108 protein-coding genes and 2 riboswitches (2 of these 110 cut by a window edge) are annotated in these 112290 nt (G+C 72.0%); of the genes, 68 read left to right on the top strand and 40 right to left on the bottom strand.

The window, feature by feature from the left end:
- A protein-coding gene (locus ACRYCC_RS29670; RefSeq protein WP_433817021.1) for a hypothetical protein crosses the window boundary here: on the bottom strand, positions 1 to 541 show its 5' portion. The gene continues 83 nt to the left of window position 1, outside the view; the window shows 541 of its 624 coding nt (coding positions 1-541); the start codon lies at positions 539 to 541; its stop codon lies beyond the left edge, outside the window.
- 90 nt (positions 542 to 631) lie between these two features.
- Here ACRYCC_RS29670 and npdG point away from each other — a divergent pair, with 90 nt between their 5' ends.
- The 3 genes from npdG to ACRYCC_RS29655 all read left to right on the top strand — a co-directional run bounded on the left by npdG (position 632) and on the right by ACRYCC_RS29655 (position 2503).
- Positions 632 to 1339, top strand: coding sequence for an NADPH-dependent F420 reductase (gene npdG / locus ACRYCC_RS29665; RefSeq protein ID WP_433817020.1), 708 nt, complete (start codon positions 632 to 634; stop codon positions 1337 to 1339).
- 135 nt (positions 1340 to 1474) lie between these two features.
- Positions 1475 to 1819, top strand: coding sequence for a hypothetical protein (locus tag ACRYCC_RS29660; protein WP_433817019.1), 345 nt, complete (start codon positions 1475 to 1477; stop codon positions 1817 to 1819).
- Positions 1820 to 1822: 3 nt separating this feature from the next.
- Positions 1823 to 2503 carry a hypothetical protein gene (locus ACRYCC_RS29655; protein WP_433817018.1) on the top strand — a complete coding sequence of 227 codons (681 nt, stop codon included), beginning with the start codon at positions 1823 to 1825 and terminating at the stop codon, positions 2501 to 2503.
- Between the two features lie 96 nt (positions 2504 to 2599).
- Here ACRYCC_RS29655 and panB read toward each other — a convergent pair whose 3' ends face one another.
- Complete coding sequence (gene panB / locus ACRYCC_RS29650) at positions 2600 to 3445, bottom strand: 3-methyl-2-oxobutanoate hydroxymethyltransferase (RefSeq protein ID WP_433817017.1); 846 nt, start codon at positions 3443 to 3445, stop codon at positions 2600 to 2602.
- A gap of 230 nt (positions 3446 to 3675) precedes the next feature.
- On the opposite strand from panB, the gene ACRYCC_RS29645 reads away from it, so the two are divergent.
- Positions 3676 to 5250: an MFS transporter gene (locus ACRYCC_RS29645; protein WP_433817016.1), complete on the top strand. Its 1575-nt coding sequence runs from the start codon at positions 3676 to 3678 to the stop codon at positions 5248 to 5250.
- A 14-nt stretch (positions 5251 to 5264) separates the two neighbouring features.
- The gene (locus tag ACRYCC_RS29640; RefSeq protein WP_433817015.1) at positions 5265 to 5870 is read left to right on the top strand and encodes a TetR/AcrR family transcriptional regulator; all 606 of its coding nucleotides are present in this window, start codon (positions 5265 to 5267) and stop codon (positions 5868 to 5870) included.
- Here the strand turns inward: ACRYCC_RS29640 and ACRYCC_RS29635 are convergent.
- Complete coding sequence (locus tag ACRYCC_RS29635; protein WP_433817014.1) at positions 5859 to 7307, bottom strand: efflux RND transporter periplasmic adaptor subunit; 1449 nt, start codon at positions 7305 to 7307, stop codon at positions 5859 to 5861. The genes ACRYCC_RS29640 and ACRYCC_RS29635 overlap by 12 nt on opposite strands.
- Before the next feature lie 134 nt (positions 7308 to 7441).
- Between ACRYCC_RS29635 and ACRYCC_RS29630 the strand changes: the two genes are divergently transcribed.
- The 8 genes from ACRYCC_RS29630 (at position 7442) to ACRYCC_RS29595 (ending at position 16479) form a co-directional block, all read left to right on the top strand.
- Positions 7442 to 8653, top strand: a complete 1212-nt coding sequence (locus tag ACRYCC_RS29630; protein WP_433817013.1) for an efflux RND transporter periplasmic adaptor subunit — start codon at positions 7442 to 7444, stop codon at positions 8651 to 8653.
- Positions 8650 to 9402 carry an ABC transporter ATP-binding protein gene (locus tag ACRYCC_RS29625; protein WP_433817012.1) on the top strand — a complete coding sequence of 251 codons (753 nt, stop codon included), beginning with the start codon at positions 8650 to 8652 and terminating at the stop codon, positions 9400 to 9402. Before ACRYCC_RS29630 ends, ACRYCC_RS29625 begins: the two co-directional genes overlap by 4 nt.
- A complete protein-coding gene (locus tag ACRYCC_RS29620) occupies positions 9399 to 10685 on the top strand; it encodes an ABC transporter permease (protein WP_433817011.1) in 1287 nt (428 codons plus the stop codon). The genes ACRYCC_RS29625 and ACRYCC_RS29620 overlap by 4 nt, the downstream gene beginning before the upstream one ends.
- 50 nt (positions 10686 to 10735) lie before the next feature.
- Positions 10736 to 11389 (top strand): hypothetical protein, encoded by a 654-nt coding sequence (locus ACRYCC_RS29615; RefSeq protein WP_433817010.1) that lies wholly within the window; start codon positions 10736 to 10738, stop codon positions 11387 to 11389.
- Between the two features lie 5 nt (positions 11390 to 11394).
- Positions 11395 to 12123, top strand: coding sequence for a response regulator transcription factor (locus tag ACRYCC_RS29610; RefSeq protein WP_433817009.1), 729 nt, complete (start codon positions 11395 to 11397; stop codon positions 12121 to 12123).
- 5 nt (positions 12124 to 12128) lie between these two features.
- Positions 12129 to 13634, top strand: a complete 1506-nt coding sequence (locus ACRYCC_RS29605) for a sensor histidine kinase (protein WP_433817008.1) — start codon at positions 12129 to 12131, stop codon at positions 13632 to 13634.
- Positions 13635 to 13736: 102 nt separating this feature from the next.
- A complete protein-coding gene (locus ACRYCC_RS29600) occupies positions 13737 to 14264 on the top strand; it encodes a hypothetical protein (RefSeq protein WP_433817007.1) in 528 nt (175 codons plus the stop codon).
- A 106-nt stretch (positions 14265 to 14370) separates the two neighbouring features.
- Positions 14371 to 16479 carry a SpoIIE family protein phosphatase gene (locus ACRYCC_RS29595; RefSeq protein ID WP_433817006.1) on the top strand — a complete coding sequence of 703 codons (2109 nt, stop codon included), beginning with the start codon at positions 14371 to 14373 and terminating at the stop codon, positions 16477 to 16479.
- Between the two features lie 126 nt (positions 16480 to 16605).
- Here the strand turns inward: ACRYCC_RS29595 and ACRYCC_RS29590 are convergent, their stop codons facing one another.
- Positions 16606 to 18411, bottom strand: a complete 1806-nt coding sequence (locus ACRYCC_RS29590; protein WP_433817005.1) for an NAD+ synthase — start codon at positions 18409 to 18411, stop codon at positions 16606 to 16608.
- Between the two features lie 127 nt (positions 18412 to 18538).
- Between ACRYCC_RS29590 and ACRYCC_RS29585 the strand changes: the two genes are divergently transcribed.
- Positions 18539 to 19192, top strand: coding sequence for a hypothetical protein (locus ACRYCC_RS29585; RefSeq protein ID WP_433817004.1), 654 nt, complete (start codon positions 18539 to 18541; stop codon positions 19190 to 19192).
- Here the strand turns inward: ACRYCC_RS29585 and ACRYCC_RS29580 are convergent.
- On the bottom strand, positions 19189 to 20316 hold the full coding sequence (locus ACRYCC_RS29580) for a terpene synthase family protein (RefSeq protein ID WP_433817003.1): 1128 nt from the start codon (positions 20314 to 20316) through the stop codon (positions 19189 to 19191). The two genes, ACRYCC_RS29585 and ACRYCC_RS29580, sit on opposite strands and share 4 nt — an antisense overlap.
- A 66-nt stretch (positions 20317 to 20382) precedes the next feature.
- Entirely contained in the window at positions 20383 to 21636 is a 1254-nt protein-coding gene (locus ACRYCC_RS29575) for an MFS transporter (RefSeq protein WP_433817002.1), read from the bottom strand.
- A 55-nt stretch (positions 21637 to 21691) separates the two neighbouring features.
- Here ACRYCC_RS29575 and ACRYCC_RS29570 point away from each other — a divergent pair, with 55 nt between their 5' ends.
- From ACRYCC_RS29570 to ACRYCC_RS29560, 3 genes are all read left to right on the top strand, one after another.
- The gene (locus ACRYCC_RS29570) at positions 21692 to 22708 is read left to right on the top strand and encodes an ArsR/SmtB family transcription factor (RefSeq protein WP_433817001.1); all 1017 of its coding nucleotides are present in this window, start codon (positions 21692 to 21694) and stop codon (positions 22706 to 22708) included.
- 230 nt (positions 22709 to 22938) lie between these two features.
- Positions 22939 to 24300 (top strand): glutamine synthetase family protein, encoded by a 1362-nt coding sequence (locus ACRYCC_RS29565; RefSeq protein WP_433817000.1) that lies wholly within the window; start codon positions 22939 to 22941, stop codon positions 24298 to 24300.
- Between the two features lie 250 nt (positions 24301 to 24550).
- Positions 24551 to 27592 (top strand): bifunctional [glutamine synthetase] adenylyltransferase/[glutamine synthetase]-adenylyl-L-tyrosine phosphorylase, encoded by a 3042-nt coding sequence (locus ACRYCC_RS29560; protein ID WP_433816999.1) that lies wholly within the window; start codon positions 24551 to 24553, stop codon positions 27590 to 27592.
- A 27-nt stretch (positions 27593 to 27619) separates the two neighbouring features.
- On the opposite strand, the gene ACRYCC_RS29555 is transcribed toward ACRYCC_RS29560, so the two are convergent.
- Positions 27620 to 28105: an RDD family protein gene (locus ACRYCC_RS29555; RefSeq protein ID WP_433816998.1), complete on the bottom strand. Its 486-nt coding sequence runs from the start codon at positions 28103 to 28105 to the stop codon at positions 27620 to 27622.
- Between the two features lie 242 nt (positions 28106 to 28347).
- Here ACRYCC_RS29555 and glnA point away from each other — a divergent pair, with 242 nt between their 5' ends.
- Positions 28348 to 29772, top strand: coding sequence for a type I glutamate--ammonia ligase (gene glnA, locus ACRYCC_RS29550; protein ID WP_433816997.1), 1425 nt, complete (start codon positions 28348 to 28350; stop codon positions 29770 to 29772).
- 66 nt (positions 29773 to 29838) lie between these two features.
- Here glnA and ACRYCC_RS29545 read toward each other — a convergent pair whose 3' ends face one another.
- A complete protein-coding gene (locus ACRYCC_RS29545; RefSeq protein ID WP_433816996.1) occupies positions 29839 to 30540 on the bottom strand; it encodes a hypothetical protein in 702 nt (233 codons plus the stop codon).
- Between the two features lie 223 nt (positions 30541 to 30763).
- Here ACRYCC_RS29545 and ACRYCC_RS29540 point away from each other — a divergent pair, with 223 nt between their 5' ends.
- From ACRYCC_RS29540 to ACRYCC_RS29530, 3 genes are all read left to right on the top strand, one after another.
- The gene (locus ACRYCC_RS29540) at positions 30764 to 31198 is read left to right on the top strand and encodes an OsmC family protein (RefSeq protein ID WP_433816995.1); all 435 of its coding nucleotides are present in this window, start codon (positions 30764 to 30766) and stop codon (positions 31196 to 31198) included.
- Positions 31199 to 31341: 143 nt separating this feature from the next.
- On the top strand, positions 31342 to 32160 hold the full coding sequence (locus ACRYCC_RS29535; RefSeq protein WP_433816994.1) for a phosphatase PAP2 family protein: 819 nt from the start codon (positions 31342 to 31344) through the stop codon (positions 32158 to 32160).
- Between the two features lie 53 nt (positions 32161 to 32213).
- Complete coding sequence (locus ACRYCC_RS29530) at positions 32214 to 33788, top strand: N,N-dimethylformamidase beta subunit family domain-containing protein (RefSeq protein WP_433816993.1); 1575 nt, start codon at positions 32214 to 32216, stop codon at positions 33786 to 33788.
- A gap of 91 nt (positions 33789 to 33879) precedes the next feature.
- On the opposite strand, the gene ACRYCC_RS29525 is transcribed toward ACRYCC_RS29530, so the two are convergent.
- Entirely contained in the window at positions 33880 to 34572 is a 693-nt protein-coding gene (locus ACRYCC_RS29525; protein ID WP_433816992.1) for a DUF4191 domain-containing protein, read from the bottom strand.
- Positions 34573 to 34699: 127 nt separating this feature from the next.
- A complete protein-coding gene (gene lipA, locus ACRYCC_RS29520; RefSeq protein ID WP_433816991.1) occupies positions 34700 to 35644 on the bottom strand; it encodes a lipoyl synthase in 945 nt (314 codons plus the stop codon).
- A 64-nt stretch (positions 35645 to 35708) separates the two neighbouring features.
- On the opposite strand from lipA, the gene ACRYCC_RS29515 reads away from it, so the two are divergent.
- Both ACRYCC_RS29515 and ACRYCC_RS29510 read left to right on the top strand, forming a co-directional pair.
- A complete protein-coding gene (locus ACRYCC_RS29515) occupies positions 35709 to 36032 on the top strand; it encodes a YbjQ family protein (RefSeq protein ID WP_433816990.1) in 324 nt (107 codons plus the stop codon).
- Between the two features lie 167 nt (positions 36033 to 36199).
- A complete protein-coding gene (locus ACRYCC_RS29510) occupies positions 36200 to 36715 on the top strand; it encodes a DUF1877 family protein (protein WP_433816989.1) in 516 nt (171 codons plus the stop codon).
- Here ACRYCC_RS29510 and lipB read toward each other — a convergent pair.
- The 10 genes from lipB to ACRYCC_RS29460 form a co-directional block, all read right to left on the bottom strand.
- Positions 36697 to 37455 (bottom strand): lipoyl(octanoyl) transferase LipB, encoded by a 759-nt coding sequence (lipB, locus tag ACRYCC_RS29505; RefSeq protein ID WP_433816988.1) that lies wholly within the window; start codon positions 37453 to 37455, stop codon positions 36697 to 36699. The genes ACRYCC_RS29510 and lipB overlap by 19 nt on opposite strands.
- A 51-nt stretch (positions 37456 to 37506) precedes the next feature.
- Entirely contained in the window at positions 37507 to 38244 is a 738-nt protein-coding gene (locus tag ACRYCC_RS29500; RefSeq protein ID WP_433816987.1) for a Type 1 glutamine amidotransferase-like domain-containing protein, read from the bottom strand.
- 88 nt (positions 38245 to 38332) lie between these two features.
- Positions 38333 to 39226, bottom strand: coding sequence for a TIGR01777 family oxidoreductase (locus ACRYCC_RS29495; RefSeq protein WP_433816986.1), 894 nt, complete (start codon positions 39224 to 39226; stop codon positions 38333 to 38335).
- A gap of 9 nt (positions 39227 to 39235) precedes the next feature.
- Complete coding sequence (locus tag ACRYCC_RS29490; protein ID WP_433816985.1) at positions 39236 to 40618, bottom strand: FAD-binding oxidoreductase; 1383 nt, start codon at positions 40616 to 40618, stop codon at positions 39236 to 39238.
- 96 nt (positions 40619 to 40714) lie between these two features.
- Positions 40715 to 41680, bottom strand: coding sequence for an antibiotic biosynthesis monooxygenase (locus ACRYCC_RS29485; protein WP_433816984.1), 966 nt, complete (start codon positions 41678 to 41680; stop codon positions 40715 to 40717).
- Positions 41681 to 41908: 228 nt separating this feature from the next.
- A complete protein-coding gene (gene sucB / locus ACRYCC_RS29480; RefSeq protein ID WP_433816983.1) occupies positions 41909 to 43396 on the bottom strand; it encodes a 2-oxoglutarate dehydrogenase, E2 component, dihydrolipoamide succinyltransferase in 1488 nt (495 codons plus the stop codon).
- 36 nt (positions 43397 to 43432) lie between these two features.
- A complete protein-coding gene (gene lpdA / locus ACRYCC_RS29475) occupies positions 43433 to 44812 on the bottom strand; it encodes a dihydrolipoyl dehydrogenase (RefSeq protein WP_433816982.1) in 1380 nt (459 codons plus the stop codon).
- A 103-nt stretch (positions 44813 to 44915) separates the two neighbouring features.
- Positions 44916 to 46463: a leucyl aminopeptidase gene (locus ACRYCC_RS29470; protein WP_433816981.1), complete on the bottom strand. Its 1548-nt coding sequence runs from the start codon at positions 46461 to 46463 to the stop codon at positions 44916 to 44918.
- Between the two features lie 68 nt (positions 46464 to 46531).
- On the bottom strand, positions 46532 to 47308 hold the full coding sequence (locus tag ACRYCC_RS29465) for an adenosylcobinamide-GDP ribazoletransferase (RefSeq protein WP_433816980.1): 777 nt from the start codon (positions 47306 to 47308) through the stop codon (positions 46532 to 46534).
- On the bottom strand, positions 47305 to 48249 hold the full coding sequence (locus ACRYCC_RS29460; RefSeq protein WP_433816979.1) for a bifunctional adenosylcobinamide kinase/adenosylcobinamide-phosphate guanylyltransferase: 945 nt from the start codon (positions 48247 to 48249) through the stop codon (positions 47305 to 47307). Before ACRYCC_RS29460 ends, ACRYCC_RS29465 begins: the two co-directional genes overlap by 4 nt.
- A 145-nt stretch (positions 48250 to 48394) precedes the next feature.
- Here ACRYCC_RS29460 and ACRYCC_RS29455 point away from each other — a divergent pair, with 145 nt between their 5' ends.
- Complete coding sequence (locus tag ACRYCC_RS29455; RefSeq protein ID WP_433816978.1) at positions 48395 to 48625, top strand: hypothetical protein; 231 nt, start codon at positions 48395 to 48397, stop codon at positions 48623 to 48625.
- A 67-nt stretch (positions 48626 to 48692) separates the two neighbouring features.
- Here ACRYCC_RS29455 and ACRYCC_RS29450 read toward each other — a convergent pair whose 3' ends face one another.
- Positions 48693 to 49694 carry an aldo/keto reductase family protein gene (locus ACRYCC_RS29450; protein WP_433816977.1) on the bottom strand — a complete coding sequence of 334 codons (1002 nt, stop codon included), beginning with the start codon at positions 49692 to 49694 and terminating at the stop codon, positions 48693 to 48695.
- A 52-nt stretch (positions 49695 to 49746) separates the two neighbouring features.
- Positions 49747 to 50322 (bottom strand): DUF3043 domain-containing protein, encoded by a 576-nt coding sequence (locus ACRYCC_RS29445; protein WP_433816976.1) that lies wholly within the window; start codon positions 50320 to 50322, stop codon positions 49747 to 49749.
- A gap of 127 nt (positions 50323 to 50449) precedes the next feature.
- Here ACRYCC_RS29445 and ACRYCC_RS29440 point away from each other — a divergent pair, with 127 nt between their 5' ends.
- The 6 genes from ACRYCC_RS29440 (at position 50450) to ACRYCC_RS29415 (ending at position 54692) form a co-directional block, all read left to right on the top strand.
- Positions 50450 to 51262 (top strand): PspA/IM30 family protein, encoded by an 813-nt coding sequence (locus ACRYCC_RS29440; RefSeq protein WP_433816975.1) that lies wholly within the window; start codon positions 50450 to 50452, stop codon positions 51260 to 51262.
- Positions 51259 to 51537 carry a PspA-associated protein PspAA gene (gene pspAA, locus ACRYCC_RS29435; protein WP_433816974.1) on the top strand — a complete coding sequence of 93 codons (279 nt, stop codon included), beginning with the start codon at positions 51259 to 51261 and terminating at the stop codon, positions 51535 to 51537. Before ACRYCC_RS29440 ends, pspAA begins: the two co-directional genes overlap by 4 nt.
- A 92-nt stretch (positions 51538 to 51629) precedes the next feature.
- The gene (htpX, locus tag ACRYCC_RS29430; RefSeq protein ID WP_433816973.1) at positions 51630 to 52553 is read left to right on the top strand and encodes a zinc metalloprotease HtpX; all 924 of its coding nucleotides are present in this window, start codon (positions 51630 to 51632) and stop codon (positions 52551 to 52553) included.
- 52 nt (positions 52554 to 52605) lie between these two features.
- Positions 52606 to 53199 (top strand): PspA-associated protein PspAB, encoded by a 594-nt coding sequence (pspAB, locus tag ACRYCC_RS29425; RefSeq protein WP_433816972.1) that lies wholly within the window; start codon positions 52606 to 52608, stop codon positions 53197 to 53199.
- Positions 53166 to 53858 carry an ABC transporter ATP-binding protein gene (locus tag ACRYCC_RS29420; RefSeq protein ID WP_433816971.1) on the top strand — a complete coding sequence of 231 codons (693 nt, stop codon included), beginning with the start codon at positions 53166 to 53168 and terminating at the stop codon, positions 53856 to 53858. The genes pspAB and ACRYCC_RS29420 overlap by 34 nt, the downstream gene beginning before the upstream one ends.
- A gap of 60 nt (positions 53859 to 53918) precedes the next feature.
- The gene (locus ACRYCC_RS29415; RefSeq protein WP_433816970.1) at positions 53919 to 54692 is read left to right on the top strand and encodes an ABC transporter permease; all 774 of its coding nucleotides are present in this window, start codon (positions 53919 to 53921) and stop codon (positions 54690 to 54692) included.
- Between the two features lie 118 nt (positions 54693 to 54810).
- Here the strand turns inward: ACRYCC_RS29415 and nadA are convergent, their stop codons facing one another.
- On the bottom strand, positions 54811 to 55977 hold the full coding sequence (gene nadA / locus ACRYCC_RS29410; RefSeq protein ID WP_433816969.1) for a quinolinate synthase NadA: 1167 nt from the start codon (positions 55975 to 55977) through the stop codon (positions 54811 to 54813).
- A 283-nt stretch (positions 55978 to 56260) separates the two neighbouring features.
- Here nadA and ACRYCC_RS29405 point away from each other — a divergent pair, with 283 nt between their 5' ends.
- On the top strand, positions 56261 to 56623 hold the full coding sequence (locus tag ACRYCC_RS29405; RefSeq protein ID WP_433816968.1) for a HesB/IscA family protein: 363 nt from the start codon (positions 56261 to 56263) through the stop codon (positions 56621 to 56623).
- A gap of 150 nt (positions 56624 to 56773) precedes the next feature.
- Entirely contained in the window at positions 56774 to 57736 is a 963-nt protein-coding gene (locus tag ACRYCC_RS29400; RefSeq protein ID WP_433817214.1) for a carbohydrate kinase family protein, read from the top strand.
- Positions 57737 to 57965: 229 nt separating this feature from the next.
- Here ACRYCC_RS29400 and ACRYCC_RS29395 read toward each other — a convergent pair whose 3' ends face one another.
- On the bottom strand, positions 57966 to 58271 hold the full coding sequence (locus ACRYCC_RS29395) for a sulfurtransferase TusA family protein (RefSeq protein WP_433816967.1): 306 nt from the start codon (positions 58269 to 58271) through the stop codon (positions 57966 to 57968).
- Positions 58271 to 59407, bottom strand: coding sequence for a cysteine desulfurase family protein (locus ACRYCC_RS29390; protein ID WP_433816966.1), 1137 nt, complete (start codon positions 59405 to 59407; stop codon positions 58271 to 58273). The genes ACRYCC_RS29395 and ACRYCC_RS29390 overlap by 1 nt, the downstream gene beginning before the upstream one ends.
- A gap of 153 nt (positions 59408 to 59560) precedes the next feature.
- On the opposite strand from ACRYCC_RS29390, the gene ctaC reads away from it, so the two are divergent.
- The 4 genes from ctaC to ACRYCC_RS29370 all read left to right on the top strand — a co-directional run bounded on the left by ctaC (position 59561) and on the right by ACRYCC_RS29370 (position 64046).
- On the top strand, positions 59561 to 60382 hold the full coding sequence (gene ctaC, locus ACRYCC_RS29385; RefSeq protein ID WP_433816965.1) for an aa3-type cytochrome oxidase subunit II: 822 nt from the start codon (positions 59561 to 59563) through the stop codon (positions 60380 to 60382).
- Positions 60379 to 62049 (top strand): aa3-type cytochrome oxidase subunit I, encoded by a 1671-nt coding sequence (gene ctaD / locus ACRYCC_RS29380; protein WP_433816964.1) that lies wholly within the window; start codon positions 60379 to 60381, stop codon positions 62047 to 62049. The genes ctaC and ctaD overlap by 4 nt, the downstream gene beginning before the upstream one ends.
- A 3-nt stretch (positions 62050 to 62052) precedes the next feature.
- Entirely contained in the window at positions 62053 to 62463 is a 411-nt protein-coding gene (locus ACRYCC_RS29375) for a cytochrome c oxidase subunit 4 (RefSeq protein ID WP_433816963.1), read from the top strand.
- A 275-nt stretch (positions 62464 to 62738) separates the two neighbouring features.
- Positions 62739 to 64046 carry a L,D-transpeptidase gene (locus tag ACRYCC_RS29370; protein WP_433816962.1) on the top strand — a complete coding sequence of 436 codons (1308 nt, stop codon included), beginning with the start codon at positions 62739 to 62741 and terminating at the stop codon, positions 64044 to 64046.
- Between the two features lie 21 nt (positions 64047 to 64067).
- On the opposite strand, the gene ACRYCC_RS29365 is transcribed toward ACRYCC_RS29370, so the two are convergent.
- From ACRYCC_RS29365 to ACRYCC_RS29340, 6 genes are all read right to left on the bottom strand, one after another.
- Positions 64068 to 65372, bottom strand: coding sequence for a M48 family metallopeptidase (locus tag ACRYCC_RS29365; protein ID WP_433816961.1), 1305 nt, complete (start codon positions 65370 to 65372; stop codon positions 64068 to 64070).
- A complete protein-coding gene (locus ACRYCC_RS29360) occupies positions 65369 to 66649 on the bottom strand; it encodes a hypothetical protein (protein WP_433816960.1) in 1281 nt (426 codons plus the stop codon). Before ACRYCC_RS29360 ends, ACRYCC_RS29365 begins: the two co-directional genes overlap by 4 nt.
- An 88-nt stretch (positions 66650 to 66737) precedes the next feature.
- Positions 66738 to 67673: a CHAP domain-containing protein gene (locus ACRYCC_RS29355; protein ID WP_433816959.1), complete on the bottom strand. Its 936-nt coding sequence runs from the start codon at positions 67671 to 67673 to the stop codon at positions 66738 to 66740.
- 9 nt (positions 67674 to 67682) lie between these two features.
- Positions 67683 to 67863, bottom strand: a riboswitch (cyclic di-AMP (ydaO/yuaA leader).
- A gap of 346 nt (positions 67864 to 68209) precedes the next feature.
- A riboswitch (cyclic di-AMP (ydaO/yuaA leader) is annotated at positions 68210 to 68395 on the bottom strand.
- Positions 68396 to 68692: 297 nt separating this feature from the next.
- Positions 68693 to 69667 (bottom strand): C40 family peptidase, encoded by a 975-nt coding sequence (locus ACRYCC_RS29350; protein ID WP_433816958.1) that lies wholly within the window; start codon positions 69665 to 69667, stop codon positions 68693 to 68695.
- A 129-nt stretch (positions 69668 to 69796) separates the two neighbouring features.
- Complete coding sequence (locus ACRYCC_RS29345) at positions 69797 to 70003, bottom strand: hypothetical protein (protein WP_433816957.1); 207 nt, start codon at positions 70001 to 70003, stop codon at positions 69797 to 69799.
- Between the two features lie 60 nt (positions 70004 to 70063).
- Positions 70064 to 71170, bottom strand: coding sequence for an NYN domain-containing protein (locus tag ACRYCC_RS29340; RefSeq protein WP_433816956.1), 1107 nt, complete (start codon positions 71168 to 71170; stop codon positions 70064 to 70066).
- Between the two features lie 330 nt (positions 71171 to 71500).
- On the opposite strand from ACRYCC_RS29340, the gene ACRYCC_RS29335 reads away from it, so the two are divergent.
- The 3 genes from ACRYCC_RS29335 (at position 71501) to ACRYCC_RS29325 (ending at position 74422) form a co-directional block, all read left to right on the top strand.
- Complete coding sequence (locus ACRYCC_RS29335) at positions 71501 to 73231, top strand: DEDD exonuclease domain-containing protein (protein ID WP_433816955.1); 1731 nt, start codon at positions 71501 to 71503, stop codon at positions 73229 to 73231.
- Positions 73232 to 73287: 56 nt separating this feature from the next.
- Positions 73288 to 74040, top strand: coding sequence for a rhomboid family intramembrane serine protease (locus ACRYCC_RS29330; protein WP_433816954.1), 753 nt, complete (start codon positions 73288 to 73290; stop codon positions 74038 to 74040).
- 94 nt (positions 74041 to 74134) lie between these two features.
- The gene (locus ACRYCC_RS29325) at positions 74135 to 74422 is read left to right on the top strand and encodes an Lrp/AsnC family transcriptional regulator (RefSeq protein ID WP_433816953.1); all 288 of its coding nucleotides are present in this window, start codon (positions 74135 to 74137) and stop codon (positions 74420 to 74422) included.
- A gap of 65 nt (positions 74423 to 74487) precedes the next feature.
- On the opposite strand, the gene trpD is transcribed toward ACRYCC_RS29325, so the two are convergent.
- Positions 74488 to 75537 carry an anthranilate phosphoribosyltransferase gene (gene trpD / locus ACRYCC_RS29320; RefSeq protein WP_433816952.1) on the bottom strand — a complete coding sequence of 350 codons (1050 nt, stop codon included), beginning with the start codon at positions 75535 to 75537 and terminating at the stop codon, positions 74488 to 74490.
- A 76-nt stretch (positions 75538 to 75613) separates the two neighbouring features.
- Positions 75614 to 76030, bottom strand: a complete 417-nt coding sequence (locus ACRYCC_RS29315) for a type 2 periplasmic-binding domain-containing protein (protein ID WP_433816951.1) — start codon at positions 76028 to 76030, stop codon at positions 75614 to 75616.
- Between the two features lie 222 nt (positions 76031 to 76252).
- Here ACRYCC_RS29315 and ctaE point away from each other — a divergent pair, with 222 nt between their 5' ends.
- From ctaE to ACRYCC_RS29255, 12 genes are all read left to right on the top strand, one after another.
- Positions 76253 to 76873: an aa3-type cytochrome oxidase subunit III gene (gene ctaE, locus ACRYCC_RS29310; RefSeq protein WP_433816950.1), complete on the top strand. Its 621-nt coding sequence runs from the start codon at positions 76253 to 76255 to the stop codon at positions 76871 to 76873.
- Positions 76874 to 76892: 19 nt separating this feature from the next.
- Complete coding sequence (gene qcrC, locus ACRYCC_RS29305) at positions 76893 to 77756, top strand: cytochrome bc1 complex diheme cytochrome c subunit (protein ID WP_433816949.1); 864 nt, start codon at positions 76893 to 76895, stop codon at positions 77754 to 77756.
- Positions 77749 to 78867 (top strand): cytochrome bc1 complex Rieske iron-sulfur subunit, encoded by a 1119-nt coding sequence (gene qcrA / locus ACRYCC_RS29300; protein ID WP_433816948.1) that lies wholly within the window; start codon positions 77749 to 77751, stop codon positions 78865 to 78867. The genes qcrC and qcrA overlap by 8 nt, the downstream gene beginning before the upstream one ends.
- Positions 78864 to 80510, top strand: coding sequence for a cytochrome bc1 complex cytochrome b subunit (qcrB, locus tag ACRYCC_RS29295; RefSeq protein WP_433816947.1), 1647 nt, complete (start codon positions 78864 to 78866; stop codon positions 80508 to 80510). The genes qcrA and qcrB overlap by 4 nt, the downstream gene beginning before the upstream one ends.
- 85 nt (positions 80511 to 80595) lie before the next feature.
- Positions 80596 to 81771 carry a glycosyltransferase family 4 protein gene (locus tag ACRYCC_RS29290; protein ID WP_433816946.1) on the top strand — a complete coding sequence of 392 codons (1176 nt, stop codon included), beginning with the start codon at positions 80596 to 80598 and terminating at the stop codon, positions 81769 to 81771.
- 280 nt (positions 81772 to 82051) lie between these two features.
- A complete protein-coding gene (locus ACRYCC_RS29285) occupies positions 82052 to 83203 on the top strand; it encodes a M23 family metallopeptidase (protein ID WP_433816945.1) in 1152 nt (383 codons plus the stop codon).
- Between the two features lie 20 nt (positions 83204 to 83223).
- On the top strand, positions 83224 to 83928 hold the full coding sequence (locus ACRYCC_RS29280; RefSeq protein ID WP_433816944.1) for a ferric reductase-like transmembrane domain-containing protein: 705 nt from the start codon (positions 83224 to 83226) through the stop codon (positions 83926 to 83928).
- Complete coding sequence (locus ACRYCC_RS29275; protein WP_433816943.1) at positions 83925 to 85433, top strand: NADH-ubiquinone oxidoreductase-F iron-sulfur binding region domain-containing protein; 1509 nt, start codon at positions 83925 to 83927, stop codon at positions 85431 to 85433. The genes ACRYCC_RS29280 and ACRYCC_RS29275 overlap by 4 nt, the downstream gene beginning before the upstream one ends.
- Before the next feature lie 185 nt (positions 85434 to 85618).
- The gene (locus ACRYCC_RS29270; RefSeq protein WP_433816942.1) at positions 85619 to 86227 is read left to right on the top strand and encodes a DUF4142 domain-containing protein; all 609 of its coding nucleotides are present in this window, start codon (positions 85619 to 85621) and stop codon (positions 86225 to 86227) included.
- Between the two features lie 42 nt (positions 86228 to 86269).
- Entirely contained in the window at positions 86270 to 87427 is a 1158-nt protein-coding gene (locus tag ACRYCC_RS29265; RefSeq protein WP_433816941.1) for a DUF1996 domain-containing protein, read from the top strand.
- Positions 87428 to 88060: 633 nt separating this feature from the next.
- The gene (locus tag ACRYCC_RS29260; RefSeq protein WP_433816940.1) at positions 88061 to 88639 is read left to right on the top strand and encodes a sigma-70 family RNA polymerase sigma factor; all 579 of its coding nucleotides are present in this window, start codon (positions 88061 to 88063) and stop codon (positions 88637 to 88639) included.
- Positions 88636 to 89322 (top strand): anti-sigma factor family protein, encoded by a 687-nt coding sequence (locus ACRYCC_RS29255; protein WP_433816939.1) that lies wholly within the window; start codon positions 88636 to 88638, stop codon positions 89320 to 89322. Before ACRYCC_RS29260 ends, ACRYCC_RS29255 begins: the two co-directional genes overlap by 4 nt.
- Positions 89323 to 89353: 31 nt before the next feature.
- On the opposite strand, the gene ACRYCC_RS29250 is transcribed toward ACRYCC_RS29255, so the two are convergent.
- Together ACRYCC_RS29250 and ACRYCC_RS29245 are read right to left on the bottom strand one after the other, a co-directional pair.
- Positions 89354 to 90028: an SDR family oxidoreductase gene (locus ACRYCC_RS29250; RefSeq protein WP_433816938.1), complete on the bottom strand. Its 675-nt coding sequence runs from the start codon at positions 90026 to 90028 to the stop codon at positions 89354 to 89356.
- Positions 90029 to 90175: 147 nt separating this feature from the next.
- The gene (locus ACRYCC_RS29245) at positions 90176 to 91963 is read right to left on the bottom strand and encodes an AMP-dependent synthetase/ligase (RefSeq protein WP_433816937.1); all 1788 of its coding nucleotides are present in this window, start codon (positions 91961 to 91963) and stop codon (positions 90176 to 90178) included.
- A gap of 206 nt (positions 91964 to 92169) precedes the next feature.
- Here ACRYCC_RS29245 and ACRYCC_RS29240 point away from each other — a divergent pair, with 206 nt between their 5' ends.
- From ACRYCC_RS29240 to ACRYCC_RS29215, 6 genes are all read left to right on the top strand, one after another.
- Positions 92170 to 92859: a copper homeostasis protein CutC gene (locus ACRYCC_RS29240; RefSeq protein WP_433816936.1), complete on the top strand. Its 690-nt coding sequence runs from the start codon at positions 92170 to 92172 to the stop codon at positions 92857 to 92859.
- 199 nt (positions 92860 to 93058) lie between these two features.
- The gene (locus ACRYCC_RS29235; RefSeq protein WP_433816935.1) at positions 93059 to 93829 is read left to right on the top strand and encodes a metallophosphoesterase family protein; all 771 of its coding nucleotides are present in this window, start codon (positions 93059 to 93061) and stop codon (positions 93827 to 93829) included.
- A gap of 87 nt (positions 93830 to 93916) precedes the next feature.
- Positions 93917 to 94354 carry an SRPBCC family protein gene (locus tag ACRYCC_RS29230; RefSeq protein ID WP_433816934.1) on the top strand — a complete coding sequence of 146 codons (438 nt, stop codon included), beginning with the start codon at positions 93917 to 93919 and terminating at the stop codon, positions 94352 to 94354.
- A 76-nt stretch (positions 94355 to 94430) separates the two neighbouring features.
- On the top strand, positions 94431 to 94838 hold the full coding sequence (locus ACRYCC_RS29225; protein ID WP_433816933.1) for a hypothetical protein: 408 nt from the start codon (positions 94431 to 94433) through the stop codon (positions 94836 to 94838).
- A gap of 101 nt (positions 94839 to 94939) precedes the next feature.
- Positions 94940 to 95884 (top strand): ROK family glucokinase, encoded by a 945-nt coding sequence (locus ACRYCC_RS29220; protein ID WP_433816932.1) that lies wholly within the window; start codon positions 94940 to 94942, stop codon positions 95882 to 95884.
- Between the two features lie 65 nt (positions 95885 to 95949).
- Positions 95950 to 96651, top strand: a complete 702-nt coding sequence (locus ACRYCC_RS29215; RefSeq protein ID WP_433816931.1) for an endonuclease/exonuclease/phosphatase family protein — start codon at positions 95950 to 95952, stop codon at positions 96649 to 96651.
- Positions 96652 to 96658: 7 nt separating this feature from the next.
- On the opposite strand, the gene ACRYCC_RS29210 is transcribed toward ACRYCC_RS29215, so the two are convergent.
- Positions 96659 to 97429, bottom strand: a complete 771-nt coding sequence (locus ACRYCC_RS29210; RefSeq protein ID WP_433816930.1) for a hypothetical protein — start codon at positions 97427 to 97429, stop codon at positions 96659 to 96661.
- 223 nt (positions 97430 to 97652) lie between these two features.
- Here ACRYCC_RS29210 and ACRYCC_RS29205 point away from each other — a divergent pair, with 223 nt between their 5' ends.
- Positions 97653 to 98378: a lysophospholipid acyltransferase family protein gene (locus ACRYCC_RS29205; protein ID WP_433816929.1), complete on the top strand. Its 726-nt coding sequence runs from the start codon at positions 97653 to 97655 to the stop codon at positions 98376 to 98378.
- 40 nt (positions 98379 to 98418) lie between these two features.
- On the top strand, positions 98419 to 99543 hold the full coding sequence (gene macS, locus ACRYCC_RS29200; protein WP_433816928.1) for a MacS family sensor histidine kinase: 1125 nt from the start codon (positions 98419 to 98421) through the stop codon (positions 99541 to 99543).
- Between the two features lie 178 nt (positions 99544 to 99721).
- Here the strand turns inward: macS and ACRYCC_RS29195 are convergent, their stop codons facing one another.
- Complete coding sequence (locus ACRYCC_RS29195; RefSeq protein WP_433816927.1) at positions 99722 to 100498, bottom strand: hypothetical protein; 777 nt, start codon at positions 100496 to 100498, stop codon at positions 99722 to 99724.
- Positions 100499 to 100810: 312 nt separating this feature from the next.
- Here ACRYCC_RS29195 and ACRYCC_RS29190 point away from each other — a divergent pair, with 312 nt between their 5' ends.
- Positions 100811 to 101296 carry a hypothetical protein gene (locus ACRYCC_RS29190; protein ID WP_433816926.1) on the top strand — a complete coding sequence of 162 codons (486 nt, stop codon included), beginning with the start codon at positions 100811 to 100813 and terminating at the stop codon, positions 101294 to 101296.
- Here the strand turns inward: ACRYCC_RS29190 and ACRYCC_RS29185 are convergent, their stop codons facing one another.
- Both ACRYCC_RS29185 and ACRYCC_RS29180 read right to left on the bottom strand, forming a co-directional pair.
- Positions 101297 to 103786 (bottom strand): AAA family ATPase, encoded by a 2490-nt coding sequence (locus ACRYCC_RS29185; RefSeq protein WP_433816925.1) that lies wholly within the window; start codon positions 103784 to 103786, stop codon positions 101297 to 101299.
- Positions 103783 to 104436 (bottom strand): hypothetical protein, encoded by a 654-nt coding sequence (locus ACRYCC_RS29180; protein ID WP_433816924.1) that lies wholly within the window; start codon positions 104434 to 104436, stop codon positions 103783 to 103785. The genes ACRYCC_RS29185 and ACRYCC_RS29180 overlap by 4 nt, the downstream gene beginning before the upstream one ends.
- Before the next feature lie 176 nt (positions 104437 to 104612).
- Here ACRYCC_RS29180 and ACRYCC_RS29175 point away from each other — a divergent pair, with 176 nt between their 5' ends.
- The 8 genes from ACRYCC_RS29175 (at position 104613) to ACRYCC_RS29140 (ending at position 111942) form a co-directional block, all read left to right on the top strand.
- Positions 104613 to 105248, top strand: coding sequence for a response regulator (locus ACRYCC_RS29175; RefSeq protein ID WP_433817213.1), 636 nt, complete (start codon positions 104613 to 104615; stop codon positions 105246 to 105248).
- 230 nt (positions 105249 to 105478) lie between these two features.
- Complete coding sequence (locus ACRYCC_RS29170) at positions 105479 to 106408, top strand: TIGR04222 domain-containing membrane protein (RefSeq protein WP_433816923.1); 930 nt, start codon at positions 105479 to 105481, stop codon at positions 106406 to 106408.
- Positions 106405 to 107217, top strand: coding sequence for an MbnB/TglH/ChrH family RiPP precursor modification enzyme (locus ACRYCC_RS29165; RefSeq protein WP_433816922.1), 813 nt, complete (start codon positions 106405 to 106407; stop codon positions 107215 to 107217). The genes ACRYCC_RS29170 and ACRYCC_RS29165 overlap by 4 nt, the downstream gene beginning before the upstream one ends.
- Complete coding sequence (locus tag ACRYCC_RS29160; protein WP_433816921.1) at positions 107214 to 107678, top strand: SCO6045 C-terminal-like domain-containing protein; 465 nt, start codon at positions 107214 to 107216, stop codon at positions 107676 to 107678. Before ACRYCC_RS29165 ends, ACRYCC_RS29160 begins: the two co-directional genes overlap by 4 nt.
- A gap of 114 nt (positions 107679 to 107792) precedes the next feature.
- Complete coding sequence (locus ACRYCC_RS29155; RefSeq protein ID WP_433816920.1) at positions 107793 to 108818, top strand: 6-phosphofructokinase; 1026 nt, start codon at positions 107793 to 107795, stop codon at positions 108816 to 108818.
- A gap of 125 nt (positions 108819 to 108943) precedes the next feature.
- On the top strand, positions 108944 to 109351 hold the full coding sequence (locus ACRYCC_RS29150; protein WP_433816919.1) for a TM2 domain-containing protein: 408 nt from the start codon (positions 108944 to 108946) through the stop codon (positions 109349 to 109351).
- A 141-nt stretch (positions 109352 to 109492) separates the two neighbouring features.
- Positions 109493 to 110746 (top strand): tRNA uracil 4-sulfurtransferase ThiI, encoded by a 1254-nt coding sequence (gene thiI, locus ACRYCC_RS29145; protein ID WP_433816918.1) that lies wholly within the window; start codon positions 109493 to 109495, stop codon positions 110744 to 110746.
- Between the two features lie 188 nt (positions 110747 to 110934).
- Positions 110935 to 111942: a DUF2278 family protein gene (locus ACRYCC_RS29140; RefSeq protein ID WP_433816917.1), complete on the top strand. Its 1008-nt coding sequence runs from the start codon at positions 110935 to 110937 to the stop codon at positions 111940 to 111942.
- Positions 111943 to 112057: 115 nt separating this feature from the next.
- Here ACRYCC_RS29140 and ACRYCC_RS29135 read toward each other — a convergent pair whose 3' ends face one another.
- Positions 112058 to 112290, bottom strand: the 3' portion of a protein-coding gene (locus tag ACRYCC_RS29135) for a hypothetical protein (protein WP_433816916.1). Its footprint extends 208 nt past the window's final position; only the last 233 of its 441 coding nucleotides appear in the window; the start codon falls outside the window, past its right edge — the gene reads right to left on this strand; its stop codon occupies positions 112058 to 112060.

Raw genomic sequence — 112290 nt, 5'->3', positions numbered from 1 at the left:
CTCCCCGGCGGTGTTCGTACGGTGTCCCGGCGGCGGCGCTGACCAGGTGCTGGGCGCCGTCGAAGGAGATCAGCGCGTCGCGTCGCGGGACGATCAGCGAGTCGTGGGCCAGGCCGGCCAGCTCACGGTCGCCGCCGTCGAGGGTGAGGATCACCGCGCCGGTGCGGCGGGCGTCGTCGACCCGCTCCAGCAGCGGGACCGGAGCGGTCTCGTCCTCGGCGACCACGAACAGGGTCTCGCCGCGCCGCGTCTCGGCCAGCCGGTCCAGCCCGATCCGCAGATGCGGGGGCGCGTCCGGCGGTGGCTCCCAGCGGACCAGCGTGGGCATCAGCTCGGGGATCTGGTTGAAACGGCTCTCGTCGTCGAGGTGGGCGGCCAGATGCCACGGCTCTCCCTCCGGCGTGCCGAGCAGCAGCAGCCCGCCCGGGTCCCGGGTGGAGGTGCGCAGCGCGCGGGCGAACTGCTGGGTCCGCTCCAGCCATCCGGTGGCGGAGAGCACCTCGCGCAACAGAGCGACCTGGTCGGCGTCCACGCACCTCATGGTGCCGTACGGAGCACCGCACGGCCGCTCATTCCGCGGGTTCGGCAGGTCAGTGGAGTTCGCCGCGGGCGGCCCTGGCAGGATCGGCGCATGACGCAACAGCACAAGAGCCAGTACGACCTGCCGGATGTGAGCGGTCTGTCGATCGGCATCCTGGGCGGCACCGGAGACCAGGGCAAGGGCCTGGCCAGGCGGTTCGCGCTGGCCGGCCACCAAGTGATCATCGGCTCGCGCAACGCCGAACGGGCCCGGCAGGCCGCCGGCGACATCGGGGACTCGCTGGGCTCCGGGGGCGGCGCGGCCCCCCGCGGCGCGGAGAACGCCGCCGTCGCGGCCGAGGCCGACGTAGTGATCGTCGCGGTGCCCTGGGACGGTCACAAGGCGACCCTCGAGTCGCTGCGCGCCGAGCTCGCCGGGAAGGTCGTCGTCGACTGCGTCAACCCGATCGGCTTCGACAAGCAGGGGTCCTTCGCGCTTCCCGTCGAGGAGGGGAGCGCCGCCCAGCAGGCCGCCGCGGTGCTCGCCGAGAGCCGGGTCGTGGCCGCGTTCCACCACGTGTCGGCGGTCCTGCTGCTCGATCCCTCGATCGAGGAGGTCGACCTGGACGTGCTCGTCCTCGGCGACGACCGGGAGGCCACCGACCTGGTCCGGGCGCTGGCGGGGCGGATCGCCGGCATGCGCGGCGTCTACGCGGGCCGGCTCCGCAACGCCCACCAGGTCGAGGCGCTGACCGCCAACCTCATCTCCATCAACCGCCGCTACAAGGCGCACGCCGGCTTCCGCGTCACCGACGTCTGACCCGCTCGCGGGGACGGCCCGGCGCGGATCCGGGCCACGACGAGAACGGCGGGTCCCTGCGGAACCGGGTGCGGCGTTCTACCATCTGAGAGACATGCCCCATACGGGGTGAGTCCTCTCCGACAGGGGCCCAGAGTGCGCCAGCCCAGTTCCGCCGACCCGTGGAGCAACTTCCTCGACCCCGCCGACGACCGCTCCGGCGGCCGGCAGGCGCCGGCCTACCTCACGGAGGGCCACGGCCGGGGCCCGGAGGACGCCGACGTCGACACCGGGCTCTCCGAGCCCGGCCGCCGGATGCTCAGCCTGCTCGGCTCCGACCGCGGCGCGCTGCCCATCGAGCAGGTCGCGGAGCGTCTCGACATGGGGCTGCTGGACGTCGCCGAGACCGTGCGCGCCCTGACCTCCAGGGGGCTGGTCCGGGTCCGGCAGACCGGTGCCAAGGAGACCGTGGAGCTGACCGAACGTGAGTCCGGCGACTGACGCATGAGCCCTCTTGGTCCCTATCTCATCGTCGCCGCACTGGGAGGGCTGGTCGGCGCGACCGAGCTCATCTCGCGCTACCGCGACCGTCCCGCCTCGCTGATCCGGGTGGTCAGCACCTGGGGCTACGTCCTGATCAACGCCGCCGCCGGGGCGGCGGCGTTGCTGCTCATGCACATCTTCGGCTGGGACTTCGGCGCCGCGCAGGGCACCGAGGGCGCGCTCCAGGTGCTCGTCGCCGCGTTCGGGTCGATGGCGCTGTTCCGCAGCGCGCTGTTCACCGTGCGCATCCACGACCAGGACGTGGCGGTGGGCCCGAGCACCCTGCTGACCTCCCTGCTGGCCGCGGCGGACCGGGGCGTCGACCGCATGGTGGCGCAGAACCGGTCCGCCAAGGCCCGGGAGATCATGACGCACGTCTCCTTCGCCAAGTCGCGGCTGGCGCTGCCCACCCTCTGCCTGGCGCTGCTGCAGAACGTCTCGGCCGAGGACCAGCGTGATCTGCGCACCGCGGTGGACGCGCTGGCCGCCAGCAAGATGAGCGACACGCAGAAGGCCCTCAACCTCGGCCTGCTGCTGATGAACGTCGCGGGCGCCGAGGTGGTGAGCGCCGCGGTCCGGACGCTGCGTGACGAGATCCAGGCCGACCCCGCTCCGCCGCAGGTCACCGGCCCCGCCGTGTGACCAGGCGCCCTGCCGTGTGACCAGGCCCTGCCGCCGTGATCATGCAATCAATCGTCCAACGATTGCATGATCACGGCAGGGAGGGGCGGTGGTGGATCAGTGGTAGGTGTGCTCGGGGGTGGGGAAGGCGCCGCCGACGACCTCGTCGGCGAACGACCTGGCTGCACAGGAGAGGACGCCCGCCATGTCGGCGTAGGTCTTGACGAACTTGGCGGTGCGCGGGCTCAGCCCGGCCATGTCCTGCCAGACCAGCACCTGGGCGTCGCACGCCGCGCCGGCGCCGATGCCGATGGTCGGGATGGACAGCGCCGCGGTGACCCGTGCGGCGAGGTCCTCGGGGACGCACTCGAGCACCACGGCGAACGCGCCGGCCGCCTCGAGCGCCTTGGCGTCGGACATCAGCTGTTCACCGGACTCGCCGCGGCCCTGCACCCGGTAGCCGCCGAACACGTTGACCGACTGCGGGGTGAGGCCGAGGTGGCCCATCACCGGGATGCCGGCCGCGACCAGGGCCTCGGCCTGAGGGAGCACCCGGTGGCCGCCCTCCAGCTTGACCGCGTGCGCGCCGGTCTCCTTGAGGAAGCGGGCGGCGGTGGTCAGGGCGTCGGCGACGCCCGCCTGGTACGAGCCGAACGGCAGATCGGCGACGACCATGGCGCGCTGGGAACCGCGGACGACCGCGGCGGTCAGCGGGATCAGATCGTCGACGGTGACCGGAATGGTCGAGTCGTAGCCGTACACGACCATCGCGGCGGAGTCACCGACGAGCAGGACAGGGATGCCGGCCTCGTCGAAGACCCGTGCGGTCAGGGCGTCGTACGCGGTGAGCATCGGCCACTTCTCGCGCCGCTCCTTCGCGGCGGCGATGTCGCGTACGGTGACCCGGCGCCCGCTCTTGCCGCCGTAGAGAGTGGTCGGCTGGGCAGGGTTGGAGAAAGACACGTCGACCTCCACAGTCTCGAGGCGCCACGGTGGCGTACCCGGACGGAATCGATGATCCCACGGACAAAACGGATGTGGTAGCCCCCGAAATTCCGGATCCGGGGGAGCTCCGCCGCGTGGTCTCCGAGTTACGAAACGCTACTGTTGCGTATCGAAGGAATGGCTCGTACGCTCTGCTCGTTACGAAACGCAGACGTATCGGTAGAGCACTGCCGCTCAGAAGGAGAGACATGTCCTTGCAGCCGTCATCCCAGGGGCCGGGATCCGGTGTGCACAGCCGGCGCTGGTACATCCTCGGTGTCCTGGTCGTCAGCCTGCTCGTGGTCGTTCTGGACAACACGGTCCTCAACGTCGCACTCAAGACCATCGCCGACCCGAGTGAAGGTCTGGGCGCGACCCAGAGCGAACTCGAGTGGGCCATCAACTCCTACACGCTGGTCTTCGCCGGCCTGCTGTTCACCTTCGGGGTCATCGGCGACCGGATCGGCCGTAAGCGCATGCTGATCATCGGCATGCTGCTGTTCGGTGTCTCCTCGCTGATCTCGTCCTACGCGACCAGCCCCGAGCAGCTCATCTGGGCCCGCGCGGCCATGGGCCTGGGCGGTGCGGCGATCATGCCGCAGACGCTGTCCATCATCTCCAACGTCTTCGAGCCGCAGGAGCGCGGCAAGGCCATCGGGCTCTGGGCGGGCGCCGTCGGCATCGGCATCGCCATCGGCCCGGTCACCGGCGGGCTCCTGCTCGACCACTTCTGGTGGGGCTCGGTCTTCCTGATCAACGTGCCGATCATCATCGTGGGCGTCATCGGGATCGTGCTGATGGTCCCCGAGTCGCGCAACCCCAGCCCGTCCAAGATCGACTCGCTCGGCGTGCTGCTGTCCATCGCCGGCCTGATCCTGCTGACCTACGGCATCATCGAGGGCGGCGAGAAGGCCACCTGGACGACGCCGAGCGTGCTCGGCCCGATCGTCGCCGGTGTCCTGGTGCTGGCGCTGTTCGTCTGGTACGAGTCCCGCATCGAGCACCCGGCACTGAACGTCAAGCTGTTCCGGGACCCGCGCCTGTCGGCCTCGGTCGGTGCGATCACGCTGGTCTTCTTCGGCATGGCCGGGGTGTTCTTCTTCGTCTCGATCTACCTGCAGAGCGTCCGCGACTACACCCCGCTGCAGGCGGGCCTGCTCACCCTGCCGTTCGCGGCGGCGCAGCTGATCTTCTCCCCTCGCAGCTCCGCCATGGTCCAGCGGTTCGGTGCCAAGGCGACCACGACCACGGGCCTGATCGTGGTGTTCATCGCGGTCGTCAGCTACCAGTTCCTCACCGTGGACTCCCCGATCTGGGTGCTCGAGGTGGGCTTCTTCCTGCAGGGCGCCGGGATGGCCAACGTCATGCCGCCCGCCACCAACGCCGTCATGTCCGTGCTCCCGCGCGAGGAGGCGGGGTCGGGCTCGGCGCTGACCAACGTCTCCCGTCAGGTGGCGGTCGCGCTCGGTGTCGCGGTGCTCGGCTCGGTGGTCTCCTCCATCTACCGTGACGAGATGACCCCGCACCTGAACGGGCTGCCCAAGGCCGCGGGCGACTCCATCGGCGCCACCACCGGCATCGCGGACAAGCTGCACCTGCCCGCGGACCGGCTGGTGGACTTCGGCCACACCGCCTTCGTCGACGGCATGCACGTGGCCTCGGCGATCTCCGCCGTCATCACGCTGGCCGGCGTGCTGGTCGTGCTCAAGTGGATGCCGGGACGTGGCACGACCGGCGCGGCGGACGCCGCGGCGGCACGAAAGCGGGAGACCGCGGAAGTGTGAGAAGTTGACTCCCGATGACCGAGACGACTGAACGCCTCGCAGCCCGGCCGCCCGGCCGGCCGCGCAGCGAGCGCGCCGAAAAGGCGATCATCGACGCGACGCTCGACCTCCTCATCGAGGAGGCGGGCGTCGCCGGCGTGACGATCGAGGCGGTGGCCGCCCGGGCGGGGGTCGGCAAGACCACGATCTACCGGCGGTGGGCCAACAAGGAGGCGCTCATCGTCGACGCCCTGGCCACTCTCAAGGAGCCGGTTCCGCCGCTGGCCGGGGTGACGGCGCGGGACGACCTGATCACGCTGACCCAGGCCATCAGGCCGCCCGGCGACCGGCGTTTCGACTGCGTCTGGAACATCCTCGGCGGGGCGGCCAAGCATCCCGAGCTCGTCCGGAAGTTCCAGCAGGACGTCCTCGAACCACGTCGCGAGGTCTTCCGCGGCGTGCTCCGCCGGGGCGTCGCCAGCGGGGAGTTCCGCGATGACCTGGACATCGAGGTCGCGGAGGCGATCATCCTGGGCGCCATGACCCTGCGGGCGCGCAGTCTCGACCGGGACCGGGCGCTGCCCGAGGACTTCGCCCCGCGACTGGTCGACACCGTTCTGCGCGGCTTCTCAGCCCGGTAGCGGGCGGGGCAGCAGCACCCGGTCTCCGGCGACGAGGCCCGAGCGGATCTCGATGTACTGATCGCCGCGTACGCCGATCCGCACGGCGCGGGTGCTGGTGTCCGACCCGTGCCGGACCTGGACGGTGTACGTGCCGCCGGCGCCGGGGACGACCGCGGCGGCGGGCACGTAGAGCGTGCCGTCCGATTCGCGGACGGTGACCTGGACGGTCGCGGTCTGGCCCAGCAGCAGCCCCGCGGGCACCCGGTCGAAGGCGACCATCACGCCGTACTGCACCAGCGTGCCGGTGGTCGTGGCGGCCGGGTCGATGTGGGTGACCGTGCCGTCGTACGACTCGCCGGGCCGGGTGGCGAGCGTGATCCTGGCCGTCTGACCGATCTTCAGCTGGGCCACCTCGGTCTGCGAGAACTTCGCCTGGACCTGCAGCTCGTCGAGGTTCCCGATGGTGACGAAGCCGCTGGAGCCGGGCCCGCTGACCTGGCTGCCCACCGTGCCCGCCACCGTCAGCACGGTGCCGTCGATGGGAGCGGTGATGACCGTCCCGGCCAGGGCGCGCCTGGCCTGGGCGAGGGTCACCTGCGCCTTGACGACCTGGGCGCCGGCCTGCGCCTTCGTGGTCGCGGTGCCCGGCCGGCCGCCGCGCCCCGCACCGGCGCCCTGGCCACTGGACTGGCCACCGGCCTGCTGGGCCTGCGCCGCGCCGCCGCCGGTCCCGCACGCCTGCGCGCCGCCCGCCTGGCCGCCGCCCGCGTGCACGCCGCCCGCCTGCCCGCCGCCCCCGCCGGATCCGGACGGGGCGCCGGACGCGGACGGCCGCGGGCCGCCCGTCGGCCGGGGTGTCGGGGTGGGCGTCCTGGTCGGCCAAGAAGTCGGCCGCGGAGTCTGCCGGGGGGACCTGGTGGGCCTGCCCGCCCGGGGCGTCGGAGTGGGAGTGGGGGAGACGGCGGGCCCTGCGGACGGCCGTCCGCGCACCGGCCGGGTGGCCGTCGCGGCCGTGACGGAGCCCTGGCCGGAGCCGCCCTTGCCGGCCGTGCAGGCGGCCGGCGCCGCGCTCTGCGTGCCGGCCTTGTCGTAGGCCTCGTCGGCCGCCGCCAGCGCCGCGACGGCGGCGTCCACCTGCTCCTGGGCCTGGGTGGGGTCGAGCCGGGCGAGGACCTGCCCGGCCTTGACCGGCCGCCCCGCCGTGACGCCGAGCCTGACGACCGTCCCGGACGTGCCGAAGCCCACCTCGCGGATCTGCGCGCTCTGCAGGTTGCCGGCCGCGCCGACCGTGGCGGTGACGTCGCCCTGGCGGACGCTCACGTACGAGATGCGGTCCGGCACGTCGCCCCCGACGGCCATCAGCGACCCGCCCACGACGACCACGGCACCGAGAACGACGAGCGCGTTCCGGGGCCCTCCCGGCGGCCGGCGGATCGTGAAGGCTCGCGAACTCATGGGGCATCACCCTGCCCACGGCACGTCACAGACGGCTGAAGCCGACCTGAGAGTTTGCTGTGGAACACGGACTCACAGACAACTTTCAGGGACAGCCCAAGTTCACCCAAGCCGGGCCGTGAATGCTGCGGTCCGTGAAATTCTCCTTCCATCGCCGGACCGCCCTGGTGAACGGCACGCTGGTGGTGCTGCTGGTCGGCGGCGCGGCGTACGGCTACATCTCGCTCGCGTCCGACGGCAACGCCGGTACGGCTGCGGCCCCGACCGGTGCGGTGGCCCGCGGGACCGTGATGTCGTCGGTGTCGGCCTCGGGCTCGGTCGTCAGCGCCAAGAGCCGGGATCTGAGCTTCGGCACCTCCGGCACGGTCAAGCGGATCGAGGTCCAGACGGGCGACAAGGTCGTCAAGGGGGAGGTGCTGGCCCGGCTCGACGCCACCGCGGCACAGGAGAACGTGACCGTGACCAAGGCCGCCCTGGACGCGGCCGACGACGACACCTCCACCGCCCAGGCCTACTCCAGCTACGTCTCGGCCCGGAACTCCTACAACGCGGCGCTGCGGCAGCTCGACGCGACGGTGCTCAAGGCGCCCTTCGCCGGCACCGTCACCGCGGTCAACGGCACCGTCGGCGGCTCGTCCGGCGGCTCCGCCGGGACCGGCACCTCGGGCACGTCCGGCTCCGGCGGCTCTGGAGGCGGTTCGAGCGGGGCGAGCGGCGGCAGCGGCGGCGCGGCGGGTTCGGGCTCCTCCAGCGGCTCGTCCACCGGGTCCTCGTCGGGCGGCTTCATCACGGTGGCCGACACGGGCCGGCTCGCGGTCACGGCCAACTTCACCGAGGCCGACACCACCAAGCTCAAGCTCGGGCAGACGGCCACGGTCTCCTTCGACGCGCTGACCGGCGTGACCGCAGCGGGCAAGGTCACCGCGATCGACATGTCCTCGACCACCACCGGCAACGTCGTGCAGTACGGCGTCACCGTCTCGCTGACCGGCAGGCCGGCCGGCATCCGGCTCGGGCAGACCACCAGTGTCCAGGTGATCGTGTCCAAGGCCGCCGGGGTCCTGTACGTACCGACGGCGGCCGTGCGCACGGTGGGCGGCCAGAGCAGCGTCACCGTCCTGCGCGACGGCAAGCAGGTGGTCACGCCGGTCCAGATCGGCGTGAAGGGGGACCAGGGCACCGAGATCAAGTCGGGGCTGACCGCGGGCGAGCGCGTGGTCCTGTCCGCCGGCACCGGGACCGGGGGCGTCCAGCTTCCGGGCGGCGGCAGGTTCCCGGGCGGCGGCCTGGGCGGCGGCGGTCTCGGCGGCGGCGGGGCCCGTGCGGGCGGCGGTGGCCGCGGATGAGCCCCCCGCAGGACTCCCCGGTCCTGGACGTACGGCACGTCACGAAGGTCTACGGGGCGGGCGAGACGGCCGTGCACGCGCTGCGCGGAGTCTCCGTCACCGTGCAGCGGAGCGACTACGTGGCGATCATGGGTGCGTCGGGGTCGGGGAAGTCGACGTTGATGAACATTCTGGGTTGTTTGGATGTGCCGAGTGGGGGGCGTTATCTGCTGGATGGTGTGGATGTGGGGGTGTTGGAGGAGCGGCGGTTGTCGGTCTTGCGTAATCGGAAGATCGGGTTTGTTTTTCAGTCGTTCAATTTGATTCCGCGGATGACGGCGTTGGCGAATGTGGAGTTGCCGTTGGCGTACGGGGGTGTGAGGGGGGCGGTGCGGCGGCGTCGGGCGTTGGCGGCGTTGGATCGGGTGGGTCTGGCGGATCGGGTGGGTCATGAGCCGAGTGAGTTGTCGGGTGGTCAGCAGCAGCGGGTGGCGGTGGCGCGGGCGTTGGTGACGGCGCCGGCGTTGTTGCTGGCCGACGAGCCGACCGGCAACCTCGACACGACGTCGACTCAGGAGGTGCTGGGGATCCTCGACCGGCTGAACGTCAGTGGCCGGACGATCGTGCTGATCACGCACGAGGATGAGGTCGCGGCCCATTCCAAGCGGGTGATCCGGCTGGTCGACGGCGAGGTCGTCGAGGACCGGCGGCAGGCCCCCGTCGACGGGCCGCCGCCCCGGCTGTCCATGCTGGGGGAGGGCGTCCGATGAGCTACCTGGAGATCCTGAGGTTCGCGCTGCGCGGCCTGAGCGCCAACAAGCTCCGCAGCGGGCTGACCACCCTGGGCATCCTGATCGGCGTCGGCGCGGTGATCCTGCTGGTCGCGGTGGGCAACGGCTCGTCGCTGGCGATCCAGAAGAACATCCAGCGGCTGGGGTCCAACTCGCTGACCGTCATGAAGTCCACGACCGGTGGCGGCGCCCGGGGCGGTGGCGGTGGCGGTGCCTTCGGCGGATTCGGCGGGCCGGCCGGAGGCGCCCAGCAGCAGAACACCGGGCCGCGCACGCAGGCGCACGACCTGACGGTGGCGGACGCGAAGGCGCTCACCGATCCCTCCGGGGCGCCCTCGGTCAAGAGCGCGTCCCCGGTGGTGAACGCCTCGTCGTCGACCGCGACCTACGAGGGGTCGAGTCACGCGATCGGGCAGTTCGTGGGCACCTACCCGGGCTACTTCGAGGCGGCCAACAAGGTCGTCGCCAAGGGCGCGGCGTTCACCGCGGACGACGTGACCAACGCCCGCAAGGTCGCGGTCATCGGCTCCACGGTCGCCACGGAGCTGTTCGGCACCGTGGACCCGGTCGGTAGGCAGATCAGCGTCGGCGGAGTGCCGTTCACGGTGACGGGCGTGCTGAAGACCCAGGGCGGCGCCGGCTTCCAGGACCCCGACGACGTGGCCATCGCGCCGCTGTCGGCGGTGCAGCAGAGCCTCACCGGCTTCGCCGGGCTCAACCAGATCGTGGTGCAGGCCAAGAGCGCCAAGACCGTCGACGCGGCGCAGTCGGAGGTGACCGCCATCCTCGACCAGCGGCACGGCATCGGCGGCTCGGTACCGGCGGACTTCCAGATCCTCAACCAGGCGAGCCTGCAGTCGACGGTGGCCGACTCCAGCCGGACGTTCACGGTGCTGCTGGGCGCGGTGGCGGCGATCAGCCTGCTGGTGGGCGGGATCGGGATCACCAACATCATGCTGGTGACCGTCACCGAGCGGACCCGGGAGATCGGCATCCGCAAGGCCATCGGCGCTCCCAAGGGCGCGATCCTCGGCCAGTTCATCGCCGAGGCCACCGTGCTCAGCCTCGTCGGCGGCGTCCTCGGCGTCGCCGGCGGGGTGATCGGCAGCCAGTTCACCATCGTCGGGGTCGAACCCGTGATCGTCCCGTCCTCGATCGCGCTGGCCCTGGCGGTCTCGATCGCGATCGGCCTGTTCTTCGGCAGCTATCCCGCCAACCGCGCGGCCAAGCTCCGCCCGATCGAGGCGCTCCGCCATGAATGAGGCCACCAGTGGATGACCGTACGAGCCGTACCGGACAAGGGGAGACCAGCGTGGGGACCAGGCGGCGTTCGCCGGAGCGGCCCGAACAGGGGCCCGAGCCGATGACGGCGGAGGAGCTGTTGCAGACCTCGCCCTTCGAGGGCGACCTGGACGAGGAGCTGGCGGCGCGGCCGCCGCGGCGCGCGCTGCCCGGTGCCACGGCCTATCTCGGGGCGGGCGTGCTGCTGGTGGCCGGGTTCGCCGGCGGCGTGCAGGCGGACAAGCACTGGGGCAGCGACGGCAACGGCTCCGGCAATGCCCGCGGGCTCCCCGCGGCGGCCGGCGGGTTCGCCGGGGGCCAGCGGGCCGGCGGGTTCGGCCGGCAGCAGGGCGCCCAGGGCGGCGCGCTCCCCGGCGGAGTGGTCCCCGGCGGCCCGGCGGCACCGGGCGGGACCGCGGGGGGCGCGACCTTCGGTACCGTGAAACTGGTCGACGGCAAGACGATTTACGTGCAGACCGCATCGGGTGGCGTGGTCCAGGTGACGACCAACGGCGCTACCAAGATCCGGGTCTCCAAGGACGGCACGGTGAAGGATCTCGCCCCCGGCTCGACGGTGGTCGTTCAGGGCACGCCCGGCAAGGACGGCGCCATGACGGCGACCACCATCAACCAGGCGAGCGGCCTCACCGGGGGGCCCGCCGGCGGCGGACGGGGAGGAAACTGAACACCGTGGACGGGCAGGACGCCGCGGCACCGGCGGATGCCGCGGCGGAGGCACGGCTGCTGATCGTCGACGACGAGCCGAACATCCGGGAGCTGCTGTCGGCGAGCCTGCGCTACGCCGGGTTCGAGGTGCTCACCGCCGCCGACGGCCGGGAGGCGGTGCAGGTCGCCGAGCGCTGCCGGCCGGACCTCGTCGTGCTCGACGTGATGCTGCCGGACATGGACGGCTTCGACGTCATCAGGAGGCTGCGCTCGGGCGCACGCCCCCTGCCGGTGGTCTTCCTCACCGCGCGGGACGGCACCGGGGACAAGGTGACCGGGCTGACGCTCGGCGGCGACGACTACGTCACCAAGCCGTTCAGCCTGGAGGAGGTGCTGGCCCGGATCCGTGCCGTGCTGCGGCGGACCCGCGGTGAGGGCGGGCAGGTGGGCCGGCTCCAGGTCGCCGACCTCGAGCTGGACGAGGACAGCCACGAGGTACGGCGGGCCGGCGAGCCCGTGCACCTGTCCCCGACGGAGTTCCGGCTGCTGCACTTCCTGATGTCCAACGTCGGCCGGGTGCTGTCCAAGCCGCAGATCCTCGACCACGTGTGGGAGTACGACTTCGGCGGCGACAGCAACGTCGTCGAGTCCTACGTCTCGTACCTGCGCCGCAAGGTCGACCAGAGCGAGCCGCGCCTGATCCACACGCTGCGCGGGGTCGGCTACATGCTGCGCGCGCCCCGGGACGGCTGATCACCGTGCGCGGCCGGCGGGACGGCGTGCGGCGGGTCCCGCTGCGCATCAGGCTGGTCCGGGCCCCGCTGTGGGCCAGGCTGGTGGCCGGGACGCTGCTCCTGGTGGCGGTGGCGCTGGTGGTCACCGGGCTGGTGGGCATCCGCATGCTGCGTGGCTACCTCACCGACCAGGTGGACCAGCAGCTGCGGTTCGCCAGCCACACCCGCGCGCTGCAGCCGGGCGGCCCGCCGCTCGCCGCCCGGCCCCCGGACCAGCTGCGCATACGCCGGTTCACCGGGCTCTACAGCGTCATCCTCGACCGCGACGGCACGGTCGCCGAGCACCTGGCGGAGCCTTTCACCGACGACCGGCCGTCCCTCCCCCTGCTCACCGCCGGCGAGGTGGCCCGGCGGCACGGGCGTCCCTTCACGGTGGACTCCGCCGGCGGCCGGGACGGCCGGTGGCGGGTGGTCGCCCGGTCCGAGCCCGGCGGCCGCAGCCGGGTGGTCGCGCTGAGCCTGGCCGAGGCCGACAGCACCGTGGCCCGGCTGGCGCTCATCGACGCGGGCGTGGGCGCGGTCGTGCTCGCCTGCCTGGCCGGGGCGGGGTACGTCCTGGTCCGGGTGAGCCTGCGCCCGCTGGTGGAGATCGAGGACACCGCGGAGGCGATCGCGGCCGGCGATCTGGCCCGCCGTGTCCCGGACCGGGCCGCCCCGGCCGAGGTCGTCCGGCTCGGCGGCGCCCTCAACGGCATGCTCGCGCAGATCGAGTCCGCGTTCCGGGACCGCGAGTCCTCGGCGGCCTCCGCACGGCGATCCGAGGACCGGATGCGCAGCTTCGTCGCCGACGCCAGCCACGAGCTGCGTACCCCGCTGACCTCCATCCGCGGATTCGCCGAGCTGTACCGGCAGGAGGCGCACGGGCGCGGCGAGGCCGCCGACCCCGAGGCGGCCAAGGTGCTGCGCCGGATCGAGGAGGAGGCCTCCCGGATGGGCCTGCTGGTGGAGGACCTGCTGCTGCTCGCGCGGATGGACCAGCAGCGCCCGCTGGAGGAACGGCCGGTCGACCTGCTCAGCCTGGCGGCCGGCGCGGTCCTGGACGCCCAGGCGCTCGCGCCGGACCGGGAGATCGACCTGATCCGGCTGGACGGCTCGGACGCTCCGGTGACCGTGATCGGTGACGAGGTACGGCTCCGCCAGGTGATCACCAATCTCATCGGGAACGCACTGATCCACACCCCGGCCGGGACCCCCGTCCGGGTCGGCGTCGGCCGCCAGGAGACGGCGGGCGGTGACCGGCGGGTGGTGCTCGAGGTGGCCGACGAGGGACCGGGACTCCCGGCCGGCCAGGCCGAGCGGGTCTTCGAGCGCTTCTACCGGGCCGAGCGGTCGCGGAGCCGCGCGCACGGCGGCAGCGGGCTGGGCCTGTCCATCGTCGCCGCCCTGGTGCACGCGCACGCCGGCACGGTGGAGCTGGAGACCGCGCCGGGGGAGGGGGCGCTGTTCCGTGTCGTACTGCGCGGCATGTGAGACCGCAGGATCCGGCCCGCGGCCCTGTCCGCGGCGGCCGTTGTCGGATAGGCTCCGGCCCTCTTGCTGGTACGGGGGAGACCCGGGTGAAGGGGCATGTCGGTGAAGGAAGCGGTGAGGCTGGTGGGCGTTCTCGTCCTGGCCGCCGGGCCGTTGCTGGCCGCCGGGTGCGGCGGTGGTGGTGGCGGTCCCGGCCCGACCAGGGCCGCCGGTGCGGCGAGCCCGGGCACGCCGTCCGCGGCGCCGTCCGGCACGGCACCGGGGCAGGCCCCCGTGCCGCTGCCCAAGGGCGAGACCGGAGCGGGCGGCGGGTCCGCCCCGGTGCTGAGCGCCCATTCGAGGTTCGCCGCCTGCCTGGAACGCGAGGGCATCCCGCTGTCGGCCGTCAAGCAGCCGGCGCTCTCCCCGCGACAGCAGATCGCGGTCCGAAAGTGCGGCGCCTATCTGCCCGGCGGATTGAACAGCGGTGTTCTGTCGGCCGTGCAGAAGTTCCGTACCTGCATGAATAAGCACGGCGCGCCTCTCCCCGCGGCGAACCGGCCTTTCGTCCTCCGCACCGAGGACCCCAAGGTCGCGGCCGCGGTGAAGGCGTGCACATCGTTGTTGCCGTCCACGGGCGGTACGACCTGATCGGAACCAACGGAACCCATAGATCTGATCTTCCGTCTAGGAACGCTCCCATGCCCCATACTTGGGCTGGGAGTGGTACGAGGGCCGGCTGTCAGGAGCGCGACAGGTGAAATCCGTGATGGCGCGAAAGGGCGAGGCGCCCACCACCGATTCGGCGTCGAGAACACTCGTGCTCGGCATCAACAATTCGGGACAAATTGTCCAGTGTGGGCAAAATGTAGAGAGCGTTCTCGGCAGGGAACCAGGTGACCTTCTCGGGCTCCATCTCGCCGAGATCATCGACGATGCGAAGGAACAGCTCGAGACGCTGCTGGAGGCCGTGCGCGCCGGGCAGGAGCGCAGGGCGGTGCTGCCGCTCAAACGGGCCGACGCCTCGGTGACCGACGCGGTCGTCACCGCGCAGCCGATGGTCACCGCGGGGCCCCATCTGTCCGCGCTCATCTTCATCGGGGTGGCGCTGCAGTCGAGCGAGCGCTTCCAGGACCCCGCGCTGATGCGCCGGTCCCTGATGGACGACCCGCTGACCAGGTTCGGCACCACCCTCGACCTGGACCAGACCGCCAAGGCGCTCATCGACGTCATCGTGCCGCACTTCTGCACCACCGCGACGCTGGTCGTGCTGGAGAGCCTGGTCGCTGCCGACGAGGTGCACGGCGAGGCGACCGACGGTGCGGCGGTGCTGCGCCGGCTGGCGCTGGCCAGCGACGACGGCAACCCGATGTGGTCGTCGACCTTCCCGGTCGGGGAGGTGCTGGTCTACCCCAAGGACACCCCCTACCGGCAGTGCCTCGACACCGCCAAGCCGGTGCACCTGCCGGTCATGGACGCGGAGGCGGCCCGCAAGGTCGCCCGCAAGTGGCGCCGCAAGCCGGTGGCCGAGCTGCTGACCGGCGCGTCGATGGTGCTGCTGCCGGTGATCTCCAAGGACACCCTCCTGGGCATCCTGGTCTGCACGCGGATCCCGGGTTTCCGCCGCTTCGACGCGTACGACGTCGAGATCGGCATGGAGTTCGCCGCCCGGGCCGCGATCGTGCTGGACAACGCCCGGCGGTTCAGCCTGGAGCGCGCCACCGCGCTGACGCTGCAGCGCAGCCTGCTGCCGATCAGCCTGTCCGCGCCGTCCACCGTGGAGGTCCGGCACCGCTACCTCCCGGGCAGCAAGCTCGTCGAGGTGGGCGGCGACTGGTACGAGTCGATCGCGCTGCCCGGCGCGCGGGTCGCGCTCATCGTCGGGGACGTGGCCGGTCACGGGGTCAAGGCCGCGGTGACCATGGGCCGGCTGCGCACGGCACTGCACACGCTCGCCAACCTCGAGCTGCCGCCGGCGCAGGCCCTGCACGTCATGCACGAGCTGATGGTCGAGCTCGGCGAGCAGGAGCCGCACTTCGCCACCTGCGTGTACGCCGTCTACGACGCGACCACCGGCATCATCGAGATCGCCTCCGCGGGGCACCTGCCGCCGCTGCTGGCCACGCCCGACGGCAGCAACGAGCTCCTGGAGATCCCGCCCGCCCCGCCGCTCGGCGTCGAGGGCGGCGCGACCATCGAGAGCCGGGAGTTCACCGTCGAGGACGGCAGCCTGTTCGTCATCTACACCGACGGGCTGGTGGAGAGCCGCGGCCGTGACATCGACGACGGCCTTGCCCGGCTGCGTGGCGTCTTCGACGCCGAGGCGCACACCCGGCCGATGGAGGACCTCTGCAAGGCGACCCTCGCCGGGGTGTACGACGACGAGCACCGCGACGACATCGCGGTCCTCATCGCGCGGCTGCGGCGGCTGCCCGAGGACCAGCGGGTGTCGTGGTCGTTGCCGGCCGACCCGGCGGCGGTCCGGCGGGCCCGCGGGCACGTGCGCACCCAGCTGGCCAAGTGGGACCTGGAGGAGCTGTCCTACTCCACCGAGCTGCTCGCCTCAGAGCTGATCACCAACGCGCTGCGCTACGCTCCCGGCCCCATCGAGCTGCGGCTGCTCAAGGAGCGCACGCTGGTCTGTGAGGTGATGGACCGGTCCGCCGCGCTGCCCCGGCGGCGCCATGCGGCCGACGACGAGGAGACCGGCCGCGGCCTGCTGGTCATCAGCCAGCTCGCGCAGCGCTGGGGCACCCGGCGCACCGCGGCCGGCAAGGTCGTCTGGTGCGAGCAGCACATCCCCGGCGTCGATCCCAGCCCGGCCCAGCCCGCCGGCCTGTGGCCCGGCGAGCTCCACCACCGCTAACCGAGCCCAGCCCGGCCCGCCCGGACACGCCCCCACCCCACACCAGCCCACGCCGCGCCGCCGTGCCGTGCCGCCGTGCCGTGCCGCGGGGTGGAGTGAGTGGGCGGGGGATGTCACCCGGGGGACTTACTCGGGGAGGTCGCCGGTGGTGGCGGGCTCGCGCCAGCGGCTGGTGATGGGCAGCCGGCGGTCGCGCCCGAAGTTCTTCTGGGTGATCTTCGGGCCGGGCGGGTACTGGCGGCGCTTGAACTCCGCGCGGTCGACCAGGCGGATCACCCGCTCGACCAGCGCCGGCTCGTGGCCGGCGGCGATCAGCGCGTCGTGCCCCAGGTCGCGCTCCACGTAGTCGTGCAGGAGCGCGTCGAGCACGGCGTAGTCCGGCAGCGAGTCGGTGTCGAGCTGGCCCGGGCGCAGCTCCGCGGAGGGCGGCTTGTCGATGATGTTCTGCGGGATCGGCGGGCCGGCGAAGGTGTGCAGGAAGCGGACGTCCCCGGACTGGTCGTTGCGCCACTGGCACAGCGCCCACACCAGCGTCTTGGTGAGATCCTTGATCGGCGCGAAGCCGCCCGCGGAGTCGCCGTACAGCGTGGAGTAGCCGGTCGCGATCTCGCTCTTGTTGCCGGTCGTCAGCACGAGATGACCGTGCTCGTTCGACAGCCCCATGAGGATGTTGCCGCGCACCCGCGCCTGGAGGTTCTCGGCCGCGAGCCCGGACAGCTCCAGCTGGGCCTCGTAGGCCTCGACCATCGCGCCGATGGGCACCGTACGGCCGTGCAGCCCCTGGCGCTTGACCAGGTCCTCCGCGTCGGTGATCGAATGATCGCTGGAGTAACGGCTCGGCATCAGCACCACGTGCACGTTGCCCGGCCCGATGGCGTCGGCGGCGATGGTGGCGACGAGCGCGGAGTCGACCCCGCCGGACAGCCCGAGGATCACCGACCGGAAGCCGTTCTTGCGGACGTAGTCGCGCACGCCCAGGACCAGTGCGGTGTAGACCTCGCCGTGGTCGTCCGGGGCGGGCGCGACCTCGGGCGGCGACGGTTCGTACGCCGGGACCGGGTCGTCGGTGAGCACGTGCCGGTCCACGCTGATGGTGGTGCCGTCCTGGGCGTCCACCGGGAACTCCCCGCCGCGCAGCGCAGGACGGGCGGGCGGCAGGGTCAGGTCGGTGACGAGCAGGTGCTCCTGGAACTGCGGCGACCGGGCGACCAGTTCGCCGTCCTGGGTGACGACGAGGGAGTCGCCGTCGAAGACCAACTCGTCCTGGCCGCCCACCATGTTCACGTAGGCCAGGGCGCAGCCCGCCTCGCGGGCCCGCCGGGCGCACAGCTCCAGCCGCAGGTCGTCCTTGCTCCGCTCGTACGGCGAACCGTTGATCACCAGCAGCAGGCCCGCCTGGGCCGACCGGGCGACGCCCACCGGGCCGCCGTCCTGCCACAGGTCCTCGCAGATCACCGTGGCGACGTCGACGCCGTGCAGCCGGACGACCGGCAGCCGGTCGCCCCGCACGAAGTAGCGGAACTCGTCGAAGACCCCGTAGTTGGGCAGATGGTGCTTGGCGGAGCGGGCGACGACCTCACCCTGGTACAGCCAGGCCAGGGCGTTGAGCGGCGCCCCGGCGGGCTGCCCCAGCCTGGCCGGGCCGACCGTACGGCGATCCAGGTACCCGGTCACCACCGGGAGATCGCCGAGGCCGTCGTCGCGCAGCCGGCGGGCGGTGACCTCCAGGGTGCGCTGTGAGGCCTCGATGAAGGACGAGCGCAGGGCGAGGTCCTCCACCGGATAGCCGGTCAGCATCATCTCCGGGAAGGCCACCAGGTGGGCGCCGGCCTCGGCGGCCCGCCGGGCCCAGGAGACGATCAGATCGGCGTTCCCGCTGAGGTCGCCGACGGTCGGATTCACTTGTGCGAGCGCGATTCGGAGCTGTGTCACGCCCCTAGCGTAGGCAACCCCGGCGGTACGCCCGCGCGCCGGTCGGCCCGGTGCCGTCCGGCGGCCCGTCCGTGGATCGTGGCGTTCGCCTTGCTAGCGCCGGAGATGTCCGGGAAGATCACTGACCGTGTGGACGATCCGGCTGACGCGTATCCTCACCGCCGGGCTGGCCGCCGGTGGTCTCCTGCTCTCCGCGGCGGCCTGCGACGGCGGCGGTGCCGGGAAGTCCGGCGGTGCCGGCGGCGGGAAGAGCCTGGCGATCGGCGGGCTCTCGATCGCGGCCCCGGCCGGCTGGCAGGTCAAGGCCACCGAGTCCCCCGACAGCTTCCGGGTGGTCGTCTCGGGCACCTGCCCGGACGCCCCGGAGCCGCAGAGCGCGTGCAAGGGCTTCCAGCTGCTCGGAGCGTCCCACGTGGCCCCGGACGAGAACGAGGGCCTGCCCATCCAGCCGTACCGGCCGGACGAGCCGTACGCCGCGCAGTACATCCAGGACGAGGGCTACGACTGCCCGGCCGATCCGCGGCTCCGCGCGGCCGGCAAGAGCCTGGGTGCCCGCCTGAGCGGGCAGGGCACGGCCGTGGTCGGCGGGCGGCAGGCGGTGTACCGGGAGTGGAGCATCCCCTGCTACACCCGGGGCCCCAACATCGGCGAGGCGGAGAAGAAGACCGCCGTCTCCTACACCGAGCGCGACTGGTACCTGGCCGGCTCGCAGACGCTGATCGTCGACGAGTGGAACACGCCCGGCCTCAAGGACCTCCTGGCCAAGGGCGCCTGGAGCTAGCCTTCCGGCGCCTGGCCGGGCGGGACACCGGCCTCCCGGCCGGCGGCGGCCGGGGCCGCCGGGGCCGCCGGGGCGGGCCGGGCGGCGGAGCCCGGTAGGGCGGCCGGCGCCGCATCGTCCCGCGGGCCGGGCTGGCGCGGGACGAACCCGTCGCGGTCGCGGTAGCGGCCCGACTCCAGCAGCCAGTCCAGGTGGGCGCGGGGAGCGGCCAGGAACGCCTCCGCGACCGCACCGGTCGCTCGCTCGGACGCGGCGTCCAGGCCGAGCCGGGAGAACGTGGCCGGTAGCTGCCGGGCCGCGGCCTGGACCTCCGACGCGCGTTCGGCGATGCGGTCCACGACCCAGGCGGCGGTCTGCTCCGGGGTCAGGTCGAAGGCGTGCGCGAAGACGGTCACGTAGTTGTGCGTCGCCCCCCAGGCCGCCTCCCGGCCGTAGGAGGCGACGTCGTTGCACCAGGTGATCAGGTCGGCGGTGCCCAGCAGGAGGTTCTGCCAGGCGGGGGAGAGCAGGACGCCCGCGGCCGTCTCGACGCCGAGCACGGGCTCGGCGAGGTCGAACATGAACGTGCCGCTGGTACGGCGGCGCAGCGCCGGATACCGGCCGGGGGAGGGCATCTGGCCGGTGCGGCGGTTCACCGCCTCCTCGCCGCAGGCGCTGCGGTGGTCCTCCAGGTGGCTCAGGAAACGGCACCGCCACGACCTGGTGGTCAGGGGCGACGTCGCCTGCCACAGCTCGGTCAGCGCGATCTCCAGCGGGCCCGAGCCGGGCCGGGCGTGGCCGCGCCGCAGCGACATGAACAGATGGGAGTAGAGGGTGTCCACCGCGGTGGCCGATCCGCCCAGCGGGGTCTCGTCGCGTACGTCGTCGAAGGCGTACAGCCAGATCAGCCACTGGGTGAACAGCGTCACCCGGGCCTCCTCGGCGTCGGGGAAGACGCGGGCGGCCAGCCGTCCCAGCCGGGCGCGGCCCAGCGGGGAGGCGTCCGGGTCGCCGGTGACCAGGCCGCGCCGCCGTGCCCAGCCGTCGGCGTTCTCGGTGATGGACCAGGCGGCGGGATGGAGCCGGCAGGGCTCGGCGAAGGACGCGGCTCGGTCCGTGAGCGGGAGAAGGAGCGTGGCATCCACTCCTCCACGCTAACGATCCGGGGCGTGACGGACCGTGATCGCCGCGCCAGGGACCGACCATGATCTTCAGGGATCCGGGACGGACGCCGGGGCGCCGCGGCGGCGTACGGCCGGGGCGAGGAGGAGCTGGCCGCAGGCCGCGGCGGCGCACAGGCCGGCGCAGGTCAGCCACAGGGCGGGCGCGCCGGCCGAGAGCAGCCAGGTGCCGCCCGCCGGGGCCAGCAGCCCGCCGACCGACCAGGACGTGCCGTACAGGCCGCTGTAGCGCCCGCGCAGGTGCGCCGGGGCCAGGGCGGCCACCACGGCGCCGCTCACCGCCGCGACCACGATCTCGCCGAGCGTCCACACCAGCACCGTCGCGGCGTAGCCGAGGGCGGAGGCGGCCGCCAGGGCGGTCAGCCCGAAGCCCAGTCCCACCACCAGCGTCCCGGCGGCGAGCACCCGGCTGTGGTCCAGGCGGCCCAGCCGGGCGCCGACGAGCGGCTGCACGACGATGATCACGATTCCGTTGAGCGCCATCGCGGTCCCGTAGGCCGCCGGTGGGAGCCCGTCGACCTTTATCGCCAGCGGCAGGGTCGTGAACGCCTGGAGGTAGACGAAGTGGTAGACGAGGGCGAGCGCCGCGAAGGCGACCATGACCCGGTCGCGGAGCACGTCCCCGAACCCGCCCGGGTCCCCGCCGGGCGGCCGGGCGGCGCGGGTCTCGGGGACCGCCCGCCAGACCAGCAGGCCGAAGACGACGAAGGTGAGGGCGTCGATCCAGAACAGCCAGTGGAAGCCGGCCCCGGCCAGCGTGCCCCCGGCCACCATCGCGGCCGCGAAGCCGAGGTTGACCGCCCAGAAGAGCAGCCCGTACGCCCGGGTGCGGTCGGCGGCGGGGACGAGGTCGGCGACCAGGGCCTGCGCGGCGGGCCGGTACATGTCGACCGTCAGGCCGAGGGCGAAGACGACGGCGATCAACGCGGGCAGCGAGCTCACGTAGCCCAGGGCGACCATGGCGGCCGCGCTGGCGAGGGTGCCGAGGGTGAGCGTGGGCCGCCGGCCGATCCGGTCGGCGAGCGCACCCCCGATCACCTGGGAGAAGACCGAGCCGGCGCCGAACATCGCCATCACGGCCCCGGTCGCCGGCACCGAGAGGCCGCGTACGCCCACGAGGTAGAACGCCATGAACGGCTCGACCATGGTGCCGAGCCGGTTGATCAGCGAACCGGTCCACAGCACCCAGAACGGCCGCGGCAGGCCGCCGATCCGGGTGTGCAGGAAGGCGGGCAGCCGGGTGGCGGGGGGTGCGGTCAGCGGGGTGCCCTCGAGCGTGGTCATGGCGTGATCCTTGGCCCGGCCGGCCGGGCCGTGCGAGACTTTTAGCGGTGGCTAAATGATCGAATTCATCTTCACGCCCGATGACGTGGCCCGGGTGCGGTTCGCGTACTCGCCGCTGGGCGAGCTCGCCTACAGCGTGCGGGTGCTCGCCGACCCGTCCCGGCACGCCCTGCACCTGCCGTGGGTGCGGGCGGTACGGCCCCGGCTGCGCGGCCTGGACATCGCGCCGTTGCTCGCCCTGATCCCGCCCCAGGGGTACATGCCGGACTTCCTCACGCCGCCGCCCGAGACCCCGCTGCCGGACTTCGCCGCCGAGCTGGAGGTCGTGCGGGCGACGGCGCCGGACCAGCTGGTCGAGGAGGTGCGGTGGGTGGACGGCGACCAGGTGGTGCCCGAGCGGATCCGCCGGGCCTACGCCCAGGTCCGCCGCGAGCTCGTCGCGGACCCGGAACGGTCGATCGCGCTGCTGGCGGACCTGCTCGCGGCCTACTGGGACCTCGCCCTGCGGCCGTACTGGCGGCGGCTGCGCGACCTGCTGGAGGCGGACGTGCTGCGGCGGTCCAGGGCGCTCGCGGAGCGCGGCGCGGCGGGCCTGTTCGCCGGCCTGCACGAGTCGATCCGCTGGTCGGGGGACCGGCTCGAAGTCGACCAGCGCTACTCCTACCGGGCGGAGCTGGAGGGGAGCGGCCTGATCCTGTCCCCGAGCGCGTTCAGCTGGCCCCGGGTGCTCACCATGATCCCGCCCTACCAGCCGATGGTGAGCTATCCGCCGTACGGGGTGGCGACGCTGTGGGAGTCGGCTCCGGCGCCGCCCCCGGACGCGCTGGCGGCACTGCTGGGCCGCGGGCGGGCCGCGCTGCTCACCGCGCTGGGCTCGCCCGCCGCCACCACCGAGCTGGCCCGCCGCCTGGGGGTCACCCCGGGTGCCGTCAGCCAGCATCTGGGCGTGCTGCGCGCCTGCGGGCTGGTCGTGGGCCACCGGGTCGGCAGGCGGGTGCTCTACGCCCGTACCGCCGCGGGCGACGCCCTCGCGGCGGGGTCCGGCGGGCAGGTTCCCGGCCCCCCGGGATGAGCGGTCCGCCCCGCCAACGGTAAGGCGCGAGGATCAGGGACACTCCTGTGCAGGTAGCCTGGCCGGTGCCCGGATCCGGCGCTGTTCCGTGATTGAACGCGGACTTCGCGGGCATCGGACGACCGATACCTATGTAACGTTGTGGAAACAGGACCAAGGCAGACTGGCAGTCGTCCAGATGTGTCTACTACCGGCGGAAACGCCGACCGAGCATCGAGGGGGATGTGGCTTTGGACCGTCAGCAGGAGTTCGTGCTCCGGACGCTGGAGGAGCGGGACATCCGCTTCATCCGCCTGTGGTTCACCGACGTGCTCGGCTTCCTGAAGTCGGTGGCGGTCGCCCCGGCCGAGCTGGAGGGGGCGTTCGCCGAGGGCATCGGCTTCGACGGCTCGGCGATCCAGGGTTTCGCCCGCGTCTACGAGGCGGACATGCTCGCCAAGCCCGACCCGTCGACCTTCCAGGTGCTGCCGTGGCGCGCGGAGTCGCCGGGAGTGGCCCGGATGTTCTGCGACATCCTGATGCCGGACGGGACCCCCAGCTTCGCCGACCCCCGGTACGTGCTGAAGCGGGCGCTGGGCAAGGCCGCCGATCTCGGATTCACCTTCTACACCCACCCCGAGGTGGAGTTCTTCCTGCTCAAGGAGCGCCCGGAGGACGGCAGCGAGCCGCTTCCGGTCGACCAGGGCGGCTACTTCGACCACACTCCGCACAGCACCGCGCACGACTTCCGGCGTAACGCGATCACCATGCTGGAGTCGATGGGCATCTCGGTGGAGTACAGCCACCACGAGGGCGCCCCGGGCCAGCAGGAGATCGACCTGCGCTACGCCGACGCGCTCACCACGGCCGACAACATCATGACCTTCCGCCTGGTCATGAAGGAGGTGGCGCTCGAGCAGGGCGTCTTCGCCTCGTTCATGCCCAAGCCGTTCACCGACTTCCCGGGCTCGGGCATGCACACGCACATGTCGCTGTTCGAGGGCGACCGCAACGCCTTCTACGAGCCGGGCGCCGAGTTCCAGCTGTCCAAGGTCGGCCGCGCGTTCATCGCCGGGCTGCTCCGGCACTCGGCGGAGATCACCGCGGTCTGCAACCAGTGGGTCAACTCCTACAAGCGGCTGTGGGGCGGGGTGGGCGCCTCGGCGGGCGCCGGGGGAGAGGCGCCGTCCTACATCTGCTGGGGCCACAACAACCGCTCCGCGCTCGTCCGGGTCCCGATGTACAAGCCGCAGAAGGGCCACGCGACCCGGGTGGAGTTCCGCTCCGTCGACACCGCCTGCAACCCCTACCTGGCGTTCGCCGCGATCCTCGGAGCCGGTCTCAAGGGCATCGAGGAGGGGTACGAGCTGCCCCCCGGCGCCGAGGACGACGTGTGGGCGCTCAGCCCCGCCGAGCGCCGGGTGCTCGGCATCCAGCCGCTGCCGCAGAGCCTCGACGACGCCATCGCCGTCATGGAGCGCAGCGAGCTGATGGCCGAGGTGCTCGGTGAGCACGTCTTCGACTTCTTCCTGCGCAACAAGCGGGCGGAGTGGGACGACTACCGCCGCCAGGTGACCGAGTACGAGCGCAAGCGCCTCATCGCCGTGCTCTGAGCGTTCCCGCGACCCGCCGGCGGCCCGGCCCGCACGCCCGCCGCCGGTGGGTCCCCGTACGCGTACCGCCGTGCGGCGGCGCGGGCAAGGGCGGCGCGGGCGGCGCGGCAGGGCGCCGGCGGGCGATTCCACACGCGTTCCGCGCGAAACCACGGCGTGTTTGGAACGATCCGGCAATTTCCTTCCCCGAGAGCCTTTTGTTGGGATCGGTTTGCCTTCCGACGCCGGGTTGTCCGGTTACGGTGGGGCCGTGAGCGCGCCCTGGAGTCCCCACCGTCGTCCCTCCCTCACCGGTCGCCTGGCCCGGCTGGGCTTCACGGACGCCACCAGAGCCGAGCGGTTGCTGGCCGAATCCGAGGCCGACGTCGGGGACACCCTGATCGACGCCCTGGGCGGCACCGCCGACCCGGATCTCGCGCTCAGCGGGCTGGTGGCCCTGCTGGAGCGGCTGCAGAACCCCACCGAGCTGCTCAACGCGCTCGACGACGACGCCGGCACCCAGGAGCGGCTGCTCACCGTGCTGGGGGTGAGCGCGGCGCTCGGCGACCATCTGGCCAGGCACCCCGAGCACTGGGTCGTGCTGCACGGCGAGCCGGGGGTGGTGGCCCCCGAGGCGGGCGCGCTGCGCGCCGGGCTCCTCGAGGCGGTGGGCGCCGACCCCGCGGCCCCCGTGCCCCGCGCGGAGCTGACCGGGCTCGACGCCCAGGTCGCGCTGCGGGTGGAGTACCGCCGCCGGCTGCTGCACCTGGCCGGCCGGGACCTCACCGGGGCGGCCGGGATCGGAGCGGTGGCGGCCGAGCTCGCCGAGCTCGCCGCGGCCGCCCTCGAGACCGGCCTGGCGATCTCCCGGGCGGAGACCCCGGAGGCGGACTCCTGCCGGCTCGCGATCATCGGCATGGGCAAGTGCGGCGGCAGCGAGCTCAACTACGTCAGCGACGTCGACGTCATCTTCGTCGCCGAGCCCGAGCCGGGCCATCCGGAGGACGTCGCCCTGCGGGCCGCGGCCCGGCTCGCGTCCGGTGTCATGCGGGCCTGCTCGGCCAGCACCCACGAGGGCTCCCTGTGGGAGGTGGACGCCGCCCTACGGCCCGAGGGCAAGTCCGGGCCGCTGGTGCGCACCCTGGCCAGCCACCGCGCCTACTACGAGCGCTGGGCCAAGACCTGGGAGTTCCAGGCGCTGCTCAAGGCCCGGCCGATCGCGGGCGATCCCGAGCTCGGCCAGGCCTACCTGGACGCGCTCATGCCGATGGTCTGGAAGGCCGCGGCGGGCGAGGGCTTCGTCGCCGACGTCCAGGCCATGCGCCGCCGGGTGGAGGCGCACATCGACCCCGACCAGGCCGAGCGGCAGCTCAAGCTGGGGCCGGGCGGGCTGCGCGACGTGGAGTTCGCCGTCCAGCTCCTCCAGCTCGTGCACGGCCGGGCGGACGAGAGCATCCGCAGCTCGACCACGCTGGACGCCCTGACCGCCCTGTCCCAGGGGGGCTATGTGGGGCGGGACGACGCCGCCGCGCTGGCCTCCGCCTACCGGTTCCTGCGCCGGGTCGAGCATCTGGTCCAGCTCCACCGGCTGCGCCGCACCCATCTGATCCCCGACGACGATGCGGGGCTGCGCAGGCTCGGCCGCGCCCTCGGGCTCCGGACCGACCCGGTGGGGGAGTTCACCGCGCTGTGGCGCCGGCACGCCCGCGGGGTGCGGCGGATCCACGAGAAGCTGTTCTACCGGCCCCTGCTGCTCGCCGTGGCCCGGCTGCCCGGGGAGGAGACCCGGCTCACCACGGAGGCCGCCCGGACCCGCCTCACCGCGCTCGGCTTCAACGACCCCGCTGGCGCGCTCCGGCACATCGAGGCCCTGACCAGCGGGGTCACCCGGCGGGCCGCGATCCAGCGGACCCTGCTGCCGGTGATGCTCGGCTGGTTCGCCGACGCGCCGGACCCCGACGCCGGGCTGCTCGGCTTCCGCCAGGTGAGCGACGCGCTGGGCACCACCCCCTGGTACCTCCGGCTGCTCCGCGACGAGGTCACCGTCGCCGAGCGGATGGCCCGGCTGCTGGCCTCCAGCCGCTACCTCACCGACCTGCTGCTGCGCGCCCCGGAGGCGGTGGCGATGCTCGGCAGTGCCGCGGAGCTGACCCCCCGACCGTACGACGCGCTCACGACCGAGGCGCGCGCCGCGGTCCGGCGCCGGGCCGAGGACCAGGGCGACGAGCAGCCCGGCAAGTCCGCGGTCGAGTCGGCCGAGGACGCCGTCGCGGCCGTACGCGGCCTGCGCCGCCGGGAGCTGTTCCGCATCGGCGTCGCCGACCTGCTCGGCCTCACCGACGCCCGTACGGTCGGGGAGGCGCTCACCGACATCACGGCGGTCACCCTCGAGGCCGCCCTGCAGACCGCCATCCACAAGATCGAGATGGAGCGGCGCGGCCCGCTGGGCACCCGGATGGCGATCGTCGCCATGGGCCGGTTCGGTGGTCACGAGCTCGGCTACGGCAGCGACGCCGACGTCATGTTCGTGCACGACCCGCTGCCCGGCACCGACGAGCGGGCGGCCGCGGCGGCCGCGCACTCCGTCGCGGAGGAGCTGCGGCGGCTGCTCGCGCTCCCGGCCCCGGACCCCGCGCTGGTCATCGACCCCAACCTGCGCCCCGAGGGCAGGTCCGGCCCGCTGGTGCGGACGCTGGCCTCCTACGCGGCGTACTACAAGCGCTGGTCGGCCCCGTGGGAGAGCCAGGCCCTGCTGCGCGCCGACCCGCTCATCGGGGACCCGGACCTGCGCGAGCGGTTCCGCGCAGTCATCGACCCGGTGCGGTGGCCCGAGGACGGCATCGACGAGAAGACGCTCCTGGACATCCGCCGGCTGAAGGCCCGTATGGAGGCCGAGCGGCTGCCCAGGGGCGTCGACCGGAGGGTGCATCTCAAACTCGGGCCCGGCGGGCTCTCCGACGTCGAGTGGGTCGTCCAGCTGCTGCAGCTGCAGCACGCCCACGAGGTGCCCGGGCTGCGGACGACCCGTACGCTCGCCGCGCTGGAGGCCGCCGTGGAGGCGGGCCTGATCTCCGCCGCCGACGAGGCGGCCCTCGGGGACGCCTGGCAGCTGGCCACCCGCATCCGGGGGGTCCTCATGCTGGTCCGGGGCCGGGCGTCCGACCTGCTGCCCACCGACCATCATCGGGAACGCACCGCCGTGACCCGGGTGCTCGGCTACGCCGGGTCGGGGGACATGCTCGAGGACTGGCGCCGGCACGCCCGCCGCGCCCGGGCCGTGGCCGAGCGGGTCTTCTACGGGATCACGCCCTGACGGGCCGCCATGACCGCCCGGCCGCGCTCAGACGTTGATCACCACGGTGTCGGCGGCCCGGTCGTGCAGGCCGCGGTAGTCGCGGTCCCAGACCAGGGCCGGGATGACCAGGACCAGCAGCAGGGTCCGCACCAGCGACCACAGCAGGCCGACCGGCCGCCCGTCGAGGCGCACCACGCGCAGGCCCAGCAGCCGCTTGCCGGCGGTGAGTCCCAGCAGCCCGGTGAGCAGCCAGACCTCCACGGCGAACACCGCGACCGGCAGCAGGGACCCCTGGCCGACGTGCCAGCCGAGCACCCGGGCCAGGAAGAGGACGGCGAGCCAGGCGAGGCCCCAGTCGATGAACAGCGCCAGGAGCCGGCGCCCGTAGCTCGCGGCCGAGCCCGGGCCCTCCTCGGGAAGCCCGAGCCGCTCGCCCGGGAACCCGAGGTCGACTCCGGCGGAACGCACCCCGCCGAGCCAGGAACCGGCCGGTCCGCCACGCCGGGTCTGCTGCTGTTTCGGCTCGCTCATGCACCCACGCTACCGCCGGGGGACACGTCCTTCGCAGACGGCCCGGTCCACTCCACGCGGCGGTGCCGGAGCGTACGCTTCCCTACGGTCTCAGTAATCCCCGGGCGTCTCCGCCGCCACGGAGCGCGTCCGGGACCGGACCCGGCGACGACCTACGTAACACAGCGGAAACACATGAGACATGGCAGAGAAACCGCCGGATCATACCGTTTCAACAGCCAAAAGCGCCCCAAGGAGGATGGATGTTCAGTAGCGCCGGAGAGGTCCTGAGCTACATAGAGAGTGAAGGAGTGCGTTTCGTCGACTGCCGGTTCGTCGACCTGCCCGGATCGGTGCAGCACTTCACGTTCCCCGTGGAGAACTTCGGTGAGAGCGTCTTCACCGACGGCCTGATGTTCGACGGGTCCTCGATCCGCGGCTTCCAGGAGATCCACGAGTCCGACATGCTGCTGCTGCCGGACCCCACGACCGCGGTCGTCGACCCGTTCCGTCAGCACAAGACGCTGAACATCACGTTCTTCGTGCACGACCCGCTCACCGGCGAGCCGTACAGCCGCGACCCGCGCAACATCGCCAAGAAGGCGCAGGACTACCTCAAGAGCACCGGGATCGCCGACACCGTGTACTTCGGCCCGGAGGCCGAGTTCTACATCTTCGACGACGTCCGCTTCGAGACCAAGCAGAACGCCGGGTACTACTACCTCGACTCGATCGAGGGCGCCTGGAACACCGGCCGCGAGGAGGCGGGCGGCAACCTCGGCGCCAAGCCCCCGTACAAGGGCGGTTACTTCCCGGTCGCGCCGATGGACCACTACACCGACCTGCGGTCGGAGATGGTCGAGAAGCTCATCTCGGTGGGCATCGACGTCGAGATGCAGCACCACGAGGTCGGCACGGCCGGTCAGGCGGAGATCGACATCCGCTTCGAGTCGATGCTGAAGTCCGCCGACAACCTGATGCTCTACAAGTACGTGGTCAAGAACGTCGCCCGCGCTGCCGGCAAGACCGTCACGTTCATGCCGAAGCCGATCTTCGGTGACAACGGCTCGGGCATGCACTGCCACCAGTCGCTGTGGAAGGACGGCTCGCCGCTGTTCTACGACGAGGTCGGCTACGCCGGGCTGTCGGACATGGCCCGCTTCTACATCGGCGGCCTGCTCAAGCACGCCCCGTCGCTGCTGGCCTTCACCAACCCGACGGTGAACTCCTACCACCGCCTGGTGCCCGGCTTCGAGGCCCCGGTCAACCTGGTCTACTCCCAGCGCAACCGCTCGGCGTGCATCCGGGTCCCGCTCACCGGCTCGAACCCGAAGGCCAAGCGCATCGAGTTCCGGGTGCCGGACCCGTCCTGCAACCCCTACCTCGCGTTCTCCGCCCAGCTGATGGCGGGGCTGGACGGCATCAAGAACAAGATCGAGCCGGCCGAGCCCGTGGACAAGGACCTCTACGAGCTGCCGCCCGAGGAGGCCCGCAACATCCCGCAGGTGCCGGGCTCGCTGGAGGGCGTGCTCAGCGCGCTCGAGGCCGACCACGGCTACCTGGTCGAGGGCGGCGTCTTCACCGAGGACCTGATCGAGACCTGGATCACCTACAAGCGCGAGAAGGAGCTGGACCCGATCCGGCTCCGCCCGCACCCGCACGAGTTCGAGCTCTACTACGACGTCTGACGGCCGGAACGAAGACTGGAAAGAAGGGCGCGGCCGGCAGGCCGCGCCCTTCTTGGATGACGCCCGTCAGGCGATCGGTGATTCACATTCCCGAAGGACTTCTTGGACGCTCAGCGCTTCTTCCGCCACCCAACGGAACACGGTGGTGAAGCGCCGCAATGCTTGGTGATCGCTGTCGGACCACGCATGTTCGCCTTGCGGACCGTAGCTCGCGAGACTCTCCGCGAACATTGTGGTCACGTCGGCCAGGTCTTCCGCCACGCTGGGCAACAACTTCCCCGACAGTTCGACGAAGTAAGCCTCGGCCACCGGGTTGACGGCCTCGCCGGCGTTGCGGGCTTCCCACACGCAGTCCAGAAATGCCACCTGATACGTGACGAGTTCCAGCACGTCCAGGACGGTATTCATCGTGGTCTGCGGTGATCGACATTGCCGAAGGGCTTCGTCGATCCTCAGCGCGCCTTCTTTCACCCATCCGAACAGGATGGCCAAGCGCCGCAACTCCTCGCTCTCGCTGCCAAACCACGCGTGTGCGTCTCGTAGACCGTAGCTCGCGAGATTTTCCGCGAACATTGTGGTCACGTCGGCCAGGTCGCGTGCCACGCTGGGCAGGAACTCCCTCGCCAGCTTGACGAAGCAGGCCGCGGCCTCCTCATTGTCGGCGTTGCCCAGTTCCCAAACGACGTGAAGAAGCGCCACCCGCTGGGTGACCGTCTTTAACAGCTCCGCGACGGTCCTCGTCGTGGTTTGTTGCTCAGGCTCGGTCATTTTGATTGTTGGGCGCCGTTGACGTCGGCGCCTCTCCCTTCGGGGCGTACCGTCCACCGCAGCGAATCCGAGTCAAGTGCGGTTCTCCCTCAGTGAGGTGCCCGCTCGCCATGCGACCGGGTGTGCCGTGCCGGGTACCGCGACGTGATCGGGCTCTCCTCGGATCCGGGAAGAACCCGGGCACCGCGCCTGTTGAGGCCCGGTGAACGCGAAGGAGACCGCCATGGCCACGGTGAGGGTCGAACGTACCGACGACGGGGGCTTCGTCGCCCGCAACGATCGCGGCGCGGAGGTGATGATCGGCGGGTCCGGGGACGACGGCGTCTTCTCGCCGGTGGAACTGCTGCTCGCCGCCCTCGGCGGCTGTGAGCTGGTGACGGTGGAGCCGCTGACGGCCAAGCGCGGCCACCGGCTGACCGCGCTGGCGGCGACGGTCGGCGCCGAGAAGATCGAGCCCACCAAGCTGGAGAAGGTGACGATCACCTACGACGTGGAACTCCCGGCCGGCGACGACCAGGCCGCCGAGGTCTTCACCTCGGTCGTCCACCGGGTGCACGACCGCTACTGCACGGTCGGCCGGGCGCTCAAGGAGCCGACTCCGGTCGAGCTGGTACTGCCGGAGCAGGCCTCGCACGATGCTGCTAGTCCTCAAGGCTGAGGAGAAGACCGTTCGCAATGCCGATCACAGCCCCCTGATGCCCGGACGAAGATAAGACACATGACCGAAAACCTCCCGCTTCGGGTAACCTCCCCGGTGGCCTCGACACCGTCCGCGACCGCGGACGTCTGAGGCGGCCGTACATGACCAGAGTCGCCGTCGCCCCCGTCGGGACGCTGGAACCGCAGTTCACCGGGGAGCGCCGCGCCCGGTCGCGGTGGCCGGGGCTGTGGCGGGAGGTCGCGCTCATCGCGGTCTGCTATGCGGTCTACTCGCTCGTCCGCAACCTGGTGCCGGCCCGGCACCAGGAGGCGCTCGGCCGGGCGCACGAGCTCTACGGCGCCGAGCGCACCCTGCATCTCGACCTGGAACGGCCGCTGAACCAGCTGTTCAGCGAGGTGACCTGGCTGGGCCTCGGGGCGAACTACTACTACGCCACGCTGCACTTCGCGGTCACCATCGGTGTCCTGCTGTGGCTCTACTTCCGCCGCCCCGACCGATACCCCATGTACCGCTGGATGATGTTCGGGACCACGCTGGCGGGACTGGTCGGGTTCTGGCTCTACCCGCTGGCCCCGCCGCGGATGCTGCCCGGCTTCGTCGACACGGTCCTGACCCTGCACGGCTGGGGGCTGTACGACTCCTCGCCGATCGCCTCGGTGTCCAACCAGTACGCCGCGATGCCCTCGCTGCACACCGGCTGGTCGCTGTGGTGCGCCCTGGCCGTGGTCCACCTCGCCCGGCGCCGCTGGGTCAAGATCGTCGCTGCGTGTTACCCGGTCTGCACGGTGATCGTCATCCTGGGCACGGCCAACCACTTCCTGCTCGACGCCGTCGGCGGCGCGGTGGCGCTGGCCTGCGGGTTCCTGGCGGCGAACCTGCTGGGGCGGGTCACGGTGCCGGTCCAGCGCATCGCCCTGGCCATGCTCACCGCGACCCCGGGCAGATACCGCTCCGGGTAAAGGGTTCCCCTCGGCGCGGCGCCCGGCGGCGGCGTACGGAAGGATGCTGGGCCGTGCGCACTCCTCGGCGGATCGTCGTCCCCCTTCTCGTCCTGGCCGTGCTCCTGCCGGCCGGGTGCGCGGCGCGCGGCGCCGCGTCCGCCCCGAAGCACCGCCGGTCCGCCGCGGTGTCGGGATCACCCGTGGCGGCGCCGGCCGTGGCGCCCGCAGAGGTCACCGCGGCCGAGAACGCCAAGCCCGGCGCCCCCGACTGGCGGGTCCACAGAGTCGGCGCGGAACACGAGATCGAGGGCTACACCGACCACGTCAGCGTGCTGCCCGGCGAGTCCTTCCGGCTGTTCGTCTCCACGACCGCCGGCGGGTACCGGGTCCAGGCGTTCCGCACCGGCTGGTACGGCGGCGCCCAGGCCCGCGAGGTGTGGGCCTCGCCGCACCTGACCGGCGGCGTGCAGGCTCCGCCCCGTATCGAGCAGGCGACCCGCACGGTGACCGCGCCGTGGAAGGTCTCCGCGACCGTCCCCACCCAGGGCTGGCCCGAGGGGTCCTACCTGCTCCGGCTCAGCGCCGACTCCGGCGCCCAGCGGTACGTCCCGATCACGGTGCGTTCGGCGAGCACGGCCGGGAAGGTCGTCGTGCTCAACGGCACCACCACCTGGCAGGCCTACAACCGGTGGGGCGGCTACAGCCTCTACGACGGGATCGGCGGCTACGACGAGCGGTCCCGCGCGGTCGCCTTCGACCGGCCCTACGATCTGGACGGCGCCGTCAAGTACATGGCCTACGAGCAGCCCGCCATCGTGCTGGCGGAGCGGCTCGGGCTGCCGCTGGCCTACGAGACCGACAACGACCTGCACGCCGATCCGGCGCTGCTGCAGGGCGCGAAGGCGCTCGCCGTCCTGGGCCACGACGAGTACTGGTCCACGCCGATGCGCGAACAGGCGACCAGGTCCAGGGACGCGGGCGTCAACATCGCCTTCCTCGGCGCCAACGAGGTCAACCGGCACATCCGGTTCGGCGCCACCAGGCTCGGCCAGAACCGCCTGGTCATCTGCTACAAGGATCTCGACGACCCGATCGGCGCCAGGGATCCGGCCGAGATCACCATCGACTGGCGGCTGGCCCGCAGGCCGCGGCCGGAGAGCGACCTCACCGGTGTCTTCTACGAGTGCAATCCGGTGGAGGCGGACTACGTCGTCTACCGCCCGCAGAACTGGCTGTTCGCCGGCACCGGGGTCCGCAGGGGGCAGCGCTTCCACGGGCTGGTCGGCCCCGAGTACGACCGGGTCAACCCGGTCGTGACGACGCCCCGGCCGATCGAGGTGCTCGCCCACTCGCCGCTGGTGTGCGGGAACGGCGCCAGCCACGCGGACTCGGCCTACTACACCGTGCCGAGCGGCGCGGGCGTCTTCGCCGCGGGGACCATGCGGTGGGTGTGCGCGATGCGCGGCGCCCGCTGCGGCCACGGCGTCGACGACACGGCCAAGAGGTTCGTCGACCGGGTCACCGAGACGCTGCTGCGCGCCATGGCCGAGGGCCCGGTCGGCGCCCGGCACCCGGCGCGGGACAACCTCGACCAGGTCAAGCCCTACCACGGATACCCGACCTCGGCCGGAGCGGACCGGGACTGATCGCCCGGGTGGCGATCCACGGACCGCCACCCGGCCGGCGGGGCAGTCCCGGCCGGTCGCCGGCGGCCGGAGCGCCCGGCCGGGGGAGGGGTCAGCGGGTCTTGGGCTTGGGGCCCTTGGGCATCCGGGCCCCCTTCGGGATGGGGCCCTTGGGCATCTGCATGGTGGCCGGGAGCGCGCGCAGCCGGTCGTTGAGCTCGCCGACCTGGGCCTTGTTGAGGTTGCGCGGCAGCTTCATGATGTGCCGTTGCAGCTTGCCGATCGGGATCTGGCCCTCCTCGTCGCCGACCTGGATGTCGTAGATCGGCACCTGCGCGGCGGCCCGGGCCAGGCGCTTCTTCTCCGCGCCCAGCAGCGGGCCGACCCGGCTGGAGGGGCCCTCGGAGACCAGCAGCACGCCCGGCCTGCCGACCGCCCGGTGCACCAGGTCGAGGCTGCGGTTGCCGGACACCGCCGGGGTGACCGTCCAGCCGCCGCGCATATTGTCCAGCACGCTGGCCGCGGCGCCGGGCTGACCGGCGATCATCTTGTACTGGGTCCGCTGGGCCATCTGGCCGAACACGATCATGCCCACCAGGATCGCGCCCATGATCCCGAGCGGGATCAGGAACAGCAACTGGTCGATGAGGAGCCCGATGACCACCGCGACGATCAGGGTGGCGATCGCGGCGGCGAAAACGATCGGCAGGGCCTTGGGGTTGGCCTTGTGGAGGACCTTGGCCAGAGCGCCGATCTGCTTGATACGGCCGGGACGCGCGGCCCCGTCGGTGGGCTTGTTTGCCATGGACCGAAGGATACGAGTATTCGCCCGGCGACGTGAAAACGGAGCACCGTGTGAGCGGCCGGCCCCGGTGGGTGAGGGGGCCTGCGCGGTCCCGGCGGCCCCCACGGGGGCCGCCGGGACCAGGGTCCTAGCGGGCGACCGCGGCGGCGTCGCGGGCCGCCATGGCCTGCTGGTAGAGGCGTCCGGCCCGGTAGCTGGAGCGCACCAGCGGCCCCGACATCACCCCGGCGAAGCCGATCTGCTCGCCCTCGGCCTGGAGCTCGACGAACTCCTCGGGCTTGACCCAGCGCTCGACCGGGTGGTGCCGGATGCTCGGCCGCAGGTACTGGGTGATCGTGAGCAGCTCGCAGCCGGCGCCGTACAGGTCGCGCATCGCCTGCGAGATCTCCTCGCGGGTCTCTCCCATGCCCAGGATCAGGTTGGACTTGGTCACCAGCCCGGCGGCCCGGGCCTGGGTGATGACGTCCAGGGACCGCTCGTAGCGGAACCCGGGCCGGATCCGCTTGAAGATCCGCGGCACGGTCTCCACGTTGTGCGCCAGCACCTCGGGCGTCGTGCCGAACACCTCGGCGAGCTGCGCGGGGATCCCGTCGAAGTCGGGGATGAGCAGCTCCACCCCGCAGCCCGGGACCGCCTCGTGGATACGGCGGACGGTCTCGGCGTACAGCCACGCCCCGCCGTCGGGCAGGTCGTCGCGGGCGACCCCGGTCACCGTGGCGTAGCGCAGCCCCATCTTGGCCACCGACTCGGCCACCCGGCGCGGCTCGTCCCGGTCATAGGCGGCCGGCTTGCCGGTGTCGATCTGGCAGAAGTCGCACCGCCGGGTGCACTGGTCGCCGCCGATGAGGAAGGTGGCCTCGCGGTCCTCCCAGCATTCGTAGATGTTGGGGCAGCCGGCCTCCTGGCACACCGTGTGCAGGCCCTCGCCGCGCACCAGCTCGGTGAGCTCGCGATACTGCGGCCCCATCTTCAGCCGGGTTTTGATCCACGGCGGCTTGCGTTCGATCGGGGTCTCGCTGTTGCGTACTTCGAGTCGCAGGAGCTTACGCCCCTCTGGGGTCACCGCAGTCACTCCCCTAGGGTACGTCCAAGAGCCGCTCCTTCTTACCCCCGGAGAACCCCCGCGAGGTGGACTCATGATCGTCAGCACCATGAACGACCTCCCCGGTCACGAGATCACCGAGGTGCTCGGGGACGTGTTCGGGACGACCGTCTTCGTGCGCGCCGCCGGCTCCCAGATCGAGGCGGGGCTGCGGGGCCTGTTCGGCGGCGAGGCGCGCGGCCTGACCGAACAGCTGAGCGACAGCAGGCTGGAGGCGCGCAAACGGCTGATCGCGGCGGCGGAGGCGGAGGGGGCCGACGCCGTGCTGGCGATGCGGTTCGAGACCAACGAGCTGCGTGACGTGGGGACCGAGATCTGTGCGTATGGCACCGCGGTGAAGGCCCGCAAAGTCACCTGACAAGGGTCAAATGTCGCGAGAGCGTAACAACCGGATGCCGTTGTAGTCCGATTCCCATGTTTCCACCCTGAGTAGCTAGCGATCTCTCTAGGGTGACTCCCTGTTGCCGTGGTCGCCGGGGCACAGGCCGGTCGCCGTGCAGGAGCCCGTACGCAGGAGGAAGAGCCGTGAGTGTGGCAATGACGTACCTCAGATTGCCGCCGGCCATGGAGGGGGAACCGGACCCCGGCCGCATCGCGCGCCTGGTGTTCGGCGTGCCGGACTGGCGCCGCCGGCACGCCCCCGATCAGATGATCGACATCGCCGGGGCCTGGCAGGGGCTGCACTACCTGATCACGGGTGATCCGTGGGACGGCCGCGCCCCCGAGGCCGACGTGGTCTGCGGTGGCAGGCTGCTCACCGAGGACGGCACCGCGGAGCTCGGCCTCGACGTGATCTTCCTGGCCGCGGAGCGGGTCAAGGCGGCCGCGGAGCACCTGGCGCACACGCCGTTCGAGGCGATCTCCGCCCGGTACGACCTGCCCCGCATGATCGCCGCGGGTGTCCAGGGCGCGCCGGACTGGGCCCAGCGGCCGCCGCAGGAGGCCCGGGACCGGTTCCTGCGGCCGGCCTACGTCGCGCTGGCCCGGTTCTTCGTCGCCGCTGCCAACGACGGCCAGGCGATCTACAAGGTGATGGGCTGACCCATCGCCTCGACCGGCTCCGCCGCCGCGATCTGGGCCAGGGTGCGATGGAACGTCTCCGTCGCACCCAGGAGCTCGGCGAAGTGCCGCTCCACCAGCGGGAGCGTTTCCGCGATCCGGACCGGCCTGCCCAGCTCACGGGAGAGCGAGGTGGCCTCCACGTCACGGATCCCGCATGCCACGATCTTGTCGAACCACGACAGGTCGCAGTCGCAGTTCAGCTGGAACCCGTGCATGGTCACGCCACGGGACACCCGGATGCCGATCGACGCGATCTTGCGATCGGGGACTTGCGGCAGGCCCGCCACGGTGAGCGGTGACGTCACCGCGGCGCCCCGCACCCACACGCCGCTGCGCCCCTCGACCCGGGTGGCCGTCACGCCGAGATCCGCGCAGGTCCGGATGAGCATCTCCTCGATCAGCCGGACGTAGGCCACGACGTCGATCGGGTCGGGCAGCCGGAGGATCGGGTAGCCCATGAGCATGCCCGGGCCGTGCCAGGTGAGCTTGCCGCCGCGGTCGACGTCGATGACCGGCGCGCCGGGGTCGCCCAGCGGGCGGTCCGCGGGTTCGGTGCGCTTGCCGGCGGTGTAGACCGCCGGATGCTCCAGCAGCAGGCAGGTGTCGGGGAGCTCCCCGGCCACCCGCTGCTCGTGGGTGCGCCGCTGCAGGTCCCAGGCTTCCTGGTAGGGAACGGCGCGCTCGCCGAATCCCGCATGAACGAAGATCAGATCCTTCACGCGATACAGCCTACGTGTGCTCGGGGCGGACCGCCGCAGGTCAGGCGGAGGTCAGGCGGAGGTCAGCAGCCGCGGTTCGATGCGGGTCTCCTTGGCGCCGCCCGACCCGTCCGGCTCGATGCGGTACGCGCCGGCCTTCTCGCGATGCGACACCGCCTGGACGAACTCGGTGCCGACGTAGTGCAGCCCCACCGCCTCGTCGGCGGCGTACCCGTCCGGGAGGGTGCCCTCGCCGATCAGCTGCTGGAGCAGCGGCCTTCGCTGGGCGTCGCTGTCGTAGTGCACGCCGCAGGAGTACGGCAGGAAGGCGAGCCCGTCGGTCAGCGGGCGCAGCTGCGGCCCGAAGGAGTCGGTGTTGCCGCCGACGTGCCAGCACAGGGCGCCCGCGCTCTGCCCGGACAGCACCACCCCCGACTGCCACGCCTCGCGGAGGATGTCGTCGAGGCCGTGCAGCCGCCACAGCGCCAGCAGGTTGGCCACGCTGCCGCCGCCGACGTACACCAGGTCCTGGTTGAGCAGATGGCCGCGCACGTCCGGGACGTTGGGCATCGGGAACAGCGCCAGATGGCTGATCTCGGCGTCGAGCTGGGAGAAGGCCGCGTAGAAGCGGGCGACGTACTCGGTGCTGTCGCCCACCGCGGTGGACAGGAAGCACACCCGGGGCCGATCCTGACCGGTCAGGTCGAGCGCGTACCGCAGCAGCGGGCTCGGCGTCAGGCCGTAACGGTCGTCCGGGATGAAGCTGCCGCCGCCGATGGCCAGGATGTGCGGCTGTCCGTCAGTGCTCATGCGCTCACTCCCGCTCGGTGCTCATTTCTGGTCACGGTACGACTACACAGCGGTGAAAGCGGGCGCTTTTAGGGATTCTTGTGGCTTGCTAGGCCCGCAGGACGCCGCAGGCCGCACTGTCGACGTCCGGATGCTCGAAGGTGAACCCGGCCTCGGTCAGCCGGCGGGGGACCACCCGCTGGCTGACCAGGATGGCCTCGTCGGCGAACCGGCCCACTGCGAGCCGGAGGGCCGCCGCCGGCACGGGCAGCACGGCGGGCCGTCGCAGGGCCTTCCCGACCGCCCTGGTGAACTCGGCGTTGGTCACCGGATGCGGGGCCGTCAGGTTGACCGGGCCCTCGACGTCGTCGCGGTCGAGCAGGAACCGCAGGCCCGCCAGCTGGTCGGGCAGCGAGATCCAGCTCATCCACTGGCGGCCGTTGCCGAGCGGGCCGCCCAGCCCCAGCTTGAACAGCGGCAGCACCTTGCCGAGAAAACCGCCCTCGCGGGCCAGCACGGGCCCCGACCGCGGATGGACCACCCGGATGCCGGCGGCGGCCGCGGGGGCGGCCGCGGCCTCCCAGTCGCGGACCAGCCCGGCGAGGAACCCGGCCCCCTGGGGCCCCGACTCGTCGGTCTCCCGGTCGCCGGTGTCACCGTAGAAGCCGACCGCCGATGCGGAGATCAGCACCCGCGGCGGGCGGTCCAGCCCGGCCAGCGCCTCCGCCAGGGTCCGGGTGCCCGCCGTCCGGCTGTCGCGGATCTTCTTCTTGTAGGACTCGGTCCACCGATGGTCGCCGATCCCCGCGCCGGCCAGATGGACCACCGCGTCCGCGCCCTCCAGCGCCGCCGTGTCGACGGTGCCCTGCGGGTCCCAGCGGGCCTCCTGGGGCCCGTGGGGCTCACGCCGGACAAGATGTACGACCTCGTGCCCGTCCTCGCGCAGCTGCCCGCTGAGCGCGGCGCCGATCAGGCCCGAGGCGCCGGTGATCGCAACCCTCATCCCGCCAGACTATGCCGGGCCGAGATAGGGCTCGAAGAGTCCCTCGGGGTCGCGTGCCGCCCGGATCGCGCACAGGCGCTCCCAGTCCGCCGGGGCATAGCAGCGCGCGGCCCGGGAGGGGCTCGCCAGGAGATCGGTCTCGGCGACGTAGTGGCCGGTCCCGAGAGGTTCCACCGCCCGCATGGTCTCCTGCAGCCAGCGGCCGTTCATCTCGTCCCGGGCCGGGTCGTCCCAGATCGCGTAGCCGACGAGGTAGCTGCCGCCGAGTGCCGAGAACGCCATGTCCGGCGCCCGGCCGCCCGCGCGGCCGGCGGGCGCGGGGGCCACCAGGACCAGCGACCTGGCGGAGGGCGCCTCCACGGCGGGCCCGGCGAGCCTCGGCAGCAGCGTCGCCAGGTCCGCCGACGACCACAGCGTGTCGGCGGCGTAGCGGTGCCGGCCGGGCCACCGGTCGCCGGAGCCGCCGAAGAGCACGTGGAACGGGGTCGGCTCCGGGGGCCGGCGGGACAGCGCCCGCCCGGCGAGCGGGCACTCGCGCACCGGCGCGAGCAGCCGGGCCGCCTCGTCCGGCGTGGCGGCGAAGGCGGTGGCCGTGACCGTGACCGCGGCGGTCCCCGGCGGCACCGCCGCCAGGTCCGGGTCCGCGGTGCCGAGCACGATGCTCAGCTCGACGCCCGGCGGCAGCACCGCCACGAGCTCGTCGGTCCAGCGCGCCACCTCCGTGAGGTCGGCCAGCGCGAACACGTAGCCGGTCGTGGTGATCTGCGCGGGGAGGGGATGGAGGCCGAGACGGAACGCGGTGACGATCGCGAAGAACCCCGGGCCGGCCCCGCGCGCCGCCCAGAACAGATCGGGGTTCCGCTCCTCGTCGCAGACGACGAGCTCGCCGTCCGCCGTCACCGCCTCGATCTGCCGGACACTGCGGCAGGCCGGTCCCCAGCTGCCGGAGTTCCAGCCGAGCCCGCCGCCGAGGAGGTAGCCGCCCAGGCCCACCGAGCCGCAGTGGCCCACCGGAAAGGCGAGCCGGTGCTCCTCGAGGGCCAGGGCGAGGTCACGGCCGGTGACACCGGGCTGCACGGTCGCCGTCGCGGTGCCGGGATCGATGCTCTGCTCCCGGAGCCGGGACAGGTCGATCAGCATGCCCCCGTCGCGCAGCGGGGAGCCGCACCAGCTGTGGCCGCCGGACCGTACGGCGACGCGCAGCCCGTGCGAGCGGGCGAGCCCGACCGCGTCCACGACGTCCCGCACGGAGGAGGCCTGGACGATCACTTCCGGGAACCGCCGCGGCGTGAGCTCGTTCCACAGGGTGCCCGCCCGGGCCTCCTCGTAGCCGGTGGTGCCCCGCCAGATCAACGCCTCCTCGACATGGCGGGCACGTCTCGGACCGCCCATGGGCGTCTCCTCTCTCGCACGGTTCTCGTACGGTCGTCCCACCCGCGTCGTGCCGCCCGCGCGGGCCCTGTCCGCCGGGCACCCTACGCGCGGGTCTCAGCTCGTGGTCAGGCCGAAGACGGTGACGAACGCCAGGCAGCAGACGACCACGACCGCGGTGCCCGCGACCTCGGCGCGGAGGGAGCCCGCGCGCCCCGGCACCAGCCAGAACGCGAGCATCCGGTTGACCAGCGGCATCAGCGGCCAGGTGAGGACGGCGACGCTCACCACGTTGCCGAGGAAGAGCGCGAGGTAGCCCGGCGCCCCCGCCGCGGCCAGCCCCCTGCCCAGCGTCAGGTTGAGGATCATCACGGTGGGATAGAGGGCCAGTATCACGGACATGGCCTGTTTCCAGTCGGGAACGGTCCCCTTCTCGTGGCCGTCGAACCGGAACCAGCCACTGAAAGCCGATTTGATCTTACGCACGTCGTAGGAGACGAAGTCGCCGCGGCCCTGCTCCAGAAGCCTGGCGCGTTCGTCGGATTCCAGCCATTCGTCGAGGTGCACGCGGGTGGCGAAACGCACCACTGCGACCCAGTTATCCTGAATTCCCGGCACGGGGCTGAAAAGCTCGGATCCCAGGAAACCGGGGAACTTCTCCTGCGCTCTGCGGACCCTGTCCTGCCACCGGGCGAACTCCTCTTCCCGGCCCGGCCGCACCCGGTGCGAGATGACCGCCGTCACCACCTCCCGGCTGGGCGCCCCACCGGTCAGGACCTCCTGCTTCGCCGGCCCGTCGAAGAGCGGCAGGCCCTCGTCCAGCAGCTCCCGGCGAGCCGTGGAATCCAGCCAGGCGGTCAGCAGGCCGACATCGCGGAAGCGATAGACGACGACCCACGCGCCGGGCTGGTCCGGGCCCGCCGGATATACCTCGGTGTCCTCGAATCCGGCGAAACCGCGTGCGACGGCGTCGATCCTGTCCTGCCAGTGCCGGTACTCCTCCTCGCGGCCTTCGCGGACCTTCAGGTAAATCACGACACTGGCGACATTGCCATTCAGTCCGATGCTCGCGGGGGACTCCATGGCCGTCACTGTACGACAGGAGAGAGGGCGACCGGCACCCTGGCGATGAGCTGAGAAATCAGCGGCCATGGACAGGGAGATAACGCGATAAAGGGTTTATGAAATGAACCCGCCGGCACCCGTATTGAGAACCGGCCGGCGACCCGCCGGTGCCCCGGCCCGGAGACGCCGGACCCCCTCACCGGCGCCGGTGCGGCGGTGAGGGGGTCCGGGCGGTGATGCGTGAGATCAGCCCACGCCGAGCTCGGCCTCGAACTTGCCCTCCTCGAGACGGTGCTTGACCGTCTGGAGGAAGCGGGCGGCGTCGGCGCCGTCGACCAGCCGGTGGTCGTAGCTCAGCGCCAGGTAGACCATCGACCGGATGGCGATGACCTCGCCCAGGTCGGGGTCGTCGACGACCACCGGGCGGCGGACGACCGCGCCGGTGCCCAGCATGCCGACCTGCGGCTGGTTGAGGATCGGCGTGTCGAACAGCGCGCCGCGGCTGCCGGTGTTGGTCAGCGTGAAGGTGCCGCCGCTGAGCTCGTCCGGGCTCACCTTGTTGCCACGCGTACGGCTCGCCAGATCGGCGATCTTGTGGGCCAGCCCGGCCAGGTTGAGGTCGCCGGCGCTCTTGATCACCGGGACCATCAGGCCCTTCTCGGCGTCCACCGCGATACCGAGGTGCTCGGCGTCGTGGTAGGTGACCTCGTTGGCCTCGGAGTCGATGACGGCGTTGAGCTTGGGGTGCTGCTTGAGCGCCTCGACGGCCGCCTTGGCGAAGAACGGCAGGAAGGACAGCTTGACGCCCTCGCGGGCGAGGAAGTCCTTCTTGGCCAGGTCGCGCAGCCTGGCGATCTTGGTGACGTCGACCTCGACCACCGTGGTGAGCTGCGCCGAGACCTGGAGCGACTCGACCATCCGCTTGGCGATCGTCTGCCGGATGCGCGACATCTTCTCGGTCTTGCCGCGCAGCTGCGCGGCCTCCGGCGACGGGCCGGAGACCTCGGCGGCCTGTGCCGCCGGAGCGGCGGGAGCCGCGGCCGGTGCGGGTGCCTGAGGCTGGGCCTGGGCGGCCTTGGCGGCCTGCGCGGCGGCCTGAGCGGCCTTGGCGGCCTCCAGGACGTCCTGCTTGCGGATCCGCCCCCCGACCCCGGTGCCGTCGACCGCGGACAGGTCCACGCCGTGCTCGGAGGCGAGCTTGCGTACCAGCGGCGTGACGTACGGGCTCTCACCCGACGGTGCCTCGGGCTCCGCGGCGGGGGCCTCCTGCTCCGGGGCCTGCTGCGCGGGGGGCTCCTGCGCGGCGGGAGCCTGCGGGGCGGCCGGTGCCGGAGCCTGCTGCGGCACCGGCGCCTGCGGGGCGGCGGGCGCGGGCGGCCAGGGACCCGGGGACGGCTGCTGGGCCGGTGCCGGGGCCGCCGCCTGCGGCGCCGCCTCCTGCGGGGCCGGGGCGGTCTCCTCGGTGGCGGGGCCGCTGCCGTTGGACGACGCCTCGCCCTCCTGAGCGATGATCGCGAGCTCGGCGCCGACCTCGACGGTCTCGTCCTCGGCGACGGTGATGCTGCTCAGCGTGCCCGAGGCCGGGGAGGGAATCTCGGTGTCGACCTTGTCGGTCGATACCTCGAGGAGCGGCTCGTCGGCATCGACGTGCTCACCCTCCTTCTTGAGCCAGCGGGTGACGGTGCCCTCGGTGACGCTCTCGCCGAGCTGGGGCATGGTGACGGAGACCGGCATGGTTCTCAGCGACTCCTTCAAATACTGGTGCGGCTGTCAGCCGTGGACATGAAGCGGTTTACCGGCGAGGGCGAGATGAGCCTCGCCGATCGCCTCGGACTGGGTGGGGTGGGGGTGGATCAGCTGAGCGACATCGGACGGGTGGGCCTCCCAGTTGTAGATCAGCTGTCCCTCCGCGACGAGCTCGCCGACCCGGCTGCCGACCATGTGGATGCCCAGGACGGGGCCGTCCTTCTGAGCGATCACCTTGACCTCGCCCTGCGTTCCGAGGATCTTGCTCTTCGGGTTGCCGGCGAGGTCGTAGGTGATCTCCTTGATCTCGTACCCGCGTTCCTTGGCCACGGCGGAGGTGATCCCCACCGAGGCGACCTCGGGCTCGGAGTAGGTGATGCGCGGCACGCCGTCGTAGTCGATGGGGGCCGGCTCGAGCCCGCCCAGCCGCTCGGCGACGAGGATGCCCTCGGCGAAGCCGACGTGGGCCAGCTGCAGGGTCGGGATCAGGTCACCGACCGCGGAGATGGTGGGCACGCTGGTCTGGCAGTACTCGTCGACCTTGACGAAGCCGCGCTCGACCTCGACGCCGGCCTCCTCGAAGCCGAGGTCCTGCGAGACCGGGCCGCGGCCGACGGCCACCAGCATGATCTCGGCGTCGATGCTCTTGCCGCCCTCGAGGGTGACCGCGACGCCGCTGTTGGTGTTCTTGACGCTCTCGAACCGGACGCCGAGCTCGAACTTGATGCCGCGCTTGCGGAACGCCCGCTCCAGGCGCTTGGAGTTGGACTCCTCCTCCAGCGGCAGCAGGTGCGGGAGCGCCTCCACGATGGTCACCTCGGCGCCGAAGGAGCGCCAGACGCTGGCGAACTCGACCCCGATGACGCCGCCGCCCAGGATGACCACCGACTGCGGGACCCGGTCCAGGACCAGCGCGTGGTCGCTGGAGATGATCCGCTCGCCGTCCAGGTCGAGGCCGGGCAGCGACTTGGGCACCGAGCCGGTGGCCAGCACGATGTGCCGGCCCTCGATGACGGAGTCGCCCACCTGGACCTGGGTGGGGCCGACGAGGCGGCCGGCCCCCTCGATGATCGTGATGCCCTTGCTCTTGAGCAGCCCGGTCAGGCCCTTGACGGTGGTGGTGACCACCTTGTCCTTGTAGGCGTTGACGCCGGCGACGTCGATGCCCTCGAAGGTGGCCTTGATCCCGAAGGTCCCGGCTTCCCGGGTCTGGTCGGCCACTTCGGCGGCGTGCAGGAGGGCCTTGGTGGGGATGCAGCCTCGGTTGAGGCAGGTACCCCCCAGTTTGTCCTTCTCGATGAGCGCGACCGTCTTGCCGAGCTCGACCGCTCGGAGGGCACACGCGTATCCGCCGCTGCCGCCACCCAGAACGACGATGTCGTAGGGGCCGCTGCCATTCGTCACGGGACGCTCCTTCAATGCTGATCTACGCGCTTCTGGCGCATGGAGATCGAAATGCTGGGTGGGGCAATCTTTTCATTTTTGCCGACTGATAAGTACCAGGGCCTCAGAGTGTGCCTGACGCGACATCCTCCGCGATCTGGACCAACGTGCGGGTGGCCGCGCCGGTGCCGCCCTTGGGGGTGTAGCCGTACGGCTCGCCCTTGTGGAAGGACGGGCCCGCGATGTCGATGTGCGCCCAGCGGAGGTCGTCGGCGACGAACTCCCTCAGGAAGATCCCTGCCACCAGCATGCCGCCCCAGCGGTCGGGGCTGATGTTGGCGAGGTCGGCGACCGGGGAGTCGAGCCCCTTGCGCAGTTCCTCGGGCAGCGGCATCGGCCAGGCGGCCTCGCCGGCACGCTCGGCCGCCGAAACCACCTTCTCACGGACCTCGTCGTCGTTGGCCATGACTCCGGCGGTCCGGGTGCCGAGGGCGACCAGTTGCGCGCCGGTGAGGGTGGCCACGTCGACGACCAGGTCGGGCTCGTCCTCGGCGGCGCGCACGAGGGCGTCGGCCAGGATCAGCCGGCCCTCGGCGTCGGTGTTGAGCACCTCGACGGTCTTGCCGCCGTAGATCGTGATCACGTCGGAGGGGCGCTGCGCGGTGCCGCTCGGCATGTTCTCGGCCATCGGGAGGTAGCCGATGACGTTCACCCTGGGCTGCAGCCTCGCGACCGCCTGCAGCGCGCCGAGCACGGCGGCGGCGCCTCCCATGTCGGACTTCATCCAGTCCATGGCCTCGGACGGCTTGAGGGACAGGCCCCCGGTGTCGAACGTGATGCCCTTGCCGACGAAGGCCACGGTGCGGGTGGCGTCCGGGTGGCTGTAGGCGAGCCGGACCAGCCGGGGCGGGTTGACCGAGCCCTGCCCAACGCCCGCGATCCCGCCGTACCCGCCCTCGATCAGGGCGGTCTCGTCGAGCACCTCGATGTCGAGCTTGTTCTCCACGGCCACCTGGGCGGCGGCCTCGGCGAAGTCCTCCGGGCTGAGGTCGGACGGCGGGGTGTTGACCAGGTCGCGCACCAGCACGACCGAGGCGGCCAGCACCTCGGCGCGGCGGACGGCGTCGGCCGTCCCGTCGGGTGCGGAGCCCGCCGCGGTCAGCACGGTGATGTGCTCGACGGGGGCCTTCTGGCCGTTCCCGGTGCGGTACTTCAGGTACGAGTAGTTGCCCAGCAGCGCGCCGGTCGCCACCGCGCCGGCCTCGTCGGCCGATCCGTTGGGCAGCGCCAGCGCGACCTTCGCCGATCCGGCCAGGGCGCGGACCGCGACACCGGCGGCCCGGCGCAGCTCCTCGGCGCCCGGGTCCTCGCCGAGCCCGACCGCGACGACGAGCGGCACGGGCAGCGAGCCGAGGGTGGGGAGCTTGGTGATCTCACCGGCCTTGCCGGACGCTCCGAGGGTGCCCAGCGCCTCGGTGAGCCGTCCGCCGTACGCCCGGTCGACGTCCTGCGCACCCGCGGCGAGGGCCGGGCCGGAGTCCGAGGGGAGGACGCCGATCACGATCGCGTCGGCGTCGAGGGCGTCCGGAGCTGTGCTGTCAAGGCTGATGGTCGTCACGTAGTCCGATCGTAGTCGTGTCACTGACCGCTTTCGCCCTTTCGGATCAAGCATTGCCGTCCCGGGCCCGGCCGGGCGTGGCGGGGACGTCCGGCCAGGTGGCGCGGCGCGATGCCCGTGGTTCACAGGACCGCCAGGACGATCAGGGCGGCGGTGGCGCCGAGCTCGACCAGCGCGCCGAGGACGTCCCCGGTGACGCCGCCGAGCCGGCGGGTCGTGTGCCACCGTGCCCCGGCGGCCACCGCCAGGCCCGCGAGCACCGAGAGGGCGGCGAGGACGGCGCCCCGGGGGCCGGCGCTCGCGGCCCCGCCCAGTGCCGCGGCGGCCAGGACCAGGGCGGTGACCACCACGGCGGCCGGGGTCCGCACCGACCCGGCGACCAGCGCGCCCAGGCCGTCCGGCCGCGCGGCGGGGACGCCCTGGCGGCAGGCCCACGTCACGGCGAGCCGGCCGGTGACCGCGGCGATCACCACCGCCAGGGCGCCGTGCCCGCGTCCCGTGGCCTGGGCCAGCGCACCGACCTGCACGAGGAGGGTGAAGACCAGCGTGACCACGCCGAACGGGCCGATGTCGGACCGCTTCATGATCGCCAGAGCCTCGGGCGCGGGCCGCGCGCTGCCCAGCCCGTCGGCGACGTCGGCGAGCCCGTCCAGATGCAGGGCGCGCGTCATCACGGCCGCCGACGCCATCGCGAGCGCGGCCGCCGTCGGATGGCCGAGGCCGGCCCCGTCCCCGGTGGCGAGGACCGCGGCGGCGACCGCGCCGACGACCAGCCCGGCGGCCGGCGCCAGGGTCATCGCCCGGCCGGCGGTCGTCCGGTCGACCGGGCCGGCGCGCAGCGGGAGGACCGTGAGCAACGTGATCGCCAGCCGCGGCCCGGCGGTGAGGGGGTGCCTCATGGCAGGTCCGTGACCCGGCCGGCGACGACCAGCGCGGTCTCCTCGGACTCCGCGGCCAGCCGCTGGTTGAGCCGGCCGAGCGCGTCCCGGAAGGCCCGCCCGGCCGGGCTCGTCGGCACCAGCGACAGGCCGACCTCGTCGCTCACGGCCACCACCCGCGCCCCGGTGTCCCGCCAGGCCTCGACCAGCTCCTCGATCCGCGGCCGTACGGCCGCCACGTCGTCCCAGGCGCCGCACGCGTCCATGGTGGCCGCCAGCCAGGTGCCGACGCCGTCGAGGAGGACCGCCCCGGTGGCCGCGCGCAGAAACGGGGCGACGTCGGTGGTCTCGACGGTCCGCCACCAGGACGGGCGCCGTTCCCGGTGCTGCTCGATCCGGGCGGTCCACTCCGGGTCGTCGTCGCGGAGCACCCCGGTGGCCAGGTAGGTGACCGACGGGTCGGCCGCCAGCCGCAGTTCTGCCTCCGCCGACTTCCCGGACCGGGCGCCGCCCAGCAGCAGGGTGCGGTGCGGCCCGGGCCGGGGCCGCCGCCACCAGCCGAGCCGGCGTTCCAGCTCGCCGGGGGAGGCGGTCCGGTGGTCCACGTACACGGCGTGGACCTCGGTCGCCGCCGTCACGGCGCCGAGGTGGCGCAGCAGCCCCAGATGCTGCGGTCGGTCCGCCAGGTCGAGCAGTACGGCGTCGTACCGGGTGTCCGGGACGGGCTCGGGGCACCGGCCGGGGCCGGAGGCCACCAGCAGGCGCGCACCGCCCGGGGTGAGCACGTCGAAGCCGCCGGGGACCCCCCAGCGCGAGCACTTCTCCAGTGGCACGCCGTCGATGGAGACCCGGGTCGGCTCGTGGCGGATCCCGGCGGCGCGCAACCGCGAGCAGGAGGCGCACCGGCAGTCGGGTTCGGGCCAGCCGGCCGGGCCGGCCGTGCCGTGCAGGACGATGTTCATGCTCTCCGTGACTGTAGGCGCCCGGCGGCCGCCGGAGCCCGACCTGGGGGCGTGGCGCGGCACGTCGGGCCGGGCACGTGCCGGACACGACGGATTCCGTGGTGGTCCGCGGGCGAATTCAAGGTCAAGAATCGATAGCCTCGGCATGACGAGGAGGCTGCCGATGCCGTGGACCTGGCGTTTCGAGAAGGCCGACGGGCGGATCACCGCCGGTCCGGCCGATCTGCCCGAGGAGACCTTCACCACCCAGGCCGACGCGGAGACGTGGCTGGGGGAGAACTGGCGTGCGCTGGCCGCGGCGGGTGTGGACCAGGTGACGCTGGTCGAGGACGACGCCCGGGTCTACGGCCCGATGGGCCTGACCCCGGCCGGCTGATCCGGCCACCGGCCCGTCATGGCCGTGCGGATGCCACGGATCATGACGGGCCGGGCGACGGGCCTGGTCAGGGGCGGGTGGCCGGGCTGACGGTCTCGGCGGGGTCGGTGACGGCGATCGGGGCGATGATCTCGTCGATGCGCTTGAGGATCTCGGCGTCGAGCTTGACCCCGGCGGCCTTGACGTTGTCGCGCACCTGCTCCGGCCGGGAAGCGCCGATGATGGCGGCCGAGACGTTGGGGTTCTGCAGCACCCAGGCGACGGCGAGCTGGGCCATCGACAGGCCCAGCTCCTGGGCGATCGGCCGCAGCCGCTGCACCCGGGTCAGGATGTCGTCCGTCAGCAGGGCCTTGATGAAGTCCGCCCCGCTGGCCTCGTCCGTCGCGCGGGAGCCGGGGGGCGGCGCCGCGCCGGGCTGGTACTTGCCGGTCAGCACGCCCTGCGCGATCGGCGACCAGACCACCTGCCCGATGCCCTCCCGCTCGCAGAGCGGGACGATCTCGGACTCGATGACCCGCCAGATCATGGAGTACTGCGGCTGGTTGGAGACGATCCGGTCGAACCCCATCTCGTCGGCGATCTCCAGCGCCCGGGCGATCTCCTCGGCCCGCCACTCGGACACCCCGACGTAGAGGACCTTGCCCTTGCGGACGAGGTCGTCGAAGGTCTTGAGCGTCTCCTCGAGCGGGGTCTCGTGGTCGAAGCGGTGCGCCTGGTAAAGATCGACGTAGTCGGTCTGCAGGCGCCGCAGCGTCCCGTCGATCGACTCGGTGATGTGCTTGCGGGACAGGCCGCGGTCGTTGGGGCCCTTGCCGGTGGGCCAGTAGACCTTGCTGAAGATCTCGAGGCCTTCGCGGCGCTGGCCCTTCAGCGCCCGGCCGAGGACCGCCTCGGCCCTGGTGCCCGCGTAGACGTCCGCGGTGTCGAAAGTGGTGATTCCCTCCTCGAGGGCGGTCCGCACGCACGCGTGCGCCGCGTCCTCCTCGACCTGGGAGCCATGTGTGATCCAGTTGCCGTACGCGATCTCGCTGATCTTGATGCCACTGCGGCCAAGGTGTCGGAACTCCATGATCCGACCCTAACCGGCGGTGCGGGCCGGCCGGCCCGCAGGGGCGGCGGGGTCAGGCGGCGCCGGGCCGGCCCGGCTTGACCTGGGGGGCCGGCATCCGCAGCCGGCGCATCTGCATCGAGCGCATGGCGGCGTAGAAACCGGCTCCGGAACGGTCCTCGTCCGGGAATCGCTCGGCGGCCAGCCGGCCGACCTTGCGGCTGATGAGGAAGCCCTCGACGATCACCACGCCCAGCATCACCGGGATGGCGAAGAACCCGAGCAGCTTGGCCCAGGCGTACGGCAGCAGGCTCACCATGACGACGGCCAGCATGACGAACATGAAGTACGAGGCGATCGTGCGGCGCCCGTCGACGTAGTCGCGCGCCAGCCGGCGCACGGGACCGCGGTCCCGCTTGACCATGTACTTGTCGTCGCCGCGGGCCATGCCCTCCCGCGCCTTGGCCCGGTCCCGGGCCTGGCGCTCGCGGACCGCGCGGTAGGCCTCCTTGCGGTCCTTGGGCGCGGTGATGGGCTGGCGATTGCGCTTCTGGGCCTCGCTGCGCTTGGGCGTGGGGCGGCCCTTGCCCCCGGGCTTGGCGACCTCGGGGGTCTTCTCGGGGGCGGAATCTCCGCGGCGTCGGAACACGTAGATCAGAGTACCGCCCGCGAACCTCATGGCTGCCCCGTACGTTAACGCGTAGGGTGATAACAGCCCTAGCAGTGACGTTAAGGATCGGTGCCATGCACCATCACGAAGGGACCGGCCGCGCGCGATGAGCGTGATGAAGCGAATGTCGATGATCTTCAAGTCCAAGGCGAACAAAGCCCTGGACCGTATGGAAGATCCTCGCGAAACCCTCGACTACTCCTACCAGAGACAACTGGAGATGCTGCAGAAGGTGCGCCGGGGCGTCGCCGACGTCGCGACCTCCCGCAAGCGCCTCGAGCTGCAGATCCAGCAGCTCGAAACGCAGCAGAGCAAGCTGACCGAGCAGGGCAGGAACGCGCTGCAGGTGGGCCGGGAGGATCTCGCCCGGGAGGCGCTGACCCGCCGCTCCGGCCTGGAGAGCCAGCTCAATGATCTCCGTACGCAGTACAACCAGTTGCAGGGCGAGGAAGAGAAGCTGACCCTCGCCTCCAAGCGGTTGCAGGCCAAGGTCGACTCTTTCCGCACCAAGAAGGAGACGATCAAGGCCACCTACACGGCGGCCGAGGCGCAGACCCGGATCAACGAGGCCTTCTCCGGCATCTCCGAGGAGATGGGCGACGTCGGCCTGGCGGTGCAGCGTGCCGAGGACAAGACCGCGCAGATGCAGGCGCGGGCCGGTGCGATCGACGAGCTGCTCGCCTCCGGTGCGCTGGAGGACTTCTCCGGGCCCAAGGACGACATCCAGGCGGAGCTCGACCGGCTCGGCAGCACCAGCGGCGTCGACCTCGAGCTCGAGCGGATGAAGGCGGAGCTGGGGCAGGGTCAGGCGCCCAAGGAGCTCAACCAGGGCGGCCCGCAGGCCCAGCCGCAGGCTCGTCCGCAGACCGACCCGCAGCAGTCGCAGTGGCCGCAGCAGCCGGGGGGAGGCCAGCAGTGATCGTGCGAATCATGGGGGAGGGGCAGCTCGACGTCGCCAACGATGACCTGTCCGCGCTCAACAAGCTGGACGGCGAGCTCGAGACGGCGATCGAGGCCGGGGACGAGAGCACGTTCCGGTCGGCTCTGCACGCGCTGCTCGACAACGTCCGTCAGGTCGGCAAGCCGCTGCCGGAGGACAGCCTGGAACCCTCCGAGCTGATCCTCCCGCCGGCGGACTCCGACATGGCGGAGGTCCGGGCGATGCTGGGTGACGAAGGCCTCATCCCGGACTGAGCCGGGACGATGCGGGGTCGTCGCTCGTTGTCAGAGTGACGCCGTCCGCAGGTCGGCGGCGTCGTACGGGTGACCGAGGGCGGGAGGTTGTGATGGCGCGCACTCGATACGCCCCCGACCGGGGGCTGACCTTGCGCATGCTGGTGACGATGTTCCTGCTGGGGCTGGTCTACGTCGTCTTCGTCACGGCCTTCTACGTGATCTCGCCTCGGTGGGGCACGATCGCGCTGGTCGTGGCGGGGCTCTTCCTGTTCGCGCAGTACTTCTTCTCCGACAAGCTCACGTTGTTCGCGATGCACGGCCGGGAGGTCACCCCAGCGGAGGCGCCGGAGCTCCACGGGGTGATCGACCGGGTCTGTGCGCTGGGCGACACGCCCAAGCCGCGGGTGGCCGTCGCCGACACCGACGTGCCCAACGCCTTCGCCACCGGGCGCAACCAGAAGCGGTCCGTGGTCTGTGTCACCACCGGCCTGCTGAGGCGGCTCGACCCCGTCGAGCTCGAGGGCGTCCTGGCACACGAGATGTCGCACGTCGCCCACCGGGACGTCGCCGTGATGACGATCGCGTCCTTCCTCGGCGTGGTCGCGGGGCTGATCACGCGGTTCGGGCTGGAGTGGGGGCTGTGGGGCGGCTTCAGCTCCCGCGGCAACGACCGGGACAACAACACCGGCCTGGTCCTGCTGGCCGTCGTCGCGGTCAGCGCCGTGGCCTACGCCATCAGCTTCGTGCTCACCCGGGCGCTCTCGCGCTACCGGGAGCTGTCGGCCGACCGGGCCGCCGCGCTGCTGACCGGCCGCCCCTCGGCCCTGGCCAGCGCGCTCACCAAGGTGTCCGGCGAGATCGCCCGGATCCCGACCAACGACCTGCGGGCCGCGCAGCCCTTCAACGCCTTCTTCTTCGCTCCCGCGCTCACCCGGGGGGTCAGCATCGCCTCGCTGCTGTCCACCCACCCGCCGCTGGAGAGGCGGCTGCAGCAGCTCGCCGAGATCTCGGCCCAGCTCGGCAGGGGAGTCTGATGTCCGGCGGCCGGCCCCGCCCGGCCCGCGCCCGCACGGAAGGTCACTGATCGTGGGGTTCTTCGACGTCCTGCTCGGCCGCTCGAAACCGGTGCGGCCGGATCTGGACCGGCTGTTCGCCCTGCCGAACGCGGCGATCACCCTGGAGGCCGCCGCCGGGCTGGTGCCGACCGGGCTGGGCTCGGTCTGCTTCCGGGCCGCCGAGGGCGGCGCCTTCGCGCAGGTCGAGCGGGAGGTCCGCGAGCTGCTGGACGCCGGAGGCGGCCCCCGGATCGAGACGAGCACCGACTCCTACGGTTACACCTGGCTGCTGGTCCGGCGCGACCCGGAGCAGCTGAGCGACCTGGTCACCGACCTGCACGCGGTCAACTCCTCGCTGGAGGCGGCCGGCTTCGGGCCGTCGCTGCTGTGCTCCCTGGTCGGCTTCACCGGCCCGGCGGGCGCGGAGACGGCGGAGTCCGCGCGGCGCAGCCTGGCCCTGGTCTACCTCTACAAGCGCGGCACCTTCTATCCCTTCGCGCCGCTGCCCGGGCAGAAACGCGACAGCGCGCTGGAGCTCCAGGTCCGGGGGGCGGTCGGGGCCGACCTGCCGGTCGAGGAGGACCTGTCCCGGTGGTTCCCCGTCTGGGGCGCTCCGGGCCTGTGACCTTCGAGCTGGACCGGGTGGGTGTGCGCCGGGACGGCGCCGTCCTGCTCGACGAGGTGTCCGCCACCGTCACGGCGGGGCGGTGCACGGCCATCGTCGGGCCGAGCGGGGCGGGCAAGTCGACGCTGCTGAGGCTGCTGAACCGGCTGATCGACCCCACCTCCGGCCGCGTGCTGTACCAGGGCGTCCCGCTCCCGGAGCTCGACGTGCTCGCCCTGCGCCGCCGCGTCGGACTGGTCGGCCAGCGGCCCACCCTGATCACCGACACGGTCCTGGCCGAACTGCGGGTCGGCCGCCCCGAGCTCGGCGAGGCCGAGGCCCGCGACCTGCTCACCGAGGCCGGGCTGCCCCCCGGGTTCGCAGGCCGCCGTACCGCCGGGCTGTCCGGCGGGGAGGCCCAGCGGGTGTGCCTGGCCAGGGCGCTGGCGCCGCGGCCGGAGGTCCTGCTGCTGGACGAGCCGACGTCCGCGCTGGACCGGGCGGGCGCCGACGAGGTCGAGCGGGCGGTGTCGGGCCTGCGCGCCGAGGGCCGTACGGTCGTGCTGGTCAGCCACGACGCGGCCCAGGCGCGCCGGATCGCCGACGACGTGCTGGTCCTGCGAGCCGGCCGGCTGGTCGAGCACGGCCCCCCGGACGGGGTCTGCTACCTGTCGGCCTGATCATCGCGGCGGCGCGGGGCCCGGTGCCGCCCGGCCCGGCACCGGCGGCAGGATGGGGACGTGAACGATGTCCGTGTCCCCTCCTGGCCGGGGGTCGCGATCTCCCTCGTGCTGGTGGCGCTGGCGTTCGCCGTGGTCGCCCGGGCACGGCTGGGGGTCTCCCGCGACCTCGTGGTGGCCGCGGCCCGCGCGGGGGTCCAGCTCGCCGTGGTGGGCGCCCTGCTGCTGGCGGTGTTCCACTACGCGGGCCTGCCGGGAGCCGCCGCCTGGGTGGCGATCATGGTGGTCATCGCCGGCCAGGTGGCCGGGCGTCGTGGCCGGCCGCTGCCCCGGGCCAGGACGATCGCGACGCTGGGCGCCGCGGCGGGCAGCGCCACGACCCTGATCACCCTTGTCGGACTGGGAGTGATCTCGGCCCAGGCGCGGGTGGTGGTGCCGGTCGGCGGGATGATCGTCTCGACGGCCATGCAGGCGTCCGGGCTCGCCCTCACCCGGCTGCGCGAGGAGATCCGCACCGGCCGGGACGCCATCGAGGTCCGGCTGTCGCTCGGGCTGTCGGCGCGGGCGGCTTTCGCCCCGCATACCCGGGGCGCCCTGCGCACCGCCCTGCTGCCGGCCATCGACTCCACCAAGGTGGTCGGGCTGATCTCGCTGCCGGGCGCGATGACCGGCCTGATCCTCGCCGGGGTGGACCCGCTGACCGCCATCCGCTACCAGATCGTGGTGATGTACATGCTGCTCGCCGCGGCCACGCTGTCGGCGTACGTCACCGCCCGCGCCGCCGAGCGCGCGATCTTCGACGACGCCCACCGGCTGCGCGAGATCCCGCCCTGATCCGTCCCGCCCGCCGCCGTGCCCGAACCCCGTGATCATGCAATCCATCGCCGATGGATTGCATGATCACGGAGCTTCGGGTGCGATCCGGCCGCACGAGCACGGCGGGCCGGAAGCGTCAGGGGAGGGCGAGCATCTGGTCGAGGGCGGCCTTGGCGTGCCGGGCGGTCTCGGCCTCCACCTCGATCTGGTTGACGACCTCGCCGCGGACCAGGGACTCCAGCGACCAGACCAGGTGCGGCAGGTCGATCCGGTTCATCGTCGAGCAGAAGCAGACCGCCTTGTCGAGGAACATGATGTTCTTGGCCGGGTAGGTCTGCGCCAGCCGCTGGACCAGGTTGAGCTCGGTGCCGATGGCCCACGAGGAGCCCGCCGGGGCCTCCTCGAGCCGGGCGATGATGTACTCCGTGGAGCCGACGTAGTCGGCCGCGAGGACGACCTCGTGCTTGCACTCGGGGTGGACGAGCACGTTCACGCCGGGGACCCGGTCCCGTACCTCCCGCACGGACGCCTCGGTGAAGCGGCCGTGCACCGAGCAGTGCCCCTTCCAGAGGATCATCTTGGCGTCGCGGAGCTGCTGCGGGGTCAGGCCGCCGCCCGGCCGGTGCGGGTTGAAGACCACGCAGTCGTCCAGCGAGAGCCCCATCTCGAGCACCGCGGTGTTGCGGCCCAGGTGCTGGTCGGGCAGGAAGAGCACCTTCGACCCCCGGGAGAAGGCCCAGTCCAGCGCCCGCTTGGCGTTGGAGGAGGTGCACACGGTGCCGGCGTGCCTGCCGACGAAGGCCTTGATGTCGGCGGAGGAGTTCATGTACGTGACCGGGACCACGTCACCGGCCACCCCGGCGTCCTCCAGGGCCTCCCAGCACTCCTCCACCTGGTCGAAGGTGGCCATGTCGGCCATCGAGCACCCGGCCGCGAGGTCGGGCAGCACCACCTGCTGGTGCGCGGCGGTCAGGATGTCCGCGGACTCGGCCATGAAGTGGACGCCGCAGAAGACGATGTAGGGCGCGTCCGGCCGGGCCGCCGCCTCGCGGGCCAGTTTGAAGGAGTCGCCCGTCACGTCGGCGAACTGGATGACCTCGTCGCGCTGGTAGTGGTGCCCGAGCACGAAGACCCGGTCGCCCAGGGCGGCCTTGGCCACTCTGGCGCGTTCCACCAGCGCCGGGTCCGAGGCGGGTGGCAGGTCGCCGGGGCAGGACACGCCACGCTCGCTGGCGGCGTCCGCCTCACTGCCCAGGAACAGCAGTGGCAGGTTCCGGGTACCGATCTCTGGTGCCGTGGTCACGGGAGACTCCCTCCTGGCGACGGTACTTATCGTCGCTTTGACATTAATCGTTGCACACATAACGGACAAGTCCGCTCGGCGGGGGCCGGGGAGCCGCCGGAGCACGATCCTGCGAGGTCTTTTGCAGCTTGCTGATATGAGGAATGACCACGCGGGAAGGTACGTTGTGTTGTGGACAGAGGCGGACAGCGTCTCCGGCGGCATGGCGTCCTGGTGGCGCGGTGCCGTGTCAACGAACGCGCGAGGTCGCCGGAGGGCGGCAGAGCTAACCGGGAGCCCACATATGACGGTTTCAGGCGAGACCACGCAGCAGACCACCGAGCAGGGTGTTCTTCTCACCGACGCGGCCGCGGAGAAGGTCAGGAGCCTGCTGGAGCAGGAGGGCCGCGACGACTTGGCGTTGCGTGTCGCCGTCCAGCCGGGCGGCTGCTCCGGCATGGTGTACCAGCTGTTCTTCGACGAGCGGCAGCTCGACGGTGACCAGGTTCACGACTTCGGCGGTGTGCACGTGGTCGTGGACCGGATGAGCGCCCCCTACCTGGGCGGCGCGACGGTCGATTTCGTCGACACCATCGAGAAGCAGGGCTTCACGATCGACAACCCCAACGCCGGCGGCTCCTGCGCCTGCGGGGACTCCTTCAGCTAGAGCACCAAGGTAAATCGGCCCGAGCGACCATGTCGCCCGGGCTGATCTACTTTCTGCCCTTTTAGAGGCTGCCCGTCAGGTCGGTCTCGTGGTGCGATGAGCAGTAGTCTTTCCGGGCCCGTGACCACAGCAGACGAGGAGAGCGACGCCGTGCGCATCGCCGTGACAGGTTCCATCGCCACCGACCACCTGATGACCTTCCCCGGCAGGTTCGCCGACCAGCTCATTCCCGACCAGCTGCACCGGGTGTCGCTGTCCTTCCTGGTCGACGAGCTGGAGATCCGGCGCGGTGGCATCGCGGCCAACATCTGCTTCGGCATGGGCTGCCTGGGACAGCGGCCGATCCTGGTGGGCGCGGTCGGCGAGGACTTCGCCGACTACCGGTCCTGGCTGGAGCGCCACGGGGTCGACAGCTCGGGCGTGCACGTCTCCGAGCTGCACCACACCGCCAGGTTCCTCTGCACGACCGACGACGATCACAACCAGATCGCCTCGTTCTACGCCGGTGCGATGAGCGACGCCCGCAACATCGAACTCGCGCCGCTCGGCGACCTGGACCTCGTCGTCATCAGCCCGAACGACCCCGAGGCGATGCTGCGGCACACCGAGGAGTGCCGGACCCGGGGCATCGCGTTCGCGGCCGACCCGTCCCAGCAGCTCGCGCGCATGGACGGCGAGGACGTCCGCACGCTCATCGACGGCGCCGCGTACCTGTTCACCAACGAGTACGAGAAGGCCCTCGCCGAGCAGAAGACGGGCTGGTCGGACGGCGAGATCCTGGAGCGGGTCGGGGTCCGGGTGACCACCCTCGGGGCCAAGGGGGTCGTCATCGACCGGGTGGGCGAGCGGGGCCTGCACGTGCCCGCGGCGCCGGAGGAGGGCAAGGTCGACCCGACCGGCGTCGGCGACGCCTTCCGGGCCGGATTCCTGTCCGCGACCGCCTGGGGCCTGTCCCTGGAGCGCGCCGCCCAGGTCGGCAACCTCATCGCGGCGCACGCGCTGGAGAGCGCCGGCTGCCAGGAGTACACCCTGGCCGGGCCGCGCTTCATCGAGCGCCTCTCGCACGCTTACGGCGCCGACGCCGCCGCCGACGTCGCCCCCCACCTCACCTGATCAGGCCGCCCGCCCGGCGCCCAGGCGCCGGGCCGGGCGGGACAGTGCCACTTGCGGTGACTGGGGCGCGTACGGGCGCGCGGCGTCTGGACCGAGGAACGCGCGCAGCGAGGCACGAGCGAGCACGTGACGAGGGAAGACGCCGCGTAAGAGCGCCCGTACGCCGCGTGAGCGGAGCGAGCGCCATGAGCGCGTGCGAGCGCCATGGACGCGTGCGAGCGCCATGAGGTCAGTACATGCGGCGGATGTGGAAGGCCCAGCCGCGGGGGAGGGTCTCCTCGCCCACGAAGTCCTGGGACTTCATCCGGCACCAGGCCGGCACGTCGGTGCGGGCGGCGACGTCGTCGGCGGTCACCACCACCACCTGGCCGACCGGGACCTCGCGGATGCGCTCGGCCAGCAGGATGATCGGGATGGGGCACTTGCGGCCGAGCGCGTCGATGATCAGGTAGGGCGGCTCCCGTCGCGGTGCCGGGGGGGCCGATGCCGGGGAGGGGGGCGTCGGCGCGTTCCGGGCGCGACGTCGGAAGCTCATCAGGTCACTCCTGCGGTGCGGCGTAGTTGGGCGACGGCGTCGGGGAGCACGGCCAGGAAACGATCGACGTTGGTCGCATTCGCCCCACGAGGCAGCGATACCCGGACGTTTCCATGCGTAATCACTCCCATCGCTTCCAGCACGTGGCTCGGTCGCAGCGTATCCGCCGTACAGGAGCTGCCGGAGGAGACGGCGAAACCCAGCCGGTCCAGTTCGGTGATCAACGCTTCGCCCTCCACGTAGAGACAGGAGAAGGTCACCAGGTGGGGGAGCCTGCGCTCGGGGTCGCCGACCACCTCGACATCGGCGAGGACCCGCGGAATCCGGTCCCGGATCAGGTCGACCAGGGCCGACAGGCGGGGGCCGTCGGCGGCCATCTCGGCGGCGTAGGCCTCGAGCGCCGCGGCCGCGGCCAGCGCGCCCGGGACGTTCTCGAACCCGGGGACCCGCCGGCCCCCGCGTTCGTCGTCGGGCAGCGGGGAGCGCCAGCGGGTGTTCTTGCGGACGGCCAGCACGCCGACCCCGGCCGGGCCGCCCCACTTGTGCGCGCTGGCGGCCAGCATCGACCAGCCGTCGGGGATCGCCACCCGCCCCGCCGACTGGGCGGCGTCGACGAAGAGCGGCACCTGCACCGCCCGGCACAGCTCGGCCACCTCGCCCACCGGCTGCACGGTGCCGACCTCGTGGTTGGCGGACTGCAGGCAGGCGAGGGCGGTGTCGGGCCGCAGCGCCGCGGCGAACTCGGCCGGATCGACCCGGCCTGCCCGGTCCACGCCGACCGTGGTGACGGAGCCGCCCTCCCGCTCGTGCAGTTCGGCGGCGTGCAGCACGCTGGAGTGCTCGACGGCGCTGACCACGAGGTGCCGGCCGGTCCGCCGCCGGGCCCGCAGGCCGCCGAGCACGGCCAGATGGACGGCCTGTGTCCCGGAGGAGGTGAAGGAGACCTCGTCGGGCCGCACCGCCAGGACCGCCGCCGTACGGGCCCGGGCCTGATCGAGAAGATGCCCCGCCCTGCGCCCGGCTCCGTACAGCCGGGAGGGATCGGCCCAGCCGTCCTCCAGAGCGCTCAGCAGGGCCGCGCGGCCGGCGGGGTGCAGGGGTTCGGTGGAGGCCGCGTCGAAGTATGCCGTGGTCATGTTCGCTCCGGTCACAACACGACCCTAACCGGGGACCCGGGCGGGGGGTGTGGCACCTGCACGCTAATGTGTGCTCCACACGTGTGAAAACAGACCTGACGGCCCGGCCTCCCGGGCTTGATCCGCACGGTCCTGAACAAGGGAAGGCATTCCGTGAGTCCGACCCGCTCTAGGGAGCGGCGTACGCCCGCGCGCGGCCGCCGCGCGTCGACGAGCGCCGGCATGCTGTCGTTGCTGGCGCTGACCGCCACCGCGTGCAGCGGTGAGGCCGCCCGCCTCGGCCTGCCCGAGCCGATCACCGAGCAGGGCAAGCGCGTCCTGACCCTCTGGCAGGGTTCCTGGATCGCCGCCTTCGCCACCGGCGCCATCGTCTGGGGTTTGATCATCTGGGCGGTGCTGTTCCACCGCAAGCGCTCGGACGACCTCCCGCCGCAGGTGCGTTACAACCTGCCCATCGAGATGCTCTACACCGCGGTCCCCTTCATCATGATCGCCGTGTTGTTCTACTTCACCGCGCGTGACGAGAACTACATCGAGAAGACCTCGAAGTCCCCGGACGTCCAGGTCAACGTGATCGCGTTCCAGTGGAGCTGGCAGTTCGACTACCCGCAGTACAAGCGGGCCGACGGATCGCCCGTGAGCGTGGTGGGGACGCCGGCGGCGCCGGACGCCAACCCGGGCACCAAGCCCGTCCTGGTGATCCCCGTCGGCAAGACGGTCCGCTTCAACCTGCACACCAACGACGTCATCCATTCGTTCTGGGTGCCGGCCTTCCTCTACAAGAAGGACGTCATGCCCGGCCCGAAGGACAACCAGTTCGAGATCACGCCGACCCGGACGGGGACGTACGAGGGCCGCTGTGCGGAGCTGTGCGGTGTCGACCACAGCCGGATGCTGTTCCAGCTGAAGGTCGTCACCCCCGCGGAATTCCAGACGTTCATCGACCAGCGCAAGGCAGTTGGGGGGGCCCAGTGACGGCCACCAGTCACCAGGCGACACTGCCGGCCACCCCGGGGGCGCGGACGAGCAAGGGACGCATCATCGTGTCCTGGATCTCGTCCACGGACCACAAGGTGATCGGCTACATGTACCTGATCACGTCGTTCGCGTTCTTCCTGTTCGGCGGGGTCCTCGCGCTCATCATGCGCGCTGAGCTCTTCACGCCGGGATCACAGGTCGTCAGCAACGAGCAGTACAACCAGCTGTTCACCATGCATGGCACGATCATGCTGCTGATGTTCGCCACACCGCTGTTCGCCGGCTTCACCAACGTGATCATGCCGTTGCAGATCGGCTCGCCCGACGTGGCGTTCCCCCGGATGAACATGATCGCGTACTGGCTGTACCTGTTCGGCAGCCTCATCGCCGTGAGCGGCTTCATCACCCCGGGCGGCTCGGCGAGCTTCGGCTGGTTCGCCTACACGCCGCTGTCGGACGCGATGCACTCGCCCGGCGTCGGCGGGGACCTGTGGATCATGGGTCTGACCATCTCGGGTCTGGGCACCATCCTCGGTGGCGTCAACTTCATCACCACGATCCTGTGCATGCGCGCCCCGGGCATGACGATGTTCCGGATGCCGATCTTCGTGTGGAACGCCCTGCTGACCAGCATCCTGGTGCTGATCGCCTTCCCGTGCCTGGCCGCGGCGCTGCTGGCGCTGGAGGCGGACCGCAAGTTCGGCGCCCACATCTTCGACGCATCCCATGGCGGCGCCCTGCTGTGGCAGCACCTGTTCTGGTTCTTCGGCCATCCGGAGGTCTACATCATCGCGCTGCCGTTCTTCGGCATCGTGACCGAGATCCTGCCGGTCTTCAGCCGCAAGCCGATCTTCGGCTACGTCGGACTGGTCGGCGCGACGATCTCCATCGCCGGGCTGTCCATCACCGTGTGGGCGCACCACATGTTCGTGACCGGCCAGGTGCTGCTGCCGTTCTTCTCGTTCATGACCTTCCTGATCGCGGTGCCGACCGGGGTGAAGTTCTTCAACTGGGTCGGCACGATCTGGCGAGGGCAACTGAGCTTCGAGTCACCGATGCTGTGGTCGATCGGGTTCCTGGTCACCTTCCTGTTCGGTGGTCTCACCGGGGTCATCCTGGCCACTCCGCCGCTGGACTTCCAGCTCAGCGACTCCTACTTCGTGGTGGCGCACTTCCACTACGTGGTGTTCGGCACGGTGGTGTTCGCGATGTTCGCGGGCTTCTACTTCTGGTGGCCGAAGATGACCGGCAAGATGCTCAACGACCGGCTCGGGAAGATCCATTTCTGGATGCTGTTCCTCGGCTTCCACGGCACCTTCCTGGTCCAGCACTGGCTGGGCGCCGAGGGCATGCCGCGTCGGTATGCCGACTACGCGAGCCAGTTCACCGACCTGAACACCTTCTCCTCCCTTGCGTCCTTCGTGCTGGGTGCCTCGACGTTGCCGTTCCTCTACAACGTCTACATCACCGCGAAGAAGGGCAAGAAGGTCGAGGTGGACGATCCGTGGGGTCACGGCGGCTCGCTGGAATGGGCGACGTCCTGCCCGCCCCCGCGGCACAACTTCACCTCGATCCCGCGGATCCGCTCCGAGCGGCCCGCCTTCGACCTGCACCATCCACATGCCGCCGGCAAGGTCGAGCTGCCCGTCGGTGCGGAGGGATAAAGCATGCGTTTCCAGGCGTACATGTTCTACGGTTGCGCCCTCTTCTTCCTGGTCACCGACATCGCCTACTGGCTGTTGTCCCATGACTGGACCGGGACGACCGCGCTCGCCCTCTCGGTCTGCCTGGCCGGGCTGGTGGCCTTCTACGTCCACTTCACCGTCCGGCGCCTGGAGAAGGCCGGGGGCGGTCCGCTCCCCGAGGACAACAAGGAGGGCGACATCGCGGACGGCGCCGGTGAGCTGGGCTTCTTCAGCCCGCACAGCTGGTGGCCGCTGTTCGTGGGAGCGTCCGCCGCGATGGTGGCGCTGGGAATGGTCTTCGGCTGGTGGCTGGTCACGCTCGGCGTAGCCTGCACCATTCTCAGCTCGATCGGCCTCGTCTTCGAGTATTACCGAGGTCAGTTCTCAGACTGAATCCGGGAAAAGAACCATAAGGGAGCCGGTGTTCGCGGCCACGCTAACACCGGCTCCCTTCATAATTTCGTGGGCGTCAGAGTGAACCATCGCTGGATAGATGACGTCCCTTCAGGGGAAGGCTGTATCCGTGGGCCGATGGCCGCACGGATTCCGTCGTTATGGATCAATGACTCAAAACCATCCGCAAGGGTGATTCCAGGAGGTCGGCGGTGCGGGTCAGCGTCATTACCCCGGTGAGACGGCGGAGTCGCCATGCACGAACGTTCGCGGGGTTGGCGCTGGGCATGATGGTGGTCTCGGCCGCCGGCGCCTGCACGGGAGGCAAGCACACCGGCGTCGCCGGGCCGACCGCCAAGCTCGCGGTCGTGCCGGCCAACGGGACCACGGACGTGCCCCCGGACGGCCCCGTCACGGTGCGGGCGACCGACGGGAAGATCCAGAACGTCACCGTCACCACCAAGGGCGCGAAGGTCGAGGGGGCGATGACCCCCGACGCCACGCAGTGGCAGTCCCGCTGGGCGCTGGAGCCGGCCACGGACTACCACGTCCTGGTCACCGCGCTGGGGCTGGACGGCAAGACCAAGACGGTCACCAGCGACTTCACCACCCTCAAGGCCAAGAAGGTGATCCAGGCCGCCGTCGTCGCGCCGGACCAGGGCGAGAAGGTCGGCGTGGGGATGCCCGTCATCCTGCACTTCGACAAGCCGGTGGCCAACCGGGAGCAGGTCGAGAAGAACCTGGAGGTCCGGTCGACGGTCCCGGTCGTCGGCGCCTGGCACTGGCTCGACAGCCAGAGCCTGGTGTGGCGCACCAAGAAGTACTGGCCGGCCAACACCAAGGTCCGGGTCATCGGCCATCTGACCGGGGCCCGCGCGGCCAAGGACTCCTACCTCGCCAAGAACATCGACCTGAACTTCCGGATCGGCGACTCGCACATCACCGTCGCGAGCTCGAAGAACCACCACCAGGTGATCAAGAAGAACGGCAAGGTCATCAAGGAGATGCCGCTCAGCATGGGCAAGGGCGGCATCCGCAAGTACACGACCACCAACGGCCTGCACCTGACCATGGGCAAGGAGTACCTCACCGTCATGGACTCCACCACGACGGGCTGCGGGCCGGGCTGTCCCGACTACTACCGGGAGGACGTGTACTGGACCGTGCGCATCTCCGACAGCGGGGAGTACGAGCACAGCGCGCCCTGGTCGGTGGGCTCCCAGGGCTCGGAGAACGTCAGCCACGGATGTATCAACCTGTCGCCGGCCAACGCCATCTGGTTCTACCACTTCAGCTACCGGGGCGACATCGTCCAGGTGACCGGCACCGACCGGGAGCTCGAGCCCGGCAACGGCTGGGGCTACTGGCAGGAGACCTGGAAGGAGTGGCTGCGCTACTCCGCGCTCAAGCGGCCCGTGACCACGGCCGCGCTGGACGGCACCTCGGTGCTCGCCGCCGCCCCCGGCGACACCTCCGGTGAGCCGAGCGCTCCGGCGGCCACCCCCGGCGCCTCCGGGACCCCGGGGGCCACCCCGAGCCCGTCGGTCACGGCCACGCCGTCGGCGAGCCCCGCGCGGAGCTGATCCGTCCGCCCGGACGCCGGGTCAGGGCACCAGCGGGGGAGGCTCCGCGACACCGTGCAGCCGGGCCCAGGTGCGGGCCGACGCGATCCGCTCCGGACCGCTCGGGTGCGTCGCCCACAGCGCGTACTCGGCCGGGGCGGGCCGCAGGTCGGAGATGTTGCGCACCGACAGGGCCCGCTGCATCCGAGTGAAGGTCACCGGGTCCCGGGTCAGGTCCAGCGAGTGCACGTCGGCCCGGGCCTCGATGCGGCGGGTGACCAGGTTCTGTGCCGGGCCCGCCGCCTGGGCCAGCACCGTCACGACGGCCAGGACCAGGCAGACGGCCCGGGGATCGGCCGGCGACTCCGCCCCCGCCCGTGCGAGCACCCGCCGGGAGGTGACGGTCAGGTAGAGCAGGCAGACCCCGGCCGAGACCCCCAGCGCCCCGGCGAGCGTCCCGTAGAGCACGTCTCCCCGCTTGGCGTGCCCCAGCTCGTGCGCGGCGATCAGCTTGATCTCGTCCGGCGGAGCGGCGGCCAGCAGCGTGTCGTACACCACGATCCGGCGGGTGGGCCCGAAACCCGAGACGTAGGCGTTCAGTGCCGTCGTGCGGCGGGAGGCGTCGGCCACCAGCACGTCGCGGACCGGTACGTGGTCGGCCGCGGCGAGCCGCAGGAGCTCGGTGCGCAGCGGGCCCGGCTTCATCGGGGTGAAGGAGTTGAAGAGCGGCTCGACCAGCACCGGATAGAGGAACGAGAAGATCACGACCAGCAGGAAGCCGCCCGCCGCCGCGGGCGCCCACCAGTGCCGGGGGAAGCGCCGTACCAGCAGGTGCAGCAGCACCAGCGCCACGATCCAGGTGAGCGCGACGATGGCCGCGGACCTGAGCCGGTCCAGTGCCCAGCCCGGCCAGTCCTGGGTGGACAGCCCGTAGCGTCGCAGCACCGTCTCGCTCCAGACGCCGAACGGCAGCGCAACCGCCTGGAGCACGGCCGTCAGGGTCAGGGCCGCCACGACGACCTGCACCGGCCATCGCCGTACCGGGCGGACGACCACGCCCAGCAGCCTCGCGCCGAGCGGGCTCAGCCCCAGCGCCAGGACGGCCAGCAGCCCGGCGGCGAGGCCGAGGAGGGCCGGTGCCCGCAGGTCCGCGCTGAAGGACGCCGAGCGGGCGAGCTGCGCGGCGGTGAAGTCGCGTGCCGGCTCGGACGCCACCGCGCCGGCCGGCGGATGACCGGGGATGCGGCCGGGCAGCGGCCGCCAGGGCGTGGAGAGGGCCAGCGTGACCAGCAGCGTCAGTCCCAGGCCGGTCAGGGTGAGCGCCGCGGCCCGCCGGCCGTCCCTCACGCGAGCTCCTCGCGCAGGTAGTCCCGCCACTGGGCGGTGAAGGCCGCGGTGCCGAGACCGAGCACCGTGCGGAGCGCGTACTCCTGCTGGCGGGCCGGGTCGCTCGCACCGGCCTGCTTGGCTCCGGCCGCCCGGTACAGCTTCACCAGCCGTTCCTCGCCGTAGCGCTCGGCCACCATCCGGCAGGCCAGCCACGCCAGCTCGTAGGCCTGCGACAACCCTCCCGAGGCGCCGGCGAAATCGTCGCGGCCGGGCAGCCCGGGGGGTATCCGGCCCGCGGCGACCTCGGTCCGCAGCTCCCGGGCCGCCGATCGCACGGAGACCTTGAGGCCCTTGTAGCCGACGTAGTCGGCGAGCCCTTCGATCAGCCAGATGGGCGTACGGTTGTCGCGCGCGCCCCCGGTGGCCACGTGGGTGAGCTCGTGGGTGAGCACCACGTGCCGGCCGAGGGCGTTGAGCTTGGCGAAGGTGTCCGGGGCGATGATCACCCGGTCCTGGCCGTGCGCGGCTCCGCCGGGGTCCTTGGTGACGGTGGCGAGCGCCGCGATCTCGCGCAGGCTCTGGCCGCCGCCGATCAGGGACTCCACCTGCTGCTCGTCACCCGGGACGAGCGCCACGGCGGTGCGCGCCCAGTGCGTGCCCACCGTGCCCGTCACGATCGGGACCGCCTGGTCGAGACGCCGGGCGATCTCGTGCAGCCAGGACGAGGTGGTGCTGTTGCCGATGACCAGGCTGTGTCTGCCCTTGACCACGGTCAGCGGGCCGCCGTCCCAGATCTCGGCGTCGTCCCGCAGCCCCTGCGCGGAGCCGTCGCCGGTGATCAGCCAGCCGGTCCGGGGGTGGCGGGCGAAGGTGAGATAGCGGGTGCTGACCACGTCGGAGCCGTCGAACCCCGCCAGCCGGTAGCGCAGGGTGAGGCGCAGGGTGGCCCCCAGGGGGCCCGCGGTGGCCGGATAGCCGGTGTCGGCCTCCTGCCGCCATCCGGACAGCGGAAGCCGCCGCAGGCTGTCGAACAGCTCGCCCTGGCGGGCGAGGAAGGCGGGCTGGGCAGGATCGACGACGGCGAGGAAGGCGGCCCTGTCATGGGTGCGCACCGCCCTGGCCTGCAGCGCGAGCAGCGCGGCGACGGCGGCCCGGTCGGGTGCGGGGGAGTTCGCCCCGGGCGAGGCCGAGGGCCGTACGCCGGAGTCCCGACCGTACTGCAGGGACACCGCGCCGATCGCGATCACCAGGGTGAGCGCGGCGGCGGCCCCGATGGCCACGACGAGTGCCCGCACGCCTCCCCGAGGGCGATTCGGGGAGGCGGCGGACGACTCTGCCGGCCCGGCGTCCATGGGCCAGATCCTAGTGGGCGGGTATGCCCGCCTACTTCGCGTACTCGGGGTACCCGTATCCGACAACCGAGTCAGTGGAACGTTCCCGAACCATGACCGCGTCGTTGGTGTTGCCCTCGACGGTCTCGATCGTCCCGTCGCCGTTGTCCTTCACGACCAGGCCGACGTGCTCGATGCCGTCGGTGCCGCCGCCGTTCCAGGCGAAGAACACGACCGCGCCCGGCTTGGGCGTCGTGCCCCAGCGGCCGGCCTTCTGGAACCACTTGGCGTGCTCGACGGTGTAGGCGTCCTGGCCCATGCCCCGGACCCCGACCTGCTGGCCCACCCACGAGACGAACATGTCGCACCAGGCCGCGTCGCCGTAGCCGGAGATCGTCCCGCCGTCACGCCGGACCGTCATCCGGGCCTGCGGCGTGGTCATGTACCACTGCTGGAACTTGGTGACGCCGTTGGCGTTCTCCTCGATGCCGACCTGCTTCTTGGCGAGGTTGATGACGTCCTGGGCGCTGGCCACCGGTGCCGCGTTTTTCTTGACCTGCTCGGCTTTGACCTGCTCGGCTTTGACCTGCTTGGTGCCGGCCGGCTGCTTGCCCGGGTCCTGCTTGCGCACCTCCTGCTGGGGTGCTGCCGCGCGGGCCTCCTGCGGGCGCACCGCCGGCTGCCGCACCGCCTGCTGCCGGGCGTCCTGCCGGGCGGCCAGCCGGGCATGGGCGGCCCGGAGGGGTACGGCCTGCAGGGTGCCGGCGGCGGTGATCTTCGCCGGCGTGTGCGCGGCGGCGTTGACCATGGCCCCGGCGGGGGTGACCACAGCGGCGTTCGCCGTCCCCTGCCCGAGCACGGGCTTCCCGGAGGCCGTCCCGGCGTAGGCGGCGGCGACCGTGGCGGTCAGCGCGGTGCCGGTGATGAGGCCGCCGGCCAGCCGGAGGGCGAGGGCGTTGCTGCGGGACTTCCGGTGTCGACCTGGCATGACATGTTCTCCTTCTTCCATGCCGCCTACCGGGTTAGCTGACGGGTTCGGGCCTGGAAGCGGCCCTACGGCGAAGCCCTCGGGCGTTCGTCGATTCACCCCGTGCGAGACGATCCGAGGCATGCCTCAGGTCGGCTTCGCGGAATGGGTCCCCGGCTCCGCGGGTACGCGGACTCGGCGGTCGGCGCCCGCGAGGGGGCGCCTCCACTGATTAAGAAATGGCAAACGTGCTGGATCGGTAGGAATGGGCGCTCACGGGGGAGCGGTCCGGCTGAGGGGCGATGGCCGCTCAGCGGGACGGTGCCGCACCAGGGAAGATGGTCCTGCGGCGTTCGGCGCAGGGGCTCGTCGTGGTCCGTCGTCCGGCCGGATGGGTGAGGGGCCGGCGACGTGGGTGACCTGACCGGTGATCTGACCGGTGACGGCCCGGGCCGAGGGGGAGCCGACCGGTGGTCACGGCGGGGCCGGGCTCGCGGGCCGGATGGGGCGGGGGAGTGCGTGAGGGGTCACGGGAAGAGCGTGGCGGGACAAGGAGGGCTCCTTCTTCCAGACGCCTACCGGGTTAGCTGACGGATTCGGGCTTGGAAGTCGCCCTACGGCGCACCTGGCGTGGGAGGAAGGTGCGCCGATTCACCCCTGGGCGGCCGTCGGGGACTCCGTCCCCGGGGCCACCCGCTTGGGTCCCCGGTTCCGCCCGAGGGCGGACTCGGCGTTGCCGCCGCGAACATGAGCCGGATGAGGCCGCACGGGCCTTTCGGGGTCCGATCAGGTTCGAGGCGAACGCGATGTGAGGATGTGGGTTCGTGTCACCCGGCCCTGGAAGCGGACCGCCCTGCCGGCCGTACTCCTGGGGTGGAGCAGGTGCGTGGGCGGACCGAGCCGAGTGATGGGATCGTGACGCTTGGGAAGCGCCCCAACCGGACATACAGTACCAAAAACCCTAGACATGGCAAGTGACCTGCAAAAATAAGACGGGCCGGGCAAAGCCCGGCCCGTCTGGAGGTCTCGTGCGGGATGGTTCAGGGACGGCCGCCGGCCAGGAAACCGCCGTGCGAGGAGATGGAGGAGAGTCGGACGTTGACGCCGGTGTGCGGTGCCTCGATCATCTGGTTCTTGTCCACGGCGATGCCCACATGGCCCAGCCCCTGGAAGAAGACCAGGTCACCCGGCTGCAGGTTCTCCCGGCTGATGTGGCGGGTGGCGTTGTACTGCGCGGCCGCGTTGTGCGGCAGGGAGACGCCGCCGGCGCGCCAGGCCATCATCGTCAGGCCGGAGCAGTCGAAGCTGTTCGGACCTGCGCCACCGTAGTGGTACGGCTTGCCGAGCTGGGCGTAGGCGTAGTTCAGGGCCGCCCGCGCGTTGCCCGTGGCGGGGCCGTTGTAGGTGCCGCCGATGGTTCCGCCGCCATTGGAGGGCTCGCCGCCCGCCTGCCTGAGCAGTGCCTTCTGCTTGGCCACGGCCTTGTCGAGCACCGCCTGCTGAGCCTTGATCTTGCTGAACTGGCCCTTGATCTCCTCCGTGGACTCCTTGACCTGGCCGAGCTGACGCTGCAGGCGCTGGGCGGAGAGCAGGAACTGGCCGAGCTGGGAGGACCGGTTCTTGGAGAGCTGGGAGAACACCGCGACCTGGTCCAGCACGGTCTGCGGGTTGCTGGCGGACATGAACGTGGACACATCGGTCATGTCGCCGGACTTGTACGCGGTGGCGGCCATCTCGGCCACGCGCTGGCGCATTCCGGCGTAGGTCGCCTGCTCCTGGGCCGCGGACGTCTTCACGGCCTTCAGCTTCTTCTGGGCCGCGGCCAGGTCGTCCCGGGCCTTGTTGTACTTCTCGACCAGCTGGTCGACCTGGTCGTTGAGCTGCTTGAGCTTCTTCCTCGCCTCTGCGGCGGAGGGCTTGGGCGCGGCCTGGGCGGTTCCGACCGGCAGCGCCAGGGTCGTCACCAGTGCGAGGCAGGCCGCACTGCACATCTTGCGCGCACCGTCAATGGCCACGACGCGGCACGCCCCTTTCATCCGGCTATCTCAGCGGATGACACTAGTGAGTAGCCACCACCGTCACAACCGAATCAGGAGGACTTATCAGTATTAGTGCCGAGTTGCCAGCGAATGGTGCTCAGTGGGTCACGATGCGCGCTCACCTGGGGCCATCGGCAGCGCCGGGGAGATCAGCCCGGCGTCGGCCAGCACGGCCAGCGCCCGGCGCTCGCGCTCGTCGAGGTCGGGCGGATAGCCCGCGGGCACCCCGGCCGGCTCGCCGAGCAGCGCGGTCACGACGCACTCGCCGCATCCGAGGCCGCGCATCCGGCACGTCGCGCACTCGATCAGCATGGTCCCTCCCTGTCTCCGAGATGCCACCGACAGTAGGAGCGGGGACCGACAGAAACGCGGTCAGCCGCGGCGTAGCCGCCTCAGCAGCAGGGCCGAGGAGGCGGGCCGGGCGTCCGCGCGGCGGGCCGCGTCGGCGACCTCACGGTCGGAGGAGACCACCACGACGGCCCGCCCCTCCGGCTCGGCCCGCACCAGCCGGCCGATGAGCTCGTCGGCGGTCTGCCCGGGACGGCTGAACAGCACCCGCACGCCGCGCGGCGCGGAGATCGCGACGGGCGCGTCGAGCTCGGCCCCGTCGAAGACGCAGGTGATCTCGGCGCGGGTCTGGGCGGCCAGCCCGCCGAGCCCGGACAGCAGCCGGGTCCGCTGGTCGGCCAGTGGCAGGTCGCCGTACCCGGTCTTGGTGACGTTGTAGCCGTCGACGATCAGATGGACCTGGGGCAGCGTCAGCAACTGCTCCAGCAACTGCGGATCGTCGTCCGAGAGCGCCCGGCCGGGAAGGGCGCGGTGGGCGAGCTTCTGCGGCTCGATGGCGCCGATGGTGTCGGCCGGGCGGCCGATCGTGGACGGCAGGGCCAGCTCGCGGCGGATGCCCTGGGCGGCGTCGACGAGCGCGTCGAGCAGCAGGCGCAGCCGGACGTCCTCGATGTTGCGGCCCTCCCGGGTGGCCCGGCGGGTGATCTCGGCGGCGGTCTCCGCCTGCGAGAGCCGGCCCCGCAGCCGGCGCAGCTCCTTCTCCGCCGCGGAGGTCGCGGCGGAGGCCGCCGTCCGCTCCTGGCCGGCCGCCTCGATGAGGGCGTCGGCGCGTTCCTGCGCCGCCTTGGCCCGGGTGCGCGCCTCGTGCAGCCTGCGGCGTAGCTCGGCCGCCTCGATCCGGGCGTCCCGCAGCTCGCCGCGGAGCTTGTCGATCTCATCGGCGCGGGCCGACCTGGCGGCCTCGAGCTGCTCCCGGAGCGCGGCCAGCTCCCGGGCGGCCGCCTCCTCCTCGGCCGCCGAGGCGGCGCGGTCGAGCTCCGCCCGGGCCGTCTCCACCAGGGCGGTCCAGCCCGCGGGCCGCAGCAGGTAGGCGACGGCGGCGACGTGCGCGGGGTCGGCGGCCCCGGGGACGGTGCCGGCCTCCAGGGCCGCGCCGAGCTCCGGGTTGACCTCCCGCACCCGCGTGGCCACCCGGTCCCGGAAGGCGGGGTCCTTCTCCAGCTGCGCGGCCAGATGGGCGGCGGCCAGCTTCGCCCGTTTGCGCGGCTCGAACCGGGCGAACCTGCGCAGCGGCTGGGGGACCTCGTCGGGGGGCAGCGTCCCGATCAGCTCGGCCGCCGCCTCGACGACACGCTGCCGGACCGCTTCGGGGAGCGGCCGGTCGAGGCGTTCTTCCGAGCCGGTGTCGATGGTCTCGCTCCTTTGCCCTCACATGGCGATCGTTACAGGCGGCGAGTCGAGGATAGCCCTGCGCACCCGGCCACCACCGGAATGTCGGTGGCACGCCGTACGGTTCCCGCCATGACGACCGGCGGCGGTATCCAGGGCACCCTCGACGATCTCGGCACCCCGCTGGCCGACGTGACGTTCGTGGTGGTCGACCTGGAGACCACGGGCGGGTCCCCGGCCGAGTCCGCCATCACCGAGATCGGCGCGGTGAAGGTCCGCGGCGGCGTGCACCTGGGCGATCTGGGCACCCTGGTCGACCCGGGCATGCCGATCCCGCCGTTCATCACCGTCCTCACCGGCATCACCCAGCAGATGGTCGTCCGGGCGCCCACCATGGAGACCGTGCTGCCGGCGTTCCTGGAGTTCGCCCGCGGGTGCGTGCTGGTCGCGCACAACGCCCCTTTCGACATCGGGTTCCTGCGGGCGGCCTGCACCCGCCAGGGCTACCCCTGGCCGGCCTTCCCGGTGGTCGACACCGCGGACCTCGCCCGCCGGGTCCTCACCCGCGACGAGGTGCCCAACCACAAGCTCGCCACCCTCGCCCGCTTCTTCCGGTCCTCGACCGAGCCCGTGCACCGGGCGCTGGCCGACGCCCGGGCCACCGTCGACGTGCTGCACGGGCTGATCGAGCGGCTGGGCTCCTTCGGCGTCGCGTCGCTGGAGGAGCTCAAGAGCTTCGCCAAGGCGCCCACCCCCGAGCAGCAGGCCAAACGGCACCTCGCCGACGGCCTGCCCGGCGAGCCCGGTGTCTACCTCTTCGAGGACGCCCGCGGTGAGATCCTCTACGTCGGCAAGAGCGGCGACCTGCGCACCCGGGTCCGCTCGTACTTCACCGGTTCGGAGACCCGGCGGCGGGTGCGCGAGATGGTGGGGCTCGCCGAGCGGGTGCGGCCCATCGTCTGCCCGACCGGCCTGGAGGCCGAGGTGCGCGAGCTGCGGCTGATCGCGCAGCACAAGCCGCGTTTCAACCGGCGGTCCAGATACCCCGAGCGGGCGCTGTGGCTCAAGCTGACCGTCGGCGAGCACTTCCCCCGGCTGTCCATCGTCCGGGACTGCCGCGACGACGGCTCGGCCTACCTGGGCCCGTTCGGGTCGACCCGGCTGGCCGAGGAGGCGCGCGCCGCGCTGCACGAGACGGTGCCGCTGCGCCAGTGCACCCAGCGGCTCACCCCCCGGCTGATCGAGGCCGGCCGGGCCCGCACCTGCGCCCTGGCCGAGCTCGGCCGGTGCGGTGCCCCGTGCGAGGGCCGGGAGAGCACCGACGGCTACGCCCGGCACGTCGCGTCCGCCCGGTCGCTCATGGAGGGGGACGCCCGGCCCGTGGTGGCCGCCGCCCGGACCCGCATCGAGCGGCTGGCCGGGCAGCTGCGCTTCGAGGAGGCCGCGACCCAGCGGGACCGGCTGGCCGCCTTCATCCGGGCCGCGGCCCGCTGCCAGCGGCTGGTCGCGCTGGCCCGCTGCGCCCAGCTCGTCGCCGCCAGGCCCGGGTTCGCCGGCGGCTGGGAGGTCGCGGTGGTCCGGCGCGGCCGGCTCGCCGCCAGCGGCGTCATCCCGCCCGGCGCCCAGCCCCGCCCGTACGTCGACGCGCTGATCGCCACGGCCGAGACCGTGCTGGACGGCACGGCGGAGCGGCCGCTGCTCGCCGCCACCCCGGAGGAGAGCGAGTGCATCCTGCGCTGGCTGGAGGTGCCCGGCGCGCGGCTGGTCGAGCTGGACGGCGTCTGGAGCTGCCCGGCCCACGGCGCGGAGGGCATGCGGGCGTGGATCGAGCGGGGGTACGCGGCCGTGCGCCCGCCGGATTGAGCCGCACCCCGGATGGCCCTAGGCTGGGGCGCCGTCGGAGCGGGGGAGGTGCGGTAGTGGCTCTGCCGCTGTACGACAACCAGCCCACCCGGCGTGCTCCGGTGGTCACCTATCTGCTCATCGCGATCAACGTCGTGGTCTTCCTGCTCTCCCCGATGGCCGGTGCGGTGGGGACCGAGGACACCCAGGCCCGCAAGTGCGAGCAGACGACGTTCAACTTCCACTACGGCGCCGTACCCCGGGAACTGACCAGCAACGAGCAGCAGCCGCTGCCCCGCGAGGTGCAGGCCGAGTGCGGCCCCCGGGTGTTCGACAAGATCCCCTGGCTGTCGGCGCTGACCTCGATGTTCCTGCACGCCAACTGGCTGCACCTGCTCGGCAACATGGTCTACCTGTTCGTCTTCGGCCAGGCGACCGAGGACCGGCTGGGCCGCCTGCCCTACCTGGTCTTCTACCTGATCTGCGGCTACGTCGCCGCCTACGGCTTCGCCATCGCCTATCCCGACTCGGCGGTGCCGCTCATCGGGGCCTCCGGCGCCATCGCGGGCGTGCTCGGCTCCCACCTGATCATGTACCCCCGGTCCAGGACCATCGCGCTGGTGCTGTCGGTCCTGCCGTTCCGGCTGCCCGCCTGGGTGGTCCTCGGCCAGTTCTTCATCTTCCAGTGGCTGGCCATCGCCTCGCAGCAGGAGAGCGGCACCGCCTACGTCGCCCACATCTTCGGGTTCGTCGCGGGTCTGGGGTTCGGCCTGCTGTCGCGGCACTCCCGGGCCGGCCGCCGGGCCGCGGCACTGGCCGGCTGGCGCTAGCCGCCCGCCGCGCGGCGGAGCCGGTGCCGTCCCGGGCCGGGCGGCAACGTGATCGCTATAAGGTCGGACGGGTGTGCAACGAGGGAGGCGTACTGTGATCACTGCGATCGTGCTGGTCAAGGCCGACGTGGCCCGGATTCCCGAGGTGGCCGAGAGCATCGCCAGGCTCGAGGGCGTCAGCGAGGTCTACTCGATCACGGGCGATCATGACCTGGTCGCGATGGTGCGGGTCCACCGGCACGAAGAGCTCGCCGAGGTCATCCCGGGACGCCTGAACAAGGTCGAGGGCGTGGTGCACACCGCGACCCACATCGCCTTCCAGACCTACTCCCGCCATGACCTCGAGGCGGCCTTCGCGCTGGGCCTGCCCGACGGCGACTAGCCGTGGCCGGCCCGGCGCTGGCGGTGCCCGCCCGACGCGACTAGCCGTGCCGGCCCGGCGGCGGGCTAGGCCCGCATGGCCCGGGAGACGCTCACCCAGCGGTCCAGCAGCGCCGCGGCGGCCCCCGAGTCGATGACCTCCGCCGTCCGGGCGTAGGCGTCCCGCAGCGCCGCGGTGAGCTTCTCGGGAGGCGGGGCGCCCTCCGCCGCGACCAGGGCGGCCGCCGCGTTGAGCCGCACGATGTCGCGTACCGGGCCGGGCTCGCCCGCGAAGACGGCCCTGGCCACCCTCGCGTTGTAGGCGGCGTCCGCCCCCCGGAGATCGTCCGGGGTGGCGGGGAGGATGCCCAGCTCCGCCGGGTCGAACGTGGTCTGCGTCGCGGTGCCCTCGCGGACCACCCAGACGGCGGAGGTCCCGGAGGTGGTGAGCTCGTCCAGGCCGTCGTCGCCGCGGAAGACCAGCGCCGAGCAGCCGCGCTCGGCGAACACGCCCGCCAGCACCCCGGCCATGCGCGGGTGGAAGACGCCCACGGCCTGGGCGCGCGGCCGGGCCGGGTTGGTCAGCGGCCCGAGGAAGTTGAACACCGTCGGGGTGCCGAGCTCGCTGCGGGTCTTGGCGGCGTAGCGCAGGGCCGGGTGGTACAGCGGGGCGAAGCAGAAGGTGATGCCGACCTCGTCGGCGATGTCCGCGGTCCGGGCGGCCGGCAGGTCGATGGCGACGCCGAGCTCCTCCAGCAGGTCGGCGGCGCCGCAGGAGGACGTCGCGGCCCGGTTGCCGTGCTTGACCAGCTTCACCCCGGCGGCGGCCGCGACGACGGCGCTCATCGAGGAGATGTTGACCGTGTGCGAGCGGTCTCCGCCGGTGCCCACCAGGTCGACGATGTCACCGGGGATGTGGATCGGGGTGGCGTTGGCCAGCATCCCGTCGGCGATGCCGGACACCTCGGTGACGGTCTCGCCCTTGGCCCGCAGCGCGATCGCGAATCCGGCGATCTGCACGTCGGTCGCCTCGCCGGTCATGATCTCGTTCATCGCCCACGAGGCCTCCTCGGCCGACAGGGACTCGCCGGCGAGCAGTGCGTTGAGCAGTGCGGACCAGGTCGTGCGCGTGTCCATGGAGTGCCCTCGCGATCGGAGTGAACGGGGGCGGAGCCCCCGGGTCGGGGGTGGGGCGGGTCCGGTGAGCCGGTGCTCAGAGGACGGGAAGCCGGGTGGCCATGCGCTGCCGGATCAGGTCGGCGACCGTGTTGGCCACGGCCATCGGGTCCAGCGGCTGGTCGACGACGGCGTCGGCGCGCGACCAGGTGGCGAGCCAGCCGTCGTCCCGGCGGGCGATGATGGCCAGCACCGGCGGGCAGTCGTAGACCTCGTCCTTGGCCTGGCGGCAGATGCCCAGGCCGCCCGGGCGCGCCTCGCCGTCCAGCACGATCACGTCGATCCCGCCCCGGTCGAGCTGCTCGATCACGGCGGCCTGGGTGGCGTACTCCACGAACTCGACCTTCGGGAGGTCGGCGGCCGGCCGGCGGCCGATCGCCAGCCGCACCTGCGCGCGGGTGTTCGCGTTGTCGCTGTAGACAAGGATCTTGATCACGGCGTCGGCGGTGCTCATGGCATCGGATGTTACCGCCTCGGGGGGCCTGCGGGGGGACCGGAGCGCGCCGCCGCGCCCGGCGCCGGTTCACCGCCCGTCCCGCCGGGGGTGCGGAGGGGCCGCAGTTCACGCGGCACGGGAGGTGACGAACCGCGCGGGCGCGGGCATGACTCCTCGGTTGGGGGCATGCGGCGTGCTTAACGGGGGGTCCTGCGCCGGGAGGCCGCGAGGCACGCAATAATGCTGGGCGTGGCAACAGCATCCGCGATAGAGACAACACCCCGCGCTCGGGCCAATCGTCCCAACCTGGTCAGCGTGGGGACGATCGTCTGGTTGTCGTCCGAGCTCATGTTCTTCGCGGCGTTGTTCGCGATGTACTTCACGATCAGGTCCGTCACCAAGGCGGAGCCGCACGGTGAGTGGCCCGGGACGAAGCTCAACCTGCCGTTCGACACGTTCAACACCGTCGTGCTCGTGCTGTCGAGTGTGACGTGCCAGCTGGGCGTGTTCGCGGCGGAGCGAGGTGACGTCCGCAAACTCCGGATCTGGTACGTGGTGTCCCTGCTGATGGGCCTCTGGTTCGTCATCGGGCAGGCGATCTCGTACGCCGAGCAGGTCCACGGCGAGGGCCTCACGCTCTCCTCCTCGGCCTACGGCTCGGTCTTCTACCTGACCACCGGCTTCCACGGCCTGCACGTGACCGGCGGCCTGATCGCCTTCCTGTTCGTGCTGGGACGCACCTACGCGGCGAAGCGCTGGACACATGAGCAGGCGACGAGCGCGATCGTCGTGTCGTACTACTGGCACTTCGTTGACGTGGTCTGGATCGGCCTCTTCAGCGTCATCTTCCTGATCAAGTAGCCCGGAACGGGGACAATCCGTGAAATGGTTCACCGCATGGCGACGGCGCCCGTGGGCGGGCTACGCCGTTGTGCTGGTCGCCCTGGCGGCCATCGGCGTCGTGTACGCCGGCTTCTCACCGCGTACCGATCGTGCCGAAGCGGCCGATTCGAGGGCCGCGGCGCGGGCCCAGGCCAACGGCCGGCAGCTGTTCGAGCAGAACTGCGCCAGCTGCCATGGGCTCAACGCCGAGGGCACCAGGGACGCGAAGGGCAACACGATCGCGCCCAGCCTCATCGGCGTGGGGGCCGCGTCGGTCGACTTCCAGGTCGGCACCGGCCGCATGCCGGCGGCCAACCCGGGCGCGCAGATGCCGCGCAAGGAGCCCGTGCCCGCCTTCAACCCCAAGCTCAACCCGAAGGCGCAGCAGAACCTCACCGACCTGAGCAACTACATCGCCTCCCTCGGCGGCGGGCCGGCCATCCCCACCAAGGAGCAGGCCAGCCCGGACGACTCCCAGGTGGGGCTCGGCGGCAAGCTGTTCCGCACCAACTGCGCGCAGTGCCACAACTTCGCCGGTGAGGGCGGGGCCCTGACCTACGGCAAGTACGCGCCGCCGCTGAAGGACGCCACGGACCAGCAGATCTACGAGGCCATGATCACCGGCCCGCAGGCGATGCCGGTCTTCAACGACACCACCATCACGCCCGAGCAGAAGCGCGCCATCATCGCCTATGTCGTCCAGACCCGTGACGAGGTCAACCCCGGTGGCAACGGACTGGGCCGCATCGGCCCCGTCGCGGAAGGCCTCGCGGGCTGGCTCATCGGTATCGGCCTGCTGGTCTTCGCAGCGATGTGGATCACCGCGAAGAAGCCCAAGAAGCTGAAGAAGCAGCATGACTGACACCTATGGCAGCTCTGAAGAGCCCCAGAACGGCGCCGACCGGCCCGCTCCGCCCCGCCGAGTGATCGGGACGCCCTCGCCGGCCGAGTCCCGCACCCTGCTCGCCGCGGACGAGCCCACCCCGGACCGCGAGCCGAGCGAGCTCGACGAGGACGCGGCGAAGAAGGCCGAGCGCGTGGTCGCGACCTTCTTCCTGATCGCGTTCTTCGCCAGCATGGCCTTCATCGTCTACTTCATCGGCTGGAGCGGCCGCCACGGCGGCATGCACGGCATCGACCGGGCGCAGGAGTCCAACTACGCGCTCGGCAGCGCGATGACGGTGTCGTTCCTGGCGATGGCGATCGGCGTGACCATCTGGGTGCGCCGGCTCATGACGTCCAAGCAGATCATCCAGGAGCGTCACGAGCTGGCCTCCTCGGCGGCCGACCGGCAGACGTTCGCCGAGAACTTCGCCGAGGGCGCCGAGGACAGCGGCATCACCAAGCGGCCGCTGCTGCGCCGCACGCTGCTGCTCGCGGCGGCCCCGCTGGGCCTGGCCCCGCTGCTGCTGCTGCGCGACCTCGGGCCGCTGCCGGAGAAGAAGCTCCGGCACACCTTCTGGCGGGACGCGGTCGAGAAGGCCAGGTCCCAGGGCAAGCCGGGGGTCCGGCTGCTGGTGGACGGCACCAACCGGCCGCTGAAGGCGAGTGACTTCAACTCGCCGGGCAGCATGATCACCGTGGTGCCCGAGGGGATCGAGGGCACGCACGATCCGATCAACGAGCTGGCCAAGGCGGCCACCATCGTGATCAACGTGCCCCCCGGGCAGTTCAAGCCGGTCAAGGGCCGGGAGAATTGGCACGTCGACGGAATCGTCGCATATTCTAAAATCTGCACGCACGTCGGCTGCCCGGCCGCACTTTACGAGCAGACCACGCACCACATCCTCTGCCCGTGCCATCAATCCACCTTCGACGCGACCGACGGAGCCAAGGTCCTGTTCGGGCCTGCGGCGCGTGCGCTACCGCAGCTGCCGATCGCGGTGGACGGAGAGGGGTACCTCATCGCCACCAGCGACTACAAGGTCCCGGTCGGCCCGAGCTTCTGGGAGCGAGGTGCCACTCAGCAATGAGCACACTGCCTAAGGCGGTCGACGCACCGATCACCTTCGTCGACGAGCGGCTCGGTACCGTCGGGTTCCTCAAGCGCAACGTGAAGAAGGTCTTTCCGGACCACTGGTCCTTCATGCTGGGCGAGATCGCGCTCTACTCCTTCGTCATCCTGCTGCTGACCGGCACCTTCCTCACGCTCTGGTTCCAGCCGAGCATGATGGAGGTGGTCTACAACGGCTCGTACACCAAGCTGAACGGCGTGCAGATGTCGCAGGCCTACGCCTCGACGCTGCACATCAGCTTCGACGTGCGCGGCGGCCTGCTCATGCGGCAGCTGCACCACTGGGCGGCGATCCTCTTCGTCGCCTCGATCATGGCCCACATGCTCCGGGTGTTCTTCACCGGCGCGTACCGCAAGCCGCGTGAGCTCAACTGGCTCATCGGCCTCGGACTGTTCACGCTGGCCCTGGTCGAGGGACTGTTCGGCTACTCGCTGCCGGACGACGCCCTGTCCGGCGCGGGCCTGCGGATCACCGCGGGCGTGATGCAGTCCATCCCGCTGGTCGGGACGTACCTGTCGTTCTTCCTGTTCGGCGGGGAGTACCCGGGTCAGGACATCATCCCCCGGTTCTTCACCCTGCACGTGCTGCTGATCCCCGGCATCATCCTGGCGCTGGTCACCGCGCACATGATGATCATGTGGCATCAGAAGCACACCGCGATGCCGAGCAAGGGCCAGACCAACGAGCAGGTCGCCGGTTACCCGTTCTACCCGGTGTTCATGGCCAAGACCGGCGCGTACTTCCTGTTCACCTTCGGCGTGATCGCGCTGCTGGGAACCTTCGCCCAGATCAACCCGATCTGGATGTTCGGTCCGTACGACCCGGCCGCGATCTCGGCGGGCTCGCAGCCCGACTTCTACATGGGCTTCCTCGAGGGCTCGCTGCGGATCATGCCCAACTGGGAGACCAACCTCTGGGGCCACACGATCCCCTGGAACGTGGTGATCCCGGCGCTGGGGCCGCTCGGCATCGTCATGACCGGCGCCGCCCTGTGGCCGTGGATCGAGCGCTGGGTGACCGGCGACCGGCGGCAGCACCACGTCAACGACCGGCCCCGCAACGCTCCGGTGCGCACCGCGATCGGCATGACCGCGGTCACCTTCTACGGAACGCTGTGGCTGGCCGGCGGCAACGACATCATCTCCGACAAGTTCGACGTGTCGCTGTACGGCACCACCTGGTTCTTCCGGTTCGCGGTCTTCCTGCTGCCGCTCGCCGCCTTCGTGATCACCCGGCGGATCTGCCTCGGCCTGCAGCGCAAGGACGCGGCGGTGGTCGAGCACGGGGTCGAGAGCGGCATCATCAAGATGACCCCGGAGGGCGAGTACATCGAGATCCACCGGCCGGCGCGGCCGGAGCTGGCCGCGGTCATCCTCAGCAAGGAGGAGGCCCAGCCCGAGCTCCCCGCGGTGGACGAGGGCGGCATCCCCGCGGTCAAGGGCCCGATCGGGCACCTGCGGGCGAGGCTGACCCGGTTCTGGACCTTCGACTCGATCCCGATCCCGCTGGAGAACGGCCATGGCAGCGGCCACGGAGAGATCGAGAGCGGCCAGGAGGCCGGGAAGCACGACGAGCACAAGGCGGAGCTGACCAAGGGCTGATCGGCCCGCAGGGAGCCTGTGAAGGCCTGCCACCGGGTTGCCCGGCGGCAGGCCTTCCGTCGTGCGCGTGCGATGCTGAGGTGCGATGACCAAGACGCTCGTGATCACCAATGACTTCCCCCCGCGGCCCGGCGGCATCCAGGCGTTCGTGCACAACCTCGCGCTGCGCAGGCCGCCCGGTTCGGTGGTCGTCTACGCCCCCTCCTGGAAGGGCGCCGAGGCGTTCGACGCCGGCCAGCCCTTCCCGGTCGTACGGCACCCGACCTCGCTGATGCTGCCCGGGCCGGGGGTGCTGCGCCGGGCCGGCCGGATCGCCCGTGCGGAGGGCTGCGACTCGGTGCTGTTCGGGGCGGCGGCGCCGCTCGGCCTGCTGGCCCCGGCACTGCGGCGGCGGTACGGGGTGGAGCGCTTCGTCGCGATGACCCATGGGCACGAGACGGGCTGGGCCCAGCTGCCGGCGGCCCGGTCGCTGCTGCGCCGCATCGGCGACGGCGTGGACGTGCTGACCTACCTGGGGGAGTACACCCGCTCCCGGATGGCGCCCGTGCTGTCCCCGGCGGCGGCGGCCCGGATGGCCCGGCTGGCGCCCGGCGTGGACGAGTCGCTGTTCCGGCCCGGTGCCGGGGGCGCGGAGATCCGGGCCAGGCACGGCCTCACCGGCCGGCCGGTGGTCGTCTGCGTGTCCCGGCTGGTGCCGCGCAAGGGCCAGGACACGCTGATCCGGGCCTGGCCGCGGGTGCTGCGCGCCGTCCCGGACGCGGCCCTGCTGCTGGTCGGCGGCGGCCCCTACCGGAGGGATCTGGAGCGGCTCACCGCCGAGGCCGGGCTGACCGGCTCGGTCCGGTTCACCGGTGGAGTGCCCTGGTCGGAGCTGCCCGCGCACTACGACGCCGGTGACGTCTTCGCCATGCCCTGCCGGACGAGGCGCCGCGGTCTGGACGTGGAAGGGCTCGGCATCGTCTATCTGGAGGCATCGGCCACCGGGCTGCCGGTGGTCGCGGGCGACTCGGGCGGCGCGCCGGACGCCGTGCTGGAGGGGGAGACCGGCCTGGTCGTCCCCGGGCGGTCCGGCGACGCCGTCGCGGAGGCCCTGAGCGGCCTGCTGCGCGATCCCGTACGGGCCCGTGCGCTCGGCGAGAAGGGCCGTTCCTGGGTGGAGCGTGAGTGGACCTGGGAGCGCCAGGCGCACCGTCTCGGCGCGCTCCTGGACGGGGGCGGGCCGGGCGGGCCGGCGGAGCACCCGCTCGCCGGTTCAGGTTGAGCAGACCTCTGGTCGCGGGGCCGCCGCGGTGGCATCATCGAGGCCGCCGGGTAGCCGTTCCCCGCAAGTTCTCTACTTAGCCGCAAATATCACTCGGAATTTTTGTAACTTTCCAGCATCAAAGTGGCTACTGGGGCATATGCTCGCCGCTGTTGAGACGTCCCCGGGTGATCACCCGGGGACGCCATGACGCCTCAGGGAGCACACGGCGAGACGGGTCACCGTCCCGCCGTGCTGAGGGACCGCGTCACTGATGACTCCGCCTAAGTGGAGGAGGAGGATGAGACGCCAAGGACGGCAGACCCGCGCCGCCACGGTGAACGTCAACGTGGTGGACCGGGTGGCCATGACCGGGACGGTCATGGTCGTTGTGGTCGGCTTCGCACTAGCGGCCATTGTGGAACGGGCACTGCTCACCGGCGGTGCCGCGAGCGCGGAGGCGGGCGCCAGCCTGCCCCGGGCCGTAAGACCGCCAGACGGTCCCAAGGCGACCCGGGGCACTCCGACGCCTCGTCGTGCGCAGCCGGTGCTGTCGACCCTGAACGGCCAGGTGAGGTCGCTCACCCTGACCGAGCGCGGGGGCGCGGCCCGGCAGGCCTATGGGGTGAAGCCGAGCGCGGCACCCCTGGTGGGCGCCACCCGGTTCACCAGCGACCGGACGTGGGCGTTCGGCACGACCGCCATTCCGGTGCCCGCCAAGCAGTCGGCGATGCCCCAGGTGGCGCTGTTCCTGGCGCGCTGGTCGGGAAGCCGCTGGCAGGTGGGCCTGTCGGGCACGGAGGAGTTCAGGGCACTGCTGCGGCGGGTGCCCACGAAACTCCTGCCCGCCGCGGAGATCCGGGCCCTGGCCCGGTTCAGCGTGGGCCCGGCCCATCCCACCAAGCTCATGCTGCCCTGGCGGCAGGGTGACTCCTGGACGATGACCGCGTCGACCCGAGGGGCCCGTCCGCTCGGTGTCGTCGCCTTCCAGGGGGGCGACGGCCGGGTACTGGCCGCGGGTGACGGCCGGCTCTACAGGTTCTGCACCACCGCCGCCGGCGGGGGGCTATTGATGATCATTCATGACAACGGACTGGCTTCCGAGTACTACCAGTTGACAAAGATCACCGGAGTGCGTGACGGCGCCGTCGTCAAGCGCGGTGACCTCCTCGGGCGGGTCGGCGTCGACCGCCCGTGCGGAGGCGCCGCGGCCGCCCGGCCGCAGGTGCGGTTCGGGCTGCGGCAGGGGGCTGGAGACCTGCCCTTCAACGGCGTCACGATGGGCGGCTGGACCTTCCGGGAGAAGGCGCAGCCGATGATCGGCTGGGCCGAGCGGGGGATCCAGCAGGTGATGCCCGGCGTCGGCCTGGAGAACTTCGGCCCCGCGGATCCGCCGCCGGTGCCGAAGATCACGCTCACGCCGTTGCCCACGCCGACCCCCGGCTCCCCGTGAACATGACAGGAGATCTGTAGGTGGACACCCAACGCAAGGACCGATCCAGCCTGCCAGGCTGGGCGCTGCCCACCCTGGGGGGCGCTTTCCTCATCCTGCTCGTGGTGACGGCGACCCCGCCGGGAGCGACCGCCGCGGCCGCCCTGCAGCGCTTCATGGCCTTCTACGCCGGGGTCTTCGCCCTGGTCGGCATGAGCATCACGATCATGGTGGGCCTGCTCGCGACGGACCGCATCCTGCTGCGCATCGGGCACCGCGTGCTCGCGCAGGCGGTGCACCGGGCCATCTCGATGGCCACCATGGCCTTCCTGGTGGCCCACCTGGTGGTCAAGATCCTCACCAACCATGCCAAGGCGGCCGACGCGGTCGTCTTCCGGCCGACCGCGCTGGGCCTGGGCGCCCTCGCCTTCGACCTCATGTTGCTGATCATGACCACCGGGATCATGCGCGCGTGGTTCGCCGACAGCTCCCGGCCGGGGCTGTGGCGGGCGCTGCACGCCGTCGCCTACGTGGCGTGGCCGGTGGCCATCGTGCACGGCCTGGTCGCCGGCCGGCATCCGGCGGGCTGGGTCACCTGGGGGTACGTCCTCTCCCTGGTCATCGTCGGGCTGGCGTTGCTGACCCGGGTGGTGCTGGTGGTCAACCCGACCGAGCCGATGCGCGCAGAGGACGAGGTCGAGGAGCCCGCTCCCGTCGCCGAGCGACAGCGGATGGCGCAACGATGACGGTTTCGGTCGTCGTCCTGGGAACACCCCGGCTCACCATGGGTTTCGACCGCTTCCAGCGGCTGGACCTGGAGCGCCACCGCGCCATGCACGGACGCCTGAACCAGCTGTCACTGGGTGATCTCATCCAGCTGGTCGAGGGGGTCGACCTGCGTGGCCGGGGTGGTGCGGGTTTCCCGTTCGGCACCAAGCTCGCCGCCGTCAGCCGCAGCGCGGAGGCGGGCCGGCCCACCGTGGTCATGGTCAACGGTGCCGAGGGCGAGCCGGGGAGCGCCAAGGACGCGCTGCTGCTCACCCGGGCCCCGCACCTGGTGCTGGACGGCGCGGTGCTCACCGCCAGGGCCCTGCGGGCGGAGGAGATCGTCATCGGGGTCGTCGAGGACACCCCGGCCGACCGGTCCATCCGCGCGGCCCTCGCCGAGCGCAAGCTGCCCGTGCCGGCCCGGATCGCCCCCCTGGTCGAGCGCTTCATCTCCGGCGAGGGCGGCGCCCTGGTGCGCGCGGCCAACGGCGACGTGCCGATCCCGCCCGGCCGCAAGGTCCGGGCCAGCAACTCCGGGGTGGACGGCAAGCCGACGCTGCTGTCCAACACCGAGACCTTCGCGCAACTGGCGGTGCTGGCCTCGCTCGGCTCCGACCTCTACTCCTCGGTCGGTACCCCCCAGGAGCCGGGCACGGTCCTGCTCACCGTGGGCGGCGGCACCGTGGTCGAGGCGCCCGCGGGCACCCCGCTCAGTGCCGTGCTCGATGCCTGCGGCGCGGACCCCGGCCAGGGACTGCTCGTCGGCGGCTACCACGGGGCCTGGCTGCGGCCGGAGGCGGTGGCGCTCACGGCGCTCTCGCGGGCCGGGCTCGAGGCCGTGGGCGGCTCGCTGGGCGCCGGGATCATCCTGCCCCTCGGCCAGGGGACCTGCCCGCTGGCCGAGGTCATCAGGATCTCCGCCTACCTGGCGGCCGAGTCCTCCGGGCAGTGCGGCCCGTGCCGGATGGGGCTGCCGGACATCGTGCGCTCGCTGACCGCGCTGGCCGACGGATCGGGCGGTGTCGCCGCCGTCCGGCGGGCGGTGGGCATCGGCCGGGGCCGCGGCGCATGCAGCCACCCGGACGGCACCGCGCGTTTCGTGCTGTCGGCCCTGGAGGTGTTCTCCGGGGACATCGCGACCCACCGCGACCACGGCACCTGCGGGCTCTCCAAGACTCCCGTGTTCCCGATGCCGCCGGTGGACGCGACCGCCCGGCTGACGATCGACTGGTCCCGCTGCGAGGGGCACGGCGTGTGCGCCTTCGTGGCGCCCGAGATCGTCCACCTGGACCGGCACGGGTACCCGGTGGTGCTCAACACCCCCATGCCCACGTGGGTCGAGCGCGGCGCCCAGCGTGCCGTCGCGATGTGCCCGGCCCTCGCCCTGCGGCTCGTGACGCAGCAGGCGGCGCCGCCACCTGCGGTGATCCCTGAGAGCCAGGAGAACAAAAGATTCTGGTCGAAAAATCGCGAATCCCGCTGAACCCCGGCGGCCGGGCGCCGCGTACCACTGGGTGAAATGCGCGGCCGCGGCGGTCGAGTCGCACCAGAGCTCAACCAAAGCTCGACGCCCCGGAAAGAAAGGAACGTAGTCATGGTCTATGGGCTGGTGGAGAGCCCGTGAGCGTCGCGGGCCTGGGAACCGGTGGAAGACGCCGGGTCTGGCGCGTGGGCCGTCTCCGTATCAGGCGCCCGGGATTTCGCCAGTTCCTGACGATCAGCGCGTGCCTGATCCTCGTCGCGGCCACGTTCTATGCCATCCTGCGTCCCCCCGTCACTCCCGCCGACGGTGAGACCAGGGGAGGGCAGACCGAAACGCGCTGGGGCCCGCTCGACGACGGTGACCGGGTGCTGCTGGTCAAGGTCCGTCAGGCCGGGCTCTGGGAGATGCCGACGGGACAGCAGGCCCAGCAGCGGGCGAGCAGCGAGAAGGTCAAGGACATCGGCCGCCGGATCGCGGCGGAGCACGGCATCCTCGACGACGACGTGCGCGGCGTGGCGAGCCAGCTGGGGGTCGTGCTGCCCAGCGCGCCGAACGCCGATCAGCAGAGCTGGATGGCGGAGCTGACCGGCAAGTCGGGCGATGACTACGACCGGACGTTCGTGTACCGGCTGCGTGCCGCACACGGCAAGGTGTTCGGCATCATCGCGCAGGTCCGCGCGGCCACGCGCAACAGCGTCATCCGGTCGTTCGCCGAGCGCTGCATGACGTTCGTGCTGCGCCATATGACCTATCTGGAGAGCACCGGCCTGGTCGACTACTCGGCTCTCCGCTAGCCGAGCCCCCTACCTGAACACATCGCAAAGGGTGAGACATTCGTGCGACGAAACGACTTCTTCTTCGCGGTCCTGCTGGGACTGCCGGTTCTGACCATCGCGGCGGCGACCGTTCCGCTGTCCGGCTCCGCGCCGGTACGCGTCGCGGCCGTCTCGCACGCGCACGCGGCGCCCGGTGATCCGTCCGCGGATCCGTCGGCCGACCCATCCGGCGTCCCCCCGGCCGATCCGTCCGCCGACCCCTCGGCGGATCCGTCGGCCGACCCGTCCGGCGCACCCTCGGCGCAGCCGAGCGCCACCGCCGCCGCTCCCACCGCCGCCCCGACCGCGGCCCCGACCGGGCCGACCCCCGCCGACTTCATCGACATCAGACAGGTCCCGCCGAAGCGGAACGGGGTACGGCCGGGCCGCGGGGCCTCGCGCGGGACGTTCGTCTCGCGCTGCGGGCGCAACCAGAACGGCCACCGCAACCCCGACAACTTCATCGTCGCGCCCGGGGTCTCCAACGGCGCCCACCACACCCATGACTACGTGGGCAACCTGAGCACGGACGGCTTCTCCACCGACCAGACCCTGCTGGCGGCCGGCACCACCTGCTCGGGTGGGGACAAATCGGTCTACTTCTGGCCGGTCCTGCGGGTGACCACGCCCGGCGACACCTCCGGCCAGGACGGCAACAACGGCACGATCCTCCAGCCGGCCTCGGTGACCCTCCAGTTCCGTGGCAACGCGGTGAGCAAGGTCAAGGCCATGCCGCAGTTCCTGCGCGTGATCACCGGTGACGCCAAGTCCTTCACCAACGGCCCCACCAACGCCCGGGCCCAGTGGACGTGCACCGGCTTCACCAACCGGATCACGACCAAGTACCCGGTGTGCCCGCGCGGCAGCCAGGTGCAGCGCATCCTGGACTTCGCGAGCTGCTGGGACGGCAAGAGCATCGACAGCGCCAACCACCGCACCCACATCGTCTTCCCCGACGCGGCCACCGGAGCCTGTGCCACCGGCCTCACCGCGGTGCCGCAGCTGCGCATGGTCCTGACCTACAACGTGCGCCAGGCGCAGAGCCGGGCCATCGCGCTGGACAGCTTCCCCGAGCAGGTGCACAGCCCGATCACCGACCACGGCGACTTCGAGAACGTGATGCCGGCCCGGCTGATGAACCGGGCCACGTGGTGCATCAACCGCGGTCGCCGTTGCTGATCCAGCGGTCACGATGAGACACACGGCAGGCGGGAACCGGGAGTGGCGTGCACCCGTCTGCCGTGTTCGCAGGGCCGGGCGGCGCGCCGAGGCCCGTCCTTTCCCCCGCAAGAGGGTTCCCCGCCCAGACGGGCCCCGCCTGCCCGGTCCTGCCTGCCCGCACCTGCCCCGGACGCCGCTGCTGAGCGGCGTCCGGGGCATTTAGATGCCGGGTGGCGACGCCACGCGGCGCCGCCCGCCTCACGGACGGATGAGCCCCCTGCCCAGGCCCCTCGAATCCCAGGTTTTCCCGCAGTCCCTTGAACCTTCCGCGACCCCGGTCCCGTACTGCCTGCCGACTCCCCGACACGACGACGGAAGGCACGACGATGGCATTGCGGCAGAGGGCGCTGGCGCCCACCACGACCAGGAAGCCGCATGCCGGCGCGGGTCACGGCCACTGAGCCGGACCGGCTCCAGGACCGCGGGGACGCGCCGGCCCCGGTATGCACCGACCGGGCGCGCGTCCCCGCCACCGATCCGCGTGGAGGTTCTTCGTCAATGCGGCAGAACACCGCCTTCCAGGCCGAACCATGGTCTATCGTTCCCACGACCGCTCCCTCGCCCCTCCCAGACCTCGCGGCCGGATCCGAGATGAGCCTCCCCTCCAGCAGACCCCCCGGATCACGCGGGTTGCGGGCCTGGCTGCGCCGCCGGAACTCCGAGCCCGACGACGAACTGATCGTGGCGGAGCTGTATCGCCTGTATCATCGCCCCCTGATCTCCTTCGTCGTACGGCTGACCGCGGGTGACAGGCAGTGGGCGGAGGACGTCGTCCAGGAGACGATGATCCGGGCATGGCGGAGCATGGACCGTCTCGACCCGGACGCGGAATCGCTGATGCCTTGGCTGGCGACCGTCGCTCGCCGTATCGTTATCGATCATCAACGGCGGAAGGAGGCCAGGCCGAAGGAGGCGGGCGAAGGCCCCCTGGAGAATCTGCAGATCCCCGACGGCATGGAGGACCTCCTGCGCACAGTGGTCGTGTCCGAGGCGCTCAAGGCGCTCTCGGCGGCGCACCGGGAGGCGCTGACCGAGACGGTCCTGCGCGGCCGTACCGTGAACGAGGCCGCACAGGTGCTGGGCGTGCCGGTCGGCACGGTGAAGTCCCGGGTGTACTACGCGCTCCGCGCGCTGCGGGTCGCGCTCGAGGAGAGAGGGGTTCAGGGGTGAACCCCGAGGTGAAGCACACTGACGTGGGCGCCTACGCCCTCGGCCTCCTCGAGGAGCCCGACCGCAGGGCCTTCGAGGCGCACCTGAGCCGCTGCCGGTCGTGCGCCGCCGAGCTGGCCGGATTCGCGGGCCTGCACAGCCTGCTCATGGGGGTGGAGCCCGGCCTCCCCGAAAATCACGTTCCCGACGACCTGGTGGGCATGATGCGCCGCCGGAAGGCCGCCGACCGCCACAGCAGGCGGGCCCGGGTCATGCTCGGCGCCGCCGCCGCCGTGGTGCTGCTGGCGGGCGGCGTCACCGCCGGCATCGCCCTGACCGGCGGACCGGACGACGCCCGGCCGCCCGTCGCGGGGCAGCTCGGCCCCGGCGAGCAGCGCTCGGCGACCAACCAGGCCACGGGCGCCTCCGGCACCGTGGCGCTGGAGGGCAAGATGTGGGGCACCCAGGTGTCCTTGGACCTCGCCGGTATCCGCGGCCCCCTGGAGTGCGAGCTGGTGGCCATCACCAAGAACGGCCGCAAGCGCGTGGTGTCCGGCTGGGCGGTCCCGCCGAAGGGATACGGCGTGCCCGGCTCGCCCGCGCACCTGGTGGTCCACGGCGGCGTGGCCTCGCCCCCCGCGGACATCACCCGCTTCGTCGTACGGCTCTCCAACGGCGACGACCTGCTGAGCATCCCCGTGTGAGCTCCGGTCCGGGCACGCCCGGACCGGACGATCACGAGGCGCCCGCTCCCCGGGCGACGGCCCGCACCGCCGCGGTGACCGGCACCTCGCCGTTGGTCAGCTCCAGCGTGAGGTGATCGGTGCCCGGCGTGTCCAGCAGTGCCACGATCACGGCGGCGACGTCGTCGCGGGTCACCGACCCGCGCGGCAGCCGTGGCCCGGCGAGGGCGACCCGCCAGGTGCCGTGCTCGTCGGTGAGGCCGCCGGGCCGCAGGATCGTCCAGCCGAGGTCACGGGCCCGCAGGTCGTCCTCCGCCTCGGTCTTCGCCTGGAGGTAGGCGGCCCAGACCTCGTCGCCACCGGGTGCCGGCGGCCTGCCCGCGCCCATCGTCGAGATCTGCACGAACCTCGCGACGCCGGCCTGCTCCGCGGCGTCCGCCAGCAGCGCGGAGGCGTCCCGGTCGACGGTGAACTTGCGGGCCGCGCCGCTGCCCGGCCCCGCGCCGGCGGCGAAGACCACGGCATCGGCGCCGCGCAGGTGCGCGACGACCTGGTCGGCCTTGACCTGCTCCAGGTCGCAGACGACGGGCCGGGCGCCGGTCCGTGCCACGTCCTGCCGGTGGTCGGGATTGCGGATCAGGGCCACGGGGTCGTCGCCGCGGGCGGCGAGCAGCCGTTCCAGCCGCAGCGCGATCTTCCCGTGCCCGCCTGCGATCACTATGCGCATGAGATCTCGCTCCTCGATGACGGTCCGACCCGGTCTGCCCTACCCAGGCGGGCGCACGCGGTACCCCGCCTCCGCACCGGCGGGCCCGGAGGCGGCCGGGACCGGAGACGGGCAGGCCCGGAGGCGGGCGGGCCCGGAGACGCCGGGCTAGGAGTACAGCGCCGCTATCTCGGCGGCGAAGTCCTTGACCACGACATGCCGGCGGATCTTCATGCTGGGCGTCATGTGCCCGGACTCCTCGGTGAAGTCCACGTCGAGCACGCGGTACTTCTTGATGCTCTCGGCCTTGCTGACGCTGGTGTTCGCCGCGGCGACGGCCGCGTCGAGCTCGGCGACGATCTCGGGATCGTGGCGGAGCTCCGCCACGGTCGTCTCGGGGGGCTTGCCGTGCGCCTTCTTCCACGGCTCCAGGGCCTCGGGGTCGAGGGTGATGAGGGCGCCGACGAAGGGCTTGCCGTCACCGACGACGAGGCACTGGCTGATCAGCGGATTGGCGCGGACGCGGTCCTCCAGGGGCGCCGGGGCGACGTTCTTGCCGCCCGCGGTGACCAGGATCTCCTTCTTGCGCCCGGTGATCTGGAGGTAGCCCTCCGCGTCGAGGGTGCCGAGGTCACCGGTGCGGAGCCAGCCCTCCTCGAGGGACTCCTTGGTGGCGGCGTCGTTGTGCCAGTAGCCGGCGAAGACGTTGATGCCGCGGACCAGCACCTCGCCGTCCTCGGCGATCCGCACGGTGACCCCCGGGATGGGCCGGCCGACCGTGCCGATCTTGATCGCGCCGGGGCGGTTGACGGTGGCCGGGGCGGTGGTCTCGGTCAGGCCGTAGCCTTCCAGGATCACGATGCCGACGCCCCGGAAGAAGTGGCCGAGGCGCTCGCCGAGGGCCGCGCCGCCGGCGACGGCGAAGCTGACCCGGCCGCCGACGGCCGCCCGCAGCTTGCGGTACACCAGGCGGTCGAACAGCAGGTGCCTGAGCTTGAGCGCCGTGCCGGGGCCGCCGGTGTCCAGCGACCTGCTGTAGGCGATCGCGGTGTCCGCGGCGGCGTGGAAGATCTTGCCCTTGCCCGCCGCGGCGGCCTTCTGCTCCGCGCCGTTGTAGACCTTCTCGAAGACGCGGGGCACCGCCAGCAGGAACGTCGGCCGGTAGGACGCCAGGTCGGGCAGCAGGCTCTGCACGTCGCTGTGGCCGAGGGTGATGCCGCCCTCGACGCAGGCGACCTGGATGAGGCGGGCGAACACGTGCGCGAGGGGGAGGAAGAGCAACGTCGAGCTGCCCGCCACGGTCACCTCCGCCAGCGCGCCCTGGATGGCGTTGCGCGCGGTCGAGACGAGGTTGCCGTGGGTCAGCTCGCAGCCCTTGGGCCGGCCGGTGGTGCCCGAGGTGTAGACCAGGGTGGCGGTGTCGGCGGCCTGCCGCGTCCGGCGCCGCTCCTCGACGGTCTCATCGGTGATCGCGGCACCCTGCTCGCCGAGGGTCTCCACGGCACCGGCGTCGATGCCCCAGATCCGGGTCAGCTCCGGCAGCCGGCCGCGCACGGACGCGACGGTGGCCTCGTGCTCGGCCGTCTCGGCGAACACCGCCGTGGCGCCCGAGTCGCCGATGATCCACTCGACCTGCTCGGCCGAGGAGGTCTCGTAGATCGGGACGGTCACGCCGCCCGCCGTCCAGATCGCGTAGTCCAGCAGCGTCCACTCGTACCGGGTGCGCGACATGAGCGCGACGCGGTCACCGGGCTCGACGCCCGCCGCGATGAGGCCCTTGGCCGTCCGCACGACCTCGTCGCGGAACCCGGCGGCGGTCACCGCGCTCCACACGCCGCCGTCGTTGCGGCGGAACATGACCTGCCCGGGGTCGTCGTCGGCCCAGGTGAAAGGCGCGTCGGTCAGGTTGGCGGAATCGGGCAGGTCCACCAGGGCGGGGACACTGAACTCGCGCACACTCACTCCTCGTCGAGCACGGCACACACTGCGCTGGGCCGGGGTGGATCGGGACGTTACCGCGTTTATCTACCGATCGGTAGGCATTACCCGGTGACACACGTCTCGTTCCCCGCCTTGCTAACGGTCGCGTCAAGCGTAGGTCCCGTCAAGGTATGGGCCGGAACCGGTGCCCTACCCTTGACCAGGAAGAATCGGGGGACCGCATGCCACTGCTCGAAGTCATCGCACTGACCGCCCCGGACGCCCGTGCCGCCGAGGAGGGCGGGGCCGACCGGCTGGAGGTCGTCGCGGACATGGCCGCGGACGGCCTCACCCCCGACCCGGTCGTCGTCGCCGAGATGCGGCAGGTCACGTCGCTGCCGTTGCGGATCATGCTGCGGGCCAACACGGGGTTCCGCACCAGCGGCGCGGAACTGGACCGGCTGCGCCGGGCCGCCGAGAGCCTGGCGGCGGCTGGGGCGGACGGTTTCGTGCTCGGCTTCCTCGACTCCGAGGGGCAGATCGACGTCGGTGCCACCACCAAGCTCGTCGCCGTGATCGCCCCGCTGCCCTGGACCTTCCACCGCGCGATCGACCACGCGGCCGACCAGGAGGCGGCGTGGCGCATCGTACGGGACCTGCCGGGGCTGGACGCCGTCCTGACCGCGGGCGCGCCGGCGGGGGTCGACGCCGGCGTGGGCGCGCTCGTGCGGCGGGCGGCGGAGAGCACCGGCCCGGCCGGGCTGGTCATGGCCGGCGGCGGGTTGCGCCGCAAGCACGTCGCGCCGCTGGCCGCCGCCGGGGTGAGCTCCTTCCACGTCGGCGGTGCGGTGCGGCCGGACCGCTCCTGGGAGCGGCCGGTGAGCGCCGGGCTGGTGCGCGAGTGGCGTGCCCTGATCGCGGCGGCGGGTTGACGCCCGCAAGCGACGATCACGTGACCGTCGTACCATCGCTGCCCATGGACGTCTCCTCCCGGCGCCGGAGCCCGGGCGATCGCGGCGGGATTCCGATCGCCGCAGGCCACCGCCCGGCCCCCGGAACCCCTGCGCCCACGGGGTTTCTCCGTCCGGCTTCGCCCGGTCTGCCGATACCTGAGTCGCTTAGGGTTGGTTCATGCGGATCCATGTAGTGAGCGACGTGCATGGCAATGTGGAGGCGCTCGCTCGTGCCGGTGACGGCGCCGACGTGTTCATCTGCCTGGGTGATCTCATCCTGTTCGTCGACTACGAGGACCACGGGCAGGGCATCTTCGCGGAGCTGTTCGGCCAGGACAACGCCGACCACTTCATCACGCTGCGGACGCAGAAGCGCTTCGACGACGCGCGCGACTTCTCCCGGCGCATGTGGAGCTCGCTGGACGGCCCCGCGTGGCCGCACATCGAGGAGGCGGTCCGCCGCCAGTACGCCGCGCTGTTCACGGTGATGCCCGCGCCCGCGTACCTCACCTACGGCAACGTCGACGTCCCGCGGCTGTGGGGCGACCATCTGCGGGACGGCCACCGGGTGCTCGACGGGGAGGTGGCCGAGATCGGCGGCCGTACCTTCGGCTTCGTCGGCGGCGGCCTGCGCACCGAGTACCGCACCCCGTACGAGCTCGACGACGAGGCCTACGCGGAGAAGGTCGCCGCGGTCGGCAAGGTGGACGTGCTGTGCTGTCACATCCCGCCCGCCGTGCCCGAGCTGCTGTACGACACGGTCGCGCGCCGGTTCGAGCGTGGCAGTGAGGCGGTGCTGCAGCTGATCCGGGAGACTCAGCCTCGCTACGTGCTGTTCGGCCACGTCCACCAGCCGCTCGTGCGGCGGACCCGGATCGGGCGTACGGAGTGCATCAACGTCGGGCATTTCCGGGCCAACGGAACGCCCTACGTCTTGAACTGGCAGTAGGACGCCCCGCGGTACGAGACCGCGGAGTGAGAGGAACGGGGCCCGCTGATCGGGCCGCTTGCGGAACCAGCCGAAGGGAACGTGGCGATGGCGGACCGGACCAGCTCCAGCATCGAGATCGACGCCGGGAAGTCGGAGATCATGACGATCATCGCCGATTTCCCCGCCTATCCGACCTGGGCCGAGGGCATCAAGTCCGCCGAGGTGGTGGCGGAGGGCGCGGACGGGCGCGCGGACCAGGTGCGCTTCACTCTCGAGGCCGGGCCGATCAAGGACACCTATGTTCTGGCCTACGACTGGGACGATGACGACGCCGTCCGGTGGAACCTCGCCGCCCCCGGCGCGATGCTCTCCGGGATGACCGGCTCCTACCGGCTCGAGGACACGGCCGGCGGGGCGACCCGGGTGACCTACGAGCTCACCGTGGACATCAAGATTCCCATGATCGGCATGTTCAAGCGCAAGGCGGAGAAGATAATCATCGACGCGGCGTTGAAGGGACTGAAGCGACACGTCGAACGCTGACGTACCAGCCGGTATCGCCGAGGGGGCGGTACGGTGTCACGCCGACGACCGAACTAGATGAGTAGATGATGTGGCGATGACCGAGCAGCCGGGTTATGTCCTCGATGAGGCCGTGAAGCTCTTCGGGGTGCTGCGCCGCCGGATCCGCGACGGCGGCCCCGCCCGGCCCCGCCCGGAGCCGGGCGACGTCTGGGGCCAGGCCACCTACGAGGCTCCTGCTCCGCACATCGCCACCGGTGCTCCCGAGTGCCAGTACTGCCCGGTCTGCCGGGCCATCGCCGCGGCCCGGACGTCCGGCCCCGGCCTGACCGAGCAGGCGATGGACGCCGGCCGCTCGTTGTTCACGGCCCTGCAGGAGACGCTGTCCGCGTTCGACGGACCGCCCCAGGACACCGCCGCCCGGCGGGAGCGTGCCACCCCCGCGCCCCCGCGGCCCCGGGAGGAACGTCCCGGTCCCGGCGCGGACCCCACCGACAGCGGCTGACCACGTCAGCGCGGAAACACGCTCGGCCGGCCGACCGGCTGAGCCTCTGGCACGGAGCCGGGCGAGGGTGAACCACTCGCCCGGGATGAGGAGGAGAGCCCATGACGCTGACCATCGGTGTGGACGTCGGCGGGACCAAGGTCGCGGCGGGCGTGGTCGATGAGCATGGGCACATCCTGGAGAAGGTGAGGCGTCCCACGCCCTCCACCAACCCCAAGGAGACGGCCGAGGTCATCGCCGAGGTCGTCGACCTGCTCAAGAGCAAGTTCGACGACGTGGTCGCGGTGGGGCTGGGCGCGGCGGGCTTCGTGGACGAGACCCGTTCGACGGTGCTGTTCGCCCCCAATCTGGCCTGGCGCGACGAGCCCATCAAGGAGAAGGTCGAGAGCCGGGTCGGCCTGCCGGTCGTGGTGGAGAACGACGGCAACGCCATGGCCTGGGGGGAGGCGCGGTTCGGTGCCGGACGGGGTCAGGAGTTCCTCGTCTGCATCACGCTCGGCACCGGGATCGGCGGCGGCATCATCGTCGACGGCAAGCTCTACCGGGGCCGGTTCGGCATCGGCGCGGAGTTCGGCCACGTGCGGGTCGTCCCCGACGGGCGCCGCTGCGGCTGCGGCAACCGCGGCTGCTGGGAGCAGTACGCCAGCGGGAACGCCCTCGTCCACGAGGCCCGTGACCTGGCCAGGGTCGCCCCCGCGATGGCCGCCCGGCTCCTGGAGCTCGGCAACGGCGCGCCCGAGGGCATCAGCGGCCCGGAGATCACCCAGGCGGCCCGGGAGGGCGATCCGGCGGCCCTGGAGTGCTTCCGTACGATCGCGCAGTGGACCGGTCAGGGCCTCGCGGACCTGGCCGCCATCCTCGATCCGGGCGCCTTCATCATCGGCGGCGGGCTGTCGGACGCCGGAGACCTGCTGCTGGAGCCCATCCGCGCCGCCTTCGCGAACTCGCTCACCGGCCGCGGCCACCGCGTCAAGGCCGACATCCGCATCGCCGAGCTGGGCTCGTCGGCGGGCATCGTCGGGGCGGCGGACCTCGCGCGGATCTAGCGGCTCCGGCGGCCGGCCCGGACGGGCCGGCGGACACGGATGAGCGGCGGACCAGGAGGTGGCGGGTGACCAAGATACGGCTCGTCGGGTACAACGTGCGGGCGCTGCGCGACGACGGTGACGCGGTGGCGCGGGTCCTGCGGGGCTGCCGGCCGGATCTGGTGTGCCTGCAGGAGGTGCCCCGTTTCCTCGGCTGGCAGGCGAAGCGGGAGCGGCTGGCCGAGGCGTGCGGCCTGACGGTGGCGTCGGGCCGGCGGACCGCCGGCCTGGCCGTGCTGGCGGGGCCGCGCGTCCAGGTCCTGCACGACGAGTACCACCTGCTGACCCGGGTGCCCGGCCTGCACCGGCGGGCCCTGGCGATCGCGGTGGTCGAGATCGACGGGGCCCGGCTCGTCGCCGCCAGCACCCACCTCGACCTGGCCGACACCCCCCGCCGGGCGCACGTGGGCGAGGTGATCGCGCTGCTGGACCGGGTGCGCCGGTCCTTCTCGGCCCCCGTCGTGCTGGCCGGCGACATCAACGAGGAGCCCTTGGGGCCGGCCTGGGGCATCCTCGCGCGGACGTTCCAGGACGCCTGCGCGGTGGCGCCCGCGGGGGAGACCGACACCTACTCGGCGCGGCGCCCGGTCAAGCGCATCGACGGCGTCTTCGCCGACCGGGCCATCACGGTGGCCGGCTGCGGGGTGCCGGCCGAGCCCGAGCTGGCCGCCGACTACGCGGCGGCCACCGACCACCGGCCGGTGCTGGCCGACCTCGTGCTGGGGTGACCGGCCTTCACACCACAGCGCCGTCGTCGGTGTCGCGCGGGTCGTCGCCCATCCGCAGCACCAGCGCCACGAATCCGCCGATGAAGGCCGCGACCGCGGTGAACGCGGCCCAGCCGGGCACCTCCCAGCCGAGGATGACCGTGAGCAGCAGGTAGAGCGGGCCGCCGATCAGCGCCAGCCACGCCCCCCGGGTCACCGCGTCACCGCTGGGCAGCGGCGGCGGGATCGGCGGGATGTAATGGCCCTCGTCGTCGTCCTCGGGCGGCTCGGCGGCCTCGTCCGGATCCGCCGACTTGATCAGCCGCGCGGTGGGGAGCCGCCCCTCGCGGTCGTGGCCCTCCGGCTCGGCCTCGGGCTCGAGGTTCTCCTGGTCGGGCCAGGGGGTGGCGCCGTCCTGCGGGGTGGTGTCGAACGAGGCCACGAGGTCGGCCCAGATGGCGTCCTCGTCGCGTTCCGCCGTCGCGGCGCCCGAGCCCCCGGCCGTGCCGTCCGCCCCGAGGTCGGGCAGGCCGCCGGCGGGGCCGCCCGGCTGACCGGAGCGCTGCTCCCGCAGGCGCGCCAGATGCTCGTGCAGGATGCCCTCGGCCGCCGCCTCCATGGTGGCGTCGACGTAGAGCCGGTCGAGGCTCCCGTCCGGCTCGGCGATCTCCCCGTCCGCGGCGTAGGCCGCGATGCCGGCCTCCCGCAGGGCGGTCAGCATGGTGTCGGCCAGCTCCGGGGCGAGGTCGATCAGCGGCGTGTAGGCGTCCGCGGACAGCCCATTAGCGCGGCGGCTCACCGGGTCGTCTCCTTCGACGTTCCTGGACGGCCTGGCGTCAGCTGCATGACGGCCTCCGGTCGACTTAAATACACACTCAACGTTGAGCCTACGGCCCGATCCGCCGCACGCGGTGCAGGGGGACGAGATGGGGATGTGGGTCCGCGCGACACGAGATGGGAAGATGTCCCATCATCTCCGGTTCTGCTCGTGACGGGAAGTGCGTCACAAGAAAGGTGGCGACGTGTTCTGGTGGGTGGTCAAGGGGGTCCTGGCGCCGTTCCTCTACCTCATCTGGCGTCCGAGGAACGAGGGGATGGACAACGTCCCCGCCGAGGGCCCGGCCATCCTCGCCGGCAACCATCTGTCGTTCGCCGACCACTTCTTCGGCCCCCTCCCGCTGCGGCGCCCGATCGTGTTCCTCGGCAAGCGCGAGTACTTCACCGGAACAGGGCTGAAAGGCCTGATCAGCAAGGGGTTCATGAGGGGTGTGGGAGTGATCCCGCTGGACCGTACGGGCGGCAACGCCAGCGAGGAGGCGCTCGCCACGGGGCTGCGGGTGCTGCGCGAGGGCAAGCTGCTCGGCATCTACCCCGAGGGCACCCGGGCGCCGGACAACCGCCTCTACCGGGGCAAGACCGGGGTGGCCCGGCTCGTCCTGGAGTCGAAGGCCCCGGTGATCCCCATGGCGATGATCAACACGTTCGAGCTGATGCCCCCCGGCCAGATCTGGCCGCGCATCGGGGTACGGCCCGGGGTGCGCTTCGGCAAGCCGATGGACTTCTCCGGCTACTACGGCCAGGACGAGGACCGCGAGGTGCTCCGCGCGATCACCGACCAGATCATGCACGCCATCGCCGAGCTGTCCGGCCAGGAGTACGTCGACGTGTACGCCGCCGACGCCAAGGCGGCGGCGGCCGGCCAGGCCCCCCGGCCCGCGCGTGACGAGGACGAGGACGACGAGACCTGACGGGGACACGGTGCGGGCCGAGCGGTCCCCGGAGCCCGCGGTGGGATTCGAGGTCCCGCTGTGGCGGGCGATCGCGGTCTTCCGGGTGGTGGCGCTGGTCTACGCCGCGGCCCTCATCGTGCCGCACTCGTCCGCGTACCGGCATCCGGCCGGTGGGTGGGCCGTCCTCGCCGTGATGGCGGGCTGGACCGGCTACGCCGTCCACGCCTACCGGGCGCCGTCCCGCCGGACCTGGCGGCTGCTGGTGGCCGACCTCGCCGTCGCGGCGGGCTGCCTGCTGTCCACGACCTGGGTCGAGACCGCGGACCGGCTGCACCGGGGGGCGCCCACCCTGACGGCGGCCTGGGTCGCAGGCGCCGTGCTGGCCTGGGCCGTCTCGGGCGGCAAGCGCCGCGGCACGGTGGCGGCGGCCGTGATCGGTGTCGCCGGCGTCAGCGTGCCCGGCCTGGCCGGGCTCGGCTTCCGGCCGACGCCGAGCACCTTCAACGGGATCGTCCTGGTGTTCATGGCCGGGGTGGTGGTCGGGCACGTGGCCAAGCTGGGCATCGACGCGGAGGCCAGGCTGGCCCAGGCGATCGAGGTCGAGGCCGCCACCCGGGAACGGGAGCGGCTGGCCCGGCGGATCCACGACTCGGTCCTGCAGGTGCTCACCCTCGTGCAGCGCAGGGGCGGCGAGCTCGGCGGTGAGGCGGCGGAGCTGGGACGGCTCGCCGGGGAGCAGGAGGCCGCCCTGCGGGCGCTCATCGGGGCACCGGACCCGTCCGGCGACCCCGGCGGGCAGGCCGATCTGCGCGGGCTGCTGCAGGGCTACTCGTCGATGACGGTGACCGTGTCGGCCCCCGCCACGCCGGTGCGGCTGCCGGGGCGGACGGCCAGGGAGCTCCAGGCCGCCGTCGGCGCGGCACTGGACAACGTGGCACGGCACTGCGGTTCCGGCACCCGGGCGTGGGTGCTCGTGGAGCAGGCGGGGGAGACCGTCACCGTGAGCATCCGCGACGACGGGCCGGGCATCCCGCCGGGCCGGACCGCCGAGGCCGCCGCGGACGGCCGGCTCGGCATCGCCCAGTCCATCCGCGGCCGCGTTCGCGACCTCGGCGGCACCGTCGCCATCACCTCGGCCCCGGGCGAGGGCACCGAGATCGAGATGAGCGTCCCGGCCGGGTGAACCGGGCGCGGACCGCCACCGGCCGGACGCCGACCGCGCGGGCCGGGCGCCGATCGCGCGGGCCGGGCGCGGAACGGCGCCGAACGGCGTGGAACGGCGTGGAACGGCGCGGAACGGCACGGGCGGGGCGTGGACCGGCGCGGGCGGGCGCGGGCCAGGGGCGACGCAGGGAGCGCCGTCAGACGTGCCAGCAGGCGTAGGTGACCGTGGCGGTGCCGCCCGGGGAGAAGCCGATGGTGGCGGTGCCCCGGCCGCGGATGTAGCAGCCGATGGTCGGGCTGACGACGACGGTCACGGTCGTGGACCGGCCACTGGACAGGGTGCCGCCGCCCGAGGCCCTGACCCGGGCGATGCCCGGGTCGATCGCGGTGACCGACCACCGGACGGTGCCTCCGCGCGCGGTGAGGGTGAGGCGGCAGCTCCTCGGCAGACCGGCGGCGCCGACGTTCCGGCATCCCGCGTCGCCCACCGCGAGGGTCCCGCGGCGGGTTCCGGACGTGCCGCCCGGCGCGGGAGCCTTGGTCGGACGGTCCGGCACCGGCTGCGCCGGGGGAGCCGTCGGGGTGACCTCCGGGGAAGGGCTCGCCGTGGACGAGGACGACGACTCGGAGGGCGACGGGACCGGTGAGGCGGCACCGGTCTGCGGTGGTGCCAGGGCGCCGCTCGTCGGCGCGGCCGCCTGCGAGGCGGGATCCCGCGGTCCGCCGCCGTAGCGGGGCGCGGGCACGAACAGGACGAGGTAGGCGATCCCGGCGCAGGCGGCGAGGGCCGCGGCGATCGGGACCCACCGCCTGGCGCGGCGGCGCCCGGCTCTGTCCGGGGGAGGGCCGCTCCGCGCGGAGGCGGATCCGCCCGGGGAAGGCGACGCGTCGGAGCCGGCCGCCTGGGCGGCCTCCTCTTCGGCGCGGATGGCCTCCGCCAGGAGGACTTCATCGGGCACTGGCCGTGCGGTCACCGAACACACCTCCACTACGGACACACGTTGCGCATGCGCACCAGGGGCTCAGGGAGGTGAAGGCGTGCCTGGTCCGGACCGATCGATCAGGACGCCCGGGAGCCTGCGTGGATCTGCCGGAGGAAATCATGGCCGAACCGGCGCGGTAAGTAATGTGCCCGGCCGCAGGCTTTTCCGCCCGGAGTTGTCAGCAACTTGATAAAGGACGGACGGCCCCGACTCGCCCGACCTGGCCAAAAATGCACCTTACGAGGGATTTAAGCGGACTAGCGCATGATGGGGCCGCAACATCGGCGGTGACGAGGAGGAATCGTGGCAGACGAGATTCAGCAGGGGCCGGCCGGGCCGCCGGGCGACCCCGCGGACCGGCCGGTGGCGTCATCGTCACCACCGCCGCCCGCCGAGGCGGCGCCCGAGGCGGCACCGGCGGCGGCGACCGGCCCCAGCCGCCGGGAACGTCTGCGCAGGGTGGGCGCCCGGCGTCCGGTGCAGCTGCTCGCGGCGGGCCTGATCGGCGGGCTCGTCGGTGGCGTGGTGGTGGCCGCGGCGGACGCGGTGATCGGCGACGACCACCATCACGGCCGCTACGCGGACTACGGCCGGCACGCCGGCCCGTTCATGCGCGGGGACGGCCCGTACAGCCGGTACCGCGGCCAGGGCGGAGGCATGCCGCCCGGGCCCGGCTGGTACGGCAACCGTCCGGGGAAGATGCCGATGTACCGGGTGCCGGTGCCGGTGCAGCCGGCTCCCACGGCACCGGTGCCGGCGCAGCCGACTCCCTCCGCCCAGGCCAGCTGATCAGGTGCGGGCGGCGGCCACCCCGTCGCCCGTGTTCTGCGGCTTCTCGCCCTCCGGCACGGGGGGCAGGCTGAGCTGCACGTTGGTGTGCCCCGCGTGGGCGGACACGGCGGCCTCGTGGTAGCTCTCCAGCTCGGCCGCCAGCCGCGACCCCTGGTAGAGCGTCCCGTCGATCAGCGGTCCCGGCCGTCTCTCGAGCACCGCGATGACGTCGTCGCCGGTCAGGGTCTTGTGCGTCTCCAGCGCGTGGGCCAGCGCGAGCACGTCGTGCCGGTTCTCGGTCAGGATCTGCGCGGCACGGTCCAGCAGCGTCCCCAGCAGCACCTCGATCCGCTCGCCGAGGTTGCCCGCTCCCGCCCGGTCGTCGGCCGCCTTCGGCACGGCGCCGAAGCCGATGCCGCGGCGGCCGGCCCGGGCCTGGGGGTTGCCCGCCGCGATGCCCAGCGCCTGCAGCGCGGTCAGCGAGGAGATGCCGCTGCCCATGCCCCAGAGGGCCTCCATCAGCGAGGCCACGGTGGTCGCCGACTCGAGGTCGCCGGACACCCCGGAGGAGCTGTCCTGGCCGAAGAACATCCGCTCACCGGCCAGTGACGCCAGCGACACCAGGATGTCGGCCTCGTACTCGCTGCGCCACCGGGTGAACTGGTCCTCCGGCTTCACGCTGGCGACCATGCCCAGATAGTCGCTGCCCTTCTCGATCGTCGCGATGTCGATCTCCAGGTGCCGGCGGGTCCGGTAGGCCATGACGGCATGGCACGCCTCGTGCACCGCGACCGCGTGCCGCTCCCGCTCGATGTACTCCACGTCCTCGGGCGGCCCGAGCTGCTTGAGCCGCTTGGCGTGCATGACGTCCGCCCAGCCGATGACCTCCCGGCCGTCCCGGATCGCGGTGATCAGCGCCTCGTTGACGAGGTCCTTGATGGTCGCGCCGGTGGCGTACGGAGTGATCGTCGCGAGCTTGTCGATCTGCTCGTCGGTGAGCTCGTGCCGGACCTTGGAGAAGTAGCCCTGGTAGGTGCGGACCCGGCCGGGCTTGGAGGGGTAGCCGACCTTGTAGATGCGGTCGATGCGGCCGGGGCGCAACAGCGCCTCGTCCAGCGACTCGGGCATGTTGGTCGCCATCATGACGAGGATGCGGTACTTCGGCGGCGGCTTGGGCCGCATCCCCACCAGCCGGCGGACGTACCGGTTCACCAGGCCACGGGGCTTCTTCAGGCCGGACAGCTCGGTGAGCAGGGCCTGCAGGGTGCCCATGTCGCCACCGCCGCCGCCCATGCCGGCGCCCGCCACGAACCGGCTGCGGCCTGGCTCCGGCGGCTCCGCCGCGAGGTCGGCCGGGCCGGGCGACAGCGCCGTGCGGGCGAGCGTCCACCGCAGGTCGGAGGAGAGGTAGGCGGTGCCGTTGCACCCCGCCCGCTGGAAGGCGGCGGCGGGGGACAGCCCCGCCTGGCCGGGCGGCCCGGCCTGGGCCAGTGCGCCGCGGCGGCCCAGGGAGTCGGCCTCGTCGAAGAACACGATCACGCCGCCGTAGCGGAGCGAGAGCCTGCGCAGCTTGCGGAACAGCGACTTGACCTTGAGCACCCCGATGCCGAAGAACATCTGGATGAACGCGCCGGGGTCCACGAAGACGTACGGCTTGCCGGTCTCGCCCGCCACCGCCTCGGCCATGAGCGTCTTGCCGGTGCCCGGAGGTCCCCACAGCAGCAGCCCGCCGGGCACGTACCCGCCCTTCTCCTCGATCTCCAGCGGCCGCTCCAGGAAGACGATGTTCTCCTTGACCCGCTCGACGACGTGGTCCTGGCCCCAGACGTCGGTGAACCGGGTCTTGATGTCGTCGGGGTAGTAGACGTCGATACCGCCGCGGGACAGGAACCAGAACAGCCCGACGAACTGGAAGACGACGAAGAAGAACGCGAAGGCGAGCTGCATCAGCAGCGGCATCGCCTGCCACAGCAGCGCCGGCGCCTGGAACAGCGCCAGCGGCGGCGAGGTGTGCAGCAGCCTGCCCGCCACCACGGCGAAGACGGCGATCCAGAACACCCAGGCGAAGGCCCGCCAGAGCCGGAACCGGGTCCAGGCGCTGAAGCGCCGGTGGCTGAAGCGCTCGAATCCGCCGAAGACCCGCCTGGTCCAGAACAGGTGGTAGCGGGACCAGCGCTCGCTGACCAGGAAATGGATCTGCCGGAGCAGCTCGATCCCGCCGACGGCGAAGACCCACCAGCCCGTCCGGGTCTGGATGCGCATGGCGTCACCGAACGGCAGCAGCGGATCGTCCGCCATCGACGCCCAGACCAGGGCGAACCATACGACGGTGAGCAGCAGCAGGTATTTGGAGCGATCCCACAGAGAGAGCCGCTTGCGCCGGGTCTCGTCGCCGCCGTGCGGCGCGTCGTCCGGCGGCCGCAGGCCCTCCGGGTGCTCGGCGGCTTCCGTCGTGTCCATGATCGGCTGGTCGTCGGGCTGGTCGGTCTTCTTGCGACGGAAGATCATGGGCGGTTCCTCACCGTGAACGAGCGCGCGATCGCATCGAGTTCGCTCGCGCGGGTCCGGTAGCAGTGGGCCGAGCAGCGGATGACGAAGAGGTACAAACGTCCGTCGTCACTGGCGAGCACGGTTCTGTCGGTGGTCAGCAGGCCGCTGACCGGGTTCGGTGAGGTGTTGTAGACCTCTCGCACGCCACGCAGCCCGTGCCCGGGTCTGAGCACCTGGTCCCGCAGCCATTCGAAGCTCTCGTCCGCCGAGCCCTGCTGCGCGGCGGCCTCCCGGGCGTCGGCGGTGACGGTCCCGCCGAGGTTGCGCAGCGCGTCCAGCGAGACCTGGCCCTGCTCTGCCTGGCTCAACGGGCGCACCATCGCCAGCACCACCGGGTCGTCGGAGGGCAGGCCGGTCAGGTGCAGGACCGACGGCTCCTTGGCCGCGTCGTAGGCCACCGTCCAGACGAGCCGCTTCTGGGCCTGGGCGGTGGCCGAGTCGGGATCGCCGCTGAGCAGCTTGGTCAGCGCCTCGTCATCGATCTTGTGCCAGCCGGCGGGGACCTTGAAGTAGGTCTTGTTCTTGGAGCTCTTGACATAGGTGTAGCCGGGGGAGCCGCACGCCGAGCCCAGCAACACGAACAGAAGGACAACGAGAATCGCGCGCACAGCGCCTCTCACCACGAGACCTCCGAAGGGCTGCTCCTTCTGTGAGTATGAACGCAAATGCCTATTACGACCAGATTGCGGTTCGGTCTCGCCGGGATTTCGCTTGCCGATTTTGTCAAGTTGTGCGAAGGGTGAGGCTTAACATGCCGATCGTGACGGATAGTGCGGTTCGAGTAATGGTCGTGGACGATCACCCAATGTGGCGGGAGGCGGTCGCCCGCGACCTCGCGGAGGCGGGGTACGACGTCGTGGCCACGGCCGGCGACGGCCGTACGGCGCTGCGGATCGCGGCGGCGGCCCGGCCCCAGGTGGCGGTGGTCGACCTGCAGCTTCCCGACATCAGCGGGGTGGAGGTCGCCCGCGGGCTCGCCGCCGCGGAGCCCGCCGTGCGGGTCCTGGTGCTCTCGGCCAGCGGCGAGCAGGAGGACGTGCTCGAGGCGGTCAAGGCGGGGGCGACCGGTTACCTGGTCAAGTCCGCGGGCCGGAGCGAGTTCCTCGACGCCGTGCGCCGCACCGCGGACGGGGACGCCGTGTTCACTCCCGGGCTGGCCGGGCTGGTCCTGGGCGAGTACCGCCGGCTGGCGGCGGCCCCCAGCAGGGCGGATGAGCACGCGCCCAGGCTCACCGAGCGGGAGACCGAGGTGCTGCGGCTGGTCGCCAAGGGGCTGGGCTACAAACAGATCGCCCAGCGGCTGGTGCTGTCCCACCGCACAGTGCAGAACCATGTGCAGAACACTCTTAACAAACTGCAGTTGCACAACCGGGTTGAACTGGTCAGATATGCCATCGAACAAGGTCTTGACCGGGAATGAAAAGCCGTCTCGCCCGCGCCACCTCCCGGTACACCCGCGCGCAGCGGCCGCCGGGCCGGCCGGCGGGCCGGAGCCGGAGCCGGTGACGGGGCGCCCCTCCGCACGCGGCCCCGGCGCCCGGCAGGGCGCTGAGCGGTGGGAAGGCGCGGAAACCCGAGAACCCTTCGGCTCCCGGCCGCGTCATAGTGGGAGGCCGAATCCGGCCACATGACGTTCAGATGGAGTCAACGATGGTCATGGCCGCTTCCGGCGACACCTGGGGGATCCCCGGTCCGTCCTTCCTGGGTCTGTACTTCCTCGCCTTCGTGGTGCTGTTCGCGCTGTCGCTGATGCTGCGGTTCGCGGTCCTGCGGGGGCGGCGCGCGCAGCGCGACCTCCACCCCTACGAGGCGGCCTTCCTCGGGGACGGCCCCGGGCGGGCGATCGCCGCCTCCCTGGCCGCCCTGTACTCCGCCAAGGTGATCACCGCGGCCGGCTCGGGGCGGTTCCAGCTCATCGCCCAGCCGCGCATGACCCTCACCCCCCTCGACGACGGGATCCTGCGGGCCATCGGCGAGAGCCCGGACATCAACGTCCGCGCGCTGCCCCGGCATCCGGCGGTGCGGCAGGCGCTGGACGACCTGGAGGACGGGCTGATCCGGGCCGGGCTGCTCACCGACCCGTCCGGACGCGCGCGGGCCCGGTTCGCCGCCGTGCCGCTCGCCCTGCTGTTCGCCGTCGGGGCCGCCCGGATCTGGGCGGGCCTGCAGAACGGCAAGCCGGTCACCCTCCTGGTCGTCGCCGTCCTCCTGGTGGCAGTGGTGTGGCTCTGCCTGGTCGCCACGGTGCCGAAGGCCACCCGTTCCGGACGCCGGGCGCTGTCGGCGGCCATGATCCGCAACCGGGTCCTGAGCCCCTCGATGTCGCCGTCCTGGGCGACGTACGGCCCGACGGGAGCCGCGCTCGGCGTGGCGTTGTTCGGCGGGGCGGCGCTCTACAGCATCGACCCGGCCTTCGCCCAGGCCTCCGAGGTCCAGCGCGGCCTCGGCATCTCCTCCGGGTCGTCGGGGTCCTCCTGGAGCAGCTCCAGCAGTTCGTGTTCGAGTTCGAGCTCCTGCGGCAGCTCCAGCTCGTGCGGCTCGTCGTCGTCCTGCGGAGGCGGCGGCGGGTGCGGAGGATGAACCTGCCCGAGCTGGGCGTCGGCATCGGCTGGCGGCCGGAGATCGCGGGGTTCGTCGCCGGGCTGCCCGGCCTGCGCTTCACCGAGGTCATCGCCGAGTCGCTGCACCACCCGCATCCGGAGCTGCTGGCCCTGCGGGACCGCGGGGTCACGGTCGTGCCGCACGGGGTGAAACTGTCCCTGGGCGGCGCCGACCCGGTCGATCCGGGCCGCGTCGCGCATCTGGCCTCCTGCGCCGAGCTGACGGGCGCCCCGCTGGTCAGCGAGCACATCGCCTTCGTCCGGGCCGGCGGGCTGGAGGCGGGGCACCTGCTGCCGGTGCCGCGCACCCGCGCCGCGCTCGACGCCCTGACCGCCAACATCCGGCGCACCTGCGCGGAGCTGCCGGTGCCGCTGGCGATCGAGCCGATCGCCGCGCTGTTCGACTGGCCCGACGCCGAGTACGGCGAGGCCGCCTTCCTCACCGAGCTGCTGGACCGCACGGACGCGCTGCTGCTGCTCGACGTGGCCAACCTCTACGCCAACGCCCGCAACCGGGGCGAGGACCCGCTGGAACTGCTCGGCGCGCTGCCCCTGGAGCGGGTGGCCTACGTGCACGTGGCCGGCGGAGCCGAGCACGACGGTCTCTACCACGACACCCACACCGACCCGGTCCGCGCCGAGGTGCTGGACCTGGTCCGGGAGCTGTGCGCGCGCCGGCCGCCGCGGGGACTCCTGCTGGAGCGCGACGGCGCCTACCCGCCCGCCGCCGACCTGCGGTCCGAGCTCGACGCCATCGCCGGCGCCGCCGGGCTGGCCGCGGTGACATGAGCGCCCAGGACGAACTGCGCCTCGCCCAGGAGGCGCTGGTGGCCGCGCTGGTCGCGGGGGCCCCGCTGCCCGCGGGCTTCGACGCCGTACGGGTCGGCGCGGCGGCCCGGGCGCTGCTGCGCAAGCGGGCCGGTGAGGTCGCCCGGGCATGGCCGGAGCTGGCCCGGTCCTACGGCCCGGGGTGGCCGGGCGTCTTCGCCGGATGGGCGTCGGCGCTGCCCACCCGGGGATCCTGGCGGGACGGCTGGGACTTCGCCCGCGCCCACCGCGGGTCGCTGACCCCGGAGGCCCGCGCCGAGCTGGCCGTCTGCGAGGCCTATTGGGCGCGCGGGGCCGGGGGCGAGCCCCGCCGGCGGCGCGGGATCGCGGTGGCGCGCTTCCCCGGTGGCGTGGCCGTCGGCGTCCTGGGCCGGGTCCGGACAGTGCACGGTCACCGTCCGTTCGCCCGCCGGGCCCGCTGACCGTCTATGGTCTAGACCAATAACGGTTCGCGGCGCGCCGGATGATCGGCGCAATGCCCGGTGTGAGGGTACCCGCGCCACTAGTCTGGCCGGGTGAATTCTGGGGAGGAATACATGCGCGTCGGAGTGCTGACCGGAGGCGGCGACTGCCCTGGCCTGAACGCCGTCATCCGCGCTGTCGTGCGTAAGGGCGTCCAGGTCTACGGATACGAGTTCGTCGGCTTCCGGGACGGCTGGCGCGGCCCGCTCGAGGGCGACACCGTCGCGCTCGACGTCCAGGCCGTGCGCGGGATCCTGCCGCGCGGCGGCACGATCCTGGGCTCGTCCCGGACGAACCCGCTCAAGGTCGAGGGCGGCATCGAGCGGATCAAGGACAACCTGGCCGGGCTCGGCGTCGACGCCCTCATCGCCATCGGCGGCGAGGACACCCTGGGCGTGGCGCGCCAGCTGCACGAGCAGGGCGTCAAGATCGTCGGCGTGCCGAAGACGATCGACAACGATCTCAACGCCACCGACTACACCTTCGGGTTCGACACCGCGGTCGGGATCGCCATGGAGGCCATCGACCGGCTGCACACCACGGCCGAGAGCCACCACCGGGCGCTCATCTGCGAGGTCATGGGGCGGCACGCCGGCTGGATCGCGCTGCACGCGGGGATGGCCGGCGGCGCCAACGTGGTGCTGATCCCGGAGCAGCCCTTCGACATCGAGAAGGTCTGCGAGTACGTCGAGAGCCGCTTCAAGACGCGCTACGCGCCGATCATCGTGGTGGCCGAGGGCGCCCACCCGCTCGACGGCCAGATGGAGACGCGCGACGGCGAGCTCGACTCGTTCGGCCACGTCAAGCTGGGCGGCATCGGCGAGTGGCTGGCCCGGGAGATCGAGAAGCGCACCGGCAAGGAGGCCCGCACGACCGTGCTGGGCCACATCCAGCGGGGCGGCACGCCGACCGCGTTCGACCGGGTGCTGGCCACCCGGTTCGGCCTGCACGCCGTCGAGGCGGTGCACGTCGGCGACTTCGGGAAGATGGTCGCCCTGCACGGCACCGACATCGTCCGGGTGGACCTGAGCCAGGCCACCGACAAGCTCAAGACCGTGCCCCCGGAGCGTTACAAGGAGGCCGAGGTCTTCTTCGGCTGACCGTCCGCAGATCATCGGCGGCCCGCGACGTTCTGTCGCGGGCCGCATTCTTTGTGGTGATTGATGCTGGATATACAGCTTTCCGGGCCGCCTCCACCCCTGGTTTTTCGCTAACGTCTCCTTCCATGACTACGCCTCCTCCTCAGGACCCGAACTACGGGTCGAACCAACCCCCCTCGTACGGCCAGCAGCCCGGCTACCCCCAGCAGCAGCAGGGGTACCAGCAGCAGCCCGGATACCCCCAGCAGGGCGGCTACTCCCCGGTGCCGCACGGCTCCGCGTACGGCGTGGACCCCGTCACGGGTGAGCCTCTCTCGGACAAGACCAAGATGGTCGCCGGGCTCCTGCAGATCCTGCTCGGCGGTTTCGGCGCCGGCCGTTTCTACACCGGTCACACCGGCCTCGCGGTCGGTCAGATCGCGGCGACCTGGCTCACCTGCGGGATCGGCGGCATCTGGCCGCTGGTCGACGGGATCATGATCCTGGTCAACGGCGGGACCGACGCCCAGGGCCGCAAGCTCCGCGACAGCTGATCCTCCACTTCCTGCACGGCCCCCTCCGAGCGGCGGGAGGGGGCCTGCTTCGTTCCGGCGGGCACTCCGCACTGGTCGCGGTGGTGGCCCGCGTAGGCGACACTGGAAGATGCCGTTGCCAGGTCCCCAGGAGGTTCCCGCATGCCCATGCTCGATTCCGCGACCGATCGCTCGCCGCTGCGGCCGCTCGTCGCCGGCGAGCCGTGTGTGCTGCTCAAGCTGGGCGAGCTCGTCCTGAAGGGCAGAAACCGGGAGCAGTTCGAGCGGCGCCTGCAGAACAACATCCGGGCGGCGGTCAAGAGCCTCGGCATCCCGGTCCACCTGGCCCAGCGCCAGGGGGTCATCGTGGTCCGCACCGAGAGCCGCGAGCAGGCCGACGTCGAGTCGGTGGCCCGCCGGCTGGCCGACGTCATGGGCATCGTCTGGGTGCACCGTGCCTGGCGGGTGGCCAAGGAGGTCGAGCCGACCGTGCAGGCGGCGCTCGACCTGATCGCCGGGCATCCCGCGCTGCCCCGCAAGGCCGCGTTCGCGGTACGGGCCCGGCGGCGGGACAAGCGGTTCCCGATCACCTCGTCCGATCTGAACATCCGGATCGGCACCGCGGTGCAGGAGCGGTTCGGCCTGCCGGTCGACCTCGGCGCCCCGGAGATCACCGTCTCGGTGGAGGTCGACCGCGACGAGGTGTTCGTCTACACCGACGGGATCCGCGGGCAGGGCGGCCTGCCGGTCGGCACGAGCGGCCGGGCGCTGGTGCTGATGTCCGGCGGCATCGACTCGCCGGTGGCGGCGTACCGCATGATGCGCCGCGGGCTCCGCGTCGACTTCCTGCACTTCTCCGGCATGCCGTTCACCGGCCCCGAGTCGATCTACAAGGCGTACGCGCTGGTCCGCGAGCTGGACCGGTTCCAGGGCGGTTCGAAGCTGTACGTCTCGCCGTTCGGCAAGGCGCAGCAGCAGATCAAGTCGTCCGGGGCGGACCGGCTGCAGATCATCGCGCAGCGCCGGCTCATGCTGAAGACCGCGGAGAGCCTCGCCCACACCCTCGGCGGGGCGGCGCTGGTCACCGGTGACTCGCTCGGCCAGGTGGCCAGCCAGACGCTCACCAACATCACCGCCCTCGACGACGCCGTCGAGCTGCCGATCCTGCGGCCCCTCGTCGGCATGGACAAGCTCGAGATCATGGACGAGGCCCGCCGGATCCACACGCTGTCCATCTCCGAGCTGCCGGACGAGGACTGCTGCAGCCTGCTGGCGCCGCGTCGGGCCGAGACCCGGGCCAAGATCGAGGATCTGCGGCAGATCGAGAAGCGGCTGGACGCGGGGGAGCTGGCCGACCAGCTGGCCGCCGCGGTCCAGCGGCACAGCCCCGTCTACGGCGACGCCTCGTCCTCCTGACGTCCTCGTGAGGCCTCCTGACGGGCTTCTGAGGGGCTTCTGAGGGGCTTCTGAGGGGCTCCCGCGCACCCGTGCATGCCCATCCGGCCGAAACGATCGTCCGCGGCCGGTCACAGGATTAGCCTGAAGCCCGACATAGGAGTCATGAGCCGGGTATTCGGCCTCGGGGGCGGGGAGAGGGGCGAACCATGCCGTTGCGGGCCTACGGGGTACTGGCGGGACGGGCCGTGGACCGGCTCAGGGAGGGGTCGAAGGACACCCCGCACTTTCAGATCGAGCTGACCGACGACACCGACGCCCACTACCGGATCGCGGTCAACGTCCAGTCCCAGCAGGCGCCGTCCGAGCTGCTGTACGCCGCCATCGAGGACTTCCGGCATCCGCTCACCGGGACGCTGCCCGAGGTGGGCGCGGGCTGGACGCCACTGGAGTCGCGGCCGGGCGGCGCGGCCCTGGACTACATCCGCGGCAACCTCTTCGATCCCGGTCAGCTGCGCCCGCTGCCGCCCGATCTGCCGGGCCCCGACAACGACCTCGCGGACCTGCTCGACCACTACGTGGAGCGGGCGATCTCCGATCCCGCCGCCGGTGTCTACGCGTTCGGGCAGCGCTGGGGTCCCGAGCCGGGCACCCCGGACAAGATCTTCGGTTTCCGGCCCGGCAACGGCGTCCACGACATCCACATGAATCAGGGCAACACCGGCCGGTTCCGGAGCGACGACGGGGTCTGGCAGGACGGCGCGCTGCTCCTGCGGTTCCCCGGCGAGTCCCGCTGGGTGGCGGTCTTCCTCGCCTTCCAGTCCCAGGCCTGGCACACCGACGACGTCACCGGGCACGCCCTCAGCACCCCTCTGCCGCAGCCGGTCCCCGGCAGGGCGCCGGTGCGGATCGTCGCGGCACTGGTCAACCCGGCCGGGCCCGGCCCCGAGGCCGAGACCGTCACGCTGCTCAACGCCTCCCCGGAGCCGGTGGACCTGACCGGCTGGCGGCTCGTCGACCGCCGGCAGCGGGCACTGACCCTGGAGGCCGGCGGCCTGGCGGCCGGGGCGACCGTGGCGCTGGGGGTCGGCGGCGCGCTCCAGCTCGGCAACGACGGCGGTGCGATCACCCTGCTGGACCCGGCGGGCCTGAAGGTCCACGGCGTCTCCTACACCCGTGACCAGGCGAGCGCCGAAGGCTGGACGATCACCTTCTGACCCCACCTCCCGCGGCGCCGCCCGTCTCACCCCGACTCCCTCACCCGCCGTGATCATGCAATCGTTCGTCGAACGATTGCATGATCACGGCAGCGAGCCATGGCGGGGGTGGCGGTCATGGGGGCATGGTGGCCAGGGTGGCGGCGAGCTCGGGTATCTGCGCGCGGGGGAAATAGAGGTTGGCGTGGCCGGCCAGGCCCGCCGGCGACAGCCACACGGCCGAGTACCAGCCGCCGGCGACCTTGGCGGACAGCCGCGCGGAGAACTCCGGCGTCCCGTCCAGCCGGGCGAGCAGGGCCTGGCCGGCGTCGACGGGCATCTTCAGCCACGCGTGCCCGGCGAGGAAGG

Origin of the sequence: Actinomadura scrupuli (assembly GCF_050971785.1) — a bacterium.
GTDB classification, from domain to species: domain Bacteria; phylum Actinomycetota; class Actinomycetes; order Streptosporangiales; family Streptosporangiaceae; genus Actinomadura_E; species Actinomadura_E scrupuli.
Note: the sequence above shows the minus strand (reverse complement) of the source record. Positions and strands in the feature narration are given on the sequence as shown.

Bases quoted from the DNA above. Each gene is read 5' to 3' on its own strand.
- ACRYCC_RS29160 (WP_433816921.1), top strand. From the start codon at position 107,214: ATGAGCGCCCAGGACGAACTGCGCCTCGCCCAGGAGGCGCTGGTGGCC.
- ACRYCC_RS29395 (WP_433816967.1), bottom strand. From the start codon at position 58,271: ATGAGCTTCCGACGTCGCGCCCGGAACGCGCCGACGCCCCCCTCCCCG.
- ACRYCC_RS29545 (WP_433816996.1), bottom strand. From the start codon at position 30,540: ATGACCGAGCCTGAGCAACAAACCACGACGAGGACCGTCGCGGAGCTG.
- ACRYCC_RS29285 (WP_433816945.1), top strand. From the start codon at position 82,052: ATGAGACGCCAAGGACGGCAGACCCGCGCCGCCACGGTGAACGTCAAC.
- ACRYCC_RS29355 (WP_433816959.1), bottom strand. From the start codon at position 67,673: ATGCCAGGTCGACACCGGAAGTCCCGCAGCAACGCCCTCGCCCTCCGG.
- ACRYCC_RS29345 (WP_433816957.1), bottom strand. From the start codon at position 70,003: ATGCTGATCGAGTGCGCGACGTGCCGGATGCGCGGCCTCGGATGCGGC.
- ACRYCC_RS29175 (WP_433817213.1), top strand. From the start codon at position 104,613: ATGGTCGTGGACGATCACCCAATGTGGCGGGAGGCGGTCGCCCGCGAC.
- ACRYCC_RS29240 (WP_433816936.1), top strand. From the start codon at position 92,170: ATGCCACTGCTCGAAGTCATCGCACTGACCGCCCCGGACGCCCGTGCC.
- ACRYCC_RS29485 (WP_433816984.1), bottom strand. From the start codon at position 41,680: ATGGAGTCCCCCGCGAGCATCGGACTGAATGGCAATGTCGCCAGTGTC.
- ACRYCC_RS29470 (WP_433816981.1), bottom strand. From the start codon at position 46,463: ATGCTTGATCCGAAAGGGCGAAAGCGGTCAGTGACACGACTACGATCG.
- ACRYCC_RS29250 (WP_433816938.1), bottom strand. From the start codon at position 90,028: ATGCGCATAGTGATCGCAGGCGGGCACGGGAAGATCGCGCTGCGGCTG.
- ACRYCC_RS29405 (WP_433816968.1), top strand. From the start codon at position 56,261: ATGACGGTTTCAGGCGAGACCACGCAGCAGACCACCGAGCAGGGTGTT.
- ACRYCC_RS29570 (WP_433817001.1), top strand. From the start codon at position 21,692: ATGATCGAATTCATCTTCACGCCCGATGACGTGGCCCGGGTGCGGTTC.
- glnA (WP_433816997.1), top strand. From the start codon at position 28,348: ATGTTCAGTAGCGCCGGAGAGGTCCTGAGCTACATAGAGAGTGAAGGA.
- ACRYCC_RS29640 (WP_433817015.1), top strand. From the start codon at position 5,265: ATGACCGAGACGACTGAACGCCTCGCAGCCCGGCCGCCCGGCCGGCCG.
- ACRYCC_RS29290 (WP_433816946.1), top strand. From the start codon at position 80,596: ATGACCAAGACGCTCGTGATCACCAATGACTTCCCCCCGCGGCCCGGC.
- ACRYCC_RS29260 (WP_433816940.1), top strand. From the start codon at position 88,061: ATGAGCCTCCCCTCCAGCAGACCCCCCGGATCACGCGGGTTGCGGGCC.
- ACRYCC_RS29515 (WP_433816990.1), top strand. From the start codon at position 35,709: ATGATCGTCAGCACCATGAACGACCTCCCCGGTCACGAGATCACCGAG.
- ctaE (WP_433816950.1), top strand. From the start codon at position 76,253: ATGCTGGGCGTGGCAACAGCATCCGCGATAGAGACAACACCCCGCGCT.
- ACRYCC_RS29500 (WP_433816987.1), bottom strand. From the start codon at position 38,244: ATGAGCACTGACGGACAGCCGCACATCCTGGCCATCGGCGGCGGCAGC.
- ACRYCC_RS29490 (WP_433816985.1), bottom strand. From the start codon at position 40,618: ATGGGCGGTCCGAGACGTGCCCGCCATGTCGAGGAGGCGTTGATCTGG.
- ACRYCC_RS29230 (WP_433816934.1), top strand. From the start codon at position 93,917: ATGGCGGACCGGACCAGCTCCAGCATCGAGATCGACGCCGGGAAGTCG.
- trpD (WP_433816952.1), bottom strand. From the start codon at position 75,537: ATGGACACGCGCACGACCTGGTCCGCACTGCTCAACGCACTGCTCGCC.
- ACRYCC_RS29465 (WP_433816980.1), bottom strand. From the start codon at position 47,308: ATGAGGCACCCCCTCACCGCCGGGCCGCGGCTGGCGATCACGTTGCTC.
- ACRYCC_RS29170 (WP_433816923.1), top strand. From the start codon at position 105,479: ATGGTCATGGCCGCTTCCGGCGACACCTGGGGGATCCCCGGTCCGTCC.
- ACRYCC_RS29450 (WP_433816977.1), bottom strand. From the start codon at position 49,694: ATGGAGTTCCGACACCTTGGCCGCAGTGGCATCAAGATCAGCGAGATC.
- ACRYCC_RS29335 (WP_433816955.1), top strand. From the start codon at position 71,501: ATGACGACCGGCGGCGGTATCCAGGGCACCCTCGACGATCTCGGCACC.
- ACRYCC_RS29165 (WP_433816922.1), top strand. From the start codon at position 106,405: ATGAACCTGCCCGAGCTGGGCGTCGGCATCGGCTGGCGGCCGGAGATC.
- ACRYCC_RS29140 (WP_433816917.1), top strand. From the start codon at position 110,935: ATGCCGTTGCGGGCCTACGGGGTACTGGCGGGACGGGCCGTGGACCGG.
- ACRYCC_RS29235 (WP_433816935.1), top strand. From the start codon at position 93,059: ATGCGGATCCATGTAGTGAGCGACGTGCATGGCAATGTGGAGGCGCTC.
- sucB (WP_433816983.1), bottom strand. From the start codon at position 43,396: ATGCCGGTCTCCGTCACCATGCCCCAGCTCGGCGAGAGCGTCACCGAG.
- qcrA (WP_433816948.1), top strand. From the start codon at position 77,749: ATGACTGACACCTATGGCAGCTCTGAAGAGCCCCAGAACGGCGCCGAC.
- ACRYCC_RS29535 (WP_433816994.1), top strand. From the start codon at position 31,342: ATGACCAGAGTCGCCGTCGCCCCCGTCGGGACGCTGGAACCGCAGTTC.
- ACRYCC_RS29375 (WP_433816963.1), top strand. From the start codon at position 62,053: ATGCGTTTCCAGGCGTACATGTTCTACGGTTGCGCCCTCTTCTTCCTG.
- ACRYCC_RS29620 (WP_433817011.1), top strand. From the start codon at position 9,399: ATGAGCTACCTGGAGATCCTGAGGTTCGCGCTGCGCGGCCTGAGCGCC.
- ACRYCC_RS29220 (WP_433816932.1), top strand. From the start codon at position 94,940: ATGACGCTGACCATCGGTGTGGACGTCGGCGGGACCAAGGTCGCGGCG.
- npdG (WP_433817020.1), top strand. From the start codon at position 632: ATGACGCAACAGCACAAGAGCCAGTACGACCTGCCGGATGTGAGCGGT.
- ACRYCC_RS29575 (WP_433817002.1), bottom strand. From the start codon at position 21,636: ATGACCACGCTCGAGGGCACCCCGCTGACCGCACCCCCCGCCACCCGG.
- ACRYCC_RS29455 (WP_433816978.1), top strand. From the start codon at position 48,395: ATGACGAGGAGGCTGCCGATGCCGTGGACCTGGCGTTTCGAGAAGGCC.
- ACRYCC_RS29275 (WP_433816943.1), top strand. From the start codon at position 83,925: ATGACGGTTTCGGTCGTCGTCCTGGGAACACCCCGGCTCACCATGGGT.
- ACRYCC_RS29540 (WP_433816995.1), top strand. From the start codon at position 30,764: ATGGCCACGGTGAGGGTCGAACGTACCGACGACGGGGGCTTCGTCGCC.
- ACRYCC_RS29315 (WP_433816951.1), bottom strand. From the start codon at position 76,030: ATGAGCACCGCCGACGCCGTGATCAAGATCCTTGTCTACAGCGACAAC.
- ACRYCC_RS29655 (WP_433817018.1), top strand. From the start codon at position 1,823: ATGAGCCCTCTTGGTCCCTATCTCATCGTCGCCGCACTGGGAGGGCTG.
- ACRYCC_RS29645 (WP_433817016.1), top strand. From the start codon at position 3,676: ATGTCCTTGCAGCCGTCATCCCAGGGGCCGGGATCCGGTGTGCACAGC.
- ACRYCC_RS29390 (WP_433816966.1), bottom strand. From the start codon at position 59,407: ATGACCACGGCATACTTCGACGCGGCCTCCACCGAACCCCTGCACCCC.
- ACRYCC_RS29495 (WP_433816986.1), bottom strand. From the start codon at position 39,226: ATGAGGGTTGCGATCACCGGCGCCTCGGGCCTGATCGGCGCCGCGCTC.
- htpX (WP_433816973.1), top strand. From the start codon at position 51,630: ATGGCGCGCACTCGATACGCCCCCGACCGGGGGCTGACCTTGCGCATG.
- ACRYCC_RS29625 (WP_433817012.1), top strand. From the start codon at position 8,650: ATGAGCCCCCCGCAGGACTCCCCGGTCCTGGACGTACGGCACGTCACG.
- ACRYCC_RS29185 (WP_433816925.1), bottom strand. From the start codon at position 103,786: ATGATCTTCCGTCGCAAGAAGACCGACCAGCCCGACGACCAGCCGATC.
- ACRYCC_RS29525 (WP_433816992.1), bottom strand. From the start codon at position 34,572: ATGGCAAACAAGCCCACCGACGGGGCCGCGCGTCCCGGCCGTATCAAG.
- ACRYCC_RS29225 (WP_433816933.1), top strand. From the start codon at position 94,431: ATGACCGAGCAGCCGGGTTATGTCCTCGATGAGGCCGTGAAGCTCTTC.
- qcrB (WP_433816947.1), top strand. From the start codon at position 78,864: ATGAGCACACTGCCTAAGGCGGTCGACGCACCGATCACCTTCGTCGAC.
- ACRYCC_RS29555 (WP_433816998.1), bottom strand. From the start codon at position 28,105: ATGAGCGAGCCGAAACAGCAGCAGACCCGGCGTGGCGGACCGGCCGGT.
- ACRYCC_RS29635 (WP_433817014.1), bottom strand. From the start codon at position 7,307: ATGAGTTCGCGAGCCTTCACGATCCGCCGGCCGCCGGGAGGGCCCCGG.
- ACRYCC_RS29155 (WP_433816920.1), top strand. From the start codon at position 107,793: ATGCGCGTCGGAGTGCTGACCGGAGGCGGCGACTGCCCTGGCCTGAAC.
- ACRYCC_RS29440 (WP_433816975.1), top strand. From the start codon at position 50,450: ATGAGCGTGATGAAGCGAATGTCGATGATCTTCAAGTCCAAGGCGAAC.
- thiI (WP_433816918.1), top strand. From the start codon at position 109,493: ATGCCCATGCTCGATTCCGCGACCGATCGCTCGCCGCTGCGGCCGCTC.
- ACRYCC_RS29150 (WP_433816919.1), top strand. From the start codon at position 108,944: ATGACTACGCCTCCTCCTCAGGACCCGAACTACGGGTCGAACCAACCC.
- ACRYCC_RS29460 (WP_433816979.1), bottom strand. From the start codon at position 48,249: ATGAACATCGTCCTGCACGGCACGGCCGGCCCGGCCGGCTGGCCCGAA.